General features: G+C 70.9%; 104 protein-coding genes and 2 tRNA genes (1 of these 106 running past the window's edge). 42 read left to right on the top strand and 64 right to left on the bottom strand.

Annotation, left to right across the window (positions count from 1 at the left end):
• Positions 1–44: 44 nt before the first annotated feature.
• Complete coding sequence (locus ACZ6JE_RS00770; protein WP_192059670.1) at positions 45–755, bottom strand: hypothetical protein; 711 nt, start codon at positions 753–755, stop codon at positions 45–47.
• A gap of 193 nt (positions 756–948) precedes the next feature.
• Between ACZ6JE_RS00770 and mobA the strand changes: the two genes are divergently transcribed.
• From mobA to ACZ6JE_RS00745, 5 genes are read left to right on the top strand one after another with little or no spacing between them, the layout of a single operon-like run.
• Entirely contained in the window at positions 949–1,572 is a 624-nt protein-coding gene (mobA, locus tag ACZ6JE_RS00765) for a molybdenum cofactor guanylyltransferase (protein WP_464317945.1), read from the top strand.
• An 8-nt stretch (positions 1,573–1,580) separates the two neighbouring features.
• Positions 1,581–1,868 (top strand): DUF6457 domain-containing protein, encoded by a 288-nt coding sequence (locus ACZ6JE_RS00760; protein WP_197981789.1) that lies wholly within the window; start codon positions 1,581–1,583, stop codon positions 1,866–1,868.
• A complete protein-coding gene (locus ACZ6JE_RS00755) occupies positions 1,865–3,040 on the top strand; it encodes a molybdopterin molybdotransferase MoeA (RefSeq protein WP_464317944.1) in 1,176 nt (391 codons plus the stop codon). Before ACZ6JE_RS00760 ends, ACZ6JE_RS00755 begins: the two co-directional genes overlap by 4 nt.
• A 29-nt stretch (positions 3,041–3,069) precedes the next feature.
• On the top strand, positions 3,070–4,059 hold the full coding sequence (fdhD, locus tag ACZ6JE_RS00750) for a formate dehydrogenase accessory sulfurtransferase FdhD (protein ID WP_464317943.1): 990 nt from the start codon (positions 3,070–3,072) through the stop codon (positions 4,057–4,059).
• Positions 4,056–6,368 (top strand): FdhF/YdeP family oxidoreductase, encoded by a 2,313-nt coding sequence (locus ACZ6JE_RS00745; protein ID WP_320477020.1) that lies wholly within the window; start codon positions 4,056–4,058, stop codon positions 6,366–6,368. The genes fdhD and ACZ6JE_RS00745 overlap by 4 nt, the downstream gene beginning before the upstream one ends.
• Here the strand turns inward: ACZ6JE_RS00745 and ACZ6JE_RS00740 are convergent.
• Positions 6,365–7,084, bottom strand: a complete 720-nt coding sequence (locus ACZ6JE_RS00740) for an MBL fold metallo-hydrolase (protein ID WP_464317942.1) — start codon at positions 7,082–7,084, stop codon at positions 6,365–6,367. The genes ACZ6JE_RS00745 and ACZ6JE_RS00740 overlap by 4 nt on opposite strands.
• Positions 7,085–7,137: 53 nt before the next feature.
• Between ACZ6JE_RS00740 and ACZ6JE_RS00735 the strand changes: the two genes are divergently transcribed.
• Positions 7,138–7,686 carry a TetR/AcrR family transcriptional regulator gene (locus ACZ6JE_RS00735; RefSeq protein WP_464317941.1) on the top strand — a complete coding sequence of 183 codons (549 nt, stop codon included), beginning with the start codon at positions 7,138–7,140 and terminating at the stop codon, positions 7,684–7,686.
• Between the two features lie 51 nt (positions 7,687–7,737).
• Here the strand turns inward: ACZ6JE_RS00735 and ACZ6JE_RS00730 are convergent, their stop codons facing one another.
• The gene (locus tag ACZ6JE_RS00730; protein ID WP_464317940.1) at positions 7,738–8,904 is read right to left on the bottom strand and encodes a N(5)-(carboxyethyl)ornithine synthase; all 1,167 of its coding nucleotides are present in this window, start codon (positions 8,902–8,904) and stop codon (positions 7,738–7,740) included.
• Positions 8,905–8,976: 72 nt separating this feature from the next.
• Here ACZ6JE_RS00730 and ACZ6JE_RS00725 point away from each other — a divergent pair, with 72 nt between their 5' ends.
• Together ACZ6JE_RS00725 and ACZ6JE_RS00720 are read left to right on the top strand one after the other, a co-directional pair.
• Positions 8,977–9,522, top strand: a complete 546-nt coding sequence (locus tag ACZ6JE_RS00725; protein ID WP_464317939.1) for a hypothetical protein — start codon at positions 8,977–8,979, stop codon at positions 9,520–9,522.
• A gap of 199 nt (positions 9,523–9,721) precedes the next feature.
• Entirely contained in the window at positions 9,722–10,726 is a 1,005-nt protein-coding gene (locus ACZ6JE_RS00720) for a helix-turn-helix transcriptional regulator (protein WP_320477025.1), read from the top strand.
• Between the two features lie 14 nt (positions 10,727–10,740).
• Here the strand turns inward: ACZ6JE_RS00720 and ACZ6JE_RS00715 are convergent, their stop codons facing one another.
• The 3 genes from ACZ6JE_RS00715 to ACZ6JE_RS00705 all read right to left on the bottom strand — a co-directional run bounded on the left by ACZ6JE_RS00715 (position 10,741) and on the right by ACZ6JE_RS00705 (position 12,975).
• On the bottom strand, positions 10,741–11,307 hold the full coding sequence (locus tag ACZ6JE_RS00715; protein ID WP_464317938.1) for a hypothetical protein: 567 nt from the start codon (positions 11,305–11,307) through the stop codon (positions 10,741–10,743).
• Entirely contained in the window at positions 11,308–11,841 is a 534-nt protein-coding gene (locus tag ACZ6JE_RS00710; protein WP_464317937.1) for a hypothetical protein, read from the bottom strand.
• A 363-nt stretch (positions 11,842–12,204) separates the two neighbouring features.
• Positions 12,205–12,975 (bottom strand): hypothetical protein, encoded by a 771-nt coding sequence (locus ACZ6JE_RS00705; RefSeq protein ID WP_464317936.1) that lies wholly within the window; start codon positions 12,973–12,975, stop codon positions 12,205–12,207.
• A 203-nt stretch (positions 12,976–13,178) separates the two neighbouring features.
• Here ACZ6JE_RS00705 and ACZ6JE_RS00700 point away from each other — a divergent pair, with 203 nt between their 5' ends.
• Both ACZ6JE_RS00700 and ACZ6JE_RS00695 read left to right on the top strand, forming a co-directional pair.
• The gene (locus ACZ6JE_RS00700) at positions 13,179–14,048 is read left to right on the top strand and encodes a DUF6414 family protein (protein WP_464317935.1); all 870 of its coding nucleotides are present in this window, start codon (positions 13,179–13,181) and stop codon (positions 14,046–14,048) included.
• A gap of 567 nt (positions 14,049–14,615) precedes the next feature.
• Positions 14,616–16,544: a hypothetical protein gene (locus tag ACZ6JE_RS00695; RefSeq protein WP_464317934.1), complete on the top strand. Its 1,929-nt coding sequence runs from the start codon at positions 14,616–14,618 to the stop codon at positions 16,542–16,544.
• Positions 16,545–16,571: 27 nt separating this feature from the next.
• Here the strand turns inward: ACZ6JE_RS00695 and ychF are convergent, their stop codons facing one another.
• Positions 16,572–17,645: a redox-regulated ATPase YchF gene (gene ychF, locus ACZ6JE_RS00690; protein ID WP_320477028.1), complete on the bottom strand. Its 1,074-nt coding sequence runs from the start codon at positions 17,643–17,645 to the stop codon at positions 16,572–16,574.
• Between the two features lie 119 nt (positions 17,646–17,764).
• On the opposite strand from ychF, the gene ACZ6JE_RS00685 reads away from it, so the two are divergent.
• A complete protein-coding gene (locus ACZ6JE_RS00685; RefSeq protein ID WP_464317933.1) occupies positions 17,765–18,397 on the top strand; it encodes an exonuclease domain-containing protein in 633 nt (210 codons plus the stop codon).
• Between the two features lie 73 nt (positions 18,398–18,470).
• Complete coding sequence (locus ACZ6JE_RS00680) at positions 18,471–19,757, top strand: DNA recombination protein RmuC (protein WP_464317932.1); 1,287 nt, start codon at positions 18,471–18,473, stop codon at positions 19,755–19,757.
• A 9-nt stretch (positions 19,758–19,766) separates the two neighbouring features.
• Here ACZ6JE_RS00680 and glpX read toward each other — a convergent pair whose 3' ends face one another.
• A complete protein-coding gene (gene glpX / locus ACZ6JE_RS00675; protein WP_192059641.1) occupies positions 19,767–20,765 on the bottom strand; it encodes a class II fructose-bisphosphatase in 999 nt (332 codons plus the stop codon).
• Between the two features lie 92 nt (positions 20,766–20,857).
• On the opposite strand from glpX, the gene ACZ6JE_RS00670 reads away from it, so the two are divergent.
• A complete protein-coding gene (locus ACZ6JE_RS00670) occupies positions 20,858–24,202 on the top strand; it encodes an SdrD B-like domain-containing protein (RefSeq protein ID WP_464317931.1) in 3,345 nt (1,114 codons plus the stop codon).
• Between the two features lie 75 nt (positions 24,203–24,277).
• Positions 24,278–25,306 (top strand): class II fructose-bisphosphate aldolase, encoded by a 1,029-nt coding sequence (gene fbaA / locus ACZ6JE_RS00665; protein ID WP_192059636.1) that lies wholly within the window; start codon positions 24,278–24,280, stop codon positions 25,304–25,306.
• Between the two features lie 85 nt (positions 25,307–25,391).
• Here fbaA and ACZ6JE_RS00660 read toward each other — a convergent pair whose 3' ends face one another.
• Positions 25,392–26,012, bottom strand: a complete 621-nt coding sequence (locus ACZ6JE_RS00660; protein WP_464317930.1) for a DUF6264 family protein — start codon at positions 26,010–26,012, stop codon at positions 25,392–25,394.
• The gene (locus tag ACZ6JE_RS00655; RefSeq protein WP_243213878.1) at positions 26,009–27,022 is read right to left on the bottom strand and encodes a 4-hydroxy-3-methylbut-2-enyl diphosphate reductase; all 1,014 of its coding nucleotides are present in this window, start codon (positions 27,020–27,022) and stop codon (positions 26,009–26,011) included. Before ACZ6JE_RS00655 ends, ACZ6JE_RS00660 begins: the two co-directional genes overlap by 4 nt.
• 188 nt (positions 27,023–27,210) lie before the next feature.
• Here ACZ6JE_RS00655 and xseA point away from each other — a divergent pair, with 188 nt between their 5' ends.
• From xseA to ACZ6JE_RS00630, 5 genes are all read left to right on the top strand, one after another.
• A complete protein-coding gene (xseA, locus tag ACZ6JE_RS00650; protein ID WP_464317929.1) occupies positions 27,211–28,524 on the top strand; it encodes an exodeoxyribonuclease VII large subunit in 1,314 nt (437 codons plus the stop codon).
• A gap of 103 nt (positions 28,525–28,627) precedes the next feature.
• Positions 28,628–28,825: an exodeoxyribonuclease VII small subunit gene (locus ACZ6JE_RS00645; protein WP_243213879.1), complete on the top strand. Its 198-nt coding sequence runs from the start codon at positions 28,628–28,630 to the stop codon at positions 28,823–28,825.
• Positions 28,822–29,496, top strand: coding sequence for a DUF4245 domain-containing protein (locus ACZ6JE_RS00640; protein ID WP_464317928.1), 675 nt, complete (start codon positions 28,822–28,824; stop codon positions 29,494–29,496). The genes ACZ6JE_RS00645 and ACZ6JE_RS00640 overlap by 4 nt, the downstream gene beginning before the upstream one ends.
• 2 nt (positions 29,497–29,498) lie before the next feature.
• On the top strand, positions 29,499–30,149 hold the full coding sequence (locus tag ACZ6JE_RS00635) for a carbonic anhydrase (RefSeq protein WP_197981787.1): 651 nt from the start codon (positions 29,499–29,501) through the stop codon (positions 30,147–30,149).
• A 69-nt stretch (positions 30,150–30,218) separates the two neighbouring features.
• Positions 30,219–31,613, top strand: coding sequence for a class II fumarate hydratase (locus tag ACZ6JE_RS00630; RefSeq protein ID WP_464317927.1), 1,395 nt, complete (start codon positions 30,219–30,221; stop codon positions 31,611–31,613).
• 137 nt (positions 31,614–31,750) lie between these two features.
• Here ACZ6JE_RS00630 and ACZ6JE_RS00625 read toward each other — a convergent pair whose 3' ends face one another.
• The 5 genes from ACZ6JE_RS00625 to ACZ6JE_RS00605 all read right to left on the bottom strand — a co-directional run bounded on the left by ACZ6JE_RS00625 (position 31,751) and on the right by ACZ6JE_RS00605 (position 37,437).
• Positions 31,751–32,323, bottom strand: a complete 573-nt coding sequence (locus tag ACZ6JE_RS00625; protein WP_464317926.1) for a prepilin peptidase — start codon at positions 32,321–32,323, stop codon at positions 31,751–31,753.
• Positions 32,323–33,444, bottom strand: coding sequence for a hypothetical protein (locus ACZ6JE_RS00620; RefSeq protein WP_464317925.1), 1,122 nt, complete (start codon positions 33,442–33,444; stop codon positions 32,323–32,325). The genes ACZ6JE_RS00625 and ACZ6JE_RS00620 overlap by 1 nt, the downstream gene beginning before the upstream one ends.
• A 348-nt stretch (positions 33,445–33,792) precedes the next feature.
• Positions 33,793–35,088: a PhoH family protein gene (locus ACZ6JE_RS00615; protein WP_464318171.1), complete on the bottom strand. Its 1,296-nt coding sequence runs from the start codon at positions 35,086–35,088 to the stop codon at positions 33,793–33,795.
• Positions 35,089–35,404: 316 nt separating this feature from the next.
• Entirely contained in the window at positions 35,405–36,532 is a 1,128-nt protein-coding gene (locus ACZ6JE_RS00610) for an aminotransferase class V-fold PLP-dependent enzyme (protein WP_320477037.1), read from the bottom strand.
• 116 nt (positions 36,533–36,648) lie between these two features.
• Positions 36,649–37,437 carry an isoprenyl transferase gene (locus tag ACZ6JE_RS00605; protein WP_243213856.1) on the bottom strand — a complete coding sequence of 263 codons (789 nt, stop codon included), beginning with the start codon at positions 37,435–37,437 and terminating at the stop codon, positions 36,649–36,651.
• An 85-nt stretch (positions 37,438–37,522) separates the two neighbouring features.
• Between ACZ6JE_RS00605 and trhA the strand changes: the two genes are divergently transcribed.
• Positions 37,523–38,248 carry a PAQR family membrane homeostasis protein TrhA gene (trhA, locus tag ACZ6JE_RS00600; RefSeq protein WP_464317924.1) on the top strand — a complete coding sequence of 242 codons (726 nt, stop codon included), beginning with the start codon at positions 37,523–37,525 and terminating at the stop codon, positions 38,246–38,248.
• 112 nt (positions 38,249–38,360) lie between these two features.
• Here the strand turns inward: trhA and ACZ6JE_RS00595 are convergent, their stop codons facing one another.
• Together ACZ6JE_RS00595 and mca are read right to left on the bottom strand one after the other, a co-directional pair.
• Positions 38,361–38,747 carry a hypothetical protein gene (locus ACZ6JE_RS00595; RefSeq protein WP_243213860.1) on the bottom strand — a complete coding sequence of 129 codons (387 nt, stop codon included), beginning with the start codon at positions 38,745–38,747 and terminating at the stop codon, positions 38,361–38,363.
• Positions 38,744–39,634 carry a mycothiol conjugate amidase Mca gene (gene mca / locus ACZ6JE_RS00590; protein WP_464317923.1) on the bottom strand — a complete coding sequence of 297 codons (891 nt, stop codon included), beginning with the start codon at positions 39,632–39,634 and terminating at the stop codon, positions 38,744–38,746. The genes ACZ6JE_RS00595 and mca overlap by 4 nt, the downstream gene beginning before the upstream one ends.
• Before the next feature lie 70 nt (positions 39,635–39,704).
• Here mca and ACZ6JE_RS00585 point away from each other — a divergent pair, with 70 nt between their 5' ends.
• Positions 39,705–40,154, top strand: coding sequence for a DUF4307 domain-containing protein (locus tag ACZ6JE_RS00585; protein ID WP_192059613.1), 450 nt, complete (start codon positions 39,705–39,707; stop codon positions 40,152–40,154).
• Positions 40,155–40,283: 129 nt separating this feature from the next.
• Positions 40,284–40,775, top strand: coding sequence for a transcription elongation factor GreA (greA, locus tag ACZ6JE_RS00580; RefSeq protein WP_192059611.1), 492 nt, complete (start codon positions 40,284–40,286; stop codon positions 40,773–40,775).
• Positions 40,776–40,799: 24 nt separating this feature from the next.
• On the opposite strand, the gene ilvA is transcribed toward greA, so the two are convergent.
• Together ilvA and ACZ6JE_RS00570 are read right to left on the bottom strand one after the other, a co-directional pair.
• Positions 40,800–42,038, bottom strand: a complete 1,239-nt coding sequence (ilvA, locus tag ACZ6JE_RS00575) for a threonine ammonia-lyase (RefSeq protein WP_192059609.1) — start codon at positions 42,036–42,038, stop codon at positions 40,800–40,802.
• On the bottom strand, positions 42,031–43,206 hold the full coding sequence (locus ACZ6JE_RS00570) for an AI-2E family transporter (protein WP_464317922.1): 1,176 nt from the start codon (positions 43,204–43,206) through the stop codon (positions 42,031–42,033). The genes ilvA and ACZ6JE_RS00570 overlap by 8 nt, the downstream gene beginning before the upstream one ends.
• 120 nt (positions 43,207–43,326) lie before the next feature.
• Between ACZ6JE_RS00570 and ACZ6JE_RS00565 the strand changes: the two genes are divergently transcribed.
• Positions 43,327–44,517 carry a winged helix-turn-helix domain-containing protein gene (locus ACZ6JE_RS00565; RefSeq protein WP_464317921.1) on the top strand — a complete coding sequence of 397 codons (1,191 nt, stop codon included), beginning with the start codon at positions 43,327–43,329 and terminating at the stop codon, positions 44,515–44,517.
• A gap of 29 nt (positions 44,518–44,546) precedes the next feature.
• Here ACZ6JE_RS00565 and ACZ6JE_RS00560 read toward each other — a convergent pair whose 3' ends face one another.
• Together ACZ6JE_RS00560 and ACZ6JE_RS00555 are read right to left on the bottom strand one after the other, a co-directional pair.
• Positions 44,547–45,458, bottom strand: a complete 912-nt coding sequence (locus ACZ6JE_RS00560; protein WP_464317920.1) for a M48 family metalloprotease — start codon at positions 45,456–45,458, stop codon at positions 44,547–44,549.
• Positions 45,459–45,501: 43 nt separating this feature from the next.
• Positions 45,502–46,083, bottom strand: a complete 582-nt coding sequence (locus tag ACZ6JE_RS00555) for a LemA family protein (protein WP_197981786.1) — start codon at positions 46,081–46,083, stop codon at positions 45,502–45,504.
• Between the two features lie 217 nt (positions 46,084–46,300).
• On the opposite strand from ACZ6JE_RS00555, the gene ACZ6JE_RS00550 reads away from it, so the two are divergent.
• Positions 46,301–48,631, top strand: a complete 2,331-nt coding sequence (locus ACZ6JE_RS00550) for an Ig-like domain-containing protein (protein WP_464317919.1) — start codon at positions 46,301–46,303, stop codon at positions 48,629–48,631.
• On the opposite strand, the gene ACZ6JE_RS00545 is transcribed toward ACZ6JE_RS00550, so the two are convergent.
• The 12 genes from ACZ6JE_RS00545 to ACZ6JE_RS00490 form a co-directional block, all read right to left on the bottom strand.
• Positions 48,606–48,679: transfer RNA gene (locus ACZ6JE_RS00545), tRNA-Leu, on the bottom strand. The two genes, ACZ6JE_RS00550 and ACZ6JE_RS00545, sit on opposite strands and share 26 nt — an antisense overlap.
• A 93-nt stretch (positions 48,680–48,772) precedes the next feature.
• The gene (locus ACZ6JE_RS00540) at positions 48,773–50,245 is read right to left on the bottom strand and encodes an NAD(P)/FAD-dependent oxidoreductase (protein ID WP_243213869.1); all 1,473 of its coding nucleotides are present in this window, start codon (positions 50,243–50,245) and stop codon (positions 48,773–48,775) included.
• Positions 50,246–50,285: 40 nt separating this feature from the next.
• A complete protein-coding gene (locus ACZ6JE_RS00535; protein WP_414655436.1) occupies positions 50,286–51,548 on the bottom strand; it encodes a S8 family serine peptidase in 1,263 nt (420 codons plus the stop codon).
• Positions 51,549–51,551: 3 nt separating this feature from the next.
• Positions 51,552–52,103, bottom strand: a complete 552-nt coding sequence (locus ACZ6JE_RS00530; RefSeq protein WP_192059597.1) for a DUF501 domain-containing protein — start codon at positions 52,101–52,103, stop codon at positions 51,552–51,554.
• Positions 52,100–52,639 carry an FtsB family cell division protein gene (locus tag ACZ6JE_RS00525; RefSeq protein WP_192059595.1) on the bottom strand — a complete coding sequence of 180 codons (540 nt, stop codon included), beginning with the start codon at positions 52,637–52,639 and terminating at the stop codon, positions 52,100–52,102. Before ACZ6JE_RS00525 ends, ACZ6JE_RS00530 begins: the two co-directional genes overlap by 4 nt.
• 93 nt (positions 52,640–52,732) lie before the next feature.
• Complete coding sequence (eno, locus tag ACZ6JE_RS00520) at positions 52,733–54,013, bottom strand: phosphopyruvate hydratase (RefSeq protein ID WP_464317918.1); 1,281 nt, start codon at positions 54,011–54,013, stop codon at positions 52,733–52,735.
• A gap of 88 nt (positions 54,014–54,101) precedes the next feature.
• Positions 54,102–55,346: a histidine--tRNA ligase gene (gene hisS, locus ACZ6JE_RS00515; protein WP_464317917.1), complete on the bottom strand. Its 1,245-nt coding sequence runs from the start codon at positions 55,344–55,346 to the stop codon at positions 54,102–54,104.
• A 243-nt stretch (positions 55,347–55,589) separates the two neighbouring features.
• Positions 55,590–56,180: a TetR/AcrR family transcriptional regulator gene (locus ACZ6JE_RS00510; RefSeq protein ID WP_192059589.1), complete on the bottom strand. Its 591-nt coding sequence runs from the start codon at positions 56,178–56,180 to the stop codon at positions 55,590–55,592.
• 336 nt (positions 56,181–56,516) lie between these two features.
• Positions 56,517–57,281, bottom strand: coding sequence for a MazG nucleotide pyrophosphohydrolase domain-containing protein (locus ACZ6JE_RS00505; protein WP_464317916.1), 765 nt, complete (start codon positions 57,279–57,281; stop codon positions 56,517–56,519).
• A 31-nt stretch (positions 57,282–57,312) separates the two neighbouring features.
• Positions 57,313–60,927: a transcription-repair coupling factor gene (mfd, locus tag ACZ6JE_RS00500; RefSeq protein ID WP_464317915.1), complete on the bottom strand. Its 3,615-nt coding sequence runs from the start codon at positions 60,925–60,927 to the stop codon at positions 57,313–57,315.
• 43 nt (positions 60,928–60,970) lie between these two features.
• Positions 60,971–61,561 carry an aminoacyl-tRNA hydrolase gene (pth, locus tag ACZ6JE_RS00495; protein WP_243213874.1) on the bottom strand — a complete coding sequence of 197 codons (591 nt, stop codon included), beginning with the start codon at positions 61,559–61,561 and terminating at the stop codon, positions 60,971–60,973.
• A 45-nt stretch (positions 61,562–61,606) separates the two neighbouring features.
• The gene (locus tag ACZ6JE_RS00490) at positions 61,607–62,242 is read right to left on the bottom strand and encodes a 50S ribosomal protein L25/general stress protein Ctc (protein ID WP_192059581.1); all 636 of its coding nucleotides are present in this window, start codon (positions 62,240–62,242) and stop codon (positions 61,607–61,609) included.
• A gap of 402 nt (positions 62,243–62,644) precedes the next feature.
• On the opposite strand from ACZ6JE_RS00490, the gene gndA reads away from it, so the two are divergent.
• Positions 62,645–64,117, top strand: coding sequence for an NADP-dependent phosphogluconate dehydrogenase (gndA, locus tag ACZ6JE_RS00485; RefSeq protein ID WP_308196172.1), 1,473 nt, complete (start codon positions 62,645–62,647; stop codon positions 64,115–64,117).
• A 384-nt stretch (positions 64,118–64,501) separates the two neighbouring features.
• Here the strand turns inward: gndA and ACZ6JE_RS00480 are convergent, their stop codons facing one another.
• The 9 genes from ACZ6JE_RS00480 to ACZ6JE_RS00440 all read right to left on the bottom strand — a co-directional run bounded on the left by ACZ6JE_RS00480 (position 64,502) and on the right by ACZ6JE_RS00440 (position 71,965).
• Positions 64,502–64,990 carry an SRPBCC family protein gene (locus ACZ6JE_RS00480; protein WP_192059579.1) on the bottom strand — a complete coding sequence of 163 codons (489 nt, stop codon included), beginning with the start codon at positions 64,988–64,990 and terminating at the stop codon, positions 64,502–64,504.
• 105 nt (positions 64,991–65,095) lie between these two features.
• Positions 65,096–66,073 carry a ribose-phosphate diphosphokinase gene (locus ACZ6JE_RS00475; protein WP_192059577.1) on the bottom strand — a complete coding sequence of 326 codons (978 nt, stop codon included), beginning with the start codon at positions 66,071–66,073 and terminating at the stop codon, positions 65,096–65,098.
• Positions 66,074–66,115: 42 nt separating this feature from the next.
• Complete coding sequence (gene glmU / locus ACZ6JE_RS00470; RefSeq protein WP_192059575.1) at positions 66,116–67,549, bottom strand: bifunctional UDP-N-acetylglucosamine diphosphorylase/glucosamine-1-phosphate N-acetyltransferase GlmU; 1,434 nt, start codon at positions 67,547–67,549, stop codon at positions 66,116–66,118.
• A gap of 118 nt (positions 67,550–67,667) precedes the next feature.
• The gene (locus ACZ6JE_RS00465; protein WP_320478601.1) at positions 67,668–68,156 is read right to left on the bottom strand and encodes a DUF4126 family protein; all 489 of its coding nucleotides are present in this window, start codon (positions 68,154–68,156) and stop codon (positions 67,668–67,670) included.
• 94 nt (positions 68,157–68,250) lie between these two features.
• Positions 68,251–68,739 carry a hypothetical protein gene (locus ACZ6JE_RS00460; RefSeq protein ID WP_464317914.1) on the bottom strand — a complete coding sequence of 163 codons (489 nt, stop codon included), beginning with the start codon at positions 68,737–68,739 and terminating at the stop codon, positions 68,251–68,253.
• Positions 68,740–68,776: 37 nt separating this feature from the next.
• Positions 68,777–69,295, bottom strand: a complete 519-nt coding sequence (locus tag ACZ6JE_RS00455; protein ID WP_192059569.1) for a hypothetical protein — start codon at positions 69,293–69,295, stop codon at positions 68,777–68,779.
• A gap of 32 nt (positions 69,296–69,327) precedes the next feature.
• The gene (locus ACZ6JE_RS00450) at positions 69,328–69,726 is read right to left on the bottom strand and encodes a hypothetical protein (protein ID WP_320478598.1); all 399 of its coding nucleotides are present in this window, start codon (positions 69,724–69,726) and stop codon (positions 69,328–69,330) included.
• A gap of 182 nt (positions 69,727–69,908) precedes the next feature.
• Positions 69,909–71,819 (bottom strand): alpha/beta hydrolase, encoded by a 1,911-nt coding sequence (locus tag ACZ6JE_RS00445; protein WP_464317913.1) that lies wholly within the window; start codon positions 71,817–71,819, stop codon positions 69,909–69,911.
• Positions 71,820–71,890: 71 nt separating this feature from the next.
• Positions 71,891–71,965, bottom strand: a tRNA-Gln gene (locus tag ACZ6JE_RS00440).
• Between the two features lie 65 nt (positions 71,966–72,030).
• On the opposite strand from ACZ6JE_RS00440, the gene ACZ6JE_RS00435 reads away from it, so the two are divergent.
• Entirely contained in the window at positions 72,031–72,525 is a 495-nt protein-coding gene (locus ACZ6JE_RS00435; protein WP_464317912.1) for a MarR family winged helix-turn-helix transcriptional regulator, read from the top strand.
• Positions 72,526–72,682: 157 nt separating this feature from the next.
• Here the strand turns inward: ACZ6JE_RS00435 and ACZ6JE_RS00430 are convergent, their stop codons facing one another.
• Genes ACZ6JE_RS00430 through ACZ6JE_RS00410 form a run of 5 tightly spaced genes read right to left on the bottom strand, consistent with a single transcriptional unit; the run spans position 72,683 to position 77,250 of the window.
• Entirely contained in the window at positions 72,683–74,497 is a 1,815-nt protein-coding gene (locus ACZ6JE_RS00430) for an ABC-F family ATP-binding cassette domain-containing protein (RefSeq protein WP_464317911.1), read from the bottom strand.
• Between the two features lie 55 nt (positions 74,498–74,552).
• On the bottom strand, positions 74,553–75,029 hold the full coding sequence (locus ACZ6JE_RS00425; RefSeq protein WP_243214395.1) for a molybdenum cofactor biosynthesis protein MoaE: 477 nt from the start codon (positions 75,027–75,029) through the stop codon (positions 74,553–74,555).
• Entirely contained in the window at positions 75,022–75,510 is a 489-nt protein-coding gene (locus ACZ6JE_RS00420; RefSeq protein WP_320477053.1) for a MogA/MoaB family molybdenum cofactor biosynthesis protein, read from the bottom strand. The genes ACZ6JE_RS00425 and ACZ6JE_RS00420 overlap by 8 nt, the downstream gene beginning before the upstream one ends.
• Complete coding sequence (moaC, locus tag ACZ6JE_RS00415) at positions 75,507–76,007, bottom strand: cyclic pyranopterin monophosphate synthase MoaC (RefSeq protein WP_243214399.1); 501 nt, start codon at positions 76,005–76,007, stop codon at positions 75,507–75,509. The genes ACZ6JE_RS00420 and moaC overlap by 4 nt, the downstream gene beginning before the upstream one ends.
• The gene (locus tag ACZ6JE_RS00410; protein ID WP_464317910.1) at positions 76,000–77,250 is read right to left on the bottom strand and encodes a molybdopterin molybdotransferase MoeA; all 1,251 of its coding nucleotides are present in this window, start codon (positions 77,248–77,250) and stop codon (positions 76,000–76,002) included. Before ACZ6JE_RS00410 ends, moaC begins: the two co-directional genes overlap by 8 nt.
• A 37-nt stretch (positions 77,251–77,287) precedes the next feature.
• On the opposite strand from ACZ6JE_RS00410, the gene ACZ6JE_RS00405 reads away from it, so the two are divergent.
• Together ACZ6JE_RS00405 and ACZ6JE_RS00400 are read left to right on the top strand one after the other, a co-directional pair.
• The gene (locus ACZ6JE_RS00405; protein WP_192059550.1) at positions 77,288–78,169 is read left to right on the top strand and encodes an MTAP family purine nucleoside phosphorylase; all 882 of its coding nucleotides are present in this window, start codon (positions 77,288–77,290) and stop codon (positions 78,167–78,169) included.
• Complete coding sequence (locus tag ACZ6JE_RS00400) at positions 78,166–79,266, top strand: NAD-dependent epimerase/dehydratase family protein (RefSeq protein ID WP_320477056.1); 1,101 nt, start codon at positions 78,166–78,168, stop codon at positions 79,264–79,266. Before ACZ6JE_RS00405 ends, ACZ6JE_RS00400 begins: the two co-directional genes overlap by 4 nt.
• An 81-nt stretch (positions 79,267–79,347) precedes the next feature.
• Here ACZ6JE_RS00400 and ACZ6JE_RS00395 read toward each other — a convergent pair whose 3' ends face one another.
• Complete coding sequence (locus ACZ6JE_RS00395) at positions 79,348–79,767, bottom strand: PIN domain-containing protein (protein WP_464317909.1); 420 nt, start codon at positions 79,765–79,767, stop codon at positions 79,348–79,350.
• The gene (locus ACZ6JE_RS00390) at positions 79,764–80,093 is read right to left on the bottom strand and encodes a FitA-like ribbon-helix-helix domain-containing protein (RefSeq protein ID WP_464317908.1); all 330 of its coding nucleotides are present in this window, start codon (positions 80,091–80,093) and stop codon (positions 79,764–79,766) included. The genes ACZ6JE_RS00395 and ACZ6JE_RS00390 overlap by 4 nt, the downstream gene beginning before the upstream one ends.
• 109 nt (positions 80,094–80,202) lie before the next feature.
• Here ACZ6JE_RS00390 and ACZ6JE_RS00385 point away from each other — a divergent pair, with 109 nt between their 5' ends.
• From ACZ6JE_RS00385 to ACZ6JE_RS00375, 3 genes are read left to right on the top strand one after another with little or no spacing between them, the layout of a single operon-like run.
• Complete coding sequence (locus ACZ6JE_RS00385) at positions 80,203–80,886, top strand: glycosyltransferase family 2 protein (protein WP_464317907.1); 684 nt, start codon at positions 80,203–80,205, stop codon at positions 80,884–80,886.
• The gene (locus ACZ6JE_RS00380) at positions 80,883–81,614 is read left to right on the top strand and encodes a TIGR04282 family arsenosugar biosynthesis glycosyltransferase (RefSeq protein ID WP_192059540.1); all 732 of its coding nucleotides are present in this window, start codon (positions 80,883–80,885) and stop codon (positions 81,612–81,614) included. The genes ACZ6JE_RS00385 and ACZ6JE_RS00380 overlap by 4 nt, the downstream gene beginning before the upstream one ends.
• Entirely contained in the window at positions 81,611–82,333 is a 723-nt protein-coding gene (locus tag ACZ6JE_RS00375) for a class I SAM-dependent methyltransferase (RefSeq protein WP_243214416.1), read from the top strand. Before ACZ6JE_RS00380 ends, ACZ6JE_RS00375 begins: the two co-directional genes overlap by 4 nt.
• Here the strand turns inward: ACZ6JE_RS00375 and ACZ6JE_RS00370 are convergent.
• Together ACZ6JE_RS00370 and ACZ6JE_RS00365 are read right to left on the bottom strand one after the other, a co-directional pair.
• Positions 82,279–82,785 carry a hypothetical protein gene (locus ACZ6JE_RS00370; protein ID WP_192059536.1) on the bottom strand — a complete coding sequence of 169 codons (507 nt, stop codon included), beginning with the start codon at positions 82,783–82,785 and terminating at the stop codon, positions 82,279–82,281. The genes ACZ6JE_RS00375 and ACZ6JE_RS00370 overlap by 55 nt on opposite strands.
• Positions 82,785–84,116: a molybdopterin-dependent oxidoreductase gene (locus ACZ6JE_RS00365; RefSeq protein ID WP_464317906.1), complete on the bottom strand. Its 1,332-nt coding sequence runs from the start codon at positions 84,114–84,116 to the stop codon at positions 82,785–82,787. The genes ACZ6JE_RS00370 and ACZ6JE_RS00365 overlap by 1 nt, the downstream gene beginning before the upstream one ends.
• 66 nt (positions 84,117–84,182) lie before the next feature.
• Here ACZ6JE_RS00365 and ACZ6JE_RS00360 point away from each other — a divergent pair, with 66 nt between their 5' ends.
• The 3 genes from ACZ6JE_RS00360 to ACZ6JE_RS00350 are packed head-to-tail and all read left to right on the top strand — an operon-like array spanning position 84,183 to position 87,124.
• Positions 84,183–85,685, top strand: coding sequence for a glycosyltransferase 87 family protein (locus ACZ6JE_RS00360; RefSeq protein WP_464317905.1), 1,503 nt, complete (start codon positions 84,183–84,185; stop codon positions 85,683–85,685).
• Positions 85,639–86,733 carry a GTP 3',8-cyclase MoaA gene (gene moaA / locus ACZ6JE_RS00355; protein WP_192059532.1) on the top strand — a complete coding sequence of 365 codons (1,095 nt, stop codon included), beginning with the start codon at positions 85,639–85,641 and terminating at the stop codon, positions 86,731–86,733. Before ACZ6JE_RS00360 ends, moaA begins: the two co-directional genes overlap by 47 nt.
• A gap of 1 nt (position 86,734) precedes the next feature.
• On the top strand, positions 86,735–87,124 hold the full coding sequence (locus ACZ6JE_RS00350; RefSeq protein WP_464317904.1) for a hypothetical protein: 390 nt from the start codon (positions 86,735–86,737) through the stop codon (positions 87,122–87,124).
• 45 nt (positions 87,125–87,169) lie between these two features.
• Here ACZ6JE_RS00350 and ACZ6JE_RS00345 read toward each other — a convergent pair whose 3' ends face one another.
• Positions 87,170–88,444, bottom strand: coding sequence for a ThiF family adenylyltransferase (locus ACZ6JE_RS00345; RefSeq protein ID WP_464317903.1), 1,275 nt, complete (start codon positions 88,442–88,444; stop codon positions 87,170–87,172).
• Between ACZ6JE_RS00345 and ACZ6JE_RS00340 the strand changes: the two genes are divergently transcribed.
• Positions 88,443–90,116 carry a glycosyltransferase family 39 protein gene (locus ACZ6JE_RS00340; protein ID WP_464317902.1) on the top strand — a complete coding sequence of 558 codons (1,674 nt, stop codon included), beginning with the start codon at positions 88,443–88,445 and terminating at the stop codon, positions 90,114–90,116. The genes ACZ6JE_RS00345 and ACZ6JE_RS00340 overlap by 2 nt on opposite strands.
• A gap of 60 nt (positions 90,117–90,176) precedes the next feature.
• On the opposite strand, the gene ACZ6JE_RS00335 is transcribed toward ACZ6JE_RS00340, so the two are convergent.
• The 6 genes from ACZ6JE_RS00335 to ACZ6JE_RS00310 all read right to left on the bottom strand — a co-directional run bounded on the left by ACZ6JE_RS00335 (position 90,177) and on the right by ACZ6JE_RS00310 (position 96,270).
• Complete coding sequence (locus ACZ6JE_RS00335) at positions 90,177–91,115, bottom strand: 4-(cytidine 5'-diphospho)-2-C-methyl-D-erythritol kinase (protein ID WP_192059526.1); 939 nt, start codon at positions 91,113–91,115, stop codon at positions 90,177–90,179.
• 13 nt (positions 91,116–91,128) lie between these two features.
• Positions 91,129–91,776 (bottom strand): hypothetical protein, encoded by a 648-nt coding sequence (locus tag ACZ6JE_RS00330; protein WP_320477067.1) that lies wholly within the window; start codon positions 91,774–91,776, stop codon positions 91,129–91,131.
• A gap of 4 nt (positions 91,777–91,780) precedes the next feature.
• The gene (rsmA, locus tag ACZ6JE_RS00325) at positions 91,781–92,656 is read right to left on the bottom strand and encodes a 16S rRNA (adenine(1518)-N(6)/adenine(1519)-N(6))-dimethyltransferase RsmA (protein WP_320477068.1); all 876 of its coding nucleotides are present in this window, start codon (positions 92,654–92,656) and stop codon (positions 91,781–91,783) included.
• Positions 92,656–93,579 (bottom strand): TatD family hydrolase, encoded by a 924-nt coding sequence (locus ACZ6JE_RS00320; protein ID WP_320477103.1) that lies wholly within the window; start codon positions 93,577–93,579, stop codon positions 92,656–92,658. Before ACZ6JE_RS00320 ends, rsmA begins: the two co-directional genes overlap by 1 nt.
• A gap of 38 nt (positions 93,580–93,617) precedes the next feature.
• Complete coding sequence (metG, locus tag ACZ6JE_RS00315) at positions 93,618–95,186, bottom strand: methionine--tRNA ligase (RefSeq protein ID WP_464317901.1); 1,569 nt, start codon at positions 95,184–95,186, stop codon at positions 93,618–93,620.
• Positions 95,187–95,283: 97 nt separating this feature from the next.
• A complete protein-coding gene (locus tag ACZ6JE_RS00310; RefSeq protein ID WP_464317900.1) occupies positions 95,284–96,270 on the bottom strand; it encodes an NADP-dependent oxidoreductase in 987 nt (328 codons plus the stop codon).
• 183 nt (positions 96,271–96,453) lie between these two features.
• On the opposite strand from ACZ6JE_RS00310, the gene ACZ6JE_RS00305 reads away from it, so the two are divergent.
• Positions 96,454–97,374, top strand: a complete 921-nt coding sequence (locus ACZ6JE_RS00305; protein ID WP_464317899.1) for a hypothetical protein — start codon at positions 96,454–96,456, stop codon at positions 97,372–97,374.
• Between the two features lie 174 nt (positions 97,375–97,548).
• On the opposite strand, the gene rsmI is transcribed toward ACZ6JE_RS00305, so the two are convergent.
• Positions 97,549–98,409 carry a 16S rRNA (cytidine(1402)-2'-O)-methyltransferase gene (gene rsmI / locus ACZ6JE_RS00300; RefSeq protein WP_320478580.1) on the bottom strand — a complete coding sequence of 287 codons (861 nt, stop codon included), beginning with the start codon at positions 98,407–98,409 and terminating at the stop codon, positions 97,549–97,551.
• A 46-nt stretch (positions 98,410–98,455) separates the two neighbouring features.
• Between rsmI and ACZ6JE_RS00295 the strand changes: the two genes are divergently transcribed.
• Entirely contained in the window at positions 98,456–100,171 is a 1,716-nt protein-coding gene (locus ACZ6JE_RS00295) for a dolichyl-phosphate-mannose--protein mannosyltransferase (protein ID WP_464317898.1), read from the top strand.
• Between the two features lie 64 nt (positions 100,172–100,235).
• On the opposite strand, the gene ACZ6JE_RS00290 is transcribed toward ACZ6JE_RS00295, so the two are convergent.
• The 3 genes from ACZ6JE_RS00290 to ACZ6JE_RS00280 are packed head-to-tail and all read right to left on the bottom strand — an operon-like array spanning position 100,236 to position 102,995.
• The gene (locus ACZ6JE_RS00290; protein WP_464317897.1) at positions 100,236–101,174 is read right to left on the bottom strand and encodes a 3-oxoacyl-ACP synthase III family protein; all 939 of its coding nucleotides are present in this window, start codon (positions 101,172–101,174) and stop codon (positions 100,236–100,238) included.
• Entirely contained in the window at positions 101,174–102,025 is an 852-nt protein-coding gene (locus tag ACZ6JE_RS00285; protein WP_464317896.1) for an MBL fold metallo-hydrolase, read from the bottom strand. Before ACZ6JE_RS00285 ends, ACZ6JE_RS00290 begins: the two co-directional genes overlap by 1 nt.
• Complete coding sequence (locus ACZ6JE_RS00280) at positions 102,018–102,995, bottom strand: NAD-dependent epimerase/dehydratase family protein (RefSeq protein WP_320478576.1); 978 nt, start codon at positions 102,993–102,995, stop codon at positions 102,018–102,020. The genes ACZ6JE_RS00285 and ACZ6JE_RS00280 overlap by 8 nt, the downstream gene beginning before the upstream one ends.
• Positions 102,996–103,056: 61 nt before the next feature.
• On the opposite strand from ACZ6JE_RS00280, the gene ACZ6JE_RS00275 reads away from it, so the two are divergent.
• The 5 genes from ACZ6JE_RS00275 to ACZ6JE_RS00255 all read left to right on the top strand — a co-directional run bounded on the left by ACZ6JE_RS00275 (position 103,057) and on the right by ACZ6JE_RS00255 (position 107,657).
• Positions 103,057–104,253 carry a glycosyltransferase gene (locus tag ACZ6JE_RS00275; protein WP_464317895.1) on the top strand — a complete coding sequence of 399 codons (1,197 nt, stop codon included), beginning with the start codon at positions 103,057–103,059 and terminating at the stop codon, positions 104,251–104,253.
• Positions 104,254–104,369: 116 nt separating this feature from the next.
• On the top strand, positions 104,370–105,662 hold the full coding sequence (locus ACZ6JE_RS00270; RefSeq protein ID WP_243216377.1) for an O-acetylhomoserine aminocarboxypropyltransferase/cysteine synthase family protein: 1,293 nt from the start codon (positions 104,370–104,372) through the stop codon (positions 105,660–105,662).
• A gap of 6 nt (positions 105,663–105,668) precedes the next feature.
• Positions 105,669–106,250, top strand: a complete 582-nt coding sequence (locus tag ACZ6JE_RS00265; RefSeq protein WP_192059506.1) for a CoA-binding protein — start codon at positions 105,669–105,671, stop codon at positions 106,248–106,250.
• 82 nt (positions 106,251–106,332) lie between these two features.
• A complete protein-coding gene (locus ACZ6JE_RS00260) occupies positions 106,333–107,205 on the top strand; it encodes a sulfurtransferase (protein ID WP_464317894.1) in 873 nt (290 codons plus the stop codon).
• Between the two features lie 74 nt (positions 107,206–107,279).
• Complete coding sequence (locus ACZ6JE_RS00255; RefSeq protein WP_464317893.1) at positions 107,280–107,657, top strand: hypothetical protein; 378 nt, start codon at positions 107,280–107,282, stop codon at positions 107,655–107,657.
• Between the two features lie 110 nt (positions 107,658–107,767).
• On the opposite strand, the gene ACZ6JE_RS00250 is transcribed toward ACZ6JE_RS00255, so the two are convergent.
• Both ACZ6JE_RS00250 and ACZ6JE_RS00245 read right to left on the bottom strand, forming a co-directional pair.
• Positions 107,768–109,759, bottom strand: coding sequence for a thioredoxin domain-containing protein (locus ACZ6JE_RS00250; RefSeq protein WP_464317892.1), 1,992 nt, complete (start codon positions 109,757–109,759; stop codon positions 107,768–107,770).
• A 35-nt stretch (positions 109,760–109,794) separates the two neighbouring features.
• Positions 109,795–110,421, bottom strand: the 3' portion of a protein-coding gene (locus ACZ6JE_RS00245) for a bifunctional 2-methylcitrate synthase/citrate synthase (protein WP_464317891.1). It continues 555 nt past the right edge of the window; the window shows 627 of its 1,182 coding nt (coding positions 556–1,182); its start codon lies beyond the right edge, outside the window — the gene reads right to left on this strand; the stop codon is at positions 109,795–109,797.

Genomic DNA, 110,421 nt, shown 5'->3' with positions numbered 1-110,421 from the left:
CCCCCCCCCCCCCCCCCCCCCGCCTCCTGCCTGTCCGCCCGCTCTCAGCCCCAGATGCGCGTGACGATCGAGCCCATCAGATCGTCGGTCGGCACGTTCGCCTGGACGACCGTGACGACGACGCCGTCACGGACCAGCACGGTGTCGCTCATCTCGACGCCGTACATCTCGTCCTCCGTCGTGTACTGGCAGAACGACCCGCCGTAGCCGTCGGAGCAGTCGTAGGCGACGCCGTCGAGCCAGAACACCGTGCTGGGCTCGCGGAACTCCGCCAACCACGCCGGGTAGGCCTCGGCGGTCGCGGCGTCGACGACCGACACGGTGACGCGCAGACCGGTGATGTCGGCCCGAGGGTCGCGCCATCCGCAGCGGAGCACGCCGGCGGCGTCGACCTTCTCGCGGAGATCGGCATCGGCAGCCGGCGTCGTGGGGGTCACCTGACCCATCGGGCCCTGGTACTGCACCGGGTCGTTCAGGGGCGCGTCGCCCATCGTGGCGGCGTAGGTCTCGGCGTCGACCACGTCGGTGCAGTCGGTCGGGATCGAAGCGGATGCCGGCTCGACCGCGTCGGTCGGAGCCGGGCTCGCAGGGGGCGTGGCGGTCGGCGCCGTCGCGACCTCCGTCGCGACCGGCGACGGCGACGACGACGTCGTCGCGTCCATCGACGGGTCGGGGTCGACGGGCGACGAGGTGCAGCCCGCCAGCAGTGCCGCGCCTGCAGTGGCGACCGCCAGGCCCGTCAGGATGCGCTTCATGTTCTACCTCCGTGGTACCGCAGACCGGCGGTGTCGGGACGACCCCCGGCCGCTGCCCCGAGACTATTGGCGGAGCGGGTCGTCGCTCCTCGCCCGTCAGGATGACACGTGTCGTCCTGAAGGCTCGACGTCCAAGCCCGCTGGCACGGCCCCGTCGTGGCCGCGCCCGGTCTCCACCGCGCAGGATGGTCGCATGCTCCCCGCCTTCGACGCCGTCCTGCTCGCCGGCGGGCGCGCCTCCCGCGTGGGCGGGGTCGACAAGACGGCGTTCACGACCCGGGGCGTGACCCTGCTGTCGGAGGCCGTGGAGGCCGCGTCGGGTGCGGCGACCCTGGTGGTCGTCGGCGCCCGCGACGGGGCCGCCCTCCCCGCCGACGCGATATCGACCCGCGAGGATCCACCGTGGTCGGGCCCGGTGGCCGCCCTCGCCGCCGGACTCGCCGCCGTCGACGATCCGTCGCCGTCGACCCTCGTGCTGGCCTGCGATCTGCCCCGCGCCTCCGCCGCCGTCCGCGCCCTCCGAGAGGGGCGGAGCGGGGCGGACGACACCGGCGACGGCCTGATCGCCCTCGACGGCGACGGACGTCGGCAGCCGCTGCTCGCGCTCTACCGCACGGCCGCCCTGCACGATCGGCTCGACGCGCTCCTCGCCGACGGGCCGCTGGCCGGGCTCTCGATGCGACGACTGCTCGACGGACTCGACCTCGACGACGTCGCGCTCGACGACGCGCTCTGCGCCGACGTCGACACGCCCGCCGACGCCGAGCGGCTGGGCGTGCGACCCGCGTCGACCCCGATGTCACCGGCTGCTGGTTGAGTGTGCACATGACCGACACCCCCTCCGAACTCGACGACTGGGCCGCTCGACTGACGACCGCCCTGGGTCTGCCCGCCGACACCGTGATCGACGTCGCGACCGTGCTCGATCTGGCCCGAGACGCCGCGCACAACGTGGCCCGACCGGCCGCACCCCTCACCACGTACCTGGTCGGCTACGCCGCGGGTCTGGCCGGCGGCACCGAAGCCGACGTCGCGCGGGCCGTGGCGATCGCCACCGAGCTCGCGACCGGGGCGACCGCGGGCGACCCGAACCCGGGCGATCCGACCGCGTGACGCTCGTCCGCGCCGACTGGCAGGCCGCTCGCACCGCCGCGCACGAGGCCGGTCTCTCCCTCCGCGGTGCCGCCGAACGGGTCGGTCTCGATCAGGCGGTCGACCGCACCCTCGCCGAAGACCTCCGTGCGCTGGCGTCCGTGCCCGGCTTCGACGCCTCCGCGATGGACGGCTGGGCTGTCCGCGGCGGTGGGCCGTGGCGGCTCGGTCCGACGATCGTCGCGGGGCCGGTCGACCCCGGCGAGCCTGGTCTGGACACCGGCACCGCCCGGCCGATCACGACGGGCGCCGTCATCCCCGTCGGCACCGACCGCGTGCTGCGCTCGGAGTCCGGGCTGATCGTCGACGGCCTGCTCACGGCCGTCGATGAACCGGCGGCTCCTCCGCAGCACATCCGCCGTGCCGGCGAAGAGGCCCGACCCGGCGACCTGCTCTTCGTCGGCGGCACCCGTCTCACCCCTCCGCGCGTGGCGGTGGCGGCCGTCTCCGGGCTCGACGACGTCGCCGTCGTCGCGAGACCCCGGGTGGCCGTCGCCGTGCTCGGCGACGAGATCGTGCCGTCGGGTGTGCCGCGACCGGGCAGCGTGCGCGACGTCTTCTCAGTGCCGGTGCCGCGCCTCCTGCAGTCCCTCGGGGCGGGCGAGGTGTCGAGCGAGCGGGTCGCCGACGATCTCGAGGCCACGATCGCAGCCCTCGATCGCCCCGACGCCGCTCTCGTCGTCACGACGGGCGGCACGGCGCACAGCAGCACCGACCACGTCCGGGCGGCGCTCGACCGTCTCGGCGCCGAGCTGGTCGTCGACGGGATGGCGATGCGCCCCGGGCAGCCGCTGCTCGTCGCTCGGCGCGGCAGCACACTCCACCTCTGCCTGCCCGGCAATCCGATGGCCGCGTTCGTCGGGCTCGTCGTGGTCGGGGCGCCTCTGATCGGGGGGCTGCTCGGGCGGCGACCCGCGCCTCCTCGGCAGGTGACCCTCGCCGTCGACGTGCCGCACCCGCGCTCGGGCGTGCTCGTGCAGGCGTACCGCGACACGGTCGACGGTGCGCTGCCGACCGTGCGGCAGTCGTCGGCAATGCTGCGCGGTCTGGCCGACGCCGACGGTCTGCTGATCGTGCCCGCGGGCGGCGCCCGGGCCGGCGAGACCGTGCCGGCGCTGGCGCTCCCATGGTGATCTGCGGCGAACGGGGGTAGACCTGACCCATGGCACGAATAACGTCACGGAAACCCGTGACCCGGTTGACCGTCGACGACGACGGGTCGACCGGAGTCCGGCGCACGATCGACACCCTGGCCGTCGAAGAGCCCCTCGAGATCCGCGTGGGCGGGCGCTCGCTCGCCATCACCATGCGGACGCCTGGCCACGACTTCGATCTCGCGGCCGGCTTCATGGTCTCCGAGGGCGTCATCTCGACCGGTGACGAGTTCGCCGCCGCGAGGTACTGCGCCGGCGCGACGGCCGAGGGGCTCAACACCTACAACGTGCTCGACGTCGCACTCGCCCCCGGGGTGCCCGCCCCCGACCCGAGCCTCGAGCGCGCCTTCTACACGACGAGCTCGTGCGGCCTCTGCGGCAAGGCCTCCATCGACGCGGTGCGCACGAAGTCGCAGCACTCGGTGCTGCACGATCCGCTCGTGCTCGACCCGGCCCTGCTGGCGACGTTCCCCGATCGGCTTCGCGAGGGCCAAGACGTCTTCGACAAGACCGGCGGGCTGCATGCCGCCGCCCTCTTCGACGGCGCGACGGGCGAGCTGCTCGTGCTGCGTGAAGACGTCGGTCGGCACAACGCCGTCGACAAGGTCGTCGGCTGGGCCGTGAAGGAGGGGCGGCTCCCCCTGAGAGGCACCGTCCTGATGGTCTCGGGTCGCGCCTCCTTCGAGCTCACCCAGAAGGCGTCGATGGCCGGCATCCCGATGCTCGCCGCCGTGTCCGCGCCGTCGTCGCTCGCCGTCGACCTGGCGACCGAGCTCGGCGTGACCATCGTGGGGTTCCTCCGCGGCCGCTCGATGGTCGTGTACTCGCGACCCGACCGGCTGGGGGCTCCCGACGAGACGGCGCGCGCCTCCTCCGGCGACGCGAGCAGCGCCTCCTCGACCTCCTCCGGCGACGCGACCAGCGCCTCCTCGACCTCCCCTTCGGGCGCGACCCGCGCCTCCTCCCCCGTGCCCCTGACGATCGGATCGAGACCGTGACCGAGAAGCCCCCCGTCGACGACGTGAACGACGACGACATCGAGGTCGGCCCCCCGCGCGAGTGGGCGGCCGGCGTGCCCGGCGTGCTGCACTCCATGGAGCCCGCCATCAAGCAGCTCGGTCTCGCCCGCACCGTGAAGCTGATGACCTCGCTGAACCAGAAGGACGGCTTCGACTGCATGAGCTGCGCCTGGCCCGACCCGAACCACCGCAAGGTCGCGGAGTTCTGCGAGAACGGCGCCAAGGCGGTCACCTGGGAGGCCAACCCGGTGCTCGTGCCCGACTCGTTCTGGGCCGAGCACTCGATCGACGACCTGCTCGAGAAGTCCGAGTACTGGCTCGGCATGCAGGGCCGCCTGACGACGCCGGTGCACAAGCCCGTCGGCAGCGACCACTACGAGCCGGTCAGCTGGGAGCGCGCGTTCGAGATCATCGGCGACAGGCTGAACTCGCTCGACAGCCCCGACGAGGCGTCGTTCTACACCTCGGGTCGCACCTCGAACGAGGCGGCGTTCGAGTACCAGCTGTTCGTGCGGGCCTTCGGCACCAACAACCTGCCCGACTGCTCGAACATGTGCCACGAGTCGACGGGTGCGGCCATGGGCGAGACCGTCGGCGTCGGCAAGTCGACGATTGCCTACGACGACTTCGAGCAGGCCGACCTCATCATCGTGCTGGGGCAGAACCCCGGCACCAACCACCCCCGCATGCTCACGGCGCTCGAAGACGCGAAAGGCAACGGAGCGGCGATCGTGGCCGTGAACCCGCTGCCCGAGGCCGGTCTCCGCAGGTACAAGAACCCGCAGCTGCCGCGCGGCATCGTGGGTCGCGGCACGAACATCGCCGACCAGTTCGTGCAGATCAGGCTGGGCGGCGACATGGCCCTGCTGCAGGCGGTCGCGAAGCGCGTGCTCGCCGCAGAGGACGCCGCGCCCGGCACCGTGCTCGACCACGGGTTCCTGGCCGAGCACACCGTGGGGCTCGACGCCTTCCGCGAGCACATCGCCAAGGTCGACGACGACGAGGTGCTGCTCGCCACGGGCATCACGAGCGCCGAGATCGACGAGCTCGCCGAGCGCTACATCTCGGCCGAACGCGTGATCATCACCTGGGCGATGGGCATCACGCAGCACCGCAAGGCCGTCGACACCATCAAGGAGATCATCAACCTGCTGCTGCTGCGCGGCAACATCGGCCGACCCGGCGCCGGCGCCTCGCCGATCCGCGGGCACAGCAACGTGCAGGGCGACCGCACGATGGGCATCTGGGAGCAGATGTCCGACCAGTTCCTCGACGCGCTGCAGCGGGAGTTCCGCTTCGACCCGCCGCGGGAGCACGGCGTCGACGCGCTCAAGGGCATCAAGGCCATGCAGGAGGGGCGGATCAAGTTCTGGATGGGCATGGGCGGCAACCTCGTGGCCGCGATCTCGGACACCCAGCTGGCCGAGGCCGCCATGCGCGGCACGGAGATGACCGTCCAGGTGTCGACCAAGCTGAACCGGTCGCACGCCGTCGTGGGTGCCGAGGCGCTCATCCTGCCGACCCTCGGTCGCACCGAGATCGACGTGCAGAAGTCGGGTCCGCAGTTCGTCTCCGTCGAAGACACCGTCTGCTCGGTGCACGGCAGCCACGGCCAGGTGCCGCCGGTCGCGCCCGACCTGCTGTCCGAGGTCGCCATCGTCAGCAGACTCGCCCGAGTGACACTCCGTGATCGAGCCGATCTCGAGATCGACTGGCAGGCGTTCGAAGACGACTACGACACGCTGCGCGACCACATCAGCCGGGTCGTGCCGGGTTTCGAGCGGTACAGCGAGCGGGTGCGCAGTCGTGACGGCTTCGTGCTGCCCAACGGGCCCCGCGACTCGCGGACGTTCGACACAGCGGCGGGCAAGGCGATGATCACGGTCAACGAGCTCGAGCACGTCGAGCGGCCGGCGGGGCGCCTCCTGCTGCAGACCCTGCGGTCGCACGACCAGTACAACACCACGATCTACAGCCTGAACGACCGCTACCGCGGCATCAAGAAGGGGCGCGAGGTCGTCTTCATCAACCCCGACGACCTCGCCGAGCTGGGCCTCGTCGACGGCCAGCGGGTCGACGTCTTCACCGAGTGGACGGACGACGTCGAGCGCGTGCTGCGCGACTACCGGGTCGTGGCGTATCCGACGGCGCGGGGCTGCGCGGCCGCGTACTTCCCCGAGGCGAACGTGCTCGTCCCGCTCGACAGCGCGTCGATCGGCAGCAACACGCCGGTGTCGAAGGCCGTGCTGGTGCGCGTGGTGCCGGCGGCGGTGCCCGCGACGGTCTAGCAGCAGCGGGCGGCGGCGCGAACCGCCTCGACGGCGGTGGCGACCCCGCCGCTCCAGGGGGCGCCGTGACCGGGCAGGACCCAGGTCGCACCGGTCTCGACGAGCGCCGAGAGCGAGTCGAGGGCCTGCTCCGGCTCGTCCGTGAACGGCGCCGGTGCAGGCCCGACCGCACCGGTCAGCACGTGCCGCGTCGTCAGGGCGTCGCCCACGAACACGGCGTCGACGCCGGGCACGAACACGGCGATGCTGCCCTCGGAGTGCCCGGGCATCGGGATGATCTGCGGCGAACCCGGCAGATCGAGGGTCTCGCCGCCCTGCAGCTCGACGACCTCGGTGAGCCAGGTCGTCTTCGCGCCGCCCTTGCGCAGCGTGTAGGCGACGAACCCGAGCAGGGCCCCGAGTCGCATCTGCTGCTTGGCGTTCTTCGGCTTGGCGCCGCCCTTCGCTCGGGCGGCGTCGCCCGCGTGGATGAACACGGGCACGCCGTGCTCGCGACGCAGTCGCTCGGCGAAGCCGATGTGATCGCCGTCGCCGTGCGTGAGGATCAGCCCCTTCACGTCCGCGAGCGAGCGGCCGATCAGAGCCAGCTCGGCGACGAGTTCGGTGTGGAGACCGGGCAGCCCGGCGTCGATGACGGTGACACCGGCGGGGGTGACGACGAAGTAGGCGGCGACCACGTCGTTGCCGATGCGGTGGAGGGAGGGGGTGAGTTCCATGATGGCTACTCTAATTAGCCTTCATGGCTACTGTCAATAGCTATACTCGACGGATGCCGTCTCCTGAGCGCACCTCCCTCGAAGCCATCGTCCTCGCCGCCCGCGAGCTGCTCGAGACCGACGGCCCCGCCGGTCTCACGATGGCCGCCGTCGCGGCCCGCGTCGGCGTGCGCGCCCCCTCGCTCTACAAACGCGTGGACAGCAGGGAGGCGCTGGTCCAGCTGGTCGCGGAGGCCACCCTCTCGGATCTGGCCGTCCACCTCGACGGGGCGGCGAGCGCCCGGCAGGTGCTCGACGGCTTCCGCTCGTTCGCGCACGAGCGACCGGCCGCGTTCCAGCTCGTCATGACCCCGGGCCCCGGCATGCCGCGAGCGCGAGCGGAGTTCGGGGCCGAGGCAAGCCGGGCGGCCCTCCGGGTCGGCGCGGAGCTCGCCGGCGGCGAGAACGCCCTCGCAGCGGCCCGCACGCTCACGGCCTGGGTGGCCGGCTTCGTGGTGATGGAGCTGAACGGCGGGTTCCAGCTCGGCGGCGACGTCGACGACGCGTGGGAGTTCGGGACGGAACGGGTCGTCGCGGCCCTAGCCGCGCCTCCTCGGTCCTGATCTCGTACTGTCCGCCGCCCGCCGCTTGCCGCCGCCCGCGCGCCGCCCGGGTCAGGCGTCGAGAGCCAGGTGCGGGTACTCGGGCGACCGGCCCTGGAAGGTGAGGATCGCGTCGTTCTCGACCCGCCCCTCCTCGATCTCGATGGCACGGCGGATCGTGTCGGACTCGCGCCACGAGGCGGGGCCCTCCATCACGGTGCGGAGGAACGGCATGAGCGCCTCGCTGATCTCCCATGTGGTCGAGTTCCACAGCAGTGACGGGCTGTGGTCGACGGCGTAGTAGTTCGTCGTCTCGCCGACGGTGATCATCGGCTCGGCGAAGGTCGTCGCGCGGGCCCACTCGAAGCCCATGCCCTCGTCGACCGAGACGTCGACGATGAGGCTGCCGGGGCGGAACGTCGCGAGGTCGCTCGTCCGCAGGTAGGTCAGGGGCGCGTTGGGGTCTTGAAGGGTGCAGTTCACGACGATGTCGTTCGCGGCCAGGAACGGGGCGAGGGCGACCGGACCATCGGGCGTGTTCACCGTGCTGGCGCCGGGGGTCTCGGGGTCGTGCTCGAACTGATGCATGTCGACCGAGGGGATGGGCGAGCCGACGGCCGCGATGTTGCGGTTGGTCAGCACGCGCACGTCGTGGATGCCGTGCGCGTTCAGGGCGGTGACGGCCCCGCGGGCGGTGGCGCCGAAGCCGATCACGACGGCGCTCAGGCGGCGGCCGTAGTCGCCGGTCGAGCCGCAGAGCTGGAGGCCGTGCAGCACCGAGCAGTAGCCGGCGAGCTCGTTGTTCTTGTGGAAGACGTGCAGGGCGTAGCCGCCGTCGGGCTGCCAGTGGTTCATGGCCTCCCACGCGATGAGGGTGAGCTTCTTGTCGATGGCGAGCTGGGTGATCTCGCGGTCCTGCACGCAGTGCGGCCAGCCCCAGAGGGTCTGCCCGTCGCGCAGCCCGGCGAGGTCGTCAGCCTGGGGCTTCGGCAACAGGACGACGTCGCTGTCGGCGATGATCTGCCCACGGTCGGCGAGGGCCACGAGCGGCTCGAGGTCGGAGTCGGGGATGCCGAAGCGCAGGCCGTAGCCGCGCTCGAGGGTCATGCTCGCACGCAGATCGGCGTCGATCCGCTCGAGGTGGGCGGGGTGGATCGGGAGGCGCCGCTCGTCGGGTTTGCGGGATGTCGCGAGGACGCCGAGGCGCAGCAGTGCGGGGGCGGGCGTGATTCGGCTCATGCCTGACCTTAGACGAGGCAGACTCACGCCCGGGACCGGTGGCGCCGTGCGTGCTCGTGCCACCATCGAGGCATGAGCCGAGAGACCGAGAGACCGGTGGCCGTCCGAGCCGTGGCGTTCAAGGCTCGATCATGGTGGGGCGGCCGGCCGCACCGCCGCGTCTCGTTCGACGCCTGGTGGCCCGACGGTCGCCTCGAGGACGGCGTCAGTCTGGCCTCGGTGCTGGACCTCCATCACCCGGCCGACATCGCCGACGCCGAGACGGCCGTCCATGGCCGGTGCCCTGAGATCGGGCCGGGCGAGTGGTGCGACAGGTGGGGACGCGTGGTCGACGGGCCCGTCGACGGTTCGACGGGGGTCTCGTCTTCGCGGAGCCAGCGGCGACCGCGTCGCCTGAGGAGCCAGCGGCGCGAGTTCGGCGTGCCCCGGTACGACCCGACGAAGAAGCCGAGCCGGACGGGCCGCCTGGTCGCAGGCCTCGTCGCTCTCGTCGTGGGAGTGGTACTGCTCGTCGCGACCTCGGGTGACGGGCCGCTCGCGCTCGTCGGCGTCGTGTGCCTCTTCGCCTGCGTGGGACTGCTGGCCGGTCTCGTGCCGCGTGAGCGTCGGTGGTGGTGACGGCGCACCCCCGTCGATGGTGGTGACGGCGCACCCCCGTTCTGGGGCGCGCCGAGCCCCCATCGAGCGCCCCGTGATCTCCGAACAACCCTCAGGTCCGACGGATTCGTGACGTTTCCGTCTCGCGGAACGTCTCAATGACGTACCCGGGCGTCCACCACGCGCCTCGGCACCGGACCGCATCGGACCAGGAGGATTAATGACGAGCGCCTACGCACCCCCGCAGGAGGGCGACACCCGCCCGATCGCCGTGCAGGTCGACCCGGCCTTCCGCCGCTCCGAAGAGGGAACCGACGATCTCCTCGACGCCTGCGCGCGCCTCCAGGATCTGTATCGCGGTCGTCACTTCCGCGCCCGCCGCTCCGACGAGCCGTTCGTGTTCCGTTACGCCAGCGCCGGCGACGAGCGCATGAGCCTCCGCACCGCGACCTTCACCGGTCATCTGCAGGGCGACGTCCCCTACTCGAAGGACTACGTCGTGTCGTGGCTGCGCTCGGGTACGGCCACGATCGAGCACCACGGCGGGCAGTTGACGAGTCTCGGCGGGCAGCCGTTCCTGATCCCGTCCGAGACGTCGTTCTCGTTCATGATGACGCCGCACCGCAACAACATGGTGCACGCCGACGCGACGTTCCTCGAAGACCTGGCGACCGAGCGCCACGGCGGCCCCTCGCAGCGCATCGTCTTCGACCACACCGCCGCCCCCACGCCGGAGGCGCTGGTCGCCTGGCGAGCCGCCATCAGCGCCACCACGCCCGCCATCGTCACCGAGAAGGCGTCGCCGTTGCTCCGCCACGAGGCGCAGGTCACGTTGGTGCGCGCGATGCTCGACCTCTTCCCCTGGCAGGCGGTCGACGTGCCGAGCAGCCTGCGGACCGAGCGGACGGCGCGCCTCCGCGTCGCGGTCGAGTACGTGCACGCGTACGCCGATCAGCCCATCACGCCGGCTGACATCGCGCGGGCCGCCGGCATGCACACGCGCACGCTGCAGCAGGCGATGAACGACCACCTGGGTGCGAGCCCGATGAACTACCTGCGGCAGGTGCGTCTCGACAAGGCGCACGACGAGCTGGTCGCCTCGTCGCGCGACGAGGCCCTCGTCTCGGAGATCGCCCGCCGCTGGGGCTTCGGCAACCTCGGCCGCTTCTCCGCCGCCTACGTCAAGCGCTTCGGCGAGTACCCCCGCGACACCCTGCTGCGCTGACGCTCGCCGGGCTGTCACGCGCGGCCCCGCCCGGGCCGGTCGCGAGGCCGAGCCGGACCGAGGAGGCGCGGTGTCAGAGAGGCGCGACGCCCGGTTCCGTCTGCGGCAGCACCTCGGCCGTGTCGATGTCGAGGTCGTCCTCGAAGCAGGTGCTCGTGGCGATGAAGCTCGTCTTGGCGTCGGTGATTCGTCACGAGCACCAGGAACCCGTCGTCGCGGGCGAGCAGGAGCTCGACGCTGCCGTCGGGGCGATCGGTCCGGACGACGTCGTCGCCGTAGGGTGCGAGCGCCGAGCGCACTCCGCGCTCCGATGCCGTGCGGTCGCGGGCCGGCTGCTGCTCGAAGTAGCCGGCGAACTGCTCGCCCTCGGGGCACGATCCGAGGTTCGGATCCCAGCCGCCCAGCCACTCGCCACCGACCGCTTCGCGATCGGCGGCCACGGCCCCGACGATCTCGTCGGCGGCCGCCGGAGGGTCGACGGCTGCGGTGGCCGGGCGGTCGCGCGGCGCGCAGCCGGTGAGCAGGGCGGCCATCGCGAGGGCGGTGACGCCGACGGCCAGGGTGCTTCGTGAGGCGGACACTCAGAGTGCCGTGACATCGGGCTCGGTCGCCGGCAGGTAGTCGGTCGGGTTCGGGTCGACGTCGTCGGCGAAGCAGGCGCTCGTCGTGGTGAGACTGGTCTTCGCATCGGTGACCGTGAGGAGCACCAGGAATCCGTCGTCACGCGCGAGCAGGACCTCGACGCTGCCGTCGGGGCGTTCGGTGCGGGTCATGTCGCGACCGTCGGCCCCCAAGGAGGCGCGGATCGCCGCCTCGGACTCTCCGCGGTCTCGCGCGGGCTGCTGCTCGAAATACCCCGCGAACTGGTCGCCGCCCTCCGGGCAGGGCCGGGTCGCGAGATCCCAGCCGCCTAGCCAGTCCCCACCGATGGCCTCGCGCCCCGACGCGAGTTCCGCGACGACCTCGTCTGCGACGGTCCGAGGACCGGCCATCTCGGCATCCGCGCTCTCGGCGCGACTGCAACCGCCCGAGGCCAGGAGCGCCGTGATCACCACGACGCCGCCGACTGCCCGTCCCGCGGAGCGCCTCCGAAGTCCGACGTCTCGCCTGCTCATGCCCCCCCCCCCCGATCACTGCGCCGTCGACGGACGCAGACATCCCCGACGCTATCCCGCGCGTCTCACCCGTCGACGAGACACAGAAGACTGGTCACTTGTTAAAGCGGAACTTCTCTATGTGTCAGGTCAGCTAGACAAATGGCCGGAACGCTTGGACCAACGCCGCGAGCGCATGGGGCGGACCCACTGCGGGCTCAGGCACTGAGCAGTGGGTTCCGGGTACAGGCGGGTGTGCCCCTACCCGTCATCTACGGGGAAATGGGTCACAGCGCTACGAGCTTTATCCTTCAGAGCTACGGTCATGTGCTTGACGACGTTCTCAGAGCCGTGTTGTTCGAATCCTTATGGTCGAGAGCCCTCCTAGCCGTTTTCCTCTACAACCTTTTCAGTTCTAATGGGCTTGCCCGGGACACCATTCGACTGGGCAACCTTGTAAAGATCACCGCTGTAGGTTCGTGCGTACCAGGCCGCGAGCCCATGCTGCTTCAGCTGGAAGTCGAGAGCGATCGACTGTGGTGATACTCCCCTGTCCTGCTCAAGCTTGCGTAGGAAGTCGCGCGGCATTGCTTTTCTGACAGTCATGCCACGCGCACGCCGAACGAACCAGCGCGCCGACTTATCGGGCGACTGAACAAACCAACCATGGTTGCCCGGCAACGGAGGATCGGCGACCTTGGGCCTCCACTCCAGCCTGTCGAAATCAAGGTCTGCGCCTTTCACCTTGAGTAATTCAATAGCCTCAGCTTCATAGGCTGGCTTCTGGCGCTCGTCGGTAGGCTCGTCGTCACGAGCTTCGGGATCGTAGTCCTCGGCAGAATCCCGCTCAGTCATCCTGCGGATAAGCGGCTCAACTCCCTCGAGAAGATCCTTGACTCGGCCGACCGTGACCTGAATTTCCCCGACTGCCCCGTTGACTCTTTCGACCACACACGCAAGCTCTGTTGACTCCCGCCCCTGCCTTCGAGCGATGATGTATGTCAAGCCGATGGCCAAGCCAGTAGCCACCGCTCCGAGCATCGTCGCCCAAGAACTAGGCAGCAAGAAGGCCGTCACACCCGCCGCCACGGCGGCCGCTGACCCAATTATGGCCAAGAGCCCCGGCCACCCAAATGACGTTTTTGATGTCCCCACGGGCCGACCATAGCGCATATTTGCACTACCAGGCGAACGCCGGTGCCACTCGACTCGGTGTTGCTGCCGGTCAATAACGCACGCCACGCGCGCAACACAGGCCGCACAAGCGAGCAAACTCAGCGCGACTGACGACCGCTCGTGTCAGCGGTCGGCTGTATCGTTATATCAAACCGACTACCAAAAGAAGGTACTCCCTAAAGATGGTCATTTACAATGCTCCAAAAAAGCGTGTTCATCGTGGATTTGTTTACCTCGATGACGCGACTGTCATCAACAGCCTTTCGGCAATAGAGTCGGGAAAAATAGACGAAGTCGTAGCGAAGATCGCACAAGCTCGCGACGGTGGCATCAACGGAGGCATAAGCGCCGGACTTGCCGGCGTGGGGGCCAAGGTTGAAGGTGCCAAGAAGGCGTCGAGTTCGTTTGAAGAAGAGGTCGTCCGGACGCGGACACGCTTTTCAATCTTCGAGTTGTGGTATCAGCAACTTACTCAAGAAGCCGCTCTTGGTAAGTTTGACGGTTGGGATGAATCAGCACTCGAGGGTGTAGCGCCAGGGGACACGGTCGAAATAACCGGAGGTCTTCAGATCGTTCCGCTGCAAACAGTGCTGAGGTTATACCGATGGTTTGCTGGTAAAGCTCAGGACCAGTCATCTCCTTTCGCGCAAAAAGGCGAGGAGTTAAAGGCGACAAAGAGTGGGCTTCGAAATCTTGAAGCCCTGCTCGGCGGAACCGACGAGGTGCTGGCCATGCTTCGACCAGACGGCGGCGACGGACCCGAAGTGGCCGTAATTCTGGATGGGAGCTGGCTGATTAGCGGACTTGGGCGTCTCGATGGCATTTATACGGTCGTGGCGCAGGTCGAGATGGTCCTTGGCGATGAGGACAAGTGGCCGACGGTACGACTGACCTCGGACGCGCCCGTGACGAAGATGGAACGAGACACGCTTACGTCGGTGGTGGGTAACTTTAAGGAAGGAGCCGCTGGACTTGGCGTGGTCATCGAGGACAACGCATCGGAGCTCAAAGGTCCGGCGCTTCTCCTACGGGCGATTGCGGTCTATCGCTGATGCTGCGCCTAAGAGGCGGTCGCGTCTTAGACACGCGATCAGTAACCAACAAAGCCGGCGTGAGGGACTAGCCGATTCCCGACATTGTTCCAGAACTCTTCAGAACGAATGGGCGCACCTCCTAACCGAGCAGACTCAGCCCCGGGACGATGGCCGCGACCGGCACGAGGCGCTTTCCGGAACATGGCAGCCGAGCGTAGAGCGGAACGACAAACATCGTCGGGTGTTTACGAGGCTGGGCTTTCGCACTGGCCCGCTCTCTAACTGCTCACCAGGCAATCCAGGGCTCGAAGGACTTACCCGCCTCTGAGAGCCCGAGCCATCGAATAATGGCGGAGCGAGATACGCCTGGGTTGATGCGCGAACTGGAACTTCAGGACGTCGCGACACCAACTACTCCCAGCGTGCCGCTCGAGGCGTTCTCTCGGTCTCCGTGATGCTGGAGATTAACCCAGCTGCTAATTGGTAGGCCGCCAGCTGCAAGCGAGCCGCACATAAACCCGAGCGCTCGCGCCAGAGCCAACTGACTTGTTGCATCAACACCGACTGGTGTGATGAGATCTCACCATGAGCGATTACCGTGACGACAGCCATCGTGTGAAGTATTTCGGCCCGCGTGATCTGGCCAATGGCTGGCAACTCGACCGAATTCAGCAACTGCTTAATCAGGATCCGTCCGATCTCGCAACAACTGTTAATGACGCACTTGAAATAGTAAACGTATGTTGTTTCATCGAGTCCGGAATCCTTCCCCAGACTTACGGAAGCGGCGAACGTGAGGCCGCATCAGAGTGGAAATTTCAAGGCAAGGCTGCCGTTGCACAATTCTTTAATCTTCTCGTTAATGTCGAACCGCCGTCAGCCGGCTGGAACTTACACGTTGAGTACAGAGCTGAGCTTCTGATCGAACTTGAGAAGGCGCGTGCTTATGAGACGATACCGGCAGAGAAGCTCCTTCCGTCACTTGAAGCGACGGGTTTGTCACTACGCGATTTTCTGGGCTCCAAGCCGCTCGTTAAGAAGTACCAAACGCGCATTCGCGACATGTTATTAGGTGATCCACAACATGCCGAGCTGCTTATCGACAAGATTAGAGGCCAGGAACGACACAGGGCATTGTATATCCCCGCTAACATAACCACGAGCGAAAAACGTGCACTTTTAGACTCATATATTCGACACGAGCGAGCACATCCCAATTATGTAGCTCTGATCGCACGAACTTCGACAGGTAAAGAACTTGGGATAGACCCGAAGCTGAAGCTGCTTGCGAAAAGAAGGCAGAAACAGCTTATCAATGATCTTTTCGCAAAAGGTGGCGCAATTACATCTGGAGCGGAGGTCTCGCTATCCCGTGACCAATCCTCGCCAGTTGAGACTGAGATGAATGGAGCAGTCGCACGTTATTCGTATGGAGAGGGTTGGCTCAACTCATCGGTAGACCGCCCCAGCATCCTCAACAATTTTCAGTACCTTTTCGAATATGCTGACGATAACTCTATTCTGTACGCACCCTCCTATCCGAATGATTTAGGAGTTATCGAGCGACTCATAGGAGTTGTTGGCAAACGTGATTATCCAACTGGAATCGTTTTCGGAGCAAAGGAGGCGAGCGCCTCGCTCCAGTGCCAGGTCTACGCGAGGTACCTCGAGACGCAAGGGACTGACCTCGAAACCGTCATCGAGTGGTTCTTTACTGAGTACCTTGCTGAAGAGTTTAAGGCAACTGACTTCACATTCGAGCCCAGCTCCCCGAGTGCTTCGCACCTCACACGCGTGCGCCACCTCTTCGCCGAGATGGAGGGTGTAATCAATCAATTTAGACTGTTCGTGGAGGATGGGAAAGTTGACTTCGAACTGCTGGCTGTCTCCGCCGAGGCCGTGAGTTTCGCCCAGGTGCCAAGCCTGGTAGAAAGAAAATATCTTTACGCCATCGAGGGCGAACCGATACAAATCAGCGCGGATCTGCTTTTCTCCGACCAATCTCGAATCAATTACATCAGCGAGGACCGACAGGCGTCAAGTTTTGCGCAGCTACTCCTACGAGAGCGACTAGTAGCCGCGAATTTTCGCGACGATCAACAGAGCACTATTGCGTTTCTCATCGACCATCGGATTATCGAAGAGAAAAATGGTCGTCTTCAGTTCGCCAGCTTGGGCAGTTTAAAGCTCTTGCGCCAGCTGTTCACTCGTGAAGCCGCTTCGTATTACTGGCTCTCCGAAGACAGCAAAGTGAGCGCGGATAGATGGATTCAAGCGGGCTGGCTGAATCAAGAACAGACACTGCTCACTAATGCAGAGGCGAGTTATTTTAACTACCTGCTAAATCGCGCCCAGTTTGACAATGGGCCAGAGCTGCGTAACAAGTACGTTCACGGTTCCCAGGTGAGAAATAATGAACCTTCAGAGCATTACTCCGCATACCTAACCGCCCTGCGACTAATTATTCTGATCGTCATAAAAATTAACGATGAATTTCGTCAGGTGGACGGTTGACAATCCGACAAGCGAGCTGTTGGTGAATCAGTTGTTGAAGCGGAACTCCACCACGTCGCCGTCCTGCATGACGTACTCCTTGCCCTCGATGCGGGCCTTGCCGGCCGAGCGCGCCTCCGCGATGGAGCCGGTCTCGACGAGGTCGTCGTACGAGATGACCTCGGCCTTGATGAAGCCCTTCTCGAAGTCGGTGTGGATCACGCCGGCGGCCTGCGGGGCCTTCCAGCCCTTGCCGATCGTCCAGGCGCGAGTCTCCTTCGGGCCGGCCGTCAGGTAGGTCTGCAGCCCCAGCGTCTCGAACCCGATGCGGGCGAGCTGGTCGAGACCCGATTCGTCTTGCCCGAGCGACGCGAGCAGCTCGGCCGCGTCATCGTCGTCCAGGCCGATCAGCTCGGATTCGACCTGTGCGTCGAGGAAGATCGCCTCCGCCGGAGACACGAGCGCCTGCAGCTCGGCCTTGCGGGCCTCGTCGGTCAAGACGGCCTCGTCGACGTTGAAGACGTAGATGAAGGGCTTGGCGGTGAGCAGCCCCAGCTCGCGGATCGGCTCGAGGTCGATGCTCGTCGACGACAGCGCCTCGCCGCGCTGCAGGGCGTCGCGGGCGGCCACGGCGGTCTCGTGCACGATCGGCTCGACGCGCTTGAGGCGGAGCTCCTTCTCGTAGCGCACGAGCGCCTTCTCGACGGTCTCGAGGTCGGCCAGGATCAGCTCGGTGTTGATCGTGCCCATGTCGCTCTCGGGGTCGACCTTGCCGTCGACGTGCACGACGTCGGGGTCGTCGAAGCCGCGCACGACCTCGGCGATGGCGTCGGCCTCGCGGATGTTCGCCAGGAACTTGTTGCCGAGCCCCTCGCCCTCGCTCGCGCCCTTGACGATGCCGGCGATGTCGACGAACGACACCGGCGCGGGCAGGATCTTCTCGCTGCCGAAGACGCCGGCGAGCACCTTGAGGCGCGGGTCGGGCAGGTTGACGATGCCGACGTTCGGCTCGATGGTCGCGAACGGGTAGTTCGCCGCCAGCACCTGGTTCTTGGTCAGGGCGTTGAACAGGGTGGACTTGCCGACATTGGGCAGTCCGACGATCGCGATAGTGAGAGCCACGAGGGTCAAGCGTACCGGCCATGCCGTGTCACCGGGGCGGGGCGGACCCGAGGAGGCGCAGCTCGCCCTCCGACCGGTCCTGTGGAGGGACTGTCGGAGGCGCGTGAGACCATGACCCAATGCCCATCGACTTCACCGCGATCGACTTCGAGACCGCGAACTCGAGCAGCGCCAGCGCCTGCTCCGTCGGCCTCGTCAAGGTCCGCGACGGCGTCGTCGTCGACAAGGCGGGCTGGTTGATCCAGCCGCCCGCGGGGCACGACGAGTTCTCCGAGTGGAACACGCGCATCCACGGGATCGTCGCCTCCGACGTCGTCGGCGCGTTCGGCTGGGCCGAGCAGTTCGACCTGATCGCCGACTTCGCCGGCGACGACGTCTTCGTCGCTCACAACGCCGGCTTCGACATGGGCGTCATCAAGGCCGCCTGCGCCGCGACCGGGCTCACTCCCCCGGCGTGGTCGTATCTCTGCAGCCTCCAGGTCGCCCGCAAGACGTACACGCTCGACTCGTACCGCCTCCCCCTCGCGGCCGCGGCTGCCGGATTCACCGGCTTCTCGCACCACGACGCGCTGGCCGACGCCGAGGCCTGCGCGGCGATCGTCACGCACGCATCGGCGTTCCACGGCGCCGACGACCTCGTCGAGCTCGCGTCGCTCGCCGCCGTCAAGGTGAAGGTGCTGAAGCCGGCAGCTCTGCCCGAGCCCGAGGGCGCCGAGCCGACCAGGCGGCGACTCAAGGTCTTCTTCAGCTGACCCTCTGAGCCACTACCCTCCGAGTCACGCTCGTCAGCGAGCGATGTCGGTGGCCGCTGCCACACTGCTCGACATGGTCTCCTCGCTCGTCGCCTTCCTCCTCGCTCTCGTCGCCCTCGTCGTCGGGGCCCTCGTCGGCGCTCTGGCCGGCCGCTCCCGCAGCGCCGCGACCGCCGCGCAGCTGGCCGCCGACGCCGCAGCGGCGCGGGCGACCGCCGAGTCGTACCAAGAGCGGCTCCACGAGCAAGACCAGCAGTACCGTCGGCAGATCGCGGGGCAGGAGGCACGGCTCGCCGAATTCCAAGACCGTCTCCGAGACATCCGCATCACCGAGGCCGAGCGCACCCGCTCCGAGGGGCACGTTCTGACCGCCCTCAGCCCGGTCGCGCAGAGTCTCGCCGCCGTGCAGCAGAAGGTCGCCGAGCTCGAAGAGCAGCGCACCCACCAGTACGGCGCGCTCAGCGAGCAGCTGCGCAGCGCGGCGGAGTCCGAAGAGCGCCTGCGAAGCACCGCCGAGAGTCTCGCGTCGGCGCTCAAGTCGAACAGCACCCGAGGGGTCTGGGGCGAGACCCAGCTGCGCAACGTGGTGCAGGCCGCCGGCCTGGTCGAGCGCGTCGACTTCGACGTCCAGACGAGCATCCACTCCGACGCGGGCACGGGACGCCCCGACATGGTGGTGCACCTGCCGGGGGGCAAGAACATCGCCGTCGACGCCAAGGTGCCGTTCACCTCGTACCTCGAGGCCAGTGCCATCCCCGCGACGGCCGGCGGCGAAGAAGGGGCCCGACGCGAGGCCCTGCTCAACCAGCACGTCAAGGCGCTGCGCGCCCACGTCGACGCCCTCGCCTCGAAGAGCTACTGGTCGGGGCTCGAGTCGTCACCCGAGCTGGTCATCGCCTTCATCCCGAGCGAGTCCCTCGTCGCCTCGGCGCTCGAGGCCGACCCCTCGATCATGGATTACGCGTTCCAGAAGCGGGTGGCGCTGGCGTCCCCCGTCACCCTCTGGTCGGTGCTGAAGACCATCGCCTTCAGCTGGCAGCAGGACGTCGTTACCGCCGAGGCCAAGACGCTCTTCGATCTCAGCAGAGAGCTGTACGGCCGCCTATCGACGATGGCCGGTCACGTCGACAAGCTCGGCAGATCGCTCCGCGGGTCGGTCTCCGACTACAACCGCTTCGTCGGCTCGCTAGAACGCACCGTCCTGCCGTCCGCCCGTCGCCTCAGCATGCTCGACGAGACGAAGGTGCTCGCCGCACCGACGCCCATCGAAGAGACCCCGCGCGACCTCACGGCCGCCGAACTGACGTCCGCCCTCGACGCCGATCGAGAACGATACGGCGCGAGGGCGGACGACGAATAGCCTGAGGGGCTAGGCGGTCTCTCCGTACCACTTCGAGACGAGGTGGTCGGCCTCGACGCGGCGGATCGTGCCCGAGTGCGAGCGCAGCACGATGCTCGAGGTGCGGATCATGCCCTGCTTGCGCGTGACACCGGCGACCAGCGCGCCGTCGGTGACACCGGTGGCGACGAAGTAGGCGTTGTCGCCGGTCACGAGGTCGTCCTGGTCGAGCACGCGGTCGAGGTCGTGACCGGCGTCGATGGCCTTCTGGCGCTCGGCGTCGTCCTTCGGGGCGAGACGCGTGAGGATGAGACCGCCGAGGGCCTTCACGGCGCAGGCCGTGATGATGCCCTCAGGGGTGCCGCCGACGCCGACGCACATGTCGATGCGCGAGTCGGGGCGGGCGGCGTTGATGCCCCCGGCGACGTCGCCGTCGAGCAGCAGACGGGTCGACGCGCCGACGGCGCGGATCTGGGCGATCAGGTCGGCGTGACGGGGGCGGTCGAGCACCGCGATCTGCATGTCCTCGACGGCGATGCCCTTGGCCGAGGCGAGCGCCACGATGTTCTCGCCGATCGGACGATCGAGATCGATGATGCCGACGCCCTCGGGCCCGGTGACGATCTTGTCCATGTAGAAGACGGCGCTGGGGTCGAACATGCTGCCGCGGTCGCTGACCGCGATGACCGACAGGGCGTTCATGCGACCGGCGGCGGTGAGGCTCGTGCCGTCGATGGGGTCGACGGCGATGTCGCAGGCGGGGCCGAAGCCGTTACCGACGTGCTCGCCGTTGAAGAGCATCGGCGCTTCGTCCTTCTCGCCCTCGCCGATGACGACGACGCCGTCGAAGGCGACGGTGCCGAGGAACTTCCGCATCGCGTCGACGGCGGCCTTGTCGGCGGCGTTCTTGTCGCCCTTGCCGATGAAGGGGGCGGAACGGATCGCGGCCGCTTCGGTCGCCCGGACCAGCTCCATTCCGAGGTTTCGATCGGGGTGCGAGTACAGGGTTCCGGAGGGTGAGTCAGCCATTCCTGAAGCATAGTCCGGCGTCGTCGACGTTCGACAACGTGCGATATGTTTGCAGATCGCATCCAGAACTCGTGTTCCACCGAAAGGCGCCCATGAAGCTCACCTCCCGTCGATCCGCGAGGGTGCTGACCGCCGCCGTGGCCGCGATCGTCGTCATCCTCGGCGACCCGTCCATCGCCACCGCCACGTCCACGCCGAACTCCAACGACGTCGAGATCGCCGTCCGCGTGACGAGCGACGGTCTCGGCCGATTCACGGCGGACGACCGCCCCGGGGGCGACAGCGGCCCCGCGAACGGCATCGTGCGCACGGGTGACGCGGTGGTCTACGGCGTGACCGTGGGCACGACCGAGGGCACGGCGTCGGGTGGCGAGTTCTCCCTCACCGCGCCTCCCGGGCTCGGCTGGTCGCGGCTGCCCGACGACTGCGCCCGCGAGGGGTCCGCCATCGAGGGCGACGTCCTCCGCTGCCGACTGGGCACGCTGACGAGCGGCGCCCGCACGGTGAGCGTGGCCGCCTCGGTCGCCGTCGCCCTCCCTCACGCGACGTCTCTGACGGTCACCGCAGAGGCCCGCGCCGATGCCAACGATCCCGTCCGCGCCGTCGCCCCCTCGCTCGTCGTATCGGCGGCGCCCCGCTACGACGTATCCATGAACCGCGCCCTGCCCACGCTCGCCGAGGCCGTGGGTCCCGACGGCGTCACTCCCGGCTTCCGCCTCGTCTACCCGCTCCTCGTCCACTGGAACGGTCTCGTCGAGGGCGGCGGGCTCCTCGGGGTCGAGCCCCTCGGCGAGCGCATGACCCTCGTCGACGACGTCTCGCGCATGTACGGCGGCGACGCCAGCCCGGCGGTGCTCTCCCCCCTCGACGGCGCTCCGGCCTGCGGCCCGAACACGGGCCAGGTCGAGTCGATGCCGGGCGGCGTCGGCGGCGGGTCGACCAACGTCGTCGACTCGGGCACGATCGTCTGCAGCCAGGCGGCACCGGGCGAACCGGTGTCGATCTCGATCACCGGGGCCGACACCTCGATGTCGTCGCTCCCTACCAAGAACGTGCTCGGCAGCGACATCCTCGGAGGCGCGCTGCCGTACGTCGTGTCGGCCTACGTCTCCCTGTGGGTCCCCGAGCTCACCGAGCAGGGGACGTTCCGGGCGACGAACACCTACCGGGACTTCGTCGCCGACTCCGTGAGCGGTCGAGCCAACTACGACGGGGAGGGCGAGCCCGTCGCGAACAACTCCGTGGCCCGCGACGTCAGCAAGGGCTCAGGTGCCGGCGGCTCGCTGCGCTATCTCGGCATCGACGTCGAGACGGGTGCCTCGTTCAACCTCTCCGGCAAGAACAACCTCCCCTACGTCACGCCGGCACAGCCGGTCATGAGCATGCTCGGAGTCCGCAACTCCGGCACGGCTCCGTGGCAGGAGGCCGTCTCGTGCATCGTCTTCGACAACTCGGTGCAGACGCTGCGCGAGCAGCGCGCCGGCGTCTGGGCGACGTCGACGCTCCCCGCGGTGACGGGCCGACCCGAGTTCGCGGCCTTCGACGGCTCGGACCCCACCACGGCTCGCGACGCGACCTGCGGCGACGACGATCTGGAGTGGCACGCCGATCCGCGATCCGTGCCGGGCGGCGCCGAGTCCGTCGGTGCGGTGCGCTGGACGTACGACCACCCGGGCACCGCCTCCATCAGCTTCGGCGCTCATCTCCGCATCGAGCCGCGCCTCGACGACGAGACGCGCCCGCGCACCTTCGCCGCCATCCGCACATCCCCGACCGCCGGGTGGACGAACGACCGGAGCGACGCCGAGGCCGCCAACGGAGGGTGGGCCGACTTCCTCACGGTGACGAGCAACATGGCCCGCATCCGGAGCGCCGTCGTCGACCCCGGTCACGACGCCGACAGCACACCTGACGAGACGACCTACGTCACCGCCGGCGGGACGACGACCTACGCCCTGTACCCGAGCCTGACGAACGCCTCCCGCGACCGGGTCGACGAGGCCGTCACGGTCGAGGCCCATCTGCCGGCCGGCACGTCGTTCGTGCCGGGGAGCGCCTCCCCGACCCCCGAGGTCGATCGCATCGAGATCGACGGGGTAGTCCGCCAGCGCCTCACCTGGTCGATCGCCCCGGTCACGGTCAACGACACGATCGACCCGCTGACCTTCGACGTCCGCTTCGACAGCGTCCCCGTGGGCGGCGAGGCCCGGCTGGAGGCGGTGGTGGCGTCGACCCGTGACGTCTCGGCGCTCTGGGCCCGAGTCGCCCACCGCACGGTGACCGTCCTCGAGGGCGGCGGCTTCGACGCGGAGGAGACCGTCGACCGGCCCGTCCGCGTGGTCGGCGACGATGCGACCTTCACCCTGTCGTATGTCAACACGGGCACGACCATCCTGCCGAACAGCTCGTTGATCACGATCCTCCCCCACGACGCCGACGGGCGAGGCACCACCGGCGAGCGGGCCGAGCTGGGCGGGCCGCTCTCCTCCGCCGCTCCGACGGATGTGATCCGGTACACGACGACCCCCTCCGACGAGCTCTCGCACGACCCCGTCCACCCGTCCAACCTCGACGGCGGTGAGACGACCTGGTGCCTGGCGGATGACTTCGGGATCGACGACTGCCCGGCCTCGTTCGCGGCGGTCACGGGCGTCCGGGTCGAGAGGAGCGAGCCCATCGCCGCCGGCGCGGAGGTGCATCACGACCTGGTCGTCGACGGCGCATCCGCCGGTCTCGAGACCTGGGCCTCGACCTTCGGCCTCAGGGTCGGCGGCATCGACTGGACCTCGACGTCGACGGTGGCCTCGACACGCGCCGTGGCCGGATCGATCGGCAGCAGGGTCTGGATCGACTCGGATGCCGACGGGGTCCGCGCCGATGACGAACCCGCGGTCGCCGGGCACGCTGTGTCCCTGCGCGGGACGGACGACCGGGGCGACGACGTGACGGCCGAGACCGAGACCGACGCCGAGGGCCGCTACGAGTTCACCGCTCTGCGCCCGGGCGACTACGTCGTCGACTTCGGGGCTGCGCCCCATGGCTGGACACTCCAGCACGTGGGCGACGACGAGTTCGACTCGGACGTCGACGAGCGGGGAGCGGCCGAGACCCGACTCGACGAGATCGTCGTCGACGGCAGTCTGACCGGAGTGACCCGACACGATCGGGTCGATGCGGGGATGCTCCCGGCGCCGGTGAACGGCGGCGACGGGACTCCCCTGCCGCCCGACCGGGGTTCCGCTTCCGGCACCGGTCCCGGCCCCGGCCCCGGTGACTACACGGCGTCACGGACGCCCGGCGACACGGACGCCCCGAGGCTGGCCTTCACGGGTGCGGACGCCGCGGGCCCGGCCCTCGTCGGCGCGGCTCTGGCCCTCGCGGGGCTCGTTCTGCTCGCCCTCCGTCGCCGACGCCCGTCGAGGCACGACCCCCGGTGAGGCCTCCGGGCGTCACCCGATCGTCGCTGACTAGGGTGGTGGCTGCAGCCACCACCCGCAATCGAAGGAGATGCAATGCCCGTCGCAACCCCTGAGCAGTACGCCGAGATGCTCGACAAGGCCAAGACCAAGGGCTTCGCCTACCCGGCCGTGAACGTCTCGTCGTCGCAGACGATCAACTCCGTTCTGCAGGGTCTCACCGAGGCGGGCAGCGACGGCATCATCCAGGTCACGACCGGCGGTGCCGACTACTTCGCCGGGCACACCGTCAAGAACCGCGCGGCCGGGGCGATCGCCTTCGCGAAGTTCGCGACCGAGGTCGCGAAGAACTACCCGATCACCGTGGCCCTCCACACCGACCACTGCCCGAAGGACGCCCTCGACGGCTTCGTGCTGCCGCTCATCGCAGCCAGCGAGGAGGAGGTGCGAGCGGGTCGCAACCCGCTCTTCCAGTCGCACATGTGGGACGGCTCCGCGGTGCCCCTCGACGAGAACATCTCCATCGCCGAAGACATGCTGAAGCGCACCCGGGCGATCAACGCAATCCTCGAGGTCGAGATCGGCGTCGTCGGCGGCGAAGAGGACGGCGTCGAGCACGAGGGCACGAACGACGCCCTCTACACGACGGTCGGCGACGTCACCCGGGTCGTCGAGGCCCTGGGCCTCGGCGAGAACGGCCGGTACATCGCCGCCCTGACCTTCGGCAACGTGCACGGGGTCTACAAGCCGGGCAACGTGAAGCTGCGTCCCGAGCTGCTCGGCGAGATCCAGCAGGGCATCCGCGAGCGCTTCGACACGGCCGAGAAGCCCCTCGAGCTCGTGTTCCACGGCGGATCCGGCTCGTCCGACGCCGAGATCCGCGAGGCCGTCTCGAACGGCGTCGTCAAGATGAACCTCGACACCGACACGCAGTACGCCTTCAGCCGCTCGATCGCCGACACGGTGCTGAAGAACTACGACGGCTTCATCAAGGCCGACGGCGAGGTCGGCAACAAGAAGCAGTACGACCCCCGCGCCTGGGGCAAGGTCGCCGAGTCCGCCATGGCGGCCCGAGTCGTCGAGGCGACCAGGCAGCTCGGCTCGTTCGGTCAGTCGGGGAGCTGACCCGCGCCTCCTCGGCGCTCCTCGCCGTAGACGACGAACGGGCCCGCAGCATGCGCTGCGGGCCCGTTCTCGTCGTGTCAGAGCGTTAGAGCGAGGGGCCCGAACCGTCGAGGATCGACTGGACGAAGGCCGCGTCGCCGAACAGGACGCCGAGCACGAGCACCATCTGCACGATCGACATCAGCACGCCGGCCGACAACGGCACCCAAAAGGTCACCTTGCGGGCGGCGAGTCGACGGATGCTCCACATGAGGGTGATCGCGAAGACCGCCACGGTCAGCACGGCGATGATCACGCCGGAGCGCTGCAGGGCCTCCTGGCCGGTGAAGGCGTCGGTCGAGTAGCCCGCGCCGCTGAGGGCGGAGAGCAGCGTCGACGAGAACGTCGAGGCCATCACCACGTTCGAGATGACGCTGTACAGACCGATGCCCAGCAGGACTAACGTGGCGACCCGGTCGAAGCGGCGGGCTCCCGAGAGATCACCGGCACCGGGACGAGGAGGCGCGCCCCACGCACCGGGGGTCGACGCGTCTCGAGGTCCCGCCTGCGGAGTGGGCGCAGTGCCGTCGCTCCTGCCCGGGGGCGGGGTCTGCGTCTCGACCGGGGCGACGGGGTTGACCCACCCCTCCGGTGCGTACTCGCCGTACCGCGGGCGGGGACGCTCGTCGCGCTGCGCCACGGGCTGCTGCTGACGATCGTCGGTCATCGGGTCCGACCGCCGAGGCCGCGCGCGTCGACCTGACCGCTCGCGTCCTTGCGGAGCTCCTTCGGCAGCGAGAACATGAGGTCCTCCTCGGCCGTGACGACCTCCGCGACGTCGAGGTAGCCGGCGTCGGCGAGATCGTCGAGCACCTCCTTGACGAGGATCTCGGGAACCGAGGCGCCCGAGGTGACGCCGACGGTCTCGACACCGTCGAGCCACTCCTGGCGGATCTCGGACGAGAAGTCGACGCGGTAGGCGGCCTTGGCCCCGTGCTCGAGGGCGACCTCGACCAGACGGACGCTGTTCGAGCTGTTGGCCGACCCGACCACGATCACGAGATCGGCCTCGGGCGCGACCTTCTTGATCGCGACCTGGCGGTTCTGCGTGGCGTAGCAGATGTCGTCGCTCGGAGGGTTCTGGATGGTCGGGAACCGCTCGCGCAGGCGGCGCACGGTCTCCATGGTCTCGTCGACGCTCAGCGTGGTCTGCGAGAGCCACACGAGGTTCTCGGGGTCGTCGATGACGAGGTCGTCGACCTCCTCCGGGTTCTGCACGAGGGTGGTGCGATCGAGCGCATGACCCATCGTGCCCTCGACCTCTTCGTGTCCGGCGTGACCGATGAGGATGATGTGCCGACCCTGGCTGCCGAAGCGCACGGCCTCGCGGTGCACCTTCGTGACGAGCGGGCAGGTGGCGTCGATGGCCTGCAGCTGGCGATCGGCCGCGCCCTGCACGACGGCCGGCGAGACCCCGTGCGCGCTGAAGACGATGTGCGACCCCTCGGGGACCTCGTCGACCTCGTCGACGAAGATCGCGCCCTGGCTCTCGAGCGTCGACACGACGTGGACGTTGTGCACGATCTGCTTGCGCACGTAGACGGGCGAACCGTAGTGCTCCAGCGCCTTCTCGACGGCGATCACCGCTCGGTCCACGCCCGCGCAGTAGCCGCGTGGGGCCGCGAGCAGCACACGCTTGTGTCCAGTGACAGGGGTATCCCTTAGCCTGTTACGCACCGCAGGAACACGCGGTGTCGGCAGGTCGATGGCAAGGGCGCCGTTGGTGATATGGCTCACCAGTCGATTGTAGGTGCGACGACTGGTCGCGTACTGAGAGCGGCGGGTCGAGTCGTGTCGATGCGGCCGATGCCGACCCTGCCCACCCTCACCGAGCATCCTCGACATCGGTCGACGACAGGAGACGAATGACGATCGTGCCCCCGCCGCCCACGGTGGACGCCCCCTGGCCCGTCGGCCTGCTCGCGACCAAGCTGCGCGACTGGATCGACCGACTGGGCACGGCCTGGGTCGAGGGCGAGATCACGCAGTGGAACGTGTCGGGGGGCAACGTCTACGGCAAGCTCCGAGACCTCGAACAAGACGCCACGGTGTCGTTCTCGATCTGGTCGAGCGTCAAGTCGCGGGTGCCCGCCGATCTCAAGCAGGGCGACCGGGTCGTCGCCGCCGTCAAGCCGAACTACTGGGTCAAGGGCGGCTCGCTGACCATGCAGGTGTTCGACATGAGGCACGTCGGGCTCGGCGACCTCCTCGAGCGACTCGAGCGACTCCGGGTCGAGCTCACGGGCGAAGGGCTGTTCGCGCCCGAGCGCAAGAGACGTCTGCCGTTCCTGCCCCAGTGCATCGGGCTCGTCACCGGCAGAGACAGCGACGCCGAGAAGGACGTGCTCCGCAACGCGCAGCTGCGGTGGCCGTCCGTCGAGTTCCGGGTGGTGCATGCCGCGGTGCAGGGCGACCGGATGGTCTCCGAGGTGACCGCGGCCGTGCAGCGGCTCGACGCCGATCCCGAGGTCGACGTCATCATCGTGGCCCGAGGCGGGGGCGACTTCCAGAACCTCCTGGGCTTCAGCGACGAGACGCTCATCAGGGCGGTCGCCGGCTGCACGACCCCCGTCGTCAGCGCCATCGGTCACGAGGCCGACCGTCCGCTGCTCGACGAGGTGGCCGATCTGCGCGCCTCGACGCCCACCGACGCCGCCAAACGGGTCGTGCCCGACGTCACCGAAGAGCTCTCTCGGGTGCAGCAGGCCCGCGCTCGCATCGGGCAGCGGCTGACGGCGCTCGTCGCCACCGAGGTCGACCGGCTCGAGCAGATCCGCAGCCGTCCGGTGCTCGCGTCGCCGCAGACCCTCGTCGACGTCCGAGCCGACGAGATCGTCCGGGCCGTCGCGCGGGGCCGAGAACTCGTCGTCCGGGGCGTCGAGCGGGGCGAGACCCGGGTCGCCGAGCTGACCGCTGGTCTCCGGGCGCTGTCCCCGCAGGGCACGCTCCGCCGCGGGTACGCGATCGTGCAGCTGCCGGGCGGGTCCGTCCTGCACGACCCCTCCGATGCGCCTCGCGACACCGAGCTGCTGCTCACGCTCTCCGGCGGCGGTCTGACGGCGGTCTCGACCGGCGAGTCGAGCGGACCGATCGACGACCACCCCTCCCCAGGAGGCACGGAGCAGTCACGCGCATCGGGCGCCGGTCGCTCTCACCCCGCCTCGCACACCCCTCGTTAGGATCGACATCGTGGACAACGCCCCCTCCGACGCCTCGAACGCGAACAGCTCGTCGCCCGACGTCTCGTCGGCCGACGGCACCGCGGTCGCTCTCCCCGCCGACATCGCCTCCCTCAGCTACGAGCAGGCGCGCGACGAGCTCGTCTCGGTCGTGTCCGAGCTCGAGCAGGGTGCGTCCACGCTCGAGCGGTCCCTCGCACTCTGGGAGCGCGGCGAGGCGCTGGCCCGCCGCTGCGAAGAATGGCTGATGGGTGCTCGTGAGCGCCTCGAGGCCGCCAGACGACAGGCCCCCGCGTCGTGAGCACCCCGAGACGGGGCCGCGGTCGACGCGATCAGGGCCCGCGGATCGTCGCCGAGCTGGGCCGACCCGAGACACCGGCCGAGACGGCCGCGCGCAAGGCCGAGAACACCCGCAAGCACTACGCGAACCAGACGGCGATCAACCTGACGCTGTCGATCGTCGCGTCGCTCGGCATCGTCCTGTTCCTCATCCTGGTCGTCGTGCGCCCCGACGGGACCGTCAACCGACAGGACATCGACTACGCCACCGTGGCCTCCCAGGCTCAGGCCAGTGTCGACGTGCCGCTCGCCGCCCCCGTCCTGCCCGACTCCTGGAGTTCGAACCGGGCCGACATCGACACGTCCACACCCGACGACGTCGACGTCTGGTACATCGGGTTCATCACCCCGGGCGAGCAGTTCATCGCGCTCGAGCAGGGCATCGACGCCAACGACACCTGGCTCGCCGCCGCCGTCGACAACCGCGCCGCGACCTCCGCCCGCCAGATCGACGGCGTCGACTGGACGGTCTACGACCGACGCGACGACGACGACGCCGGCAACTACGCTTATTCGTTGACGACGACCGTCGGCCGCAGCTCGTACGTGCTGCACGGAACGGCCGACGACGCCGACTTCGAGGCCCTGGCGACGGCGCTGGCCGCCGACATCGCCGACGAGACGGACGACTGAACATGACATCGCAGCCCATCACCCAGACTCCCCCGCAGACCCCCGGCGACTCGTGGCGTCGCATGACTGACGGCAACGAGCGCTTCGTGGCCGGTACGCCCGACCACCCGCACCAAGACAGTGACCACCGGTCGAGCCTGGCCGGTGGCCAGAAGCCCGTCGCCGCCCTCTTCGGCTGCGCCGACTCGCGACTGGCCGCCGAGATCATCTTCGACGTCGGTCTCGGCGACCTGTTCGTCGTCCGCAACGCGGGGCAGGTCGTCGGCGACACCGTCATCGCGTCGCTCGAGTACGCCGTCTCCGTGCTCAACGTCCCCCTGATCGTCGTCCTCGGGCACGACAGCTGCGGCGCCGTGGCCACTGCCATCGACTCGCTGACGTCGGAGGCGCCTCCCGGGTCGAGGTTCCTCGGCGGGCTGATCGACATGATCGTCCCCTCCGTCCGGCGGGCCACGATCGATCTCGAACCCGGGGCCGCCCTCGATCCCCGCAGCGTGGGCAAGCTGCACATCGAGGCGTCCGTCCAGTCGCTCGTCGGCTCGTCCGCCCTCATCGCCACCGCCATCGCCGAGGGCCGACTCGCCGTCGTCGGGGCCAACTACGCACTCGCCAACGGCCGCGTCGACCCGTCGGTCGTCGTGGGCCGTCTCTGAGAACCATCCCGGGGCGGCCGCCCCGGGTCGACAGCGCCCCCTGAGGGCCGAAGAAGGGACCACGACGACGTGACCACATCCGAGTACCGCATCGAGCACGACACGATGGGCGAGGTGCGGGTGCCCGCATCGGCCCTGTACCGGGCTCAGACCCAGCGTGCGGTCGAGAACTTCCCGATCTCGGGCACCGGTCTCGAGCCGGCGCAGATCATCGCTCTCGCCCGCATCAAGAGGGCCGCAGCGCTGGTCAACGGCGAGATGGGCATCGTGGCCCCCGCGGTCTCGGCCGCGATCGTCTCCGCCGCCGACGAGGTCATCGGCGGCCGGCACCACGACCAGTTCCCCGTCGACGTCTACCAGACCGGCAGCGGGACCTCGTCGAACATGAACATGAACGAGGTGCTCGCGACGCTCGCGGGCACGGTCGACGGCACCGCGGTCCACCCCAACGACCACGTGAACGCGTCGCAGTCGTCGAACGACGTGTTCCCGACGTCCGTGCACGTGGCCGTCACCGGTGCGCTGCTGCACGACCTCGTCCCGGCGCTGACGCATCTCGCCGAGGCGCTCGAGCGCAAGGCCTCCGCCTGGTCCGACGTGGTCAAGGCGGGGCGCACCCACCTGATGGACGCCACGCCCGTCACCCTCGGGCAGGAGTTCGGCGGCTACGCACGACAGATCCGCCTGGCGATCGAGCGGGTCGAGGCCACGCTGCCCCGCGTGGCGGAGGTCCCCCTCGGCGGCACCGCCACGGGCACGGGCATCAACACGCCGATCGGGTTCCCCCAGCGCGTGATCGCGGCTCTCGCGTCCGACAGCGGGCTCCCCGTCACCGAGGCGCTCGACCACTTCGAGGCCCAGGGTGCGCGCGACGCCCTCGTCGAGGCCTCGGGAGCCCTGCGGGTTCTCGCCGTCAGCCTCACGAAGATCAACAACGACATCCGCTGGATGGGCTCCGGCCCCAACGCCGGGCTGGGCGAGCTGCACATCCCCGATCTGCAGCCCGGATCGTCGATCATGCCGGGCAAGGTGAACCCCGTCATCCCCGAGGCCGTGCTCATGGTCTCCGCCCGAGTGATCGGCAACGACGCCACCATCGCCTGGGCGGGTGCGTCGGGTGCGTTCGAACTCAACGTCGCCATCCCGGTCATGGGCACAGCGCTGCTCGAGTCCATCCGTCTGCTCTCGAACGCCGGTCGAGCTCTCGCCGACAAGACGATCGACGGGCTCGAGGCCAACGTCGAGCACGCGCGGGCCCTCGCCGAATCGTCGCCCTCGATCGTCACGCCGCTCAACCGCGTCATCGGCTACGAGGCCGCGGCCAAGGTCGCCAAGCACGCCGTCGTCCAGAAGATGACGGTGCGCGAGGCCGTCGTCGACCTCGGTTTCGTCGAGCGCGGCGAGGTCACCGAAGACCAGCTCGACAAGGCTCTCGACGTCTTGAGCATGACCCACCCGGGCTGATCCGATCGCCCCTGCAGGAGGCGCGGTGGCGGTCTGACCGGCGCCGCGCCTCCTCGGCTGGTCCGGCCACGGGCCTGGCCCCGCCTCCGCGTCGCGGCCTCCCGTCCGTCGAAGTCGGGTTCCTGTCGTGCAGCCGTTCACAGCAGCGGACCGCCGAACACCGACAGGGCCCAGAACGAAGCCAGCAGGCACGGACCGAACGGGACTCCACGGCTCCGGCTCCCCCTGGCACGCAGCGCGGTCGCGGCGACGACGATCAGGCCGACTACTCCTGCGCCGGCGACGAGCGCCCCCACGGCGATGCCTCCCCACGGAGCGACGATGCCGACGAGCGCCGCACCGAGCTTGACGTCGCCCATGCCGAACGCGCCACCCACGGCGAGCGCGAACGCGACGGCGAACCAGAGTGCGGCCCAGCCGAAGGGGATCGACGCCGAGAGCAGACCGGAGTCGACCCCTCGCAGGGTGCTGCCGACGACGAAGGCGGTTGCGAGCAACCCCACCAGAGGATTCGGTAGACGCCGGACGGCCAGATCGTGACGCACCAGGGCGGGGGTCACCGCCGCCACCGCCAGGAAAGAGATCTGCGCACCGACGTCGGGGGCCACCGTGACCGCGAGTCCGCCGAGCAGCACGACGGCCCCGAGTTCGAGCACGCGATCGGCGGGCGGCATCGGCGTCGGCGTCGGCGTCGTCTCGAGGATCGACATCACGACCGAGTCGCCCGAGACGACCGGGGTGGGGAGTCTGCCCGTGCGACGCCAGCGGTTGAGGCCGACCGTGGCCGGTGAGGTCGAGGAGCCCTCGACGCGCCGACACGCCAGGGCTCGGCACCGAGGCAGGCCTGATGGTGCGAGTCGCGGCATCGCCTCGACGCCGTGCTCACAGCACGCGAACGTCGGATGATCGCGTGGACCGCCTCGACGAGCAGGCCCCGCTCGTCTCGGACCATGCCGTACCCGCAGCGGAGCGCGACCCTCCCCGCGATCGTCACGGTGATGTCCTTGTGCCGGTCGGCGTCGAACGTGTCGGCGTGGAAGGCCCGGCCGTCGAGTTCGAGAGCCACCACCTCGTCGACGACGATGTCGATGCGTCGGGCGTCGCGCGGACCCACGGGGACCTGCACGCGGACGTCATGCCCGAGTGAGACGAAGGTGGCTCTGATCAGGCTCTCGATGAAGCTCTCGCTCCGCCGGTCCGCCCAGTCGACGATCGAGGCGCGATTCTCCGGCAGGTGGGCGAACGCCTCCGCCAACTCGACCCGCGTGAACCGCCCGCTGGCGAGCGCCCAGTCGAGCAGGGCGACCGCCTCGTCGAGCGGGAGGCCGAGGACGGCCGTGACCAGCGCCTCCTCGAGGGGCACCGCCCACGGTGGCGTCGGCCGATCGCGAACAGGGCCGGACGGAAGCACGCGCGGACGCCAGAGGACCGTCGCCCCGTGACGCGCTCGGAGCCGAGAGGCATTCGCCGAGACGGCCACCGTGACGGGCGGCGTCGTCCACAACCACGCATCGTGCAGGGCCAGGAGAGAGGCGCCCGTGAGGCGGCCGCCGATGCGCACCGCCTCGTGCCGGGGGTCGCCGGGAGGGAAGACCGTGTACCAGCCGCGCCGGGCCCGATGCAGCGACCCGAACCGGACACTGGCCGTGAGCAGACGATCGGTGGCGCCGTGCGCCACGAGCTGCCGTTTGTGCGCGACACCACCCAGGTCGGTGACGAGTGCTGCGAGTTGCTCCATGCCGGCAGACTGCTCGATGGCCGGGCCCGGCACCTGGCCAAGGAGAGGCCCCTGGGGACGGATCGGGCCGACGAGCATCTGGGGTGGGATCACGCGCAGCGCCTCGGGTCGACCCCGCGCCGCCCCGCGCCGCGCTGTCGCGCCCGCACCCGGTCGGCAACTCAGGCGCACCCGCCCGTTCCAGTGCCGATCAGACACGATCGTGCGGCACAACCTGAGTTGCCGACCGCGCTGCAGGCAGGATCTAGCCGGCGCGGCGGTGCTCGAATCCCGGCCACGCCGCAAGGCCGCCCCCTGACCTGACCGACCTCGCATCCTCTTCGGTCGGCAACTCAGGCGCACCCGCCCGTTCCCGTGCCGATCAGACACGATCGTGCGGCACAACCTGAGTTGCCGACCGCGCTGCAGTGCCGGAGGCGGCAGGGCCGGAGGCGGCGGGGCCTAGGCCAGGTCGGTGGACTCGAGCATCCGGGTGACCAGCGCGGCGATGGCCGACCGCTCCGACCGCATCAGTGTGACGTGGCCGAACAGCGGGTGCCCCTTGAGCGTCTCGATGACCGAGGCCACGCCGTCGTGCCGCCCCACGCGGAGGTTGTCGCGCTGCGCCACGTCGTGGGTGAGGACGACGCGCGAGTTCTGGCCGATGCGCGACAGCACGGTGAGCAGCACGTTCCGCTCGAGCGACTGAGCCTCGTCGACGATGACGAACGCGTCGTGCAGCGACCGCCCGCGGATGTGGGTCAGGGGAAGCACCTCGAGCAGCCCCCGCTCGACGACCTCGTCGAGCACGTTCTGCGAGACGAGGGCGCCCAGGGTGTCGAAGACCGCCTGCCCCCAGGGGTTCATCTTCTCGCCGGCATCGCCCGGCAGGTATCCGAGATCCTGACCGCCGACCGCGTACAGCGGCCGGAACACCATGATCTTGCGGTGCTGCTGCTTCTCGAGCACGGCTTCGAGCCCGGCGCAGAGCGCGAGGGCCGACTTGCCCGTGCCCGCGCTGCCCCCGAGCGACACGATGCCGACCTCGGGGTCGAGCAGCAGATCGATGGCGAGACGCTGCTCGGCCGAGCGCCCGTTCAGCCCGAACACGTCGCGGTCGCCGCGGACGAGCCGCGCCTCGCCCTGCGACACCACGCGCGCCAGGGCCGAGCCCCGGTCGGAGTGCACGACCACGCCCGTGTTCACGGGGACGTCGGCCAGCGCCCGCGAGCTCAGCCTCTCGGTCTCGTAGAACGCGGCCATCTGCTCGCTCGAGACGTCGATGTCGGTCTGCCCGGTGTAGCCGCTGTCGACGACCTGCTCGGCGCGGTACTCCTCCGCCGCGAGGCCGATCGAGGCCGCCTTGACCCGCAGCGGGAGGTCCTTCGAGACCACGGTCACGGCGAGTCCGTCGTTGGCGAGGTTCGAGGCGACGGCGAGGATGCGCGAGTCGTTGTCGTTCAGCTGCAGGCCCGACGGCAGCACCGACATGTTCGAGTGGTTGAGCTCGACGCGGAACGACCCCCCGTCACCGACCTCGACGGGGAAGTCGAGTCGCTCGTGCTTCAGCCGCAGGTCGTCGAGCAGCCGCAGCGCCTGGCGCGCGAAGTAGCCCAGCTCGGGGTCGTGACGCTTGCCCTCGAGCTCGCTGATCACGACGACGGGCAGCACCACGTCGTGTTCGGCGAAGCGGAGGAGAGCCTGGGGATCCGACAGGAGCACCGACGTGTCGAGCACGTAGGTGCGTTGCGCGACCAAGCCGGATCGCGCCTCCCCGGTGCTCGTCGAGGGGCGGGGCTGTTCGGTCTGGGGGTTGTTGAGCGCGGTCACGACCACTCCATCTCCGAGCGCTGATGCGCTCGGTACCTTCGGCGGAGACGGCCGCGGAGCAGTTGCGAGGCGAACTTTCGTGGCCGACTCGATCGGACCCTGTGCCCGATGGGTCGAACCTACGTCGTCGCCCGACGGCCGGCCGAACACGACCCGCCGTGTCGTGTGACGAACACGTGAACAGCTCGCGATCGCACGGAGACGCCGCAGGGCGGGAGGCGCGGGTCGACCGAGGAGGCGCGGCTCAGTAGTAGACGGTCGTCCCGAACGAGGTCAACGCGCCCCGCAGCAGGTCGAACGAGTCGTCGTCGGTCGACAGGTGCACGCTGAGCCGCACGGTGGTGTCGCGCACGGTGGCCGTGACCCCGTGGTTCAGCAGCGCCGCCGTGAGCGTGGTCATCTGCTCGGGAGAGGGTTCGAGCACGACGATGCCGGCGCGCTCGGCCTCGTCTCGGGGCGAGACGACGGGCAGCGCGAACTCGTCGGCGATGTCGATCAGCCGCGAGGCCCGGTCGGCGATCTCTCGCGAGATCGCGGCGACGCCGACCGAGGCGATGCCCTCGAGGGCGGTGGAGAACCGCGCCTGCGCGATCGGGTCGGGGTTCGTGATCTGGAACGCCTCCGCACCCGGCAGGGTCGGCAGCGTCTCGTGGTACGAGCCGCCGAGGCGCAGCTCGGTGCCCGCGACCCCGCTGAAGACAGGGGTCAACGTGGCGGAAGCCCGCTCGCTGAGCGCCAGGAACCCCGTGCCCCAGCCGGCGCGCACCCACTTCTGGCCACCCGAGGCGATCACGTCGGCCACACCGTACGGAGCGTCGACGACACCGAACCCCTGGATGGCGTCGACGATCAGCAGCCGGTCGCCGATCACCTGGCGGATGCCCTCGAGGTCGACGAGGTAGCCGGTGCGGTAGTCGACGAGGCTGACGGCGACCGCCGTCACGCGGTCGGTGAGGTGGCGCTGCACGACGGCAGGGGTCACGACGTCGTGGTCGAGGTCCATCCACACGGGCTCGAGCACGCGCATCGCCGCGGCGGCCCGCGTGGCGGCGACCGGCCCGCTCGGATAGTCGCGCGGGGACATCAGGACCTGCCCCGTCAGGCCGAAGAGGGTGTGGACGAGACCCGAGCTCGTATCCGGCTGGAAGACCACCTGGTCGGCCGGGAACCCGACGACGGCCGAGACGGCCCGCCGGACCCGCCCGGCCTGCTCGGTCAGCGCCACCTCCGAGCCGAATCGGGCACGAGCCTGGACGTCGACGAGAGCGCGCTCCTCTTCGACGACGGGCCGTGAGATCGGGCCCCACTTGGCGAAGTCGAAGTACCCGGGTTCGTCGGTGTACCCCGAGATCAGTTCATCGATGGTGGTCACGCTGGTCTCCTCGGGCGGTGTCGCTGGCTGTCAACCGTATCGCCGACCGCCGACCGCCGATCGCCGATCGCCGATCGCCGACGTCGGGCGTCGCGGCGGTCGATCGAGGTGCGGGGTCAGCTGCCGTAGCGACGGTGCCGCAGGGCGAAGTCGCGGACGGCCCGGAGGAAGTCGACCTCGCGGAGGTCGGGGTAGAAGGCCTCGACGAAGTAGAACTCGCTGTGCGCGCTCTGCCAGAGCATGAAGTCGCTCAGTCGCTGCTCGCCCGAGGTGCGGATGACGAGGTCGGGGTCGGGCTGACCGCCCGTGTAGAGGTGCTCGGCGATCAGCTCGGGTGTCAGCACCTCGGCGAGCGCGTCGAGGGTGCCCCCCATGGCGTCGTGCTGGCGGACGATGCTGCGCATCGCGTCGGCGATCTCGCGCCGCCCGCCGTACCCGACGGCGAGGTTGACGTGCAGGCCCTTCTTGCCGGCCGTGCGCTCGGCGGCGCCGGTCAACGAGTCGCGGAGCCCCTGCGGCAGGTCGTCGCTGGCGCCCACGTGCTGCACGCGCCAGTCGCGCTGCTGCGAGAGCTCGTCGGCGACGTCGCCGATGATGCCGAACAGCTCGGTGAGCTCGTCGGAGGCGCGGTTGCCGAGGTTGTCGGCCGAGAGCAGGTACAGGGTGACGACGCGGATGCCCAGATCGTCGCACCAGGTGAGGAACTCGCTGATCTTGGCGGCGCCGGCGCGGTGGCCGTGGGCGGCGGTCTCGAGCATGCGCTGCTTGGCCCAGCGCCGGTTGCCGTCGACGATCATGGCGACGTGGTGGGGAAGATCGGCTCCGTCGAGCTCGCGTCGCAGCCGGCTCTGGTAGAGCTCGTAGAGCACACCGCGGGCCAGCGGCGACCTCCGACGACTCTTCACACCGCTACGGTAGCCCACCGGTGGGCCCCCGCTCGCCGAGTCGATTCCCAGGCCCGCGCCTCCTGCCCTCCCCTACGCTCGGATCATGACCCGACCCGTGAGCGACGGCGTCGGCGGTGCCGACATCCCGAACCTGCCTCTGCTCGACGACAGCCTCGAATACGCCTCGATCGAACGCAAGCCGTCGTGGCGCGGCTGGATCCACGCCGCGACCTTCCCGATCGCCATCGCGACGGGCGTCATCCTCGTGGTGGTCTCCGACGGGACGTCCTCGACCTGGGCCTCCGCGGTCTTCATGACGACCTCGCTCCTGCTGTTCGGCATCTCCGCGACCTATCACCGGTTCCCGTGGAGCCCGGGGGCCAAGAGGTTCTTGAAGCGACTCGACCACGCGAACATCTTCCTGCTGATCGCGGGCACGTACACCCCGATCGCGGTCATCGCGCTGCCTCCCGCGACGTCGACCCTGCTGCTCACCCTCGTCTGGACGGGTGCGGGTCTCGGGATCCTCTTCCGGATCTTCTTCCTGGGGGCGCCCCGCTGGCTGTACGTGCCGCTGTACATCCTGCTGGGGGTCGGCGCCCTCGGCTTCACCGGCGACCTGCTGGCGGCGAGCGTCCCGATGACCGTGCTCGTCCTGACCGGCGGCCTGATGTACATCGTCGGCGCCGTGTTCTACGCCCTCAAGCGGCCCAACCCCGCACCGGGGCGCTTCGGGTTCCACGAGCTGTTCCACGCGCTGACGGTGCTCGCCTACCTCTGCCACTGGACGGGCATCCTGGTGCTCGCTCTGAACCCGCCGACCTTCTAGGCCGCCCGTCGAGCACCGGTCGCGCCACCGGCCTCTCTCGAGCCGAGGAGGCGCGCGCAGGTCGGTCGCGGAGGGTCGGCCCCGCAGACGGATCGCCTCGGGGCCGCTCCGGTCAGTCGCGGACGGAGGGCCCCGCGGACGCGTCGCCGTCGGATGCGTCGTCGACGGCGCGGGTGGTGCCGTCGCCGGAGGCCACGCCATCGCCCGACGTGACGCCGTCGCCGGAGGCAGCGGTCTCGCCGGAGGCGACCCCGTCGCGCTCCGCCTGGATGCGCTCGCGGACCTCGCCGCGGTAGCGCGTGCGACGGACCCGGCGGGTCATGTCGACGATGATCAGCACCGTCGCGACCGCGACGAATGCGATCGCCACGAAGCCCCAGACGCCCGGGGTCACGTCGACGTCGGGCACGGTCGACGCCGGCAGCGTCGCATCGGGCGTCGACGGCTGGGCGAGGAGGCGCACCGAGGCCGAGAGGGTGGCGTCGCCGAGGGCGCTCATCGGATCGCCCCGATCAGGCCGGTGTCGTCGTCGGTCACACCGGCGAACAGGTCGTTCTCGGGCATGGTCGTCTCGACTCTCGATTCGATGAGCTGGAAGTCCTCCGTCGGCCACGCCGCGACCTGCAGCTCGTGGGGCCAGAAGAAGAACGCGCTGTCGAGGGGCACCTGGCTGGCGTGCGCGCGGAGCGCCTCGTCGCGGACCGGGAAGAAGTCGGACGCCGGAACGTGCGTGGTCGCCAGATCGGGTCGGGCGCCCATCCACTCGAGCATCTCGGTGAGACGCTCGATGAGGGGCGACTCGGCGTCGGCCTGCTGCAGGTGGGTCAGCATCGACTTCAGGCGGGCGGTGTTCATGATGCGGTCGTAGTAGACCTTGTCGATCTGCCAGGGTTCGCCCGCGGTCGGGTAGCGATCGGCGTCGGAGGCGGCCCGATACGCGGCCATCGAGATCTCGTGGCTGCGGATGTGGTCGGGGTGCGGGTACCCGCCGTTCTCGTCGTACGTGACGAGCACCTGCGGCCGGAACCGGCGGATGACGGCGACGAGCGGCTCGGTGCTGATCTCGAGCGGGATCGTCGCGAAGCTGTTGACCGCGACGGGCTCACCCTCGGGAGGGAGCCCCGAGTCGGCGTAGCCGAGCCACAGGTGGTCGACGCCGAGGGCCTGCTGCGCCCGCCGCATCTCGAGCACCCGGAGACCGGCGATGTCGCGTTCGGCGTGGTGCCGCGCCTCGATCTGCTCGTTCAGGATCGAGCCCTGCTCGCCGCCGGTGCAGCTGACGACGAGCACCTCGACTCCGAGACTGCGGTAGAGGGCGTACGTCGCCGAGCCCTTGCTCGACTCGTCGTCCGGGTGGGCGTGTACCGCCAGGAGGCGCAGGGTCACATGTTCCTCGCAATTCGTGCAGAGCAGACGTTGCTACCCTCCCCCTAAGGATAATCGGACGGAGATCAGAGTGGCGTCCACGCCCCCCGCACCCCCGTCGACCGAGGCCGATCCGGCCCAGCCCGTCGACGGTCATCTCGACGCGCGCTACGGGCGCACTCCCGCCGCCACGCGTCGACGCCGACTGATCGCGATCGTCGTCGCCGCGGCCTTCGTCGTGGTCTTCGGCGCGTGGGTCGTCTTCGCCGCATTCGACGGCAACGGCTCGAAGCTCGAGACCCGCGACCTCGGCTACACGGTCGGCGGCGACGACAGCATCGACGTGCAGTACACGATCAGCGTCGAGGCCGGCACCCGGGTCAGCTGCGCGGTGCAGGCGCAGAGCGACAAGTTCGCGATCGTCGGCTGGAAGGTCGTCGACCTGCCCCCCGCGCCGCAGTTCACGTCGACCTACACGACCACGCTCGCGACCTCCGAACGGGCCGTCACGGGCTTGATCTACCAGTGCTGGCTTCCCTAGACTGCTCTGAATGACGAGACCGGCCAGTCGGCCGGTCTCCTTTTTTCGGTGGGCGCGCCTCCCGGTCGCCGTGCCGAACGGTCCGATCCTCAGCGCATCGGAAGATCCGCCGTACGAACGGAGAACACCATGACGAACGACAACGCCACCACGTGGCTCACCCCCGACGCCCGCGACCGCCTCGAGGCCGAGCTGGCGACTCTGAGCAACGAAGGCCGCCACGAGATCACCAGCCGCATCGAGGCCGCCCGCGAAGAGGGCGACCTGAAGGAGAACGGCGGCTACCACGCCGCCAAAGACGAGCAGGGCAAGATGGAGGCACGCATCCGCACGCTGACCAACCTGCTGAAGAACGCCACGGTGGGCGAGTCGACGGCCGCCGCCGGCATCGTCGGGCCGGGCACCGTCGTCACCGCGACGATCGCCGGCGACCCGAGCACGTTCCTCCTCGGCAACCGCGAGATCATCGCCGCCGGCAGCGACCTCTCGGTCTACAGCGAGACCAGCCCGCTCGGCCAGGCCATCAACGGCCTCGCCGTCGGCACGACCACCAGCTACACCGCGCCGAACGGCAAGGAGATCACCGTCGAGATCACCGCCGTCGACACCTACACGCCGTAGCCGACGGCCCGACGTCGACCTCGATCAGAAGTCGACGTCGGGCGTGTAGCCCGCGTCGCGGAGACGCCGGATGACCTCTTCGACGTGGTCGGGCCCGCGTGTCTCGATGCTCAGCTCGAGTTCGACCTCGCTGATCTGGAGCCCGCGGCCGTGTCGGGTGTGCAGCACCTCGACGACGTTCGCGTTCGCGTCGGCCAGGATCTCGGACACCCGCGCCAGCTGCCCGGGGCGATCGGGCAGGCCGATCCGCATCTTCAGGTACCGTTCGGCGGCGGCGAGGCCTCGTCCGATCACGCGCTCCATCATGAGCGGATCGATGTTGCCGCCGCTCAGCACGATGACCGTCGTGCCGAGATCGCGCACCTGCTCGGTCATGACGGCCGCGACGCCCACCGCGCCGGCCGCCTCGACCACGAGCTTGGCGCGCTCGAGCATGACCAGGATCGCCCGGGCGGTGTCGTCGTCGCCGACGGTGACGACCTCGTCGACCGTCTCGCGGACGATCTCGAAGTTCAGGACCCCCGGTCGCGCCACGGCGATCCCGTCGGCGATGGTGGGCTGCGTCTCGATGTCGGTGCGGACGCCGCGCTTCATCGAGACCGCGTAGGGGGCGGCGTTGACCGCCTGCACCCCGATGATGCGGATCTTCTTACCGGTCTCGGCGCTGGTCTGGGCGAGTGCGCTCGCGATCCCCGAGATGAGCCCGCCGCCGCCGATCGGGACGATGACGGTGTCGACGTCGGGCACCTGCTCGAGGATCTCGAGCCCCACCGTGCCCTGCCCGGCGATCACGTCGGGGTGATCGAAGGGCGGGATGAAGACGGCGCCCGTCGAGTCCGAGAACTCCTGCGCCGCCCTCAGCGCCTGCTCGACGGAGTGCCCGCTCAGCACGACGTCGGCTCCGTAGTCTTTCGTGGCCTGCAGCTTGGGCAGCGCCACGCCCACCGGCATGAAGATGGTCGCGCGGACACCCATCTCACGTGCCGCGAAGGCGACGCCCTGGGCGTGGTTGCCGGCCGACGCCGCGACCACTCCCCGCGCGCGCTCCGCGTCGGTCAGCTGCGTCAGCCGGTTGTACGCGCCGCGGATCTTGTACGAGCCGGTGCGCTGCAGGTTCTCGCACTTGAGGTACACCGGCGAGCCGAGCACCTCGGCGAGGAACCTCGAGCTCTCCATCGGGGTGACGCGGGCGACCTGCGAGACCCGGACCCGCGCCTCCTTCATCTCGGCCAGGGTGGGGCCCGCGAGGGTGAGGTCAGACATCGGCTGCACGGCTTTCTGTGACGACGTCGAGGGAGGCCTGCGGCGACTCGCGCCACGCCCCCCTGGCGACGTAGGTGATCATGACGTTGAGGACGGCGACGACCGGCACGGCGAAGAGGGCTCCCGGGATGCCCGCGAGGAGGGTGCCCGCGGCGACCGCGAAGACCACCGCGAGCGGGTGCACCTTGACGGCGCTGCCCATCACGAAGGGCTGCAGGAGGTGCCCCTCGATCTGCTGCACGAGGATGACGACGGCGAGCATCAGCAGCGCCACCACCCAGCCGTTGTAGACGAGCGCGATCACGACGGCGACGGCTCCCGTGGCCACCGCGCCCACCACGGGGACGAACGACCCCAGGAAGACCGCGATCGCGATCGGGACGACGAGGGGCAGACCGAGGAAGAAGGCGCCCAGCCCGATGCCGACGGCGTCGACGAAGGCGACGAAGATCTGCACCTTGACGAAGTTCGTCAGCGTCAGCCACCCGGCACGCCCGGCGCCGTCGATGGCGCGACGGGACTTCGACGGGAAGATGCGGACCAGCCAGCGCCAGATGTCGGACCCGCCCACCAGGATGAAGATCGTCGCGAAGAGCATCAGGACGAGCCCGGCCGCGATGTGACCCGCCGTCGAACCGACCGAGAGCGCCCCCTGCAGGAGCGGCTGGGAGTCCTGCTGCAGCGCGGCGAGGGCGTCGCTCAGGTAGCCGTTGATCTGCCCCTCGGTGAGATGGAGCGGGGAGGTCAGCAGGAAGTCGCGGAACTGGCCGTAGGAGGCGATGGACCGGTCGCGCAGTTCGGGCGCGCCGTCGATGATCTGGACGACGACGGCGTAGAACAGACCGGCCACGACGACGATCAGACCCACGAGGCTGACGACGACGGCGACCCACTTGGGCCAGCGGCGGCGCTGCAGCCAGCTCGAGATGGGCACGAGCAGCGCCGAGACGAGGAGGGCGACCATGAAGGGGATGACGATGATGCGCAGCTGGATGACGAGCCAGACGAAGACGGCGATGACGCCGACCACGACGAGGATCCGCCACGACCAGGCACCGGCGATGACCATGCTCCGCGACACGGACGGGTCGGCACCCGGAGCGACCGGGGCGGCGCCAGGGGGAGGGGACTCGACCGCGCTGCGCGGGGGCCTGCTTCGCCGCATCATGCGCTCAGTGTAAGACCCTCGCCCTGGTGCCGAGCCACCCGTGATATTCCGCGGTCGGCATACGTGCCGGGCCCTGGATGGGGAGGGACGGTGTCGGAGGCCGACGCTACAGTCGTCGGCGTGCCCCCCGATCAGCTCTCACCCGCCCTCGCGCGTCGAGTGGCGCTCGCCGCCCAGGGTCTCGGCTCGGGTTCGACGGCTCCGGCGGGCACCCGTCGCCTGAACGCGACGATCGACCGACTCGGGCTGCTGCAGATCGACTCGGTAAATGTCTTCGAGCGCAGCCACTACCTCCCGCTCTTCGCCCGACTCGGGGCTTACGACCGGGCGAACCTCGATCGCCTCACGCTCGACGGCCCCGGTCGCTACGTCGAGTACTGGGCGCACGAGGCGGCCCTCGTCCCCGTGGCGACCTGGCCCCTCTTCCGGTGGCGGATGGCCGACTACCGGCGCCGCTGGCTGGCCGACGACGACTCGTGGCTGTCGGCCAACCCCCGCCTCGCCCGCTGGCTGCTCGATCTGGTGCGGGAGGGCGGCCCCGTGCCCGCCAGCCTCGTCGAGCACGAGTCGAACGTCCGCACGGGCCCCTGGTGGGGTTGGGGCTCGGTCAAGCAGGGTCTCGAGTCGCTCTTCCGGGTCGGCGAGCTGGTGAGCGCGGGGCGGAGACGCTTCGAACGCGTCTACGCCCTCCCCGAGCAGGTGATCCCACAGGAGCTGCTCGACACGGACATCTCCCGGCACGAGGCGCACAGGCGCCTCGTCGCGCATGCGGCCTCCGCACAGGGCGTCGGAACGACGGCGGATCTCGCCGACTACTTCCGGCTCAAGACGGCCGACGTCGTGCCGGCCCTCCGCGAACTCCACGATGAGGGCGTCCTCTCGGCCGTCGAGGTGCCGGGCTGGGGCCGACCCGCCTGGCTGCACCGAGACGCCCGACTCCCCCGCCGCCTCGAGGCCGACGCGCTCCTGTCGCCCTTCGATCCCGTCGTCTGGACGCGCCCTCGCGCCCAACGCGTCTTCGGATTCCACTACCGCATCGAGATCTACACGCCGCTCGAGAAGCGGGTCCACGGGTACTACGTCCTGCCGGTCCTCCAAGACGACCGCCTCGTCGCCCGGGTCGATCTGAAGAGCGACCGCCAGGCGGGCGTCCTGCGGGTGCAGGCCGCCTGGCGCGAGCGGGATCTCGACGTCGACTGCGATCGCCTGGCGTCGCTCCTCCGGCGCGCGGCGCACTGGCAGGGTCTCGAGTCGGTCGAGGTCATGCCACGCGGCGACCTCGCAGCGGAGCTGGGCCGCCGGTTCGGCTGAGTCGATGCGCGGGCGTCGGCGACCGCGCCTCAGAAGGTGCCGGCGCTCTGGCGGAGACGCGCGACGCGGTCGGCCAGGGGCGGGTGGGAGCTGAAGAGGCGGTCCATCGCGCCCGGCTTCATCGGGTCGCTGATCCACAGATGCGACATCGACGTGTTCTGCGTCGCCATCGGGCGGCCGTAGGCGCCGAGCTTCTCGAGGGCTCGCGCGAGACCCTCGGGGTACCGGGTGGTGAGCGCCCCCGTGGCGTCGGCGAGGTACTCCCGCTGACGAGAGACCGCCGCCTGCACACCGGCCGCCGCGATCGGAGCGATGATCATGGCGACCAGTCCGAGCACCAGGAAGACGGGGTTGCCGCCGCCCCCTCCGCCGTTGCCGTTGTTCGAATTGCGGTTGCCGCCGGTCAACGCACCGAAGAACGACATGCGCAGCAGGATGTCGGCCAGGAACCCGACGGCGACGACAAGGCCGAAGACCATCATCGACACACGGATGTCGTAGTTCTTGACGTGTCCGAGCTCGTGGGCCATCACGCCCTCCAGCTCGGTGTCGTCCATGATCTCGAGCAGCCCGGTGGTCGCGGCGACGACGGCGTGCTCGGGGTCGCGGCCGGTCGCGAAGGCGTTCGGGGCGGGGTCGACGACGACGTAGACCTGGGGCATCGGCATGCCCATGGTGATGCTGAGGTTCTCGACCGTGCGGTACAGCCGCGGGGCCGTCGTACCGTCGACCCGCTGCGCGTGACTGAGGGACAGCGCCTGACCGCTGGCGGCGAAGTACTGGATCAGAGCGTAGATCGACGCCGCGGCGAGGACGACGAACCCGATCGAGTAGTTGCCGTACAGGGCACCCGCCCCGAAGCCGAGTGCGCCGATGATGACCAGGAAGATCAGGACGATCAGGACGGTGTTGCGTTTGTTGCGCGAGACGGCTGAGTACATGGGCCGATGTCCGTTCGGGGCGCGGCGTCGAGGTGGGGCGGGCTCAGAACTGGACGCGAGGGGGTTCGGCGATCGCCGACGGCTCGGCGACCTCGAAGAAGTCCCGCTCGGTGAAGCCGAGGCGCTTCGCGAAGACCGTGTTCGGGAACACCCGCGTCTTCGTGTTGAATTCGCGGACACCGCCGTTGAAGAACCGCCTCGCGGCCTGGATCTTGTCTTCGGTGTCGACGAGCTCGGACTGCAGCTGCAGGAAGTTCTGACTCGCCTGAAGCTGCGGGTAGGCCTCGGACACGGCGAAGATGCTCTTCAGGGCCGTCTGCATGTGACCTTCGGCCGCCGACGCCTCGGCAGGCGTCTGAGCCCCCAGGGTCTCGGCCCTGGCCTCGGTCACGTTCTGGAACACCTTCGACTCGTGGGTCGCGTAGCCCTTGACCGCCTCGATGATGTTCGGGATCAGATCAGCCCGCCGCTTGAGCTGGACCGTGATGTCGCTCCAGGCCTCGTCGACGCGGACCTTGAGGGTCACGAGGGAGTTGTAGGTCGCCCAGAGGTAGATGCCGGCGATGATCGCGAGCAGGACGATGATGCCGACGGCTACCAGGATGCCGATCGTGGCCGGTTGCATGACGTGTCACTCCTTGGGGTACGACGCGAAAGACGCGAGAGATGTCGGTCGTCTCGGACGGTATTCGGGCCGTCGCAGTCAGATCTTCACTATAAATGCGCCGGATGCCGCCTCGACGTCGTCTGAGCGTCTTCGGAGCGAACTCACGACGAGCGCACCCGACCTCCCCCTCTCAGCGGATTGACTTGCCGCCCGCGAACGTGCTGAATGGTGGGCAGTGCCCGTTTCCCCGACCCCGATCCCGTCGCGTCCCTCGGCTGCCAGCGCCGGACGCCCTCTTCTGCGTGCCGTCGGAGCCCTCCTCATCGCCCTCCCGCTGCTCGCGGGCACCGCCCTGGCCGTCGTGCCCGCCCCGTCGGCGCAGGCGGCGGGTGCGCCGACGTCGGCACCCGCGGCGCCCGAGCCCGACCGGCAGTCGGGCGCCCCCTCGCCCGGCCTCGGCGCGCCCACGGAGCCGGCCCCCGGCCCGACCGCGCCGGCCGATCCCCCCGCACCGACCATCGACGACGTCGGCGGACGCACGGTGAACACCTTCGCGATCGGGGGCACGGCCGCCTCGGGTTCGTCGGTGAGGGTCCTCGACCCCGAGGTCCCCTCCCGCTCGCTCTGCGAGACGACCGTGCCTTCCTCCGCCGCCGCCCCGTCGGGTCGGTGGTCGTGCACCGTGACCGTCGCGAACGGTGCCGACATCGTCCTGACGGCTCGGGACACGACCCATGCCGATCTGCCCGACGTGAGCAGCGCCTCCTTCGCGATCCTCGGGGCTCCCACCGTTCGCGGCGGCCTGCTGCTCGGTGCCAAGGTGACCGGTTCCGCCGAACCGGGCGCGGTGGTCACGGTGACGACGGCCGCAGGGGCGAGCGCATCCGGCACGGCCGACACCGCGGGCGAGTGGAGCGCCGTGCTCGACGCCGGCTCCTTCCCGTCCGGTCGATACTCGCTGACCGCGACGCAGCGGAGCGACGCCATCCCGATCCCCCGATCCGGCGCGTCGGCCGCGGTCGTCGCCACGATCGACCGCGAGGCGCCCGGAGCCCCGGTCATCACCTCTCCGGGCTCGGGAAGCCGTGTCGACGCCCAGCCCGTGGTCATCAGGGGCTCGGGCGAGAGCGGTGCGACGGTGACGGTCTACGTCGACGGCTCGCCCGTGTGCCAGGCGACCATCGCCGGCGCATCCTGGAGCTGCGACTCGACGGGCTCCGCCCTCCCCGACGGCTCGCGGACCATCACGGCGGCTCAGGTCGATGCGGCGGGCAACTACGGTCCCGTGTCGCGGAGCGTGACCGTCGTCGTCGGCGCGAGAGGCCCGACGGACGTGCCCAGCGCCTCCCCCGGGGCTCCCGGCGTCACCCCCACCCCCTCGCGCAGCCCCGACGGCACCACGGCGACGCCGGCACCCGTCCCGGCCGACGACGACCCCTCCGCGACGCCGGTGCCCGGCTCCGTCACGCCAGGAGACGGCGGCGGGGGCGGGGCGGCGGTGCCTCCAGGAGGCGCAGCGGGCGGCCCCGGGCCGGTCCAGAACCCGACGACGGGCACCTGGGCGACCGCGACCTCGTTCGGTCGCGATCTGCCGGGCCTCACCCAGACCCTGGGCGGCCCCGTGTGGCCGTCGGCGCTCGCTCTGGGTCTGCTGTTCCTGGTCGTGGTCGCCGGGCCGATCCGGATGGTCGCGCGGACCCTCGGCGCACGCGTGCATCGCCCCGCTCCTCGACTGACGGGCCGCAACAGGGCCGCCGAGCTGCCGACCTCGTTCAGCGGAGGGAGCATCGACCCTCGGGTCAGCGTCGGGGTCGCCCTCGCCGTCGGCAGCGTCGCCATCGCCGTCGCGGCCGGGGTGGACGGCCAGGTGCAGTACGCACGTCTCCTGCTCGGGGTCGTCGTCGGCGTCCTGGCTCTGAACGCTCTCGCCGTGGTCCTCCCCGCGGTGCTGGTCGGTCGACGGGCCGGCCTCGGCGTGCGCATCCGCATGTCGCCGGCCCTCCTCACGGCGGCCCTCGTCGCCTGCGCCGTCACCCGCGTGCTGTCGCTCGACCCGCCCCTCGTCCTCGGGGTGCTCGTGACGGGCGCTGTCGTCGCACGGACGGCCGCGTCGACGACTGAACACCCCGCGCCCGCACGGGAGCCGTCGACGGCGGCGCGGGGCATGGTCGCCGCGGCTCAGATCGGCGCCCTGCTCGTCGTCTCGTTCGCCGCCTGGGCGGCCCATGGCTGGGGAGGCTTCGGCGACGGGTTCCTCTCGCAACTGCTGCTGGAGATCGCGACGACGATGTGCCTCGCCGGGATCGGATCGCTCGTGCTGTCGATCCTCCCGTTGGGCACGCTGCCCGGGCAGGCGCTGTGGGCGTGGTCGAAGGTCGCCTACAGCGGCGTCGCGATGATCGGGGCGACGACTGCCGCACTCGTCCTCGTCGGCACCCCCGTCGCACCCGGCGTCTGGACGACGGTCGCCGTCGCCACCCTCGCGGCATTCGCGCTCGCCTCGGTGATCATGCTCCGGCGCCGCCGCCGACCCCTCCGAGTGCCCCCACAGGGACTCGAACCCTGACTGAGGCGATTTTAAGTCGCCTGCCTCTGCCGATTGGGCTATGGGGGCCCGGTTCTCAGACTACAAAGCCCTGACGGACGACGACGCCCGCCTCGCGGGGATCCGCGGGCGGGCGCCGTCTGAGTCGTCGGGCTGGGCTCACTACTTGGCGCTGGTCTCGACCGTCTCGGTCTCGGCGGCGGCGCCCTTCTCGGCGGCGCCCTTCTCGTCGGCGGGGTTCGCGTAGGCCGGACCGGGCTCGCCCGCGGGCGTCCCGACCTCGGGCGCCGGCGCGGCGGCAGGGGCCGATTCGGCTGCCGGCTTGGGGCGCGAGGCGAACTCCTCGAAGGCGGCGCGCGGACGCTCGCGGTTGTCGAGCGAGACGATGTCGCGACCGAGCCAGAGGTTGTTCCACCAACCGCCCACGACGCGGAACTTGCGCTCGAACGAGGGCATCGCCATGCCGTGGTAGCCGCGGTGGGCGATCCAGGCCGGGAACCCCTTGACGGCGATCTTGCCGCTCTGGAACACGCCGACGTTGAGCCCGAGACCTGCGACGGCGCCGAGGTTGTCGTGCCGGTAGTCGGTGACGGACTCGCCGCGCAGCGAGGCGACGAGGTTCTTGGCGAGCTGCTTGCCCATCCGGACGGCGTGCTGGGCGTTCGGGACGCAGAAGCCGCCGACGCCCTTGCCGGTCAGGTCGGGGGTCGCCGCGACGTCGCCGCACGCCCAGGCGTCGGGGACGATCGTCTCGCCGTCGACGATGCGGAGGTCGGGCTTGACGGTGATGCGGCCACGCTGCTCGAGCGGGAAGTCGGTGTTGCGGACCATCGGGTTCGCCATGACCCCGGCGGTCCAGACGATGAGGTCGGATTCGAACGACTCGCCCGTCGACAGCTCGAGCTTGCCGCCCACCGCGGACTGCAGCTGCGTATCGAGGTGGACCGTGGCCTGCCGCTCGGCGAGGTTCTTGAGCACCCAGTGGCTGGTCTCGAGCGACACCTCGGGCATGATGCGCCCCATGGCCTCGATGAGGTGGAAGTGCGTGTCGTCGACGGTGAGACCGGGGTAGCTCTTGATCAGGTCGCTCGCGAAGCTGCGGAGCTCGGCGAACACCTCGATGCCCGCGAAGCCGCCGCCCACCACGACGACCGTCAGCAGGCGGTCGCGCTCGGGCCCGGCCGGGAGGTTCGCAGCCTTCGCGAAGTTGGTGAGGAGCTTGTCGCGGATCGCCGCGGCCTCCTCGATGGTCTTGAGACCGATGGCCTCGTCGGCCACGCCCGGGATCGGGAACGTGCGGGAGACGGCGCCGGCCGTCATGACGACCTGGTCGTACTCCATCGTCCACTCGTCGCCCACCTCGGGCGTGATCGTGGCGGTCTTCGTCGCGTGGTCGACGCGGGTGACCTTCGCCGTGACGACGTTCGTCTTCTTCAGGTGACGTCGCAGGGCGACGACGGCGTGACGCGGCTCGATCGAGCCGGCCGCCACCTCGGGCAGGAACGGCTGGTAGGTCATGTAGGGCAGCGGGTCGACGATCGTGACCTCGGCCTCACCCTTGCGCAGCCACTTCTCGAGCTTCCAGGCGGTGTAGAAACCGGCGTAGCCGCCGCCGACGATCAGGATTTTGGGCACGGGGGATGATCTCCTTGAGGTGGGGTTGTCCGTAAAGACCTTACTCCTGGTGGCGTCGCCTCCTGTACTGGCGGAGAGCGCCGAGCGCGACGCCGAGCAGGGCCGCCCCGAACAGCCCGAAGACGATCAGCGGGATGCCCGTCGAGCGCATCGACTCGACCGTCGGGATGAGCGCCTGGAGGCGGTCGTCGCGGTCGACGCTCGGGGTGGGGACGGGAGCCGGTGCCGCCTCGGCCGTCGACGACGGGGTGGCGACGGGGACCTCGGCCCGCCGGTGCAGTCGGATCCACTCGGCGAGATCGCCCATGGGATTCGCCTCGACCGGGGCCACCTGATCGCCGACGGCGGCCGAGGCGTCGACGAGTCCGTAGCCGTAGAGCGGATCGGGGGTGGTCGTGCCGCGCGAGTCGGCCGTGGAGATCACCCGGTTGATGACGTCGTCGGCATCGAGCTCGGGGTGCGCACCCCGCACGAGCGCGACGACGCCCGCGACGATGGGGGTCGCGCCGCTCGTGCCGCTCCAGCTGTAGTGGACGTCGCCCGGTCCGACCCCGACGAGCTTCTCGCTCGGCGCCGCGACGCCGATGGTGATGCCCTGACTCGAGGCGTCGAAGCTCGCCTGACCCGACCGGTCGACGCCGGCGACGGTGAGCACCCCCGGCATGGTGGCCGGAGCCCCGACCTCGGTCGTGCCGCTGCCCCTGTTGCCCGCCGCGGCCACGACGACGACGTCGTGCTGCATCGCGTAGAGGAACGCGTCGTCCCAGCTCGTCGGCCAGTCGAGGGTGTTGCGCGTGAGGGACATGTTGATCACGTCGGCCCCGTTGTCGACCGCCCATCGGACGGCCTCGGCGATCTGCGTGTCGGAGTCGACGGCATCCGACCCGAAGCCGACCGAGACGGACAGCAGATCCGCCTCGGGAGCCACGCCGATGACGCCGTCACCGGACGCCGTCCCCCGACCCGCGAGGATCGAGCCGACGAGGGTTCCGTGCGTCGGGTCGTCCGTGCCGACGGGCGTCTGGCCGTCCGCCGAGCCCTGACCCGAGACGTCGGTGCCTCCGACGACCGCGCCCTCGAGCTCGGCGACCGACGAGTCGACGCCGGTGTCGATCACGGCGACGGTCACCCCCGCGCCGCGACTCGACTGCCAGGCCTGCTCGATGCCGTAGTCGGCGAGCCAGTACTGGTCGTCGCGGATGGCGTCGGCTCGCGCCGCGCCCCCCGGGGCGACCACGACGACGGCCGCCAGGGCCAGCGCCGCGATCGTCGCCGAGGTCGTCCGCAGCGTCAGCTCGGGCACGGGTCAGACATCCCCGCCGGAGGCGCGCTCGGCCGAGTCGCCGTCGGCCAGGTAGTCGGGGCACCGGCACACGTCGGGGCTCCACGTCGCTCGGTCGAGCGCGAGATCGCCGAGCGGGTTGACCCCGGGGCCGGCGGCGAGGGAGTGACCCACCACGGCGTGCAGGCACTTGATGCGCTCGGGCATGCCGCCCGCGGTGACGTGAGCGATCTCGCCGACGTGCTCGATGCTCTCGCGGTCGGCGAGGTAGGCCTCGTGGGCCGACCGGTAGCGTGCGGCGAGATCGGCGTCTGCGGCCAGCAGGTCGGTGAACTCTGCCATCACGCCGTTCGCCTCGAGGGTCGAGACGGCCGCCGTCGCGCCCGGGTGGCACAGGTAGTAGAGGGTCGGGAAGGGCGTGCCGTCGCCGAGTCGCGGCTTCGTCGCGACGACGGTGGGGTTGCCGCAGGCGCACCGGGCGGCGATGCCGATGACGTCGCGCGCCGGGCGCCCGAGCTGCGCGGTGACGATCCGCACGTCGAGTTCGGTCACGGGGTCGAACGGAGGGGTGGTCACGGGGTGCCGCCTGTCGGGGTCGAGGTGGGGAGCTCGCTGCCGTCGATGTCGGGGGCGATCAGCTCGGTTGCCGGCTCGTCGCTGAGACCGGCGTCGATCACCGACGAGGTCATGGCGGCGATCCAGTCGACCTGGGGGGTCTGCAGCTCGTCGCTGATGGGTGCCTGCGGCCGTTCGGCGTCGGTCGTCGCGTCGCCCATCACCAGGTAGCTGTACTCGCCCGGGTACACGTAGAGCAGGCGGTCGCGCGCCTGAGCCTCGATGTACGCGGGATCGCTCCACCGCGCGACATCGCCCTGGAGATCCGTCACGTCGGCCTTCTGCCGCTCGACCTCGTCTTGGATGGCCGCGATCTGCTGCTGCTGCTGGACGAGGGTGCGGAGGGACGGCGCGAGGATCACGACGAACAGGACCAGGATGACGAGCATCAGGAGACTGAAGCCCGAGAAGCGGATGTTGCGGAGCCAGCCGCTCGTGGCCGACTCCGTCTCGGGCAGGATGACGGGCAGACGCCTGCTCTTCGACTCTCGGGACATGACTCCGAGGGTAGACGACCGCCCTGTCGAGTCGGTCACGGAACGCCGAGAGGCCCGCCCCGCCGAAGCGGGACGGGCCTCTCGGAGCCGTGCCTAGCCGCGGAAGCGGGGGAAGGCCGAGCGACCGGCGTAGACCGCCGCGTCGCCGAGCTCCTCTTCGATGCGGAGCAGCTGGTTGTACTTCGCGACGCGCTCGGAGCGGGCCGGGGCCCCCGTCTTGATCTGACCGGCGTCGGTGGCGACCGCGAGGTCGGCGATCGTGGTGTCTTCGGTCTCACCCGAGCGGTGCGACAGCACGGTCGTGTAGCCGCTGCGCTGTGCGAGCGCGACGGCGTCGAGGGACTCCGTCAGCGTGCCGATCTGGTTGACCTTGACGAGGATCGAGTTGCCGGCGCCGGCCTCGATGCCCTTCGCGAGGCGCTCGGGGTTCGTGACGAACAGGTCGTCGCCGACGATCTGCGTCTTCGAGCCGATCTCGCTCGTGAGGTGCGCCCAGCCCTCCCAGTCGTCTTCGTCGAGGGGGTCTTCGATGGTGACGAGCGGGTACGAGGCGACCAGGTCGGCGTAGTAGCCGGAGAGGAACGCGGAGTCGCGCTTCTCGCCCTCGAAGGTGTACGCGCCGTCGGCGTAGAACTCGCTCGAGGCGACGTCGAGACCGAGCGCGATGTCCTCACCGGGCGTGAAGCCGGCCTTGGTGATCGCGTCGACGAGCAGGTCGAGCGCGGCCCGGTTGCTGTCGAGGTTCGGCGCGAAGCCGCCCTCGTCGCCGAGACCGGTCGAGAGGCCCTTGGCCTTGAGCTCGCTCTTGAGGGCGTGGTACGTCTCGGCGCCCCATCGGAGCGCCTCGGCGAAGGTCGAAGCGCCGATCGGCAGGATCATGAACTCCTGGATGTCGACGTTGCTGTCGGCGTGCGAACCGCCGTTGATGACGTTGAGCATCGGCACGGGGAGCGTGTGCGCGTTCGGCCCGCCGAGGTAGCGGAAGAGCGGCAGATCGGCCGAGTCGGCGGCCGCACGGGCCACTGCCAGCGAGACGCCGAGGATGGCGTTCGCGCCGAGGCGCTTCTTGTTGTCGGTGCCGTCGAGCTCGATCATCGCCGCGTCGATCAGGCGCTGGTCGGTGGCGTCGAAGCCCTCGACGGCCGGGCCGATCTCGTCGATGACCGCCGAGACGGCCTTGAGCACGCCCTTGCCGAGGTAACGGCTCGCGTCGCCGTCGCGCAGTTCGTAGGCCTCGAAGGCCCCGGTCGATGCGCCCGAGGGGACGGCGGCCCGAGAGACCGTCCCGTCGTCGAGCAGGACCTCGACCTCGACGGTCGGGTTGCCCCGCGAGTCGAGGATTTCGCGGGCGCCTACGGCGTCGATTGCTGCCACGGAGAACTCCTTAGTAGTCGTTGTGTTCGCAGGACCGAGGTCCGCGCCAATCCTAGCGAGGCACCGCGCCGCAGCGGACGGCCCGCTGTCAGCCGAGCGTCTTGATCTGCAGGTCGTCGACGCCTTCTCCGCCCCGCACGACGGCGAAGCGCGTGTAGCCGGACTCGGCGAGGGTGTCGAGCTGGCGCGTGAGGTTCTTGACGCGCCGATCGAGGCGGACCCGCGCCTCCCCCCGGTCGAGCAGCGCCGCCCGCAGGGCCGTGAGCTCGGCCGCGGGCACGCCCGCGTCGTGCACGAGGGCGAGACCGTCGTGATCGGGGTCGCCCTGGTCGACGAGGTCGACGATGCGCTCGAACCCCAACGAGAAGCCGGCGGCGGGGACGTCCGCGCCGAGGAACCGCCCGATCATGCCGTCGTAGCGGCCGCCGCCACCGAGCGAGTAGCCGAACTCGGGGTGCGCGACCTCGAAGATGGTGCCCGTGTAATAGCCCATGCCGCGCACGAGCGTCGGGTCGAAGACGAGACGCGCGCCGGGGAGGGCCTCGCGGAGCGCCACCAGATCGGCGGCGGCGGCGACGTCGAGCCAGGCAGGAGGCTCGGTGCCGGTGATCGTCGACCAGTCGGCCGTCGAGAGCTCGCGCAGCGCATCCTCCAGCCCGCCGTGCTCGACCCCGATCTCGTGGAGACGCGCGACGACGCCCTCGACGCCGATCTTGTCGAGCTTGTCGAGCTCGATCAGCGCCTGCTCCGTGAGGTGGGCGGGCGCACCCCAGTGCGAGAGGACCCCGAGCAGCACCCGGCGGTCGTTGATGCGGATCGACGTGCCCTCGAGGCCGAGCGCCGAGAGGACGGCCGTGGTCGCCGAGATGAGCTCGATCTCGGCGAGCGGGCCGGCCTCGCCGAGGATGTCGATGTCGCACTGGACGAACTGCCGGTAGCGACCCTTCTGCGGACGTTCGGCCCGCCAGACGGGCGCCACCTGCACGGATCGGAAGACCGCCGGCAGCTCGGCGCGGTGCGAAGCGTAGAACCGGGCCAGCGGCACGGTGAGGTCGAATCGGAGCCCCAGGTCGGCGAGCGCCAGCGCGGAGTCGGCCGACTTGAGGTCGTCGACGTCGAGACCGCGCTTCAGCACGGCGAAGACCTGCTTCTCGTTGTCGCCGCCGAGACCCGAGTAGAGGAAGTCGGTCGACTCGACCACGGGCGTCTCGATCTCGTCGAAGCCGTACGAGCGGTATACGTCGCGGATGGTGCTGAGCACGCGCTCCCGGCGACGCTTCTCGGCGGGGAGGAAGTCTCTCATCCCGCGGGGCGGGCTCACGTGTGACGGCATGGGGACATCTTCTCAGAGCCGAGGGCGCGACGAGCCCGCCCCGACCCGACTTGCGCTCCATGTGAGATTCCACGTACAGTATGAGCACCAAGCGGCGTGAATCGGGTTGCATGCCGCCGGGTCACGGCGCCCTACCTTCCCTGCGGTGAGGGCGCCCGAACGGGCCAGGTGCTGAGCACCTGGCCCGTTCTTCGTCTGACGGCGTCGCGACACCTGCTCGGAGACGACCCGCCGAGCGGCGGGTCAGCCGCGGGACGCCGCCCCGGCACTCTCGACGAGCGCGTCGACCCGGTGCACGAACACCGCACCGGGCTCGTCGGCGCCACCGGCGACGACGGCGTCGTAGAGCAGCCCCTCGACCTCGGCGACGAAGGCCCGCGCCTGCACGGTGGCGTCTTCCGACGAGGTGCCCTGGGCGACGAGCCACGTCGACACGGCCTCGCGCCAACGGGCGCCCGCCTGCCGAGCGACACCCGGCTCGTCGCCGGCGACGACCTCGAGCAGCGCCGACTCCATCTCGAGACGCTGGAGGTCGAGACCCCGTTCGCTCGACGCCTCGTCCCAGTACGAGACGAGGTGCCCGCGGAACGCGGCCGCGTCGAGCGACGCGGCGTCGGCGGGGAGGAGGTGATCGTGGCGGCCGACGACCGCTCGGACGATCTCGGCGATCAGCTCGGCACGGTTGCCGAAGTGATAGACGAAGACGTAGGTGCTGACACCGAGAGCCTCGGCGAGGGTGCGGAACGAGACGGTCGCGATGCTCCGCGACCGGAGGTGGTCGATGATCTGGCCGAGCAGCTCGGGCTTGCGTGTCGGATCGGGCTTGCGAGGCATGAATGCCACTCCTTCGTGCGGACGGGTCGGGACGCCCTGCGCGGCCCCGACCGTCGTCTGGCGACCATAACAGACGTGTGCCGACGCCGCACAGGAACCAACCGGTCGGTCGATGGCAGGACATCGAGCGGACAGCCTGGTCTGCGTTCGTGTGTTTCGTCGGATGACCCTTGACATTTTACTGCACGATGCTCTACATTATCTCTATCGCTGCAAGGCCCATGGAGTCTGATCCCTCTCTGGCGTGCCGGCAGCGACGACGTGACACACCAGCCAGACGACTTCCTTCTTCGCGATCGGGGTCGCTCGTGGGGGGTTCACGTGAGGGCGCCCCGCCTATTCGGGTTGGTGGGGCGCCCTACCCTCGGTCTCGACCGCTCGCAGCCGTGCCTCACGCTCTCGTACGGCACGTCGGAGTGCGCGTTCTGCGTCGATGCCCCGACTCGTCGCGACGTCGACCATCCGCGCCAGTTCACGACCGAGCAGGAGCTCGTCGTCCACCGCAACGCCCTCGGTCGGGTCGTCGACCGGGGGCCTGCCGGTCGAGCCTCCGTCCGACCTGGACCCGGCGGCCTCCTCCCCCGGTTCGCACGCCCTCGGCGGCTCGTCGGCGGGCAGACCCGCAGCCCGACGTCGGCCGTCGATCTTCTGAGCCCGGGCCAAGGCCGGCAGACCGCCGGGCACGCCGTCGAAGGCACTCGTCCGCTCGGACTTCTCGCGCGCCTTCGCGGCGGACCAGAGCCGGACGATGTCGTCGACGTCGCGGGCCTCGTCGTCTCCGAAGACGTGCGGATGACGACGCACGGTCTTCGCCGTGACGTCGCGCACGACGTCGGCCAGGTCGAACGCCCCCTGACGCTCAGCCAGAGCGGAGTGCAGGACGACCTGGTACAGCACGTCGCCGAGCTCCTCCCGGCGATCAGCCGTCGTCCCCTCCTCGATCGCCTCGACGAGCTCGGCGGTCTCCTCGACCAGGTAGGTCACGAGACTCCCGTGCGTCTGCCCGCGGTTCCAGTCGCAGCCGCCGTCGTCGGACAGCAGGGCGGCGACCACGCGGACCAGCTCGGCGATCTCGGTCCCGGTGGTGTCGTCGTGGGTCACCCGCGCCTCCTCGGCCTGCTCCGTCGCGTCGTCAGCCGGCGGCCGCCGCGGTGTCCGTGGCGGGACGCGGCGTCTCCGCACCGAAGATCGCCGTCATCAGCTGCTCGACCCAGGTGATCAGCTCGCCGTCGGGCAGGGCCTCGCCGTGAGGACGGGGCAGCGGCACGCTGACCGACTTCGTCTGACCGAACCAGCGCGAGCCCGGGTACATGCGCTGCAACCGCACCTGCATGCTGTCGGGCAGATCGAGACCGGCGACACGGAGGTTGGCGCCCATGACGACGACCTCGCTGAGACCGATCTTCTGCGCGGCACGGCGCAGCCTCGACACCTCGATGAGTGCGAGGACCGACGCCGGCGGCGTGCCGTACCGGTCGGTGAGCTCGTCGAGGACCGAGTCGATCTGATCGTCGGTCGAGGTCGGCGAGCTGGCCGTCGACAGCTTCTGGTAGGCCTCGAGACGGAGTCGCTCGCTCTCGACGTACTCGTCGGGGATGTGCGCGTCGACGGGGAGCTCGAGTCGCAGCTCGGTCTGCCCCTCGGCCACGTCGCCGCGGAACGCCCCCACGGCCTCGCCGATCATGCGGAGGTACAGGTCGAAGCCGACCCCGGCGATGTGCCCCGACTGCTCACCGCCGAGGAGGTTGCCCGCGCCGCGGATCTCGAGGTCTTTCAACGCGACCTGCATGCCCGCGCCCAGCTCGTTAATCGCCGCGATCGTCTCGAGGCGGTCTTGAGCGGTCTCGCTGAGCGGTCGCTCGGCGTCGTACAGGAAGTACGCGTACCCGCGCTCACGGCCCCGGCCGACGCGCCCGCGCAGCTGATGCAGCTGACTGAGCCCGTACTTGTCCGCGCGATCGATGATCAGCGTGTTCGCGTTCGCGATGTCGAGACCGGTCTCGATGATGGTGGTCGAGACGAGCACGTCGAACTTGCGCTCCCAGAAGTCGACCATGACCTGCTCGAGCGACGACTCGGCCATCTGTCCGTGCGCGACCGCCACCCGCGCCTCCGGAACCAGCTCGGCGATCTGCGCCGCGACGCGGTTGATGCTCGACACCCGGTTGTGCACGAAGAACACCTGCCCCTCGCGCAGCAGCTCGCGCCGGATGGCCGCCGCCTTCTGCCGATCGCTCTCGGGACCGACGAAGGTCAGGATGGGGTGGCGGTCTTCGGGAGGCGTCGTCAGGGTGGACATCTCGCGGATGCCCGTGACCGCCATCTCGAGCGAGCGCGGGATGGGCGTGGCCGACATCGCCAGGATGTCGACGTTGGTCTTGAGCTTCTTCAAGGCGTCTTTGTGCTCGACGCCGAAACGCTGCTCTTCGTCGATGATCACGAGACCCACGTCTTTGTACGCGATGCCCTCGCTCAGGAGGCGATGCGTGCCGATCACCATGTCGACCGTGCCGTCGCCGAGGCCCTTGATCGTCTCGCGGGACTCCTTCGCGGTCTGGAACCTGGAGAGACTGCGGAGGTGCACGGGGAACCCGGCGAAGCGGTCGGAGAACGTGTCGAAGTGCTGCTTGACGAGCAGAGTGGTCGGCACGAGCATGACGACCTGCTTGCCGTCCTGGATCGCCTTGAACGCGGCGCGCACGGCGACCTCGGTCTTGCCGTAGCCGACGTCGCCCGAGAGGAGGCGGTCCATCGGGATCGGGCGCTCCATGTCGGCCTTGATCTCGTCGATGGTCGTCAGCTGGTCGGCGGTCTCCGCGAACGGGAAGGCCTCTTCGAGCTCGCGCTGCCACGGGGTGTCGGGCGGGAACGAGTGGCCCTTGCTGGCCATCCGCGCCGAGTACAGCTTGACCAGCTCGACGGCGATGTCACGGACGGCGCGACGCGCCTTGCTCTTGGCCGAGGCCCAGTCGCTGCCGCCCATCTTGCTGAGCGACGGCGCCTCGCCGCCGACGTAGCGGCTGAGCAGATCGAGCTGGTCGGTGGGCACGTAGAGCTTGTCGCCGGGGTACCCGCGCTTCGAAGGCGCGTACTCGAGCACGAGGTACTCGCGGCTGTTCTTGACGGCGTTCTTGCCGCCGGTGCTGACGACACGGCTGGTGAGCTCGATGAACTTGCCGATGCCGTGCGTCTGGTGCACGACGACGTCGCCGGGCTTGAGCTGCAGCGGATCGACCACGTTCTTGCGTCGACTGGCGAGCTTCGTCACCTGTCGCGAGTCGTAGTTCGCCGATCGACCGTAGAAGTCGCTCTCGCCCAGCACGGCGAGCTTCGCGTCGGGGATCTCGAAACCGGCCTCGACGCCGCCGGCGACGAGGTGCGCGACCCCCGCCTCGAGCGACTCGGGCAGCGACTCGTGCAGCCGCGCGGCGACCCCGCGCTCGGCGAGCACGTCGCGCGCCCGCTCGACGAGGCCCACGCCGCGCGAGGTCACGACGATGCTCCAGCCGTCTTTGAGGCGCGACACGACATGGTCGAGGGCGCCCTCGGCATGACCGCTGAAGCTCGGCACGGCGTCTGCCGCCAGACGGACGTAGTCGCCCGCCGACGCGATCGCCTCCTCGTCGGTGAGGACCTCGCCGCTGTCGAAGGTGCTCAGGGAGAACCATGTGCGGTCGCCCGCGGAGTCGCGGAGATCGCGCAGGGAGATGAAGTCGCCCGCGTCGAGGTCGATCGGTGCCTCGGCGCCGGCGGTCGCGGCGCTCCATGCTGCCGAGAGGAACTCGCGGTTCGTCTCGGCCAGGCTGCGGGCCCTCGACACGACGCGCTCGGGAGACAGCACGGCGATGGCGGCCCCCTCCGGGAGGTAGTGGGTCAGCGGCACGAGACCGTGCACGAGGGCCGGAGCGAGGGACTCCATGCCCTCGACGGGGATGCCCTCGCCGATCTTCGCCAGCATCTGCGCGAGACTCGGGAACTCGTGCTGCATCTCGCGGGCACGCTGACGCACCTGCTCGGTGAGGAGCATCTCGCGGCTCGGCGGGAGGTCGACCGTCGTGACCTCGCCGTCGAGGCTCCGCTGGTCGGCGACGGAGAAGCGCCGCACCTGGTCGACCTCGTCGCCGAAGAAGTCGACACGGACGGGGTGCTCGGCCGTCGGCGGGAACACGTCGAGGATGCCGCCGCGCACCGCGAACTCGCCCCGCCGGGTGACCATGTCGACCCGCGCGTAGGCGAGGTCGACGAGTCGCAGGGCGATGGCCGACAGGTCGTGCCCGCGATCGCCGACGGTGAGCACCACCGGCTCGATCGACGCGAGATTGTCGGCCAGGGGCTGCAGGGCCGCCCGCACACCGGCCACGACGACGATCGGCTTCGTCGCCTCAGGCTGGGAAGCCGCCTGCTCGGACCACGCGGCGAGTCGCCGCAGAGCGTGGATGCGCTTCCCGACCGTCTCGGCGCTCGGGCTGAGCCGCTCATGCGGAAGGGTCTCCCACGCGGGGAACTCGATGATCTCGGCCTCGGGCAGGAAGCTCGTCAGCGACCCCCGGACGGCCTCGGATTCACGCCCCGTCGCCGTGACGACGAGCAGAGCCTGAGGGCCCTCGCGCCGCGAGAGCAGACCCGCCAGCAGAGGGACGCGCAACCCGTCGACGACGGAGAAGTCCGTGCTCTTGCCGTGCCGGTCGAGGGCAGCCGAAAAGGTGGAGGCGCGCGAAAGCGCCGGAATCAAGCCCGCGAGTATCACGCGATAGATGGTACCCGTGCCGACCTGGAGCGGGACGCGAGCGTCAGTCTCTCGCGGTATGGAACTTGAGCTGCGCCGCGATGAGCCCGTCGGCCGCGATCATCTCGACCGCGTCGGCGGCGTCGGCGAGGAGGATCGGGAGGTTCTGACGCTCGGAGGCCGCGAAGTCTTTCAGGACGAAGTCGGCGGCGGGTTGCCGCCCGGGCGGGCGGCCGATGCCGACCCGCACCCGGGTGAACTCGTTCGAGCCGGTCGCCGCGATGATGTCGCGCAGACCGTTGTGCCCGCCGTGACCACCGCCGTGCTTCAGCTTGAGGGTGTCGAAGTCGATGTCGAGCTCGTCGTGAACGACGATCAACCGCGACACGTCGAGGTCGTAGAACCGGAGCAGCGCCTGCACGGGGCCGCCCGAGACGTTCATGAACGTGTCGGGCTTGGCCAGCACGAAGCGCGGCCCGCCCGGCACGAGACGACCCTCGGCGACGGTCGCATTGGTGCGGTGGCGCTTGAAGCCGACGGACAGACGGTGGGCCAGCTCGGCCAGCACCATCTGCCCGACGTTGTGCCTGTTGCCGGCGTAGCCGGGCCCGGGGTTCCCGAGCCCGACCACGAGCCACTGATCGTCTGATGCCATCGTCCGTCGATCGTCTCTTCAGTGGTTCTGCGCCGGCAGGGGGTGTTACTCGGAGCGCTCTTCGTCTTCGATCGAGTCGACGTCGCCCTCGGCGGGGGCGGCCTCGCCGTCCTCGTCGGAGACCGCGTCGGTCGTGAGGTCGAGCTGGGGCACCGAGATGGCGAGCACGAGGGTCTCGGGCTCGCTGACCAGGTTCGCGCCCGAGGGCAGCTTCAGGTCGGCCGCGGTGATCTGCGCACCCTCTTCGAGGCCCTCGATCGACACGACGACGTTCTGCGGGATGTGCGTGGCCTCGACCTCGAGCTCGACGGCGTTGAGCTCGAGCACGTGGATGGTGCCGGGGTACGACTCGCCCTCGACGTGCACGGGCACCTCGACGGTGACCTTCTCGCCGCGACGCACGACGATGAGGTCGATGTGCTCGATGGTCTGCTTGACCGGGTCGCGCTGGATGTCCTTGACGAGGGCGAGCTGCTCGGTGCCCTCGATGTCGAGCGTGATGACGGCGTTCGCACGACGCGTGATCAGCATGGTCTCGTGACCGGGGAGGGTGACGTGCTGGGGGTCGGTGCCGTGACCGTAGATGACCGCGGGGATCTGGTCGTTCGCACGGATCTTGCGAGCCGCGCCCTTGCCGAAGCTGGTGCGGACGAGAGCGGACAGGTTGTTGGCGTCAGCCATGTGTGTCTCCTTCTGAGGCCGCCGCGGGGGCGGACCGGATGTGTGGTCGGTTTCAACTCGAACGCGTATCGCGTGAGGAAAGACCCCGCAGCCGTGAGGTGACGGGCCCCGAAGGACCCGCTCGTCCGAGACTGAGCGCCTGCCTACCGCGTCGATAACGGATGCCTGCGCATCCCTCGCCGAAGTTCAGCTTCCGAGGTTACACGGGGCCCGGGCGTGTCGCCAACCCGCGCCTCCTCGGCTCGTGGCCCCCGGGCGGTGCCGCGGCGACGCCCGGAAACCTCTCGGGAACCGGTCGGAGGGCCGGGAGGCGACTGCCGGGACGGGTACGGACACTACCCGTCACACGCTCGGGACGGGGGCATAGTCTGCGGCTACCCAACCCATCGAGAGGAAGTCACCGTGACCGAACAGGGAACAGAAACGTCGACCACCCCGCAGGCGAACATCGGAGTCGTCGGGCTCGCCGTGATGGGCTCGAACCTCGCCCGCAACCTCGCGAGCCGCGAGGGCAACACCGTCGCCGTGTACAACCGCTCCCCCGAACGCACCGACACGCTGATGAGCGAGCACGGCGACGCCGGGTTCATCGCGTCGAAGACCATCGAGGACTTCGCGGCCTCGCTGCAGAAGCCGCGCACCGCGATCATCATGGTCCAGGCCGGACGCGGCACCGACGCCGTCATCGACCAGCTCGCCGACCTGTTCGAGGAGGGCGACATCATCGTCGACGGCGGCAACGCGAACTTCCTCGACACCCGCCGCCGGGAGTCCGCACTGCGCGACCGCGGCCTGAACTTCGTCGGCGCCGGGATCTCGGGCGGCGAGGAAGGCGCGCTCAAGGGGCCGTCGATCATGCCCGGCGGATCGAAGGAGGCGTACGCGACCCTCGGCCCGATCCTCTCGTCGATCGCCGCCGTCGCCGAGGGCGAGCCGTGCGTCACGCACGTCGGGTCGGACGGCGCCGGACACTTCGTCAAGATGATCCACAACGGCATCGAGTACGCCGACATGCAGCTCATCGCCGAGTCGTACGACCTGCTGCGCCGCGTGGGCGGACACGAGCCCGCCGCCATCGCCGCCGTCTTCGACGAGTGGAACAAGGGGGAGCTCGAGTCGTACCTGATCGAGATCACCGCCGAGGTGCTGCGCCAGGTCGACGCCAAGACGGGCGGGCCGCTCGTCGACCAGATCGTCGACGCCGCCGGGTCGAAGGGCACCGGCGTCTGGACTGTGCAGAACAGCGTCGGACTCGGCGTGCCCGTCGGCGGCATCGCCGAAGCCGTCTTCGCGCGCGCCGTGTCGTCGAAGCCCGACCAGCGCGCCGCCGTGCAGGCGACCCTGCAGGGCCGGCCCGAGGTGCAGGAAGCCGGCGACGGCTTCGAGGACGACGTGCAGAAGGCGCTCTACGCGTCGAAGATCGTGGCCTACGCCCAGGGGTTCGACGCGATCATCGCCGGCGCCCTCGAATACGGCTGGGACATCGACAAGGGCGCCATCGCCAAGATCTGGCGCGGCGGCTGCATCATCCGCGCGCAGTTCCTGAACCGCATCGTCGACGCCTACGAGAAGGACGCCACCATCGCGACCCTCCTCGAGGACGACTACTTCGCCGCCGCCGTCCGCGACGGGGAGGACGCCTGGCGCCGCATCGTCGCGAAGGCCGCCCTCTCGGGCATCCCCGTGCCCGGGTTCGCCTCGGCGCTGTCGTACTACGACTCGCTCGCGTCCACCCGACTGCCGGCGTCGCTCATCCAGGGGCAGCGCGACTTCTTCGGCGCCCACACCTACAAGCGGGTCGACGAGGAGGGCGTGTTCCACACGCTGTGGTCGGGCGACCGGTCGGAGATCGAGACGGAGCCGTCGACCCACTGACCTCTCCGGTGATCATGGCGTGATCCGGGTGCTCGGGGATCGGGCCTGACGGGCGTGTTCGTCGCGACCGGACTGCTTCGGCGGGCCGGTCGGACGGACACGCCCGTTCGCGTCGCGAGGCTGGACGGACCCGGTAGGTGGGCCGGGGGCCGGCTCAGCCTCCGCCGGGTCTTTGCGTCGGCGGGACGGCCGGCCCGTCGGCAACTCAGGCGCAGCGGGGCTGCTCGGGGCGTTCTGCACGGAGACACCGCGCTGCGCCTGAGTTGCCGACGCGAGAGCGGGCCGGGCGATCAGTGGAAGCTGGTTCTGACGCACGCGGGCAGCCACCAGGATTCTCTGCCGCGCACCGGCCGGCATGGAGGAGGGAGCAGGCGCGACCGCAGGTCAGGGGCGGGCGGGGACGGCCGCGGCGAGGACCAGCGGGTCTGCGCAGCCGCGGGCGAACCCCTCGATGCGTCGATCGATGTCCCGCTGCAGGATGACGGCGCCGACGCGCTCGGCCAGCGGCGCGAGCCACTTCGGCCGGCAGGTGAAGTTGTAGCGCCAGATCGCGAGCGTGCTGCCGGGGTCGCCCTCGACCGCGCTGAACCGCCACCCGCCGCCCATGCGCTCGAAGAACCACGAGCCCTTCGTCATCTTCATCCCGACGTTGGTGGGCGGCGCGTACGAGACGTACTCGCTCTCCATCCGGAACCCGAACCGCTGCACCGTGAGGGTGCGGACGCCCTTGGCGGGCCCGGTCGCGCCGCCGAGGAGGTGCTGGTGGCGGATGAACGGATCCCAGCGCTTCCGTGCCTCACCCTGCGTCTGCGACACCGCGAAGGCGACCTCGGGGCTCACCGGGACGACCACACGGGATTCGACGACAGGCATGGCCACATCCTGTCACGATGCCTGGCTGACTCGAGAGGGACGCAGAAGGGGGCGCCCTCCACCGGATCTGGTGGTCGGGCGCCCCCTCGGGCGGACGGTCGGAGCCTAAGCCGCGCCGTCGAACATGCTGGTCACGGAGCCGTTGTCGAAGACCTCGTGGATCGCCCGGGCGATCAAGGGCGCGATCGGGAGGATCTCGAGCTTGTCGAACTTCTGGTGCTCGGTGAGCGGCAGGGTGTCGGTGACGACGACGGAGTCGATGAACTCGCTGTTGAGGATCTCGGGTGCCGGGTCGCTGAACACGGCGTGGGTAGCCGCGACGACGACGCCGATGGCGCCGGCGGCCTTGAGAGCCTCGGCGGCCTTCACGATCGTGCGACCCGTGTCGATCAGGTCGTCGACGAGCAGGCAGACGCGGCCGGCCACCTCGCCGACGATCTCGTGCACGGTGACCTGGTTCGGCACGAGCGGGTCGCGGCGCTTGTGGATGATGGCCAGCGGGGCGTCGAGCTTCTCGCTCCAGATGTCGGCGACGCGCACGCGACCCATGTCGGGCGAGACGACGGTCAGCGTCGTGTTGTCGAGCTTGGCGCGGAAGTGCTCGAGCAGCACCGGCATGGCGAAGAGGTGGTCGACGGGGCCGTCGAAGAAGCCCTGGATCTGCGGGGCGTGCAGGTCGACGCTCATGATGCGGTGCGCACCGGCGGCCTTGAAGAGGTCGGCGACGAGGCGGGCCGAGATCGGCTCGCGCCCGCGGCCCTTCTTGTCTTGGCGCGCGTACGGGTAGAACGGCGCCACCACGGTGATGCGCTTGGCCGAGGCGCGCTTGAGGGCGTCGACCATGATCAGCTGTTCCATCAGCCACTCGTTGATCGGCGCCGAGTGCGACTGGATCACGAACGCGTCGGAGCCGCGCACGCTCTCGTCGAACCGCGCGTACAGCTCGCCGTTGGCGAAGGTGCGGGCGTCGGTCGGGATCAACTCGGAGCCCAGCTCGGACGCGATCTGATCGGCGAGTGCGGGGTGCGCACGCCCCGAGATCAGAACGAGTCGATTCTCGCCGGTGATCTTGATTCCGGACACGTCACTCGCTCTCCGGCCCCGAGGGGCCAACCCGACCGGGGTTCAGTCGGTCGTTCGTTCGGCGCGAGCGGCGGCCTCGGCAGCCGCCGAGCCGGGGCGGTTCGCCTCGACCCATCCGCTCGCATTGCGCTGTGGAGCGATGCTCAGCGCCAGGGCACCTGCCGGTACGTCTTTGCGGACGACCGTTCCCGCACCTGAGTACGCTCCGTCGCCAATCCTAACGGGGGCGACGAACACGTTGTGCGACCCGGTCCGCACATGGGACCCCACCTGGGTGCGGTGCTTGTTCACGCCGTCGTAGTTGGCCGTGATCGTGCCGGCCCCGATGTTCGAGTCGCGGCCGACCTCGGTGTCGCCGATGTAGCTGAGGTGCGGCACCTTCGAGCCCTCGCCGATCTCGACGTTCTTGGTCTCGACGAAGGTGCCGATCTTGCCACCGGCTCCGAGCACGCTGCCAGGTCGCAGATACGCGAACGGACCGACGGAGGCGCGGGCGCCGATCACGGCGAGGGTCGCGTCGGTGCGCTTCACGATCGCACCCTCGCCCACCTCGGTGTCGACGAGCGTGGTGTCGGGGCCCACGACGGCGCCGGCCGCGATGTACGTCGCGCCACGCAGCTGGGTGCCGGGCAGCAGCTCGACGTCGGGGCTCAGCGAGACGTCGCGGTCGATCCAGGTGGTCTGCGGGTCGACGATCGAGACGCCTTCACGCTGCCAGTGCTCGACGATGCGGTCGTTCAGGCGACGGGCCGCGGCGGCGAGCTGCACGCGGTCGTTGATGCCCTCGAGACGCCAGGTCTCGTCGACTGCGCGAGCGGCGACGATCTCGCCGGCGGCCGTCAGCAGACCGACCATGTCGGTCACGTACTTCTCGTTCTGGGCGTTCGCCGATCCGATGCGGGGCAGGTGGGTGCGCAGCGCCGAGACGGTGAAGACGTAGGTGCCCGAGTTGATCTCGCGCACGTCCCGCTCGTCGGCCGTGGCGTCTTTGTGCTCGACGATGCGATCGACGTCGCCGGAGGCGCGGCGGACGACGCGCCCGTAGCCCGTGGCGTCGGGCAGCACGGCCGACAGCAGCGTCGCCGACGCGGACGCCTCGCGGTGCTGGTCGAGCAGCGCCTCGAGGGTCGCGTGGTCGAGGAACGGCACATCGGCGCTGACCACCACGACGTCGCCGTCGAACTCGGCCGGCAGGGCCTCGACCGCCTGCTCGACCGCCCGCCCGGTGCCGGGGACGTCGTCTTGATCGACGATGAGGGCCGCGGGCGAGGTGTCGAGCACGCTCGCGACGACGACGTCGCGCTCGTGCCGCACGACCGCGACGAGGTGCTCGGGGTTCAACGCGCCGGCCGACTCGAGCACGTGCTGGATGAGCGGCATGCCCGCCAGGCGGTGGAGCACCTTGGGCGTCGACGACTTCATGCGCGTGCCCTGCCCTGCTGCGAGGACGACGACGGCGAGACTGCGTTCAGACATGGTGCTCCTTGGTGAGGTGGTGCGTGATCTGCGGCGATCCTCCCACGGGTGACCGAGGAGGCGCGAAAGGGCAGGCGGGATCGGTGCGGCGAAGCGGATGATCGGCCCTGGGGAGGACTCAGCGGGAGCGCACCACGGAGAAGGCGCTGGAGACCGTCACGGCGTCTTCGGCGAGCGCGACGACCAGGTCGGGCAGTCCCGTCCGATCGACGACGCTCTTGCGGGCGAGGTAGAACAGCCAGCTCCCTGCGAGCGCCCCGACGGCGCCGACGACCGCGCCCGCGAGGCGAGGCCCGCCGTGACCGGGATCGGCGACGGCGAGTCCGACCACCGCCCCGGCGACGGCCCGCCCGAAGAGCGGCCCCGGCGCGACGCGGCTCGGTGTGGCGGGGAGCTTGTCGCCGACCAGCTCGCCGGCGCCCGCCGCGATGAGCGCCGCGCGACCCGGCCACGATCGGAACAGGCGCCAGCTCTGCCAGGCGCCCCGTGCCTCCTCGGCTCCCTGGTTCAGGGCGAGCACGGCGAGCGGGGTCGCCGAACGGGAGCCGCTGAGGAGGCCGAGCAGGGCGGCACGGGCGAGGGGCGGGAGGGTGCTGGTGGTCGACATCGCGGGGTCCTCGTCGTCGGGGGCGGTGCCGGCACGACCGGCGGGTGAGATCGCAGGCTATCGACGGGAGACCGTCGGTGCCCGGTGCGCGCGGCTACTCGCCGTCGTTCTGCATCTGCACGGCGTCGCCCTCGGCGCAGGCCGACAGCCCGCTGAGGCTGTACATGCGGACGTCGGCGAGGAAGTCGAGCGAGTCGGCTGCAGACCCGACACCGCGTACCCCGAGGATGGGGTCGCTCCCACCGCTCTCGTAGCGCTCCGTCGTCAGGCCCCGATCTCTCCAGAGGCGCTCCACGGCGACCACATCGGCCTCGGGATCCGAACCGCCGGGCCGGAGCGTCGTGATGTACGAGTATGCGGCGCCGTCGCGACCGTCAGATATCGTGCAGCCCTCGACGGCGGGGCCGCTGTAGATGTCCCACTCGCCGCCGATCGCCGCGGTGGTGTCGTCGACGACGGTGACGACGGCGCGCTTCGCATCGCTTGTCGCGAACGTCGCCTCACCAGGGGCGGAGCAACCGGTCAGAACACCAGCCCCGATCAGGATGACCGTGGTCGCGGTGCCGGCGGGACGGACACGCATCAGCCGAGGCTGGACACGTCGTCGACGGCCGAGCAGCTCATTCACCGTCGCGCTGCATCTCGTCGGCGTCCCCATCGACGCAGCTCGAGAGGCTGTCGATGCTGTACCGCCGCGGATCGGCCAGGAAGTCGACGGTCGCGACCGACCCACCTGAGCCGCGGATGCCCGGGACGGGGTCCGATCCCCCGCTCTGATACCGCTCCGTCGTCAGACCTCTCTCGGTCCACAGCCTCTCGAGGGAGGAGATGTCCTGCTCGGGGTCGCCGCCGGGCTGGTCGATGGCGACCAGGTACCCGTACGCCGCGCCCGCGCCGCCGCCGTCCCGGTCGCAGCTCTCGACGGCGGGGCCGCTCGAGACACGCCACTCGCCGCCGAGCGCCGAACTCGACTCGTCGACGAACGCGACGACCGCTCCCCTTGCGTCGTCCACGTCCTGCGGCACCATGTTCCTCCCGTCGTCAGCGCTGCAGCCGGCGAGCGAGAGCGTCGCCGTCATGATCAGGGCTGCAGGGATCGACGACCACGGGTGTCGTCGACTCGGATGACGCTGGTGCATGATCTCGTCTCGGATGGACCCGGTGCGCGCGGCTACTCGCCCTGCTCCTTGAGCTCGACCGGGTCGCCGTCCGCGCAGGGGGACAGGGCGTCGACGCTGTAGCCGCGCTCGTCGGCGAGGAAGTCGATGGACGTCGTCGGACCGCCGGAACCCCGGATACCGAGGATGGGATCGTCGCCGCCGCTCTGATAGCGCTCGGTCGTGATGCCCTGGTCGTTCCAGAGCTTCTCGACGGCGTCGATGTGAGCGGTCGGATCACCCGGAGCGGCGGCCTGCGTCGTGATGTACGAGTACGCGGCGCCGTCTCCCCCGGACTCCTGCGTGCACGCCCGCACGGCGGGGCCGCTGTAGACCTCCCACTCGCCGCCGATCGCCGCGGTCGTGTCGTCGACGACGGTGACCACCTCATCCTTCGCCTGGTCCGTATCCATGATCGTTCCTCCTGTATCTGCGGCTGCGCATCCTGAGACCAGGAGCATCGTCGTGAGGACGATCGACGAGCCCAAGGCCCGACGGCTTCTTCGTGCGGGGTCCGGCATGACGCGGTGCCCTCTCTTCTCGGTGGCCGTCGGCGTCTGGGCCGACGTCACGGTTCTCGGTTCGCGAGCGCGGGTCACCCGGTGACCCTGTCGCCTTGACCCGTGGTGGCGTAGGCCACGTTTCGGAGGGATTCCGTCCCCTTGTCGAGATAACCCGTGTGGTCGTCCGTGTGGACAGCGTGATTGTCGACGGCGACGAGAGGGCCCGAACCGTCGGCGCCGAACGTCGTCGCACCGAAGTCCGCGTCCGTCGGATCCTGGTGGTGGTCGAAGCTGCGGTCACGACCGAACTGCGCCCACTGGTCGCCGGCACCGCCGATGAAGGGTGTGGCGTTCTCCGCCTGGCCGGCGAAGACCTCGCCGGCGTTGATCTTCTCAGCCGCGTCAACGGCATCGGGCAGTCCCGCCGAGGCGATCGTGGTGAAGGTGTCGACTTCGACGCCCTGCTTCGTCAGCGCGAAGGCGGCGGTCGTCGTGCCGTACGAATGCGCCAGCACGTTCGTGGTCGGTCCGTCGTCCCCTCGAACCGCATTCATGCCCTCGATGGACGCGGCCAGCCTGTCGCCCCCGTCTCGGGCCGCACCCGTACCGAGCACGCCGATGTCCAAGTCGAACACACCGGGCTGCGGAGGCGAGTCGTAGCCCATCCAGGCGATCACGGCGCGGTCCTCGTCGCCGTGGACGCGGCCCTGCTCGTCGTAGACGCTCTGTGAGGCATCGGTCCAGTCGGTCATCTTTCGAGTGCTCGACCCCATGCCGGGAACCGCCCACGTGACGTTCGTGGCGGTGTCGAGATCTCCGATGGCGACGGCGGCGAGAGGAGGCTCGTCGGAGGTGAGCGAGATGAGGGTCCGTGCCCCGAGCTCCTCACCCTGCACCAGAGACGCCTTGATGTTCTCGAGGGCGATGATGTTGCGGGCGTTCTGAGCTCGGTCGGGGGCGTTCTGGTAGGCGGGCAGACCCATGTTGTCGAAGAAGTCGTTCGCCTCGGCGATGCGCTGGTCGAGGACCGCGACGTTGGCGGTGCTCCGAACCCAGTAGGGGATGCCCTCGAGGTTGCCGAGCTCGCTGAGGGCCGAGGTCGGCAGGGCGGCCAGCTCGCGCCGGTCGGCGGCCGTGTAACCCATCGTGGCCCAGAGCGCCGCGACCTCGGACGGCGTCAGCGAGTCGTCGAACAGCTCGGTGAACGGTGCCGGCACGGCGTCCGCCACCGCGAGGTCGAGCGTCGCGTCCGAGAGCTCGCCCGTTCCGCCGGCCCGCTCGAACGCGTCGGCGATGCTGTCGAGCCAGGCGGCATCGGCCGCGTTCTCTTCGAGCAGCCGGCGGATCCCGTCGAATACGGTGACCGTTCCGATCTCGGCCCAGGCGCAGGCGCTGACGAAGGCCACCCAGGCGTTCTCGACGCCCGTGACGGAGTCGGACGCGGCGGTGTCGAGGCCGCGGGTCGTCGTGCCGAAGCCGTGGAGGGCCGAAGGATCGGCCGAGCTGCGACCGTCGCCCGTCCCGAGACCGGTGCGCGGACGCCCCTGCGCCGAGAAGGTCGCCTCGATCGGCACGGGCTTGATGGCCACCTCGGACGGTTTCGGATCGAACAACGCCGGGGCTCCGGACCCCGGCGTCAGCAGCCAGGGCACGACCAGCTCGTCGGACTCGGCGGCGGCCTTCGCCTCGGCGATCCGGGTGTCCTCCCGCTGCTGCCACGCGTCGAGATCGGCCAGTCGCTTCTTCTCGGCGGCCGCCTGCTCCGCCACGGCGCGGACCTGCGATGCGAGATCTCCGAGCGCCGTCGCCGCCTTGGGCCGGTCCGCCGCCTCGGCGATCGCCGACTCCGTGAATCGTGCCGCGTACGAGCCCTTGAAGTCTTCGGCGGCCTGATCCGCAGCGGTACGTCGAGAGCCCGCCTGCCCCCGCAGCGTGTCGGCTGCTCCGTCGGCGGCCTTCGCCAAGCGCTCAGCCGCACCGGCGTCGAATTCGATGGTCGTCATGTCATCCCCCCGATGAGCGCGCGACTGCGCACGGAAAGAGACTAGTCAGTCTTGCTTCGCACGAACACCCCTGGCTCCGCCACCAGGATTCGAACCTGGACCTAACAGCTCCAAAGGCTGTCGTGCTGCCGTTACACCATGGCGGACCGCGCTCATGCGCCCGCTCATTCTGCCAGACGGCACGCACGGCACCGGTCGACATAATGGTCGGATGCCCGAGCATGACGAGGTCGACCGGATCGTCGAGGCGTGGCGCCACGAGCGACCCGACCTCGACTTCGCGCCGCTCCATGTGCTCTCGCGCGTGGCCCGCCTCTCGAAGCACCTCGACCGCGCTCGCCGCGAGGCCTTCCAGGCCAGCGACCTCGAATCGTGGGAGTTCGACGTGCTCTCGGCCCTCCGCCGCGCCGGGGCCCCGTACCAGCTGAGCCCGAAGACCCTCCTCCAGCAGACGCTCGTCTCGAGCGGTGCGATGACCAACCGCATCCACCGCCTGGTCGACCGCGGTCTCGTCGAACGCCGCACCGACCCGAACGACGGCCGAGGCATCCTCGTCACGATGACCACCGCCGGCCGCAGCGCGGTCGACGCCGCGATCGAACGCCTCCTCGCCGAGGAGGACGCCCTGCTGAGCGACCTCAACGCCGACGACCGCAGCCGCCTCACCGACCTGCTGCGCACCCTCAGCCTGACCCTGGGCGGGTAACCGCCCGTCGAGGGGTCACGACACGCCGTCAGGAGCCGAGGAGGCGCGGCGTGTCATGACTCATCGACCGGGCTTCCCGAGGGCCAGGCCCCAGGGCCAGGCCCCAGGGCCAGGGCCCAGGGCCAGGCCCCAGGCCCGGGCCCGAGGGCCCCAGCCCTCAGGCCAGCAGCTCGCTCAGCTCGAGCCAGCGCACCTCGAGCTCTGCCGTCTTGTGGTCGAGCGCCGTGAGCTTGGCCTGCAGCGCCGCCAGGCCGTCGAAGTCGGACTGGTCGAACGTCGAGAACTGCGCCAGCAGAGACTCGCGCTCGGTCGCGGCCTTCGCCATCTTGCGGTCGATCGACCCGAGCTCCTTCTCAGCGTTGCGCTTCTCGGCGCCCGAGAGACCCGAGGCGGCGGCGGATGCTGCGACTGATGCCGAGGATCCCTGGACGGCCGTCGGTCGGTCGGTCGCGCCTCCTTGGCCGTCCGTCGCCTGCTTGCGGAGCTGCAGGTACTGGTCGACGCCGCCCGGCAGATGGCGGAAGCGCCCGTCGAGCACCGCGTACTGCTGATCGGTCACGCGCTCGAGCAGGTACCGGTCGTGCGATACGACCAGCAGGGTGCCCGGCCAGCCGTCGAGGAGGTCCTCCATCGCGGCGAGCATGTCGGTGTCGAGGTCGTTTGTGGGCTCGTCGAGGATGAGCACGTTCGGCTCGTTCAGCAGGATGAGCAGGAACTGCAGGCGGCGCTTCTGACCGCCCGACAGGTCTTTGATCGGGGTCTGCAGCTGAGCGCTCGTGAAGCCGAGGCGCTCGAGCAGCTGACCCGGCGTCATCTCCTTGCCGGCGGTGACGTACGAGGTGCGCTGCCGGCCGATGACGTCGTTCACGCGCTCGTGGGCGACCTCGTGCAGATCGGCGAGCTGCTGGTCGAGGATCGCGAACTTGACGGTCTTGCCCTGCTTGACCCGACCCTCGGTGGGGGCGATGACGCCGGTGACGACCTTGAGCAGCGTCGACTTGCCGGCGCCGTTGACCCCGAGCACGCCGGTGCGCTCGCCGGGGGCGATGCGCCACTCGACGCCCTGCAGCACCCGCTTGTCGCCGAACGAGACGCCGACCTCGACGAGGTCGACGACGTCTTTGCCGAGCCGCGCGGTCGCCATCTGCGACAGCTGCACGGCGTCGCGCACGGGCGGCTCGTCGGCGATCAGCTCGTTGGCGGCGTCGATGCGGAACTTCGGCTTGGTCGACCGGGCGGGGGCGCCGCGGCGCAGCCAGGCGAGCTCTTTGCGCATCAGGTTCTGGCGCTTCGACTCGGACGCCGAGGCCATGCGGTCGCGCTCGACGCGCTGCAGCACGTAGGCCGCGTAGCCGCCCTCGAAGGGCTCGACGATGCCGTCGTGCACCTCCCAGGTGTCGGTCGAGACCTCGTCGAGGAACCACCGGTCGTGGGTCACGACGACGAGCGCGCCCGAGTTGGCCGACCAGCGGCGCTTGAGGTGCTGCGCCAGCCAGGCGACGCCCTCGACGTCGAGGTGGTTGGTGGGCTCGTCGAGGAAGAGGACGTCCCAGTCGCCGACCAGCAGGGTCGCCAGGGCCACGCGGCGGCGCTGGCCACCGGAGAGGTCTTCGACCGCGGCCTCCCACGGGATGTCGGTGGCGAGACCCGAGATGACGTCGCGGATGCGCGCGTCACCGGCCCATTCGTGCTCGTCGCGGTCGCCCACGATGAGACTGCCGACCGTGGCGCCCGTTGGCAGCACGTCGCGCTGGTCGAGCATGCCGATGGTGAGACCGCGACGCGTCGTCACGCGACCGTCGTCGGGCTGCAGGCGACCGGCCAGCACCGACATGAGGGTCGACTTGCCGTCGCCGTTGCGGCCGACGACGCCGATGCGGGAGCCCTCGTCGATGCCGAGGGTCACCCCGTCGAGGACGACCTTGGTCGGGAATTCGAGACGGAGGTTTTCTGCGCCGAGTAGATGTGCCACCCGAGAAGCGTAGTCGGCCCAGCCGGACGCTCCGACGGGCACGGGCGGGCGGCGGTCAGCCGAGCGACGCGGTCCACTCGTCGGAGCCGTCGGCGAACTCCTGCCGCTTCCAGATCGGGGTGCGCGCCTTGACCTCGTCGACGAGGGCCGCGCAGGCTGCGAACGCCTCGGCTCGATGGGCCGACGAGACCGCGCAGGCCAGCGCCACGTCGCCGATCGAGAGGTCGCCGTAGCGGTGCTCGACGGCCACCCGCACCTCGGGGTGCGCGATCGCGATCGAGAGGGCGACCTCGCGGATCACCTCGGTCGCGTTCGGATGCGCCTCGTAGTGCAGCGCGGTCACCCCGCGCCCGTCGTCGTGATCGCGGACGACGCCCTCGAAGGTCACGACGGCCCCGGAGGCGCGGCTCGCCACGAGCGCGGAGCAGCCGGCGACCGAGAGGGCCTCGTCGACGACGCGGGCGAGCAGCACGCGATCGTCGGCCGATGCGGGGGCGGGGCCGGCGGCGTCGGCCGCCGCGGCGTCAGTCATGCGACCCTCCATCCAGCTGGTCGACCACGTGGTCGACGATGTCGCCGAGCATCTCGAGCCCGTCGCGGACTCCCCCGCGCGACCCCGGCAGGTTGACGACGAACGTGCGACCGGCGACACCCGCGACGCCCCGCGAGAGCACGGCGGTGGGGGTCGCCGCGACGCCGCGACGACGCAGCTCGTCGGCGACGCCCGGCAGCTCTCTGTCGAGCAGCGGCCGGGTCTGCTCGGGGGTGGCGTCGGTCGGCGAGACGCCGGTGCCGCCGGTCGTGACGATCACGTCCGGCGAGGTCGCGAGCGCCTCGGCGAGCGCGCGACCCACGGCCTCGCCGTCGGCGACGACGACCGGGGCGGGCACGTCGTAGCGACGCGCCTCGAACCACTCGCGGATGACGGGGCCGGTGAGGTCGTCGGCGCGGCCCGCCGCGGCACGGGTCGAGGCGACGATGACGACGGCCCGGCGGACGGGGAGGGTGGTCATCGCGCCCAGTCCCCTGACTTGCCGCCCTGCTTCGCCAGCACCTTGACGTCGTGGATCTCGGCGAGCGGGTCGACGGCCTTGATCATGTCGTAGAGCGTCAGAGCGGCGATGGAGGCGGCGGTCAGCGCCTCCATCTCGACACCCGTCTTGCCGTGGGTCTTGACCCGTGCGAGCACGACGACGTCGGTGTCGCCGGGTTCGAAGTCGACGGTCACCGAGCCGATGGGCAGCGGGTGGCAGAGCGGGATGAGCGACGAGGTCCGCTTGGCGGCCATGATGCCGGCGATGCGGGCCGTGCCGAGCGCCTCGCCTTTCGGCAGGGTGCCCTCGACGAGGCGGGCGACGACGTCGCCGCGGGTGGTCAGCCGCGCCTGGGCGGTCGCGACGCGGGTCGTCTCGGTCTTGTCGGTGACGTCGACCATGTGCGCCGTCCCGTCGTCACGGACGTGGGTGAGCCCGGGAGGCGCGGTGTCGGCGGGCGGTTCGCGATCAGTCATCGAGCGCCCACACTACGACCTCGTCGCCCTCCTCGACCCGGTCGACGCCGACGGGCACGTGCACCAGCACGGTGGCCGCCGCGTGGTTCGACAGGAGGTGCGAGCCGGGGCCGCCGACGAGGGCCACGCGACCGTCGACGTCGAGGCGGCCGCGGCGGAGCTGGTGCTTGCCGACGGGAGAGTCGGCGGACTCGGCCATGGGCGCGGCCCGCTGCGCACGCGGCCTCCCGATGCCGGTCGCGGTCTGCAGCAGAGGGCGGAGGAACACCTCGAACGAGACGAGGGCGCTGACCGGGTTGCCCGGGAAGCAGACGATCGGCAGGGCCCGGTGGCCGACGGTGAGCGTGCCGTGACCCTGCGGGCCGCCGGGCTGCATGGCGACGGAGCCGAAGACGACGCCCGAGGCCTCGAAGGCGTCGCGCACCACCTCGTAGGCACCGGCGCTGACGCCGCCGGTCGTGAGCACGAGATCGACGTCGGCGCCGTGCCGGGCGACGACCGCCAGCAGGGTGGCCGCGTCGTCGGTCACCCGCTCGGTGACGACGTCGACGCCGACCTCGGCCAGGGCCGCGGCGAGCGCCGTGCCGTTCGCGTCGTGGATCGCACCGGGGCCGAGGTCGGCGCCGGGTGCCGCGAGCTCTTCGCCGGTCGAGACCAGCAGGAGGCGCGGGCGGCGTAGGACGACGACCTCGCGCACGCCCGCCGCGGCCAGCACCCCCCAGCGGGCCGGGGTGAGGATCGTGCCGGCGCCGAGCAGCACGCTGCCGGCCCGCACGTCGGAGCCCGCGTCGCGGACGAACGTGCCGGAGGCGACGGGCCCCGTGATCGAGACGCGACTGTCGGCGCCCTCGGCGGGGAACAGCGGTGGATCGACCTGCTCGACGGGCACCACCGCGTCGGCGCCGTCGGGCACCGCCGCACCGGTCATGATCGGCGCCGCCGTGCCGGGTCGGAGCGCCGGACCGACGCGACCCGCGGGGATGCGGTCGACGACGACGAGCGACGTCGCCCGGTCGTCGGTCAGATCGGGTGACGAGACGGCGAAGCCGTCCATCTGGGAGTTGGCGAACGGAGGCAGGTCGATCGGTGCGACGACGTCGACGGCGACCTCGCGCCTCCGGTACCGGTCGGGCTGGGCCGCGAGGAGCGCCGGATCGACCCGCAGACCCTCGTGCGGCCGTGCCGCCAGGGCGGCCTCGACCAGCTCGGCCACGTCGTTCTGGTGCTGTTCGATCGTGCGCACGCGGATCCTCTCGGCTGTCGCCAGTAGCGTAGCGGGGGTGACCGACACCACCCCCGCCTCCTCGTCCCCGCCCCGCGTCGACGTCGCCGTCATCGGCGGCTCCGGCCTCTACTCGCTCTTCGCGCCGGGCACGGCGACCAGCCATGTCGTCGCGACGCCGTACGGCCCGACCTCGAGCGAGGTCTCGATCGGCGAGCTCGGCGGCAAGCGCGTCGCGTTCCTGACCCGTCACGGCAAGGGGCACTCCGTGCCGCCGCACCGCATCGACTTCCGGGCGAACGTCTGGGCGCTCGCGTCGCTGGGCGCCAAGGCCGTCGTGTCGTCGTCGGCCGTCGGCGGGGTCAGCCCGGAGTACCCGCCGGGCACGATGGTCGTGACCGACCAGTTCATCGACCGCACCTGGGGCCGCCCCGACACGTTCTACGACGTCGAGGGCTCGGTGCAGCACCTGATGGCCGCCGACCCGTTCGACCCGGTGCTGCGGGCGGCCGCCGTGTCGGCGCTCGAGCAGCAGGGCGAGCCGTTCGCCGCGACGGGCACCTGCGTCGTCATCCAGGGCCCGCGGTTCTCGACCCGGGCCGAGTCGCTCTGGTTCCGAGCCGCCGGCGCGCACACGATCAACATGACGATGTACCCCGAGGTGCCGTTGACCCTCGAGCTCGGCATGGGCGCCGTCAACATCTCGTTCGTCACCGACAGCGACGCCGGCATCTCGCCGGAGGAGGGTGACGACGACGACGCCGTCAGCCACCAGCTCGTCATGGAGCGCCTCGCCGCCGCCCAGCCGCGCATCGTCGCCGCCATCGAGTCGATCGTCGCCGGGCTGCCGAGCGACTACGAGCCGCGCGAGCTGATTCCCGCCGAGGCGGTCGCCGCCGTGCTCGCCCGCCCCGTGCAGTCGCGCCGGGCCGCGCTGTGACCGACGCTCGCGGCGCCTCGACCGACCCGGGCCCCCTCGGGCGGCTGCTCGTGACGGGCGGCGCCGGGTTCATCGGCTCGGCCGTCGTCGCCCAGGCCCTCGATCGCGGCTGGACGGTGCGCGTGCTCGACTCGCTGCGCTCGGACGTGCACGGCGGCGAGCCCGAGTTCGACCCGCGGGTCGAGTTCGTGCTCGGCGACGTGCGCGACGCCGACGTGGTCGACCGGGCGCTCGAGGGCGTCGACGCGGTCTGCCACCAGGCGGCCAAGGTCGGGCTCGGCGTCGACTTCCAGGACGCCCCCGACTACGTCTCGTCGAACGAGCTCGGCACCGCCGTCGTCCTGGCCGCCCTCGATCGTGCGGGGATCGACCGACTCGTCGTCGCCTCGTCGATGGTCGTCTACGGCGAGGGCAGCTACCGCACCTCGGCCGGCGCCACCGAGCGCCCGGCGCCTCGTCGCATCGCCGACCTCGACGCCGGCGTCTTCGACCCGCGCGACGAGGCCGGCGACCTGCTCGAGCCGCAGCTCATCGCGGAGGACGCCCCGCTCGACCCGCGCAACGTCTACGCCATCACGAAGCTGACGCAGGAGCACCTGGCGACCTCGTGGGCGCGGAGCACCGGGGGCCGCGCGGCGGCCCTGCGCTACCACAACGTCTACGGGCCGGGGATGCCGCAGAACACCCCCTATGCCGGTGTCGCGTCGCTGTTCCGCTCGGCGCTGCAGCGCGGCGAGGCCCCCCGCGTGTTCGAGGACGGCGCCCAGCGCCGCGACTTCGTGCACGTCCGCGACATCGCGTCGGCCAACCTCGCGGCGCTCGACTGGACGGCCGAGCAGGAGCCCGAGACGTTCAGGGCGTTCAACGTCGGCAGCGGCGTCGTGCACACCATCGGCGAGATGGCCTCGGCACTCGCCCGCGAGGCCGGCGGGCCCGAGCCCGTCGTCACCGGCGAGTACCGCGCCGGCGACGTGCGGCACGTGACGGCGTCGTCGGCCCGGCTGCGCGACGAACTGCGCTGGGAGCCCGCCGTCAGCTTCGACGAGGGCATGCGGGAGTTCGCCACCGCACCCCTGCGCGCCGCGGTCACGAACTAGACCGGAGGGCAGGAGGCGCGGGTCGGGTCGTCGGCGACGGCCCGCCCCGCGCTCGGTCGCCTCGACCTGCTCGCCCCTGCATCACGCCGACCAGGGGTCGATGATCTCGAGCCCGACCCCCTCGAAGTCGCGGACGTTGCGGGTCGCGAGGCTCGCACCGGTCGCGAGCGCCGTCGCCGCGATCATGGCGTCCGCCGTCGCGACCGGGCGACCGAGACGCGTCCGGAGACGCACGACCCCCGCGTATTCGAGGGCGGTCGCTGCGCCGAAGGCGAGGACGCGACCCGCGAACTGCGTCTCGAGAGCATCGACGACCCCTCTCTCGACGACATCACGCCGAGGGCCAGGAGTCATGCAGAGGACACCGGCGAGCATCTCGGCTGCGGAGACCACGCTCAGGAAGAGGTCGCCTGCTCGCTGCTCGGCGTACCAGGACAGGACTTCGGGAGCCGGTCGGACTCGTGAGAGCTCGGAGACGACGTTGGTGTCGACGACGATCACTCGAAGTCGACGATCTTCGCTGGAATCTGCTCACGACGGTTGCGTTCGAGGATCTCGATGAAGTCGTCGTCGAGGAGCGCATCGTTCTCAACGAGCCGGCGGCGGAGAGCGACGACCCAGTTCTCCGCAACCCCGGGAGCGCGAGGGGGGCCAGGGGCGCCGTCGAACTCGAGCACGACCTCGGCCGTCGGGAACTCGGCGTCGGCGACGTACCGCCCCAGCACCCAGCGCACCTCGGCCTCCATCGACCGCCCGTGTCTCGCGCTCAGCGCCTTGAGCCCCGAGACCACATCGGGATCGAGCCCGCGAACAGTCACCGTCGACATGGTGATCACCTCCTGGCGGTGATGCTAGCAGAATGACAGCGGATCGGCCGATGTACAGGATGCGGCCCTCTCATCACCTTCATGGCATGTCAGCCGTACAGTCGGGATGATGAGCACCTCACCCGTCGACGTCCCGCTGGTCGACGTCGTGCTGCCCTGTCTCGACGAGGAGGGCGCGCTGCCCTGGGTCCTGGGGCGCATCCCCGACCGCTGGCACGCGATCGTCGTCGACAACGGCTCCACCGACGGGTCGGCGCGCGTCGCCGCCGAGCACGGGGCCACGGTCGTGCAGGAGGCGCGGCGCGGCTTCGGCAGCGCCGCCCACGCCGGTCTCGTCGCGGCCACCGCCCCCTACGTCGCCTTCTGCGACGCCGACGCCTCGATGGACCCCGCCGATCTCGCCGCGCTCGCCGAGCCGGTGATGTCGGGCGACGCCGACCTCGTGCTCGGTCGGCGTCGCCCGACCACCCGCGGGGCGTGGCCGGTGCACGCCCGCATCGCCAATCTCGCCCTGGCGCGGCTGATGCGGCGTGCCAGCGGCGTCGCCCTGCACGACCTCGGCCCCATGCGGGTCGCCCGACGCGACGAGCTCCTCGCCCTCGACCTGAAGGACCGACGGAGCGGCTACCCGCTCGAGATGGTGCTCCGCGCCTCCGAGTCCGGCTGGCGGATCCGCGAACAGGACACCCCCTACTCGCCCCGGGTCGGGCGGAGCAAGGTGACGGGCACCATCAGGGGCACGAGCGTCGCCGTCAGAGACATGTCCCGACTGCTGCGGGAGGCGGGTCGATGACCACCATCGTCGTGATCGCCAAGGAGACGATCCCCGGTCGCGTCAAGACGCGCCTCCACCCGCCCCTGAGCCTCGAGCAGGCCGCCGACGTCGCCGCGGCCGCCATCCAGGACACCCTCGCCGTCGCCTCGGCACTGCCCGCCACCCGACGGGTGCTGCTCTTCGACGGCAACCGAACACCGCCCGGCTCCGAACAGTTCGATGTGATCCCTCAGATCGGTGGCGACCTCGACGCACGGCTCGGAGCCCTCTTCGACGAGGTCGACGGCCCGACCGTGCTGATCGGCATGGACACGCCGCAGGTGACCGTCGAGACGCTGACCCCCGTCTTCGCCGACTGGACGGACGACGTCGACGCCTGGTTCGGCCCGGCCAACGACGGCGGCTTCTGGGCCCTCGGTCTCGCCCGACCCACCGGCGACCTGCTGCGCGGCGTCCCGATGTCGCGCGACGACACCGGCGCCCACCAGCTGCGGCGACTCGCCGAGGCGGGGCTGCGCGTGCGGACCCTCCCCGAGCTCGTCGACGTCGACACGATCGACGACGCCCGCCTCGTCGCCGCCACCGCGCCGCGCAGCCGCTTCGCCGCGGCCCTCCGTCTCGCCGACCCGGGTGGTGCCCCGACGGGCCCGACCCGCGCCTCCTCGGCTTCGACCTCCCCCTCATCCACCGCCGCTGCTCAGACCCCGTCGCCGGCCCGCTCGACTCCCGAGGAGCCCCTCTCGTGACACTCACCGCAGACACGAACACCCACCCCGTCGCGACCTTCGGCTCGGGCGGGGCCGAGCCCTACGCCCGCGCTCTGCGCCGCGAGGGGCGCCTGCAGCTCGTCCGGGCCGACGCGCCCGTCGCACCCGGTTCACCCGCCCCGTCGACGGGCGCCGCCGACGTCGACGGACCGTTCGACGTCGCCCGCTGGAGCTCCGCCGCCGACGCCGCCGATCTCTCGACGCTCGCCGGTGCGCGCTCGGTGCTCGACATCGGCTGCGGGCCGGCCCGCATGGTCCGCGCGGCCGTCGGCCTCGGCATCGAGGCCCTCGGCATAGACGTGTCCGAGACGGCCGTCGCCATGGCCGTCGACGCCGGGCTGCCCGTCGCGGCCGGCTCCGTCTTCGACCCGCTCGACGGCGAGGGCGGCTGGCACGTCGCTCTGCTGCTCGACGGCAACATCGGCATCGGCGGCGACCCGACGGCCCTCCTGACCCGCTGCTCGGAGGTCATCGCCTCGAACGGATCGGTCGTGGTCGAGACGGCGCACGACGACTCCGCCGACGAGTTCTACGACGCCCACGTCGTCGACGACCGCGGTCTCACGAGTGCGACGTTCCCCTGGGCCGAGGTGGGTCGGGCGGCCCTGCCCGGTCACGCCCGCCGCGCCGGCCTCGAGGTCGCTCAGACCTGGTCGGTCGACTCGCGGACCTTCTGCCGCCTGGTCCGCACCAGGTAGATCGCCACGGCGAGGGCCGTCACGACCGCGATCACGACCCACATCGCACCCAGACGCGAGGCGTAGTCGAACGGCAGCACGGTGTCGTTCTTCGGCCCCTTCGCCTTCGCGACGATCTCGGGGACGACGATCATCGACAGGACGACGCCGACCACGACGGCGCTCTGCACCAAGGCGATCACCGCGGCCGGCACGCGGCGACCCGTCCGCCGGACGGCGAGACCGACGCCGACGACGACGGGCGCGATGATCGCGTCGTGCACGATCACCGAGCCGATCAGCCAGACGAGCAGCCCCGAGTAGCGCGTCGGGCTGACGGTCTCGGTCAGCACGTAGCCGCCGAGTCCGATCAGGGCGATCCCGACGACGATCAGCACGCCCCTGGTGACGCGGACGCCGCGGCCCGCGATGGGGGCGGCCCGGCCCGTCCTGGTGGTCTTCACGGTGGTCATCACAGCACCTCGATCGTGGTCAGCCATTTGGTCTGCAGCACACCCGGTCTGCCGGGGGCGATCACCCGGGCGGGGTACCCGTGGTCGATGCTCAGCCGCTCGCCGTTGAGCTCGAGCGCGATCAGCGTCGCGGGGTCGGTGGCGTACTCGGAACCCATCAGCATCACGCGGTAGCCGCCGCGCTCTTCGAGACTCGTGAAGCGGAGACGCCGGTCGGCGGGCGCACCCACCGTCGCCATGAGGTCGACGAGGCGGACCCCGCGCCACCGGCCGGTCTGACTCCAGCCCTCGACGCACGAGATGGGCAGGTCTCCCTCGTCCTGCGTCATGGCCGTCAGGTCGTCGGCGCTGAACGAGCGCGACCGGTCGCCGTTCGAGACCGTCAGTGCCCAGTCGGGCGCCATCGCGCTCTCGAGCACCCGCGCCGCCGCGGCCGTCCGGTTGATCGGCAGGTCGTTCGGGCCGATGCCGCGCTGCCGGGGGGCGAACGCGTTGAAGGGCTCGAAGGCGGTGAACGACTGACCGGCGGTGAGCACCACCGCTCCGCCCGTCGCGACGCCGACGGCGCCGAAGAAGCCGCGTCGCGACACCCGCGCGCGGTGCGGATCGCGGTCGCCCTCGTGCGCGGTGTCGATCCAGTGCACGATCCGACCGACGAACCCGCGGGGCCGAGGAGGCGCGGTGCCGGTCGACGAGGCGCGCCGCGCCTCCTCGGCCTCCCGCCGTCGCGTCAGCTCGCGCGTGGCCGTGAACTCGGCCCGAGCCGGGTCGAGGGCGCCGGCGGGCTCGACGAAGGCGCCGTCGGCGTCGTAGCTGTCGCGGGCCCGCCAGTAGCGCGTGATGAGCGGCAGCTTGACCGCGATGTGGATCGCCAGCGACCCGATGATCACGAACGACAGCGCGAAGTGCACCTGCCTGAACGGGAACGGCCACGGGTAGTACTGGAACGTGTTCAGCAGGCCGGTGACGAGCTGCAGCACCGACGTCGCGATGAACAGGGCGATGGAGGCGCGCTCGAGCACCTGCACCGGGTGCCGCACCGGCGGGTACTGGAACAGCTGGGGGAACACCGCGTGCAGCTTGCCGAGCAGCAGCGGGATGCAGGCGATGCCCGCCGTGATGTGCACGCCCTGGCTGACCTGGTAGAGCCAGACCGGGCGGGTCGGGAAGCGCATCCACTCGGCGGGATCCTGCAGGAAGTGGCTGTAGAGACCGGTCAGCAGGCAGACCAGGAAGGCGATGCCGAGCAGTCGCCCGAGCACCGTCGCCGTCCGGGCGTTCCGCGTCGGCGACGTCGCCGCGAGGCGGAGGGTGAAGAGAAGACTTCTCATGGGTGCGCCTCGGGGTCTGGCCCGACACATCGGACACCCGGGCGGGCGTCCGACAGACTGGGTCTCGTGCGTACTCTATTCGCGGCGGTGGCCGTCGGCGGTTTGGCCGTCGCCGTGGGTTGGGGGCTGCTGACCCTCGGATTCGTCGCGAAGGAGACGCGAGACGACTTCGTCTACTGGACGACGATCTGCTGGCTGCTCTTCGCCGTCGCCCTCGTGCTGCTGCGTCGCGTGCCCGCGCGGGCCGTCACCGCGCTCGTGCTGATCGGCGCGGCGGTCGTCGGCGGCGCGTCGCTGCTGAGCCCGCCCAACACGAGCACCGACCCCGCGCGCTACGCCTGGGACGGCATCGTGCAGGCGGACGGGGTGTCGCCGTACGAGTACACGCCCGAGGCCGGCGAGCTGCGCGACCTCCGCCCCGAGTGGATCTTCCCGCCCGCCGCCGAGTTCACCCGCGACGACGGCACGATCGGGCTCCGCTGCGGACAGGAGACCCGGCAGATCCACCGCGGCTACGACACGGAGACGGGCGACGTCGTCTGCACGGCCATCAACCGACCCGACGTGCCCACGATCTACCCGCCCACCGCCGAGCTGTACTTCTGGGCCGTGCGGGCGGTCGTGGGGCCCGACGCCGAGTTCGCGCCGCTGCAGGTGCTCGGCCTGGTCATGGTGCTGGCCACCACCGCAGCCCTGCTCGTGGCGCTCCGTCGCCGTGGGCTCGACCCCCGGTGGGCCGCCCTCTGGGGCTGGTGTCCGCTCGTGTACAGCGAGGGGGTCACGAACTCGCACGTCGATCTGCTCGGCGGGGTGCTCGTGCTCGCCGCGTCGCTGCTCGTCTCGACGCGGCGTCGATGGCGGGGCGGGATCGCCCTCGGGGCGGCCATCGCCACCAAGCTCATCCCCGTGATCGCGGCGCCGGCGCTGCTCCGCCGCCAGCCGCACAAGGTGATCGTGGGCGCCGTCGTCACCTTCGCGGTGCTCTACGTGCCCTACGTCGTGTCGACCGGCCTGGCCGTTCTCGGCTATCTGCCCGGCTACCTCACGGAGGAGGGCTACGAGGACGGCAGCCGGTTCGCCCTCGTGTCCGCCTGGGTGCCCGACGCCTGGGCCACACCGGTCGTCGCGCTCGTCGTCGGCGTCACCGGTCTGCTCGTCTGGCTCAAGACCGACCCCGACGACCCCTGGCTCGGGCAGCTCGTCATGATCGGGGTCACCCTCGTCGCCGTCAGCCCGCGGTACCCCTGGTACGCCCTGCTGCTCGTGCCGTTCGTGGCCATGACCGGCCGGTGGGAGTGGCTGGCGATCCCCGTGGCGCTGCTCGTGCGGCAGTTCGAACCGGGGCTGGCTCTGCAGCGGTCGTCGCTCGCCACGGCGGTGCTGGTCATCCTCCTCGTGTCGCTCTGGCGCGCCCGGCCGGGGTTCGCCGATCGGCTGCTGGACGGTCTCGCGGACGACGCCCGTCGGGTGCGGAGGCTGCTCCCTGGGCGCGGATCCCGGCGACGGGGCTTAACCTCGACAGATGACCGTCTCACTCGGACTGCCCACGATGCCCGGTCGGGCTCGTGACACCCTCCCCCCGGTGCCCCGGCCGTCCGCCGAGACGGCGCCCTGGCTGCTCGACCGGTTCGGACGCAGCGCCACCGACCTCCGCGTCTCGCTGACCGACAAGTGCAATCTGCGGTGCACGTACTGCATGCCCGCCGACGGCCTGCCGAACCTGCCCCGCGAACAGGCGCTCGATGCGGACGAGATCGTGCGGCTGGTCGACATCGGGGTGCGCCTCCTCGGGATCCGCCAGGTGCGGTTCACCGGCGGCGAGCCGCTGCTGCGTGCCGACCTGATCGACATCGTGCGGCGCGTGGCCGCCCTCGAGCCACGACCCGAGGTCTCGCTGACCACCAACGCCATCGGTCTCGCCCACCGCGCGCAGGCCCTCGCCGACGCCGGTCTCGACCGCGTCAACGTCTCGCTCGACTCGCTGCACGCCGAGACGTTCATGAAGGTCTCGCGCAGGCCGTTCCTCGACAAGGTGCTGGCCGGTGTCGACGCCGCGGCCGCGGCCGGGCTCACCCCGGTCAAGATCAACGCCGTGCTGCTGCCCGGGGTCAACGACCACGAGGCGCCCGAGCTGCTCGCCTGGTCTCTGCGCGGCGGCCACGAGCTGCGCTTCATCGAGCAGATGCCCCTCGACGCCGACCGCAGCTGGGACCGCGCCTCCTTCGTGACCTCGCGCGACATCCACTCGCTCCTCGCGACCCGGTTCGACCTGCGCCCCGCCGACGTCGAGCGCGACGGCGCCCCGGCCGAGCTGTTCGACGCGGTCGGGCGCGACGCCGACGCCGGACTGCACGGCCGGGTGGGCATCATCGCCTCGGTCAGCGAACCGTTCTGCGCCGACTGCCGCCGCACCCGCATGACGGCCGAGGGCGGGATCCGCAGCTGCCTGTTCAGCGAGGGCGAGACCGGACTGCGCGATCTCCTGCGCGCCGGCGGCTCGGACGACGACCTGGCCGACGCCTGGCGGGCCGCGATGTGGGCCAAGCCCAAGGGTCACGGCATCGACGACCCCGACTTCGTGCAACCCGCCCGCACCATGAGCGCCATCGGAGGCTGACATGACGACACTGACCGACGACACGGGACGCTCGGGTTCGTCAGGGCCGGCTGGCGCCCCGGGGCTGGCTGGCGTCTCGGGTGCCGCGGGCGCATCAGGTGCCGCGGATCGGGCTGCCGAGCCGACGACCGCGACGCTGCGGTTCTTCGCTGCGGCGCGCGCCGCCGTCGGACGTGACGAGCAGCGCATCGCCGTGCCGACCGGCGAGCGCCCCACCATCGGTCGACTGCTGACCGAGGTGCGCCCCGTCGAGGGGATGTCGGCGGCGGACTTCCGCGATGTCATGCTGCGCTGCTCGTTCCTGGTCGACGGGATCACCACGCGCGACCGCGAGCAGCTCGTCGTCGACGGTGCCGTGATCGACGTCATGCCGCCCTTCGCCGGAGGCTGACGCCCCTCGGCTCGGCGCGGCTCCGCGCCTCTCGACCCCGCCGTCTCAGCCGGCGGTGGCGCCCTGCTGCGCCAGCTGCCAACCCAGCATGCCGCCGTGCAGCACGGTGACGTCGAACCCGTCGCGCGCGAGCAGCTCGGCGGCGGAGCGTGCCCGGGGGCCGCGGGCGCAGTAGACGACCACCGGCACCGAGCGGTCCAGCTCGGGTCGCTGACGGGTGCGAGTGCCGTACCCGGGGGCCTGCACGTCGCCGTCGATGTGGGCGAAGGCGTGCTCGTCGACCTCGCGCACGTCGAGCAGCGTGAAGTCGGCGCCGCCCGCCTCCCTCGCCTGCAGCATCGTCGACAACTCAGGTGCGGCGACCTCTGAGCGGGCGGGTCTCCGCTCAGCGGCCTCTGCGCCTGAGTTGCCGACGGCGACAGCGGCGGAGTCGGGGGCGGTGCTCGCCTCCGAAGCGGAGTCGGGAACGGACGCGGGGGCCGAGGAGGCGCGGCGCAGCCCGTTCGCCGTGGCCCGCGCCTCGGCCCGATACGGCGCCCGTGCCAGCCTGCTCTCGCGCCAGGTCGCGTCGAGCGCGTCGATGGTCACCACGCGCCCGAGCAGGGGCTCGCCCACGCCCGTGAGCAGCTTGACCGCCTCGGTGGCCATGGCCGTGCCGACGGTGCCGCAGAGCGGGCCGAGGACCCCGACGTCGGCGCACGACTCGTCCCAGCCGGCGGCGGGAGGTGCCGGATGCAGGTCGCGGTAGTCGACCGCGCGGCCATCGGGCGCATCGTCCCAGAAGACGCTGAGCTGCCCGTCGAACCGGTTGACGCTGCCCCACACCACGGGCAGCCCGCGCGCGGCGGCCTCGTCGGCGACGACGTAGCAGGTGTCGAACGAGTCGCTGCCGTCGACGACGAGGTCGTAGTCGTCGAGCAGCGCGGCGCTGTCGGCGCCGAGGCGCACGGGGTGCACGACGACGCGCACGTCGGGTGCCGACGAGCGCACCCACTCGGCCGCCGCACGGGCCTTCGGCACCCCCACCTGGTCGGGGCGGAACAGCACCTGACGTTGTAGGTTCGACAGGTCGACGACGTCGTCGTCGACGATTCCCAGCGTTCCGACACCGGAGGCTGCGAGATACTCGATGACCGGTGCGCCGAGTCCCCCGGCTCCCACCACGAGCACCCGCGCTGCCAGCAGTCGGCTCTGCGCATCGAGGCCGAACCCCGGCAGTCGGACGCTCCGCGAGTAGCGGTCCGACACCTCGAGCGAATCGGACGCAGCCGCTCCGGTCGACGAACCAGGCACCGAGACGAGAGGGGGCAGAGACGACATGGCAGACCTCCAGACACGACGTGCGGACCACGCGTCGTCTACTGTAACCTCGGCGCGGCCCGCCGCCCGGGGCCTCCTCCACCGCCGCCACACCGACGCGGTGCTGATCGGGCTGCTCGGCGCGATCGTCTCGGGGGCGTTCCTCTGGGTGCCGTCGGTCTGGTACGACGAGGCCGCGACGGTCGTCTCGGCGACCCGCACGTGGAGTCAGCTCTGGGCGATGATCCAGACGGTAGACCTGGTGCACGCCGCCTACTACGCCGCCATGCATCTCTGGTTCGACGTGTTCCCGTACTCCCCCGTCGCGCTGCGGGTGCCGAGCGCGATCGTGACGGGCGTCGCCGCGGGGCTCACCGTGGCCCTCACGCGCATCCTCGTCGACCGGCGCACCTCGATCGTCGCCGGCCTGCTGTTCTGCCTGCTGCCCCGAGTCACCTGGATGGGCGGCGAGGGCCGCTCGTACGCCCTGTCGGCGATGCTCGCGGTCGCGCTGACCCTCGTGCTCGTCGTGGCGGCCCGCCGCACCGCCGAATCGGGAGCAGCCCGCACGCACCGCTCCGTCGTCGGCTGGTGGGTGGCCTACGCCGCCCTCGCCGTCGTCTCGGCCGCGTTCTTCCTGTACCTGGCGCTGCTCGTGGTCGGGCACGCGGTGACCATGCTGGTGCGGGTGCTCCGCGACCGGCACGACCAGCGCCTCCGGCGGGACAGGGTCGACGAGTGGGCCCGCACCGGGGCCGTCGCCGTCGTGCACGACCCTGAAGGAGGCGCGCGGCCGACCGTGCGCTCGTCGCGTCGCGCCCTGCTCGGCTGGTTCGTCGGCGCGGCCGTCGCGGGGCTCGCCAGCCTGCCGCTGGCCTGGTTCATCGCATCGCAGAACGACCAGATCAGCTGGATCGAGCGGCCCACGTTCGGCACGCTCCGATCGGTGCTCGTGACGCAGTGGTTCTACCAGAACGAGAGCTTCGCGATCTTCGGCCTGCTCTGCGCGGGCGCGAGCATCGTCGTGCTGTCGCTGCGGCTGGTGCCCGCCGCCCGCGGGTTCGCGGAGGTCGTGCTGCCCTGGATGATCGTGCCGACGGCCGGTCTGGTCGTCGTCTCGCTCGTCGGAAGCCCCCTCTACTCGCCCCGGTACCTGACGTTCGGCACGCCCGCCATCGCGATGACGATGGCGGTCGCAGTCGCCGCGATCCCCTGGAGGCGCGTGATCGCCCTCGTGCTGCTCGTCGCCGTCGGGTTGACCGCGCCCACCTACGTCGAGCAGCGGCAGCCCGAGGCGAAGGACCGCTCCGCCTGGAACCAGGTCGCCGCCCTCGTCGCGAGAGAGCGCGCCGACGAGCCGGCCGGCACCGAGGAGGGGCTCGTCTTCGGGCCCGTGCGACGCCATCCGAAGGCGACGTCGCGCATCATCCAGGACACCTACCCCGACGCATTCGCCGGCATGTCCGACTTCACCCTCGAGACGCCGGGCGCCGAGACCGACGGCCTGTGGGAGGTCCAGCACCCCCTCGGCGACGTGCTCGACCGCACCGACGACCTCGACGTCGTCTGGCTGATCACGAGCGACCGCCAGGACTGGCGGCCCCGCGTCACCGAGCAGCTGGCGTCGAAGGGGTTCCGACTCGACCAGGAGTGGAACCTGACGCGCACGAACGTGCTGCGCTACGAGCGCTGACGCGGGCGTCGTCGCCGGGCGGGCGACAGGGCCTGACGCGGGCGTCGTCGCCGGCGCTCTCTAGTCGGAGACCACCCGGGCGCCGTGCACGGGCCCCGTCGCGCGGACGACCGAGAGTCGCGCCGAGGTGAGGGCGAGCTGCAGTTCGAGGGCGCCGTCGAGGTCGGGGGCGAGGAACGCCACGGTCGGGCCCGAGCCCGACACGAGACCCGCCAGCGCCCCGTTGCCCTCGCCGAGCTCGAGCACCTCGGCCAGACCGGGCTCGAGGTGCAGGGCCGGTGCCTGCAGATCGTTGTGCATCGACTCGGCGAGCATGCCGGCGTCGCCCGCCCGGAGCGCCTGCAGCACCCCGGCGTCGACGACCGGGCGGCGGACGGGCGAGATGTCGCCCGAGTGCCGCTTGCGGTGCTCGTCGAGCTCGCGGTAGACCGTCGGCGTCGAGAGCCCGAAGTCGGCGAGGGCGAGCACCCACTGGAAGGTGCCCTTGGCCAGGGCCGGGCTGAGCTCGTCACCGCGACCGGTGCCGATGGCCGTGCCGCCGGCGAAGGCGAAGGGCACGTCGGCGCCGAGCTCGGCCGCGAGGTGCAGCAGGTCGTCTCGGCCGACGCCGGTGCCCCAGAGCGTGTCGCAGGCGAGGAGCGTCGCGGCCGCGTCGGCCGACCCGCCGCCCATGCCACCGGCGACCGGGACGTTCTTGTCGATGCGCAGATCGACGCCGCCGCGGTAGCCGGTGGTGGCGGCGAGGAGGCGCGCGGCGCGGATCGCGAGGTTGCTGCCGTCGGTCGGCACCCCCGTCACGTCGACCGCGGGGCCGCCCGTGACGGTCACCGAGAAGGTGTCGGCGCGACGCGCCCGGACGTCTTCGTAGAGCGACACGGCCTGGTAGGCGGTGGCGAGTTCGTGGTACCCGTCGTCTTGCAGATCGCCGACGGCGAGGAACACGTTGATCTTGCCGGGGGCCCGCGTGTGGACCACGGTCGGAGCGGCCTCGGTCGTCATGACACCAACCTAGTCAGTTCTGGCGATCGACCATGACGCCGAGCGCCCGGGCCAGACCCTCGCGGACGGGCTGCACGCGTTCGGGCAGCCGTAGACGGGCCTGCGTGACGGCCACCGAGCACTTGCCGCCGGTCGACGGCGACACCGCCACGGTGAGCACGTCGCCGTTCGACAGCGTCCACTCGGCGCTCGGCCGGGTCGCGGAGCGCACGACCGTCGCCTGCACGCCCTCGACGTAGCCGGCGAGCCGATCGACCAGCAGCTCGAGCAGCTCGAGGGGCTCGCCGTGGAGGCTCCGCCCGATCGCGACCGCGTACGAGCCGTCGGGCTGCAGCCCGGGCGACGGCAGCCCGCGCCCCTGCTCGTAGCGGACCGTGATCACCTGCGCCCACCAGGGCGCGACCTCGTGGTCGTCGATCAGGAGGCGCGCGATGCGCTCGTGCGACAGTCGCGCCGCATCGGCCCGGTCGAGCAGGGCGAACCAGTCGGCCGCACTGCGCCCGGTGCCCGACCCGAGTCGCGCGTCGCTGATCTCGGCGGACCGGTCGGCCCCTGCAGGAGGCGCGGGTCGGCCGGATCGCGCCGGTCGCCCTGGTCGTGCGGACCGCCCCGACGGCGCCGACCGCCCGGGTCGTGCCGGCGGGTCGGTGCGACGCGTCATGGGATCAGTCGGCGGCGACCCGCGACGTGGCCAGCAGCTCGACGTCGCTCGCCCGGGCGATGGCCAGGAAGTCGTCGACGGTGAGCTGCTCGCCGCGGATGGTCGGCGCGATGCCGGCCCGCTCGAGGGTCTCGGTCGCCGCGGCGGACGACCCGTAGAGGGACGACAGCGACTGCCGCATCATCTTGCGGCGCTGCTGGAAGGCCGCGTCGACGAGCGCGAACACCGCGAGGCGCTCGGTCTCGGAGCCACGGGGGGCGCGCCGGTCGAACGCGACCAGGATGCTGTCGACGTTGGGCACGGGCCAGAACACCTGCCGGCTCACCTGCCCCGCCGCTCGGAACTCGCCGTACCAGGCGGCCTTGATGCTCGGCGAGCCGTAGATCTTCGAGCCGGGCTCGGCGGCCAGGCGCAGACCGACCTCGGACTGCACCATGACGAGACCGTGCTGCAGGCTGTCGAAGTGCTCGAGGAAGTGCAGCAGCACCGGCACGCTGATGTTGTAGGGCAGGTTCGCGACGAGGTGGGTCGGTGCGACCGGCAGGGTCGTGACGCGCATGGCGTCGTCGACGATGACGGTGAGGTCGGCCGCCGGTTGCAGCATGCCGACGGTCTGCGGCAGCTGGGCGGCGAGACGCTTGTCGATCTCGACCGCGACGACCGAGCTGCCCGCCTCGAGCAGACCGAGGGTGAGCGAGCCGAGACCGGGGCCGATCTCGACGACCGACGTGCCGGCCGAGACGCCCGACGCGGTGACGATGCGCCGGACGGTGTTGGCGTCGTGGACGAAGTTCTGACCGAGCTTCTTGGTCGGCTGGATGCCGAGCATCTCGGCGAGATCGCGGATCTCGGCAGGGCCCAGGAGGGTCGCCCGTGCCATCAGGCGTCGACCGTGATCGGTTCGCTGTCCCAGGTGCCGTAGACCAGCTCGGTGTTCGACGAGATCTGTGCGGCGAGCATCGACACGTCGGTGCCGATGGTCTCGGCCATCGAGCGGAGGGTGAACGGCACCAGGTACGGCGCGTTCGGTCGACCCCGGTAGGGCACCGGGGTGAGGTAGGGGGCGTCGGTCTCGACCAGCAGCAGGTGCCGCGGCAGCTGGACGAGCGCGTCGCGGAGCGGCTGCGCGTTCGAGAAGGTCACCGTGCCGGAGAACGACGCGTACCAGCCGTTCTCGGTGAGGATGCTCGCGAGCTCGGTTCCGCCGCTGAAGCAGTGGAAGACCGTGCGCTCGGGGGCGCCCACCTCGAGCAGCAGGTCGACGACGTCGTCGTGCGCGTCGCGGTCGTGGATCTGCAGGGCGAGACCGTGACGCTTGGCGATCTCGATGTGCGCCCGGAACGAGTCGAGCTGGGCGGCCCGACCCTCGGGCCCGGTGCGGAAGAAGTCGAGCCCGGTCTCGCCGATGGCACGGACCCGGGGTCGTGCGGCGAGCTCGTCGATGACGGTCAGCGCCTCGTCGAGGCCACCCTCGGCGGCGAGGCGCGGGGCCTCGTTCGGATGCAGGGCGACCGCGGCGAGCACGCGCGGTTCGCGGGCCGCGATCTCGGCCGACCATCGTGAGGTCTCGACGTCGGTGCCGACCTGCACGACACCGCGGATGCCGACCGCCGACGCACGGTCGAGGTGCTCCCGGTAGTCGAGGGGGCCGCCGCCGGCCCCGGGCTCGCCCTGGCCGTCGGCGATCTCGAGATGCGTGTGGTTGTCGTACACCGGCACGACGAGTGGATTGGGAGGCGCCGGGTAGCTGAGGTCGCGCTTCTTGCCGCCGGACTCGGTGGAGGCGCGGTGCCGGACGTGCATCGGCGTCGCCTCGCCCGCGGGGTCGGCGCCCTGGCCGCTCACTTCGCGGGCTCCGGCTGCTCGATGCGCGGGAACAGCCCGGCGGCGAGCGGCTGCACCTCGGGTGCGCTCGACCACTCGGGTGCGCGGTCGACGGGCTGACTGGTCAGCTCGCCCTGGCCGATGCTCTGCCACAGCGTGGTCGTGGCGGTGGGGATGAACGACGACAGCAGCACGGTGAGGGTGCCGAGACCGCGCAGCGAGGTGGCCAGCACCGTCGCGAGCCGCTCGCGCTTCGTCTCGTCTTTGGCCAGCGCCCAGGGCTCCTGCTCGGTGATGTAGCCGTTGAGGGTGTCGACGAGCTCCCAGATGGACGAGAGGGCCTCGTTGATCGCGAATCGGTCGATCGCCGCGTCGGCGGCGGCCGTCACGCGGACCTCGGTCTCGCGGACGACCAGGTCGGCTTCGGTCGGCTCGCCCGCGAGCGGGACCGTGCCGTCGAAGTAACGCGTGATCATGGCCACGACGCGAGACGCGAGGTTGCCGAAGCCGTTCGCCAGCTCGGCCTGGTACCGGGCCGAGATGTCCTCCCAGCTGAAGTTGCCGTCTTGCCCGAAGGTGATGGCGCGCATGAAGTAGTAGCGGAACGCGTCGGAGCCGAAGACGTCCGTGATCTGCTGCGGGGCGATGCCCGTCAGCTTCGACTTCGACATCTTCTCGCCGCCGACCAGCAGCCAGCCGTGACCGAAGACGTTCTTCGGCACGGGCAGACCTGCCGCCATGAGCATGGCGGGCCAGATGACGGCGTGGAACCGCGCGATGTCCTTGCCGACCAGCTGGACGGCCGGCCAGCGGCGATCGAACTCGTCGTCGTCGACGCCGTAGCCGATCGCGGTGATGTAGTTCAGCAGCGCGTCGAACCAGACGTAGACGACGTGCTTCTCGTCCCACGGGACCTTGACGCCCCAGTCGAAGCTCTGCCGCGAGATCGAGAGGTCGCGGAGACCCTGCTTGACGAACTGCACGATCTCGTTGCGGACCGTGTCGGGCTGCACGAAGTCGGGCTGCTGCTCGTAGAGGTCGAGCAGACGCTGCTCGAAGTCGCTCATGCGGAAGAAGTAGTTGCTCTCTTGGAGCAGCTCGACCGGCTTCGAGTGGATCGCGCAGACCTGCTGACCCTCGAACGGACCGGTGCCGTCGACGAGGTCGCCGGGCTGCTTGTACTCTTCGCAGCCGACGCAGTAGAAGCCCTCGAACTCGCCCTGGTAGATGAAGCCGTCGTCGTGGAGCTTCTGCAGGAAGGTCTGGACGCCCTTCTCGTGCCGCGCGTCGGTGGTGCGGATGAAGTCGTCGTTGCGGATGTCGACGGTCTGGAGGAGGGGCTTCCAGGATTCGGTGACGAGCTTGTCGGCCCACTCCTGAGGGGTCACGCCGTTGCTGGTGGCCGTGCGGAGGATCTTCTGACCGTGCTCGTCCGTGCCCGTCAGCAGCCAGGCGTCGTCACCCCGCTGCCGGTGCCACCGGGCGAGCACGTCGGCTGCGACCTCGGTGTACGCGTGACCGATGTGCGGCACGTCGTTGACGTAGAAGATGGGCGTTGCGATGAAGAAGGAGTCGCCGGCGGGCATGGGGACCATCTTAGGTGCGGGCACCGACGGCGCGACGCGACCCGCGCCTCCTCGGCTCCGGTCGTCGAAGCCGGGGAGGCGCGGGTCGGCCGATCGATCAGGTCGCCTGGTCGGACCCCTCGTCCGTCCCGGCCCGCTCGCCCTCGCGCTCGCCCGGGTACTCGACGACGTCCATGCCGAGCACGTACTTGCCCCGGGCGTGGCCGTCCTCCAGGTCGCGATAGGCGCTCCTCACCTCGTCGATCGGGAAGACGCCGTCGATGGGCACCGTGATCTTCGCCTCGGAGATCAGCCCCAGCAGCTCGGTCAGCACCGCCTGCGTCGTGGCCTGGGCGCTGCCCTCGGCCTTCACCCCGTGCCGCTCGACCGCGTCGAAGTCGGCGATCGTGTCGATCCGCTGGGGCGCGACCCCGAGCTCGAGCGCGTACTCGACGTTCCCGTGCCCGTAGCAGTCGATGAACGCGTCGACGCCGTCCGGCGCGGCCGCGCGGATCCGCTCGACGACGCCCTCGCCGTACTCGACGGGGATGACGCCGAGACTGCGGAGGAAGTCGTGGTTCTGCTCGCTCGCCGTGCCGATCACGGTGAGACCGCCGAGCACGGCCAGCTGCGAGACGAGCACGCCGACGCCGCCGGCTGCTGCCGAGACGGCGATCGTGTCGCCCTCGGTGGCCTGCACGGCCCGCAGCGCGGCGAACGCCGTGGGGCCCGTGACGCTGATGCTGCCGGCCGTCTCCCACCCGATGCCGTCCGGCTTCCGCACCAGCTGATCGCTCGGCACGACGACGAACTCGGCGTGCGACGACCTGGTCGCCCAGCCGACGACCTCGTCACCCGGCGACCACTCGTCGACGCCCTCGCCGACCTCGTCGACGATGCCGGCGAAGTCGGTCCCCTGCCCCGACGGGAACGCCGCCGGGAACACGTCGTGCAGCAGACCCGCCCGGATCGCCGCCTCACCGGGGTTCAGCCCGGCGGCCTTCACGGCGACGACGACCTGCCCGGGGCCGGCCTGCGGCTTCGCGATCTCGACGACCCTCAGCTCGTCGATGTCGCCGTAGTTCTCGAACCGGACCGCCTTCATGCCGTACTCCTCGCTCTGCCGCGCACGCCCCGTGCAGACGCGCCGTGCTTCGAGCTTGCACCCCCGCGCGGGGGTCGGGGCCGGTTCGGGCCGCGGGCTCGGTGCGCTCGCGTGCTCGCGTGCTCGCGCGTGAAAGGGGTTCGGCGGGTTCCTGTCATCGGCGGCGCGCGGCACGGTGCCGTGATGGACCCGGCCACGACAACCCTCCTGACGACCGCACAGCTCACGAGACGCGGTTGCGATCGGAACGCGCAGCACCGCCTCGTCGAGTCCGGTCGTCTCGCCCGGATCGCACCCGCCGTCTTCGTCGAGATGGACGACTGGAACCTCCTCGACGACCGAGGGCGAGCGGTGGTCCGCACCCGGGGAGTCGCGCTCACCCGACCCAGACCTCTGGTGGTGAGTCATCTGACGGCGGCTCTGCTGCACGGCCTCCCGATCGTCGGCGGGCTGCCGCCCCGCGTCGACAGTCTCCGGTCCGACGTGAGCGGCGGCAGATCGGAGGCGTCCATCCGGGCCCATCGTTCGGGTGCCCTTCCCGCGACGGTCGAGATCATGGGCATCCAGGTGACGACCCTGCCCCGCACACTCATCGACGTCGCTCTCACGAGCCCTCTGGTGGTGGCGGTTCCGATGCTCGATCATTCGCTCCACACGGCGAGCTGCACGCTCGACGAGTTGCGGGACGAGTGGGCACCACGACGAACGCACCCTTCGGCGCGGCGCGCAGGGGCAGGACTCGACCTGGCGACCCCGCTGTCGGAGTCTCCCCTCGAGTCGATTCTCCAAGTCCGGCTCTTCGAAGGCGGCTGGGTGCGACCGAGACAGCAGGTGAGACTGCCCCTCCTCCGTGGCGGAAACGCCTTCGTCGACTGCCTCTTCGACGACCAGCGACTCGTCGTGGAGGCGGACGGCCGGTTCAAGTACGGTCCCGTGGCCGGACTCCTGACCGGAGACGAGCTGTGGAGGGAGAAGCAGCGTGAAGACGATCTCCGAGAGCAGGGTTTCGACTTCCGCCGCCCCACCTGGGACCGGGTCTGGCGACGGGCCGCCTTCGAGTCGATGATGCAGGGCACTCGCGCGCCACGCGTGGATCGAGGTTGATGAGTGCGCGGAGTCGGTGCGGCGGGTTCGTGTCACCAGCGGCGGGTCAGCGCTGACCCGCCACCGATGACGGGAACCCGCCGAACCGTGCCAGGACCGCGCGCGGGCGGCGAGCGGGCAGGGCGGCGAGCGGGCGGCGAGCGGGCGGGGCGGCGAGCGAGCGAGCGGGGCCGCCTACGGGCGATCGGGCCCGGGGACGGCACCGGGCGCGGGGCGCGGCGGGCGGGCGGCGAGCGCGGCCTGGTACAGGTCGCGGCGAGAGAGACCCGTGGCCGCCGCGACGTCGGTGGTGGCCTCTTTCAGGCGGACGCCGTCGGCGACGAGCGCCTGCACCTGCGCCAGCCCGGCCGCGAGGTCCACGACGCGCTCGGGCGCCCCCTCGACGACGATGCAGATCTCGCCGCGCACACCGTCGGCGGCCCAGGAGGCGAGTTCGGCGGCGGTGCCGCGCCGCACCTCCTCGTGCATCTTCGTCAGCTCGCGGCAGACCACGGCGCGACGGTCGGCGCCCATCGCGGTGGCGAGATCGGCGAGCGAGTCGGTGAGACGGTGGGGCGATTCGAAGAAGACCATCGTGCGGCGCTCGTCGGCGAGCGCACCGAGCACCCGCAGGCGGTCGCCCTGCTTGCGGGGCAGGAACCCCTCGAAGCTGAACCGGTCGGTGGGCAGGCCCGAGACGGCGAGCGCGGTGAGCACGGCCGACGGGCCGGGGATCGCCGTGACGGTGACGCCCGCGGCGGCGGCGGCCTCGACGAGGGGGAACCCGGGGTCGCTGATCGCGGGCATGCCGGCGTCGGTCAGCACGACGACGTCGGCGGTGCGGGCGAGTTCGACGACCTCGCCCGCCTTCTCGCGTTCGTTGTGCTCGTGCAGGGCGATCAGCCGCGGGCGGTTCTCGACGCCGAGGGCTCGCATCAGGTGGATCGCCGTGCGGGTGTCCTCTGCAGCGACCACCTCGGCGTTCGACAGCGTCTCGATGAGGCGTCGCGAGGCGTCGCCGAGGTTTCCGATGGGGGTGGCGGCGAGCACGATCACCCGACCATTGTCCCCCGGGAGCCCCGTCGCTCATTACGATGGCCCGATGACGACCCCGCCCGAGCGCGCCTCCGACGCGCTCGTCGAGGCACGGGTCGACGCACGGGTCGAGGCACGGGTCGACGGTCGGGACGCCGAGGAGGCGCGGGTCGACTCCCCCACGCCGGCTCACGCCGACTCGTCTACGCACCAGGGCCGGCCCGCGATGACCCGCCTCGACGCCTGGTGGGGTCGCCTGCTCTCGACCCCCGCGCGTCGGCGGGCCTGGGCGTGGGGCGGCCCGATCGCCGTCACCCTGCTCGCGGCGGTGCTGCGGCTCTGGCACCTCGGCCGGCCCGGCTCGCTGGTCTTCGACGAGACCTACTACGTCAAAGACGCGTGGACGCTGCACAACCTCGGCTACGAGGCCGCCTGGCCCGCCGACTACGACGCGACGTTCGCCGCGGGCGGCGCCGACGGCTTCACGACCGACCCGTCGTTCGTGGCGCACCCGCCGCTCGGCAAATGGCTGATCAGCCTGGGCATGGCGGCGCTCGGCCCGGACGACCCGGCGGGCTGGCGGCTCAGCACGGCCGTCGTCGGGATCCTCGCCGTCGCGCTCGTCGCCGTGATCGGCTCGCTCCTGCTGCGCTCGACCCTCGTCGGCACCCTCGCCGGGTTCCTGCTCGCCATCGACGGGCACGCGATCGTCATGTCGCGGGTGTCGCTGCTCGACAACTTCGTGATGTTCTTCGGCCTGCTGGCCTTTGGAGCGGTGCTGCTCGACCGGCGGTGGACGTCGCGCCGACTCGACGACTGGGTGACGAGGAGGCGCGGCGCCGGTCACGATCTCGCCTGGGGCCCGGCGATCTGGTCGCGTCCGTGGCTGCTGGCCGCCGGGCTGCTCTGCGGTCTCGCGACGGGCGTCAAGTGGAACGGCCTGTACTTCCTGGCCGTCTTCGCCGTCTACACCGTGGTCGTCGACGTGCTGGCCCGCCGACGTGCGGGGGTCGAGTTCTGGCTGACGGGCACCCTGTGGAAGCAGACCCCCGTGAGCTTCCTCCTCACGGTGCCGATCGCCCTCGTCGCGTACGTCGCCACCTGGACGGGCTGGTTCGTCACCGGCGGCGGCTACTACCGCAGCTGGGTCGAGGAGGGCGGGCAGCGCTGGACGGGCGCGCTCGCATGGGTCCCCGACGTGGTGCAGAACTTCTGGCACTACGAGGCCGGCGTCTACGCCTTCAACGTCGGGCTCGCCACCCCGCACTCGTACCAGGCGAACCCGTTCACCTGGCTGCTGATGCTGCGGCCGACGAGCATGTACTACCAGGGGTTCGACCAGGGTCAGGGCGGCTGCGAGGTCGCGCGCTGCGGCGAGGCGATCACCTCGGTGGCGAACCCGGTCATCTGGTACGCGGCCGTGGCGGCCTGTCTCTACCTGGTCTACCGGGTCGTCCGCCATCGCGAGTGGCGCTACGGGGCGATCCTCGTCGGCGTCGCGGCCGGCTACCTGCCCTGGCTGGCCTTCTCCGACCGCACGGTCTTCCAGTTCTACACGATCGCGTTCGAGCCCTACCTCGTGCTCGGGCTCGCCGCCGTGCTCGGCATCATCCTCGGGCGGCGCACCGATCACATCGACCGCCGGCGCAGCGGCATCGCCGTGACGGCCATCGTGCTCGTGGCCGCCGTGGCCGCGACCGTCTTCTTCTACCCGCTGTGGACGGCCCAGCTGGCCGACTGGGAGTTCATCCGCATCCACTACTGGATCCCCAGCTGGAAGTGACACCGCGCCTCCTCGGCTCAGGAGGCGCGGGTCGGCCGGCATCCGTCGCCCGGCGACCCGGACGCTACAGCCGCAGGGCCAGCGCGTTCGCCGTCAACCCGGCGGCGGTGCCGCAGAGCACCACGGTGTCGCCCGGTCCGACCCGACCGTCGTCGAGGCAGCGCGCCAACGTGTACGGCACCGAGGCGGAGACCATGTTCCCGTACTCGGCGACCGCGTCGACGAATGAGCCGACGGGCATTCCGAGTCGGCGCATCGCGATGCCGAGGGCCCCGCTGGCCTGGTGCGGCACGACGAGGTCGACGTCGTCGATGGTGAGCCCGGAGCGCTCCCAGAAGCGCTCGAAGAACCCGGGCAGCACGGTCAGCATGCCGCGGAGCGCCCGCCGGCCGTCCATGTCGAAGAGGTAGTCGGCCGGATCCCCGCCGGCGTAAGCGCTCGAGGGGTGCCGCGAGAGACCGCCGCGCAGCTCGGTGTCGTGGGCGTGCGCGGGCCAGGTCTGCTGCAGGGTCGCGAGGACCCCCTGCCCCGGGTGGTCGCCCCGGGTCAGCACGACCGCGGCGGCGGCGTCGGAGAACAGCTCGTGACTCTCGCGCTGGGACGGGTCGAGGAACCGGCTGCCGACGTCGCCCGAGACGACCAGCACGTGCTCGTGGTCGCCGTCGGCGAGGTACCGCGAGGCGACGTCGAGCGCGGTGATGAAGCTCGTGCACGTCGAGTTGACGTCGAACGCCGCCGCCCGGGCGCCCGGCGCGACCCGCTCCATCACGAGCGCCGCCGTGCACGGGATCGGCTGGACCCCGGCCGCGCAGGCCGCGATCACGCAGTCGAGGTCGTCGGGCGCGAGACCGGCGCTCGCGAGCGCGCGCTCGGCCGCCGTCTGCAGCATGTCGAGCTGCGAGACGTCGTCGTCGATCCGGTAGCGGGTCTGGGTGCCGAAGCGGACGACGCGGTCGGGCAGCCACGTGCCCCAGCCGGCGATCCTGAGGGTCTTCACGGGCATCACTCGGCACCTCGTCGGTCGTACGGAGCGTGCGGGTCGGGCGACTCGCTCGGGTCTCGCGGCTCGTGCGGGGCGAGCAGGTCGACCCCGAGCGGATGCCGGTCGTGACTGAACAGGAGGCGCACCCCGCCCCGTTCGGCGGCGAGCAGCCGGGCGGCGGTCGCGGCCTGGGCGTCGAGATCGTGCGCGACCAGGCGGGGCAGGCGGCGCATCCGAGGCTCCTGCCCGAGCAGGTCGCGCCCCCAGGCGGCGTCGCCGGCGAGCAGCACCCGCTGCTCGACCAGGGCCCCGAGGTGCCCGTCGGCGTGACCCGGGAGGTCGACGAGCTCGTACGACCCGTCGCCGAACAGATCGTGCGTCCGCAGCCCGTGCGGCCCGGTCTCGAAGTCGGAGACGACCAGCAGCCGGGCGTCGGGCCACCACGACGGCAGCAGGCGCCGCAGCACGCCGTCGCGCAGTCGGGGCGCCGCGAGCGTCCGTCGCAGACCCTCGCCGAGCACCACGGTCGCACCGGGGAACGCCCCGAGACCCCCGAGGTGGTCGGGGTGCAGGTGCGAGAGCACCACGTGGGTCACCTCGGCGGGGTCGATCTGCTCGGCGATCGTCGCCCCCGGGGGCACCCGGGGCGGAAGCAGACGGCGGTAGGCCCACGCGGCGGCGCCGGCGCGCCAGGGCAGGGCGGCGTAACCCGTGTCGAAGAGCACCCGCCGGTCGCCCGACGTCCAGAGGAAGGCGCCCGACGGGAACACCCGGCGCTCGCGGCGGTGACCGCGCACCAGCTGGCCGACGTCGTGCGAGGTGTCGCCGCAGGCGAAGCACTCGAGGCGCGACGAGGCCGCCCGGTCAGACACGGGCGCCGCGATCGCCCGCGTAGCCCGCGAGACTCTCGTCGAGCGACACCACGGGTTCGTAGCCGAGCAGCTCTCGGGCCTTCGAGATGTCGAGCGTCTGCGAGTGCGCGATGGTGGTGATCGTGTAGCGCGTCATCGGGGGCTCCGGCCGCCCGGGCAGGGCGCCGCAGACGACCTCGAGCAGACCGGCGAGCGCGTAGGCGGCACGCGCCGGGACCCGCCGGGGCCGGAGCGGCAGCCCGAGCCCGGTCAGCAGCTGCTCGAGCAGCTCGCCGAACGGGCGCGGGTCTCCGTTGGTGATGTTGAAGACCTCGCCGGCCGCGCGGGGCTCGGTCGCCGCGAGCCGCACGGCGAGCGCCACGTTCTCGACCGACGTGAGATCGACGAGCCCCCGACCGCCGCGCAGCAGGGGCACCCCGACCCGGGAGTGGACCCGCAGGAGGCGCGGCACGAGACTCGGATCGCCGGGCCCGACGATGCCACGCGGGCGGAGCACGACGACCTCGGGTGCGTCCGACCCGGCCACCGCCTCCTGCAGGAGGGCCTCGGCCTGCAGCTTCGAGCGGATGTAGTGGTTCATGGGGCGACGCGGGTCGACCTCGTGCTCGCGGATGCCGACCCGGTCCCGCGGTGCGGCGTAGATGCCCGGGGACGACACGTGGACGATGCGGCGAGCACCGACGCGACGGGCGTAGTCGAGCACCCGGGCGGTGCCCTCGACGTTGGCGTGCTCGAACTCGGACCAGCGACCCCACGGCGACGACAGCGCGGCGCAGTGCACGACCACGTCGGCGGGCACGTCGGCCCGCCCGAGGTCGTCGAGGTCGCCCACGAAGACGGGGCCGCCCGGGGGCAGCGCGTCGGCTCGGCGACCCGCTGCGACGACCCGCCACCCGTGCGCGCGGAGGTCCCGCACGACGTGCCCGCCGAGGAACCCGCTCGCACCCGTCACCAACGCCGTCTCCCCCATGACGCGATCCTAGGGCCAGGTGGACGGACGGGTCTCCCCCCGCGCTCCCTATGATCGACGCGTGCACATCGCCCTCGTCACGGACTACTACGCCCCGACGCTCGGCGGCGTCCAGACAGCCGTGCGGGCCCTCGCCGAGTCGCTCCGTGCCGCCGGTCACGAGGCGACCGTCTTCTGCCCGCTCGCCGGCCCGTCGCCCGACGAGGGGGTGGTGGCCCTGCCCGTCTCGGGGTCGTTCCGCCCCGACGGCTATCCGTTCGCCTGGTCGCCCCGTCGCGTGACGGCCGCGCTGCGCGACGAGTTCGCCCGTCGCGGAGTCGACGTGGTGCACACCCACTCCGAGATGTTCGCGGCGCTCGGCGGCATCCGCGCGGCCGGCGACCTGGGCCTCCCCGTCGTGCATACGATGCACGGCCGCGTCGACGTCTACACGGCGTCGACCCTGCCCCTGCCCGGTGTCACGACCGCCCTGCTCGCCCGCCTGCACGCGCGGCAGGTCAGCCACGCCGGTCTCCGCGTCCAGGGAGGCACTCCTTACACGGCGACCGCCACCGCCCGACGGATGTGGCGGCTCATGCTGGCGCAGTCGCGGGCCAGCGATCACGTCGTCGTCCCGTCGTCCCACTTCGCCCGCAAGCTCGCCGACCAGGGCGTCCAGACGCCGATGACGGTGGTGTCCAACGGCCTCGAGGAGGCGGTGGCCGCGACCGCAGGCACCACGCCGCCTCGGCGACTGGCCGACGGGGAGACCCTGCGCGTCGTCTGGGTCGGCAGACTCTCGCCCGAGAAGCGCCCCGAGGTGCTGCTCGCGGCCGCGCGGGAGTTCGGGCCGCGGGTGTCGGTCGACGTCTACGGCGACGGCGGCGCGCGCCGGTCGCTCGAGCGGGCGGGCGCCCCGGTGACGTTCCACGGCGCGGTGACGCATGCGAGCGTGCTCGAGGCGATGCGGTCGGGTCATGTGCTCGTCTCGAGCTCGTACGACTTCGACAACCAGCCGATGGTCGCTCTCGAGGCGACCGCGACCGGCCTCCCCGTGGTCTACTGCGACCCCGATCTGGCCGAGGTGGTGCCCGACGGCGGAGGGTTCCTCACGCCGACGCCCGACGCCGCGGGGCTCGTCGCGACCATCGCGCGCCTCCTCGGCGACCCGGAGCTGCTGACGAGCGCCAGCGAGGCCCAGCTGCGCGCCGGTCCGGTGGTGGCGCAGAGCGCCGAGCCGATGCTCGAGGTGTACCGGTCGGTGCTCGGGTCGCGCTGAGGGGCCGCGGCGCCCCGGCGCCTCGACCCCTCCCCAGGGCAGGAGGCGCGGGTCGCCATGTGTAGTTCTGTTACCTCCCCGGTCGCCCCGTGACGACCAGCGGCTAGCGTTGGCGCATGGCAGATCGTGAGTACGGCTTCCGCACGCGGGCGATCCACGCGGGCAACATCCCCGATGCGGTGACGGGCTCGCGGGCCCTCCCCATCTACCAGTCGAGCGCGTTCGTGTTCGACGACACGGAGGACGCCGCGGCGCGGTTCGCCCTGCAGAAGTACGGCAACATCTACAGCCGTCTCGCGAACCCGACCACGGCCTCGTTCGAAGAGCGCATCGCCAGCCTCGAGGGCGGCCTGGGCGCCGTCGCGACGTCGAGCGGACTCAGCGCGCAGTTCATCACCTTCGCCTCGCTCGCCGGGGCCGGCGACCACATCGTCGCGAGCGCGAACCTCTACGGGGGCTCGATCACCCAGCTCGACGTGACCCTCCGCCGGTTCGGCGTCGAGACGACGTTCGTCCAGTCGAGCGACCCGGTCGACTACGCCGCCGCGATCCGTCCCGAGACGAAGCTCGTGTTCGTCGAGACGGTCGCGAACCCGTCGGGCGAGATCGCCGACCTCGAGGGTCTCGCCGAGGTCGCGCACGCGGCCGGCGTGCCGCTGATCGTCGACTCGACCATCTCGACCCCGTACCTGAACCGCCCCATCGAGTGGGGCGCCGACGTCGTCATCCACTCGGCGACGAAGTTCCTCGGCGGGCACGGCACCACGCTCGGCGGCGTCGTCGTCGAGTCGGGGCGCTTCGCGTGGGACACCGAGCGGTTCCCGTTGTTCGACCAGCCCGTGCCGAGCTACGGCGGGCTGAACTGGTCGGGCAACTTCGGCGAGTACGCGTTCCTGACCCGCCTCCGCGCCGAGCAGCTGCGCGACATCGGCCCCGCCCTCGCACCGCACTCGGCCTGGCTGCTCGCCCAGGGCGTCGAGACCCTGCCGTTCCGGATGCGCGCCCACGTCGAGAACGCCCGTCACGTCGCCGAGTGGCTCGACGCCGACCCGCGCATCGAGCGGGTGCGCTGGGCCGGTCTGCCCGATCACCCGCACCACGACCGGGCGGCGAAGTACCTGCCGGAGGGGCCCGGCTCGGTGTTCACCTTCGAGCTCAAGGGCGGGCGCGCCGCCGGGCGGACCTTCATCGAGTCGGTCGAGCTGGCCAGCCACCTCGCCAACATCGGCGACGCGAAGACCCTCGTCATCCACCCGGGCTCGACCACGCACGCCCAGCTGAGCGAGCAGCAGCTCGTCGACGCGGGGGTGCTGCCGGGGTCGGTGCGCATCAGCGTCGGCATCGAAGACCCGGACGACATCGTCCACGACCTCGACCAGGCGCTCAGCGCCGCGACGAAGGGCGAGTGACCCGCCATGACCTCAGCACCCACCGCCGAGACCGTCACCACGCAGCTGACCAACGGCCTGACCTGCGAGCTGCCGGCGTCGTCGCCTCTGGCGAAGCTCCTGAAGTCGCAGCGGACCTGGGTCGGGCCGGGGGCGCGTGAGCGTCAGGCGATCCTCCGCGGGGCGTCGAGCGTCGCCATCGTCGGGGCGTCGCCGAACCCCGCGCGCTCGAGCTACTTCGTCGGCACCTACCTGCAGCAGTCGAGCGACCTGCGGGTGTACTTCGTCAACCCGAACGCCGACACGATCCTCGGGCAGAAGGCCTACCCCGACCTCGCGTCGCTGCCCGAGGTGCCCGACATCGTCGACGTGTTCCGCAAGGCGAGCGACATCCCCTCGGTCGTCGACGACGTGCTCGCGAGCGGTGCGAAGACGATCTGGGTGCAGCTCGGCATCTACAACGAGGAGGCCGCGCGGTACGCCGAAGAGCAGGGGCTGACGGTCGTCATGGACCGCTGCATCAAGGTCGAGCACGCGCGGTTCCACGGCGGGCTCAACCTCATGGGCTTCGACACCGGCGTCATCTCGGCCAAGAAGACCGGCCGCTGACGCGCCGGGCGGGCGGGCGGCGCGTGACGCCGTGTTGCCCGCCTCCTGCCGGATGTCGGTCGTGGTGGCTACCGTGGGGGCCATGCCTCCCGTGCTGACCTCGCCTCTCGTCTCGACCCAGTGGCTCGCCGACCACCTGGGCGCCGACGACATGGTCGTGGTCGACACCACCGTCCGGCCCGTGGCGGGTGTCGACGGCACCCCGACGGGCCGCTACATAACGGGTCGCGAGGGTCACCGGGCCGGCCACGTGCCCGGTGCCGTGTTCGCCGACCTCATCCGCGACTTCAGCGACGCCGACGCGCATCTGCCGTTCACCCGCCCCGGCCGGTCGCGCTTCGAAGACGCCGCCGGCGCGCTCGGCATCTCGAACGAGACGACCGTGGTCGTCTACGACGACGCGCACAGCGAGTGGGCCTGCCGTCTCTGGTGGCTCTTCCGGGCGTACGGGTACGACGACGTGGCGGTGCTCGACGGCGGCGCCTCCGTCTGGCGCGACGAGCGGCGGCCCGTCGAGCGCGGGCACGTCGAGCCCGAGCCCGCGCTGTTCGAGGCGAGCGAGCGACCCGATCTCTGGGTCGACAAGGCGTTCGTCGAGCGCGTGGTGGCCGGCGACGAGAAGGCGGCGCTCGTCTGCGCGTCACCGACGGCCGAGTTCGCCGGTGTCGAGGGGCGGCGCCCGCGACTCGGGCACATCCCCACGAGCGTCTCCGTGCCGGTCGACCGCGTCGTCGACGCCGACCGCCAGTTCCGCCCCGAGCGCGTCATCGAATCCGTGTTCGCCCCGGTGGCGAGCGCCGACCGTGTCGTCGTCTACTGCGGGGCCGGCATCGACGCGAGCGCCGACGCCTTCGCTCTGACGCTGATCGGCGAGCGCAACGTCGCCCTGTACGACGGTTCGCTGAACGAGTGGTCGGCCGACGCCGACACCCCGCTCGAGTCGCTCGCCGCCTGACGCGGCCCGCGCCCCGGTGCTCGACCGATCGGGCGCACATGTCGCGCGCACCTCCACGGCGTACGGTGCCGCGCATGCACGATGACGAGCACGACACCCAGCCCAACGGCGCCCAGCCCGGCGCCGACCAAGCCAGCGACACGCAGGCCGGCGACTCGAGCAGCGACTCGACCGGCAGCACGTCGCCGGCCGCCGACGGCACGACGGAGAATGACGACCCGACGGCGGACTTCCCGCGCAGCGAGAAGACGACGGCCGAGATGCAGCGGTCGGCCACGGCCGACTCCCCCGCCGTCGACGACGACACCGACCTCGACGCGATCAAGAGCCTCCCCGGCGAGGGCGGACCGGACGACGTCGGCGACATCGAGGTCGACCCGGCCGATCTGAATCTCTCGGGCGATTCGATCCCCGGTCACCCCAAGCCCGGCCCGCCGAAGCCGCGCCCGTAAGGAACCCTCCTCAGCGGCAACAGCAGCAGCGGCCGCACCGGCACGGCCCCTGATCGCGACGTGCCCGAGACACCGCCGAACACGACGGGTCCCGGGCACGTCGCGTCATGTCAGGCCTGTGCGAGTTCGCGATCCAGCGATGCGACGTCGGTCACGGGCAGTCGGCAGACGAAGTCACGGCAGACGTAGGCCGTCGCGAGCGACGTCTCGGACGTGGGCCCGGGCGTCGAGCGGCGCCCGGCGAAGAGCTCGAACCCGGCCTCGGCGAAGGCCCGCGCCGAGGAGTCGTCGACGACGGCCACCACGAGCCCGGGTGCGACCTCGCTCCTGACCCGCGCCGCGAGTGCGCGTACCTCCGTGCCGGCACCCGTATCGGCAGCCGCGTCGGGCACCACGACCACGACCTGCGTCGCCCCCGCGGCGAGGTCGGCCAGCAGGCCGAACGTCGTGCCGTACGCCGACGGCGAGTCGACGGCAGCGGCGGCGGCGGGGGCCAGCGCGAGCTCCGCGGCGGTCCGGTAGCGCGCCTCCCCGGTGAGGCGATGCAGGGTCGACGCCGCCGTCGCGAGCGACGCGACACCCGAGGGGTACGCGCCCTCCGACGGGTCGGTCACGAGCGCCGTCCCCTGCGCCTGCAGCACGGGGTCGCCCCCGCCGGGAGCCTCGAACACCGGGCCGTCGGCACCCGCCGCACCCGCGCCTCCTCCGCCGCCCCGCCCCGCGTCGAGGCACAGGTCGACGAGCCGTCGCGCCTCGACGGCGTAGCGCGGCTCCCCGGTCGCGAGGGCGAGCTGCAGCAGACCCTCGGCGAGCATCCCGTAGTCCTCGAGGGCGGCCGACGCGCGCGACACCCCGGACGACGTGGAGGCGCGCAGCAGTCGCCCCTCGGCCGTGACGTGCTCGGCGAGCAGCAGGTCGGCCGCTCCGCGTGCGGCGGCGATCCACTCGGGGTGGTCGAGTCGCCACCCCGCCTCCGCCAGTGCGGCGACGGCGAGGCCGTTCCAGCCGGTGAGGACCTTGTCGTCGACGGGCGGCGCCTCCTGCCGCGCCCGCCCGGCCGCGTCGAGCAGGTAGTAGCCGCCCTCGACGCGGCGGCCGTCGATCGTGCTCTCGCTGTCCTGCGCCGACCCGAAGCCCCCGCGCGCGGTGCGCAGCCGCTCGAGCAGGAACGTCGCGACGCCCTCTGCCGCCTCGCGCGACCCCGCGCCACGGTCGAGCACCGCCGCCCGCGAGTACGCCGTCAGCAGCAGCGCGTTGTCGTAGAGCATCCGCTCGTAGTGCGGGTCGGCCCAGTCGTGTCGCGTCGAGTACCGGAAGAACCCGCCCTCGACGGCGTCGCGGAGGGGCGACGCCGCCATGGCCCGCAGCGTGCGCGACGCGAGCCCCGCGGCCGCCGGGTCTCCCCCGGCCCCGAGCGTCAGCAGCGCCAGCTGCAGCGGCGCGGTGGGGAACTTCGGCGCCCCGCCCAGCCCGCCGTGCTCGGTGTCCTCGAACGGGACGAGCCGACCGGCCGCCGCCCGCAGGGACTCCATCGTGGGCAGTGCGATCGGCGCCGGCCCCGCGGTCGGCGAGACGACCCCGTCGACGACCGCAGAAGGCGCGGCTCGGCCGACCAGCGCCTCCTGGACCGCCCGGCCGGTCGCCTCCACCTCGCCGCGCCGCTCGCGCCACGCCTCGGCGACCGCGTCGAGCACCTGGCCGAACGCCGGATGCTCGCCGACCGGGGTCGGCGGGTAGTACGTGCCCGCGTAGAAGACGCGCCCCTCGGGGGTCGCGAAGGCGGTGAGCGGCCAGCCGAGACTCGGCGTGAAGGCCGACGCGGCGGCGAGGTAGCTCGAGTCGACGTCGGGGTGCTCTTCGCGATCGACCTTGACCGCGACGAACCGGTCGTTCAGCGTCGCGGCCAGCACGGGGTCGGAGAAGCTCTCGCGCGCCATCACATGGCACCAGTGGCAGGTCGAGTAGCCGATCGAGACGAGCACGGGCACGTCGCGACGGGCGGCCTCGGCGAAGGCCTCGGGCCCCCACGGACGCCAGTCGACGGGGTTCTCGGCGTGCGAGCGGAGGTACGGGCTGACGGCGTCGGCGAGGCGGTTGGTCATGCCGCCCACGGTAGGCGGCGGCGACGTCCCGTGGTTCAGCCGCGGGGCGGCACGTCGCGCAGTTCGACCCCGTCGTAGTGGCTCAGCGGCCTGATCAGCGAGTTCGCCTCGCGCTGCTCGATCACGTGGGCGCTCCAGCCGAGCACCCGTGCGGCGACGAACAGCGGCGTGAACACCGACGTGTCGAAGCCCATCAGGTGATAGGCCAGCCCCGACGGGTAGTCGACGTTCGGCTTCAGGTCCTTCCGTTCGAGCACTCCGGCGGCGAGCGCCTCGTAGGTCGCGGCGAGATCGCCGACGCGGTCGTCTCCGGAGGCGCGGGCCCGGTCGACGAGGCCGGCCAGCGCCTCCTCCATGGTCGGCACCCGGCTGTCGCCGTTCTTGTACACCCGGTGACCGAAGCCCATGATCTTCTCGTGCCGGGCGAAGGCCCCGTCGAGCCAGGCGCCCGCGCCCGCGGCGCCCCCGTCGTCGGTCACCCGGGCCAGCAGCTCGAGGGCCGCCTCGTTCGCGCCGCCGTGCAGCGGCCCCTTCAGGGCGCCGATGGCGCCGACCACCGACGAGTGCAGATCGGAGAGCGTCGAGGCGATCACCCGCGCCGTGAACGTCGAGGCGTTGAACGAGTGCTCGGCGTAGAGCACCATCGACGTGTCGAAGGCGTC

Source organism: Frigoribacterium sp. AC759 (assembly GCF_979256015.1).
The sequence above is the reverse complement of the archived record's forward strand: the minus strand, read 5'-3'. Positions and strand labels throughout refer to the sequence as shown.

Coding starts and splice junctions, on each gene's coding strand:
- ACZ6JE_RS00770 (WP_192059670.1), bottom strand. CDS start 755: ATGAAGCGCATCCTGACGGGCCTGGCGGTCGCCACTGCAGGCGCGGCA.
- mobA (WP_464317945.1), top strand. CDS start 949: ATGCTCCCCGCCTTCGACGCCGTCCTGCTCGCCGGCGGGCGCGCCTCC.
- ACZ6JE_RS00760 (WP_197981789.1), top strand. CDS start 1,581: ATGACCGACACCCCCTCCGAACTCGACGACTGGGCCGCTCGACTGACG.
- fdhD (WP_464317943.1), top strand. CDS start 3,070: ATGGCACGAATAACGTCACGGAAACCCGTGACCCGGTTGACCGTCGAC.
- ACZ6JE_RS00740 (WP_464317942.1), bottom strand. CDS start 7,084: ATGGAACTCACCCCCTCCCTCCACCGCATCGGCAACGACGTGGTCGCC.
- ACZ6JE_RS00735 (WP_464317941.1), top strand. CDS start 7,138: ATGCCGTCTCCTGAGCGCACCTCCCTCGAAGCCATCGTCCTCGCCGCC.
- ACZ6JE_RS00730 (WP_464317940.1), bottom strand. CDS start 8,904: ATGAGCCGAATCACGCCCGCCCCCGCACTGCTGCGCCTCGGCGTCCTC.
- ACZ6JE_RS00725 (WP_464317939.1), top strand. CDS start 8,977: ATGAGCCGAGAGACCGAGAGACCGGTGGCCGTCCGAGCCGTGGCGTTC.
- ACZ6JE_RS00720 (WP_320477025.1), top strand. CDS start 9,722: ATGACGAGCGCCTACGCACCCCCGCAGGAGGGCGACACCCGCCCGATC.
- ACZ6JE_RS00710 (WP_464317937.1), bottom strand. CDS start 11,841: ATGAGCAGGCGAGACGTCGGACTTCGGAGGCGCTCCGCGGGACGGGCA.
- ACZ6JE_RS00700 (WP_464317935.1), top strand. CDS start 13,179: ATGGTCATTTACAATGCTCCAAAAAAGCGTGTTCATCGTGGATTTGTT.
- ACZ6JE_RS00695 (WP_464317934.1), top strand. CDS start 14,616: ATGAGCGATTACCGTGACGACAGCCATCGTGTGAAGTATTTCGGCCCG.
- ACZ6JE_RS00685 (WP_464317933.1), top strand. CDS start 17,765: ATGCCCATCGACTTCACCGCGATCGACTTCGAGACCGCGAACTCGAGC.
- ACZ6JE_RS00680 (WP_464317932.1), top strand. CDS start 18,471: ATGGTCTCCTCGCTCGTCGCCTTCCTCCTCGCTCTCGTCGCCCTCGTC.
- glpX (WP_192059641.1), bottom strand. CDS start 20,765: ATGGCTGACTCACCCTCCGGAACCCTGTACTCGCACCCCGATCGAAAC.
- ACZ6JE_RS00670 (WP_464317931.1), top strand. CDS start 20,858: ATGAAGCTCACCTCCCGTCGATCCGCGAGGGTGCTGACCGCCGCCGTG.
- fbaA (WP_192059636.1), top strand. CDS start 24,278: ATGCCCGTCGCAACCCCTGAGCAGTACGCCGAGATGCTCGACAAGGCC.
- ACZ6JE_RS00660 (WP_464317930.1), bottom strand. CDS start 26,012: ATGACCGACGATCGTCAGCAGCAGCCCGTGGCGCAGCGCGACGAGCGT.
- xseA (WP_464317929.1), top strand. CDS start 27,211: ATGACGATCGTGCCCCCGCCGCCCACGGTGGACGCCCCCTGGCCCGTC.
- ACZ6JE_RS00635 (WP_197981787.1), top strand. CDS start 29,499: ATGACATCGCAGCCCATCACCCAGACTCCCCCGCAGACCCCCGGCGAC.
- ACZ6JE_RS00625 (WP_464317926.1), bottom strand. CDS start 32,323: ATGTCGATCCTCGAGACGACGCCGACGCCGACGCCGATGCCGCCCGCC.
- trhA (WP_464317924.1), top strand. CDS start 37,523: ATGACCCGACCCGTGAGCGACGGCGTCGGCGGTGCCGACATCCCGAAC.
- ACZ6JE_RS00595 (WP_243213860.1), bottom strand. CDS start 38,747: ATGAGCGCCCTCGGCGACGCCACCCTCTCGGCCTCGGTGCGCCTCCTC.
- greA (WP_192059611.1), top strand. CDS start 40,284: ATGACGAACGACAACGCCACCACGTGGCTCACCCCCGACGCCCGCGAC.
- ilvA (WP_192059609.1), bottom strand. CDS start 42,038: ATGTCTGACCTCACCCTCGCGGGCCCCACCCTGGCCGAGATGAAGGAG.
- ACZ6JE_RS00570 (WP_464317922.1), bottom strand. CDS start 43,206: ATGATGCGGCGAAGCAGGCCCCCGCGCAGCGCGGTCGAGTCCCCTCCC.
- ACZ6JE_RS00560 (WP_464317920.1), bottom strand. CDS start 45,458: ATGTACTCAGCCGTCTCGCGCAACAAACGCAACACCGTCCTGATCGTC.
- ACZ6JE_RS00555 (WP_197981786.1), bottom strand. CDS start 46,083: ATGCAACCGGCCACGATCGGCATCCTGGTAGCCGTCGGCATCATCGTC.
- ACZ6JE_RS00525 (WP_192059595.1), bottom strand. CDS start 52,639: ATGTCCCGAGAGTCGAAGAGCAGGCGTCTGCCCGTCATCCTGCCCGAG.
- hisS (WP_464317917.1), bottom strand. CDS start 55,346: ATGCCGTCACACGTGAGCCCGCCCCGCGGGATGAGAGACTTCCTCCCC.
- ACZ6JE_RS00510 (WP_192059589.1), bottom strand. CDS start 56,180: ATGCCTCGCAAGCCCGATCCGACACGCAAGCCCGAGCTGCTCGGCCAG.
- pth (WP_243213874.1), bottom strand. CDS start 61,561: ATGGCATCAGACGATCAGTGGCTCGTGGTCGGGCTCGGGAACCCCGGG.
- ACZ6JE_RS00490 (WP_192059581.1), bottom strand. CDS start 62,242: ATGGCTGACGCCAACAACCTGTCCGCTCTCGTCCGCACCAGCTTCGGC.
- ACZ6JE_RS00480 (WP_192059579.1), bottom strand. CDS start 64,990: ATGCCTGTCGTCGAATCCCGTGTGGTCGTCCCGGTGAGCCCCGAGGTC.
- glmU (WP_192059575.1), bottom strand. CDS start 67,549: ATGTCTGAACGCAGTCTCGCCGTCGTCGTCCTCGCAGCAGGGCAGGGC.
- ACZ6JE_RS00465 (WP_320478601.1), bottom strand. CDS start 68,156: ATGTCGACCACCAGCACCCTCCCGCCCCTCGCCCGTGCCGCCCTGCTC.
- ACZ6JE_RS00460 (WP_464317914.1), bottom strand. CDS start 68,739: ATGCGTGTCCGTCCCGCCGGCACCGCGACCACGGTCATCCTGATCGGG.
- ACZ6JE_RS00455 (WP_192059569.1), bottom strand. CDS start 69,295: ATGCACCAGCGTCATCCGAGTCGACGACACCCGTGGTCGTCGATCCCT.
- ACZ6JE_RS00450 (WP_320478598.1), bottom strand. CDS start 69,726: ATGGATACGGACCAGGCGAAGGATGAGGTGGTCACCGTCGTCGACGAC.
- ACZ6JE_RS00445 (WP_464317913.1), bottom strand. CDS start 71,819: ATGACGACCATCGAATTCGACGCCGGTGCGGCTGAGCGCTTGGCGAAG.
- ACZ6JE_RS00435 (WP_464317912.1), top strand. CDS start 72,031: ATGCCCGAGCATGACGAGGTCGACCGGATCGTCGAGGCGTGGCGCCAC.
- ACZ6JE_RS00425 (WP_243214395.1), bottom strand. CDS start 75,029: ATGACTGACGCCGCGGCGGCCGACGCCGCCGGCCCCGCCCCCGCATCG.
- ACZ6JE_RS00420 (WP_320477053.1), bottom strand. CDS start 75,510: ATGACCACCCTCCCCGTCCGCCGGGCCGTCGTCATCGTCGCCTCGACC.
- moaC (WP_243214399.1), bottom strand. CDS start 76,007: ATGACTGATCGCGAACCGCCCGCCGACACCGCGCCTCCCGGGCTCACC.
- ACZ6JE_RS00390 (WP_464317908.1), bottom strand. CDS start 80,093: ATGTCGACGGTGACTGTTCGCGGGCTCGATCCCGATGTGGTCTCGGGG.
- ACZ6JE_RS00385 (WP_464317907.1), top strand. CDS start 80,203: ATGAGCACCTCACCCGTCGACGTCCCGCTGGTCGACGTCGTGCTGCCC.
- ACZ6JE_RS00380 (WP_192059540.1), top strand. CDS start 80,883: ATGACCACCATCGTCGTGATCGCCAAGGAGACGATCCCCGGTCGCGTC.
- ACZ6JE_RS00370 (WP_192059536.1), bottom strand. CDS start 82,785: ATGACCACCGTGAAGACCACCAGGACGGGCCGGGCCGCCCCCATCGCG.
- ACZ6JE_RS00365 (WP_464317906.1), bottom strand. CDS start 84,116: ATGAGAAGTCTTCTCTTCACCCTCCGCCTCGCGGCGACGTCGCCGACG.
- moaA (WP_192059532.1), top strand. CDS start 85,639: ATGACCGTCTCACTCGGACTGCCCACGATGCCCGGTCGGGCTCGTGAC.
- ACZ6JE_RS00350 (WP_464317904.1), top strand. CDS start 86,735: ATGACGACACTGACCGACGACACGGGACGCTCGGGTTCGTCAGGGCCG.
- ACZ6JE_RS00340 (WP_464317902.1), top strand. CDS start 88,443: ATGGCAGACCTCCAGACACGACGTGCGGACCACGCGTCGTCTACTGTA.
- ACZ6JE_RS00345 (WP_464317903.1), bottom strand. CDS start 88,444: ATGTCGTCTCTGCCCCCTCTCGTCTCGGTGCCTGGTTCGTCGACCGGA.
- ACZ6JE_RS00335 (WP_192059526.1), bottom strand. CDS start 91,115: ATGACGACCGAGGCCGCTCCGACCGTGGTCCACACGCGGGCCCCCGGC.
- ACZ6JE_RS00330 (WP_320477067.1), bottom strand. CDS start 91,776: ATGACGCGTCGCACCGACCCGCCGGCACGACCCGGGCGGTCGGCGCCG.
- rsmA (WP_320477068.1), bottom strand. CDS start 92,656: ATGGCACGGGCGACCCTCCTGGGCCCTGCCGAGATCCGCGATCTCGCC.
- ACZ6JE_RS00320 (WP_320477103.1), bottom strand. CDS start 93,579: ATGCACGTCCGGCACCGCGCCTCCACCGAGTCCGGCGGCAAGAAGCGC.
- metG (WP_464317901.1), bottom strand. CDS start 95,186: ATGCCCGCCGGCGACTCCTTCTTCATCGCAACGCCCATCTTCTACGTC.
- ACZ6JE_RS00310 (WP_464317900.1), bottom strand. CDS start 96,270: ATGAAGGCGGTCCGGTTCGAGAACTACGGCGACATCGACGAGCTGAGG.
- ACZ6JE_RS00305 (WP_464317899.1), top strand. CDS start 96,454: ATGGACCCGGCCACGACAACCCTCCTGACGACCGCACAGCTCACGAGA.
- ACZ6JE_RS00295 (WP_464317898.1), top strand. CDS start 98,456: ATGACGACCCCGCCCGAGCGCGCCTCCGACGCGCTCGTCGAGGCACGG.
- ACZ6JE_RS00290 (WP_464317897.1), bottom strand. CDS start 101,174: ATGCCCGTGAAGACCCTCAGGATCGCCGGCTGGGGCACGTGGCTGCCC.
- ACZ6JE_RS00280 (WP_320478576.1), bottom strand. CDS start 102,995: ATGGGGGAGACGGCGTTGGTGACGGGTGCGAGCGGGTTCCTCGGCGGG.
- ACZ6JE_RS00270 (WP_243216377.1), top strand. CDS start 104,370: ATGGCAGATCGTGAGTACGGCTTCCGCACGCGGGCGATCCACGCGGGC.
- ACZ6JE_RS00265 (WP_192059506.1), top strand. CDS start 105,669: ATGACCTCAGCACCCACCGCCGAGACCGTCACCACGCAGCTGACCAAC.
- ACZ6JE_RS00260 (WP_464317894.1), top strand. CDS start 106,333: ATGCCTCCCGTGCTGACCTCGCCTCTCGTCTCGACCCAGTGGCTCGCC.
- ACZ6JE_RS00255 (WP_464317893.1), top strand. CDS start 107,280: ATGCACGATGACGAGCACGACACCCAGCCCAACGGCGCCCAGCCCGGC.
- ACZ6JE_RS00250 (WP_464317892.1), bottom strand. CDS start 109,759: ATGACCAACCGCCTCGCCGACGCCGTCAGCCCGTACCTCCGCTCGCAC.